This window comes from Phycisphaeraceae bacterium (assembly GCA_020639155.1).
Taxonomy (GTDB): domain Bacteria; phylum Planctomycetota; class Phycisphaerae; order Phycisphaerales; family UBA1924; genus JACKHF01.
In genome coordinates this window covers 749,730-865,072 of sequence record JACKHF010000001.1, presented here as the reverse complement: position 1 = coordinate 865,072, position 115,343 = coordinate 749,730, and the positions used below count along the sequence as shown (strand labels likewise).

Here is a 115,343-nt window from a genome sequence, read left to right as displayed (position 1 = left end):
TGTTATAGGACTACAAATGCCTGCTTTTTCTCTTTGATGCAACTGGTCTTGTTGCAACCATCGCCCCCAGCCGAAGTGTATAGTGTGGGCCGACCCATGGATATGCGCACTATGCAAACCCGACGTGCCTTCACGCTGTTGGAACTGATGATCTGTCTGGTCATCATTTCGTTGCTGATCGGCATTCTCATGCCATTGTTTGTGCTGGCACGTGACGGTGCACGTATCACTGTGTGTGCGTCGAATCTCAAGAACATTGGTCTTGCGTGGCAGCAATATCTCAACGAGAACAAGGTCTTTCCAACGCGAAACGCACTCCCGGACTGGCACTACGGCGGCGCCAGCTTTGCAGGGAATGACGGCAAGCCAAGACTCGCAGTCGATCGACCGCTGAACACCTACATCAACGCAACCCACGAAGGCAAGGACGATGACAGCACAACGCTCTGCGAGCTGTTCCATTGCCCGTGTGATAACGGTCTCATCAGTCGCGACAGAGTGACAGGGCAGACTTCGTTTCCGATCGGCGATCGCTCGTGCTTCTCCTACTTTGGCAACAGCTATCGTGCAAATCCTGAACTTATGAACGGCAGCCCTTCCGGGTCGCACAACGACCAGCCGATGCGCATGTCAGAGGTTTCCGTGCCAACAACCAAGCTTGTGCTTGTAGGCGATGCCGAGTGGTACTACGCAACGCGCGGACTAACGGAGCGCGAGGCCGCTTTCGACGCGTCGTGGCACAAGGAGCCAAACGGCGCGAACGTTGCGTTTGTTGATGGCTCTGTGCAGTTCCTGAAGTTCTCGCGCGGTGAGACTCGCCAGTACCTCATCCATCCAAAGCTTGGCCACTAACCAAAGACCTACTTTCCAGTAGATACAGCTGCGCCCAGCGATCGCTGCTGTTGCTGCTTTGTTATACAATCATCGTCATGCGACTCCACATCAGGCCAGTTCGCGCAATCGTGTGCGTTGTGCTCGGTGCGATCACAACCGTGCTGGTAGCGTGGGGGATCGCGATAACACCACATCCTGTTCCGGATAGCTGGATATATGAAACGGGACGGGAAACAAACCAGTGGTATGACGTGTACGCGGTGCAACTTAGCCCGGATGGTGATGAACGCTGGCATCTTGTGATGATGTATGAGCGCTTCGGGTTTTCGTTCATGTCTATCCATCCCGGTGAGTTATATCGTGATCCAGCGCCGAATGACGAGATGATCGATCTGAAGAACCGGATCAGAGGTCCTGGTGCAAACGGTGTGATACCCAAACCATCACCGAGGAGAGAGCCATCGATCGTGTGGACATTGTTGAATCGAAGTCCAAACTGGTATCGGCGCGGTGATGCAAGACGATATGGGTTTCCCATGCGTGCGATGTGGGAGGGGGAGGCGACGCCGGAACGGGCTGACGCAGGATTCCTGGACTGGCGTCCACAGCTCGATACGGTGACACGCGGTCGTTTGACAATGACCGATCCACGCACAAAGACGCAGCACCATCTTCCGATCGCAATACTCCCGATTGGATTTACCGTTGACTCGCTGTGCTCCAGCGTGGTGTACTACATCCTCTTGTGTTTGCCGGGTGTTGTTCGACATCATTATCGCAGAAAACAAAGCCGGTGTGTGGTTTGTGGTTACGACAGATCGGGCACCAAACCGAATGCATTGTGTCCGGAGTGCGGCAGAATCTGATACACTTGGTGCGGAATGAAACTTCGAATCCGCCCAGTTCGTGCAATCGTGTGTCTTGTGCTCGGTGCGATGACAACAGTGCTTGTTGCATGGATAGTTGCGTATGTCCAACCGTTCAATCGCATCTTTCCAGAGACTGTAGCGGGTGTGCAGCGTGATGCGTACATGCTGAAAGAGGGAAGATGGATTGGCAGATATTCGTGGGATTTATGGTATCGAACGACACGCAGGAGTTTTTGGGCGTGGCCGATATCACGCCCCGTTCCTCCTGATTCAGCAGCATGGGAGTTCTTTACTGTTGCCGAGTTGAACCGATCCGGGAGTGAGTTCCCGATTGTTCCAGTGACATCTGCCGACACATTTCTCCTCACCACGCCTGATGACGCCCAAATGTTCTTTTCTGCTGCGACCGATCGAATCGGGATGCCGCTTCAAGCTCTTGAGATGAAGGTGCGGTACTCCAAGACTGCATACATCGGTGTGGAATCGGTGAGCGCAGTTCGTTTTCGGTGGACCCATTTCAATATCGATGTGATGTTCCCGACGAGAATAGTGACCGGCGGATTTGTCTTTGACACAATCTTCTTTGGGGTGATGGAGTATCTGCTGTCGCTCGCACCAGAGAAGTTTGTGCGATGGAATCGACGTCGGCGTGGACGATGTGTGTACTGCTGTTATGATCGCGCTGGCCTTGGTGACAACCACGCCTGTCCGGAGTGCGGCAGAATCTGATATACTTGGTGTGGAATGAAACCTCGCATCAAGCCAGTTCGCGCGATCGTGTGCCTTGTGCTTGGAGTGATGACGACGGTGCTTGTTTCATGGACTGCTGAGGTGTATAGCCCCTCACAGGGACTCGAAATGCCAGCCAATCAAAAGTACACGTCTGTCAAGGCGTTTCAGCGTCGTGACGGTGTATGGATGGTCATGTATGTGTGGGATTCATGGACGCACACAAAGAAGGCTTCGTATCGTGCAGAACTTGTTGGCGATCTCGAAACGCCAAACGTTGGCAGATTCGTTGTGAACTTCTACTACAACGTTGGCATGCACGCTGGAAGGCTGCCTGTCGTGTCGGTCCAGTCGCAGCGATGGATGACACGGTTCGATCGCGACGGCGGGTATCTCTACACGAGCAGGGGCACAACATGGACGTATCGCGCCGCGCATGATGCTGCTGTCGGGTTTCCATTGCCAGCGCTTGCGATGTCCTCCATCTCTAACAGCGGTGTGCCCGAGATGAAGTACTCGTTCAATACATGGAGAACAACACTGCCATGGATGAGCAAGCCCGTTGATCTTCCAACACGGATTCGCTGGGACGGCATGATCGTTGATGCAATGTTGTATGGCGGCATTTTCTATCTGATCCCTTTGTCACCCGGCTGGGGGAATCGCCGCCAGCGAAGAAAGCAGGGATTGTGCGTGGTGTGCGGGTACGACCGTTCGGGACTTGCCGATGATGCGCTGTGCCCGGAGTGCGGCGAGTAAGAGCATAGACAAAGTTATCGCTTGCATAACATGGTCGATGTATGAAGCAGGTGCAGCACGTAAATCGAGATGCTACAAAGGTATGAATATATGGCGAATGATAATTGGGCAAGTCAAAGAATAGAGTTCGCTCGCAATGGAGACGTATTTATTTCATTTGACAGCTATGAGCAAGCCCGTGATTGGGCAGCGCGACAATGGAGTCAAATTCAGCCGATTATTAACGCGATTGATGAAGGCAAAAGGAGATCACTGTCTGGCCAATGGTCAGCAATAACGACCGAAATCAACCAGCTAGATAGAAAAAATTTTGACAACTCAAAAGCTGTACAGCTTATTAACAATTTTAAGCACAGATGTTCCACATTGTTCTCGTTGTTTGGTGTTGGTGACACGCCGTCGATTAACAAGCTAATCGATCTGAAAGAGAGATATTCTTTCATCACTGCCGCAGCATATTGGTCCTATCTTGCGAAGCTCAACTGGCAAGGGAAACATGAGAACGAATCAATTCTTGGTGTTGTAATTGCCATGATGGAATCTGGCGATCTTGATCACGAATCAATGAATCGTTCCGATAGTTCACTGATCGCTAAGCAAGCGAATGAAGCAAAGGAGAACTTTGAGTCTTGGATAGGCAACGCTAAAAGAGATTACGTAGAAGTTGTTGAACAGACATCAAAGTTGGGTCTGAAACTAGATAAAAGGGCAAAGGACACAGCAAGTTGGATAGCTTCATTTAAGTCTAGCGCAGCTATTGACCGAGACGAACTTCTGGAAAGAGGGAGAAGGGATCTTGACAATATTCGAAAAACATATAATGAAGAACTTGCCCTTCGGTCGCCCACGTCTTATTGGCGCACTCGGCAGAAGTTTCATGCTGATTTAGCGAAAAAGTTTGCAATCGGTTTTGTGATAACACTACTTGTATCAGCTCTGCTTATTGTGGTTGGATCAATCTTATTGCTAATTCCAGTCGAAGAGTTTGCGTACCGATGGCTTGGGTTAACTGCAACCGGTTCTGTTGCCCCGCCCATTACGAAAACGGTGGTGTTCGCAGCTCTGCTGGCGATTGATTTTTGGGTGCTTCGCATTATCTATCGAAATATGGTCAGTAATCAACATCTTGCTGCCGACGCTGCGGAGCGAATCGTGATCATGATGACGTATCTGTCGCTACTGCGTAGAAAACAGCTGCCTAGCGAAGCATCGTTGGATATGGTTCTGGCTGCACTGTTTAGGTCGGCGTCCGATGGACTAGTGAAGGATGATCAAGGGCCAGTTCCTCCGTTATGGGAGATGTTAATGAGCCGCAATAAGTAGTTATTCTTTCACGCCCATCATCTCGAGCAGTTTTTCGCGCACCGCTTTCGCGTCGGCCGACCCGCCCGAGAGTTTCATAACATTGCCGACGAGTCTGCCGACAGCTGCAACCTTGCCACTCTTGATCTGCTCGACGATCGGCGCGTTCTCATCGATCACCTGCTGGCACCAGCCGAGCATCGCGCCCTCGTCGCGCACGATGAGCATGGTGTGCTCGGTCGCGAGTGTCTCAGGATCAGCGCCCGCGTTCGCGGGGTCGCACAGCACGCCGAAGAGTTCGTCGGCGCTGTTCGAGCTGATGCTCCCGTCCTCGCGGAGTTTGACGATGCCTGCGATCTGTGTCGGTGAGATGCCGAGCTTCTCGACCGGGCACTGCTGCTCGTTTGCGCGCTTCAAGCCCGACTGGAGCACAAAGTTGCCCGCCTGCTTGCCCGCGCGCGTCGCGTCGATGCCGAGGCTGACAATCTCCTCGATTGTTTGCTCAAAGAACTGGTTTGTTTCGGGGTCGTCGGCGAGTGCTGACGCTTCCTTGACAGCGAACCCGAAGTGCTCGACGTATCTGCGCACGCGCGACACGGGGAGCTCGGGCAGTGATTCGCGCACGCGCGTGATCCACGCGTCGTCGATAACCACCGGCGGCAGGTCTGGATCGGGGAAGTACCGGTAGTCGTGCGCGTCTTCCTTCTCACGCTGAATGGTGGTGCGGTTGTTCACATCGTCCCAGCCGCGCGTCTGTTTCATGCCCGCGCCCATGACGCGCCCGTCTTCACGCCAGCGTTTCGGCTGATCCTCGAACTCGAACTCGATCGAGCGTTTGAGCGCGCGGAACGAGTTGAGGTTCTTGATCTCGACGATTGGGGTTTTCACAACCGTCCCGTCGTCGAGCGTGATGATCGTGTTGATGTTCGGCTCGAAGCGCATGTGCCCGCGCTGCATCACGCCCTCGGTTACCTGCAGGAACCGGCAGATGTTCCGAAGCATGCGCGCGAATGCGACGACCGAATCAGCATCAGAAAAATCCGGCTGCGTCACGATCTCGAGCAATGGCGTGCCTGCTCGGTTGAGATCGACAATCGATCCGTCGATCGCATGCCCACCTGGCGCTTCGTGCAGCAGCTTGCCCGCGTCTTCTTCCAGATGTGCGCGGATGATCCCGATCCTTTGGAAGCTCGTCTCGTCCGTCCCGATCAGGAACCCGTTCTCATCCATCGCAGGCAGATCAACCGCGCCGTCGAAGCACAATGGCAGGTCGTACTGCGAGATTTGATACGCTTTGGGAAGATCGGGGTAGAAGTAGCTCTTGCGGTCCCACTTGGTGAAGTTCGCGATGGAGCAGTTCAGCGCCAGCCCGACCTTCATGGACATCTCGACCGCTGCTTTGTTCATCACGGGGAGCGCGCCGGGGAGTCCGAGCACGACGGGATCGATCAGCGAGTTCGGCTCGGGGTCGCCAGCATCCGGATGGGCGGGCGACTTTGCGCGCGAGAACATCTTGGACAATGTGGCAAGCTCGACGTGGACCTCAAGCCCGACCTTGAGCTGGACAGATTTGATCGCGGGAGCAGTAGCAGTGGTCATGCGGGATGGTATGGAGGAGATGGTTTCACCACAACCGATATTGTTCAGCGACTTGAAAGTCGTGGTTCTGGTTCTTCATGGATCTGGACGAATGACGAACGTTTCCCAGCCGTCGTACTCGCCATTGTGCTTCTGTGCAACTTGAACGAGCTCCCAGCTCGACTTGTGTATCGTATCAACATCAACTGCGCTCACATGTGTTGCACTGAATCCAATCAACTCGGGCAGTTCTTCATCAGGAGTCAGGACCTCACACTGATAGCCCATTGCTTGAACAACAGCCATGCAGGAGTCTCGGTTGTGCTCTGAATCAAACAGAAGCCAGTGTTCCACCTCGCGAGGTTGTTTTAGAAGATCTCCTTCTTTTATCAACTCCTCGACAACCGCCATGTCCCGCGCAAGACGGGATATCTCAAGATCAGACAAGCTGTCCAGATCGGAACTTGGGGGATTCTGTTTACTGCGTTGCGACCAAACAATCGCAGCGATACACGCTGTGACGACAAGTGCTGCAAGGACAATGAGAATAACGCGCGGAGGCATATGCAACTCCCACTGCAATGAGATGCGAAGCAGCCGGCTGGATCGAAGTTACACCATCTCAATGCTGGAATAATGGTCGAGATTGCAGTAGACGATCTCGCCGTCGGGCTTGCGGAGCACGATGCGTTCGAGCCACAGCTTGCCGTCCTTCGAGTGGGCGAACCACGACCCGGTCTTCTGCTGGCCGAGCTCGACAATCTCGCCCTCGACGCTGGTGATGCGGACGCCTGTGCCGAACGGGATCTGCTGGGTGACGCGGACGCGCGCGCCGACGCCGAACCCCTCGGGCACGGGGCGGGACTGGGCAGCGGATGTGGATGGTGTGGTCATAGGCAGGGAGTATAGGAATCCGTCATTCGTTCGTCAGGGTGCTTCCACATCAATGCGTGCACGACCCCAATCACAGAAGTCACTGCCCACTGTTGGAGCTGGCATGGTGCTTTTATACGTTGTGTTTCTGAGTGCTCCTCGCACGAGATCGGGTTGAGGGACAGAAGGTTCGCTGATAATGAGCACGATGATCTTTCTTGCAACTGGATGGACAAAGAGCATGCCGCGGTATTTATCCGATACAGGCTTGATAGGAACATGCCAGGCCATGGTTCCATCCCGCTGTGTCCACGGTGTGTGAATCCAATCAGGTGCAAATGCATGTTGAATGAAGTTGTTGAACAAAGGTTCAGAATACTCAAACATGTCTATATCAGTAACTTGGGTTGCACCGAGCGCAATCGGGTCAACTGTAACGCCATTGATACGAAGCGCAAGAGTTTCCGAAAAAAGAATGCTGCTTAATCCTTCCATGAACAATGCGATCTCAACGCTGTCGCAGGTCAGTTCCGACCAGTCGCCTGTGCCGCATATTTCTTCGAGCTGTGCAAACATTCTCCGCATGTTGTCGGGTGATGCTGTTTCAACGTGCTCAGTGATATGGAACCATTTGAGGTAGACGAGCAACGCGATGGAGATGCCGCAGACGGCGCAAATCGCAAGAAACCACTTCAGCTTCCGATGGTGCTTGGCGTGGCCTGTTTTCTTCTGCTCCATTGCAGGTGTACGGATCGCGTGAGTCAGATGTTCACTGGGTGCGCTGGGCAAAGTCCCGCAGCCGCTCCCCGTGCTTGTCCTGCACATACGCCTGGATCATCTTCTCTGTGCACGTCATTACCTGCGCGGGCGTGAGGTTCGATTTTCCTGCGATGTGCTGCGCGACCTGCTCCGGCGGCGTGTTGTTTGAGAGCATCCGCATGATCTCTTCGCCGTGCTCGAGCGAGTGTGCCATCACAGCGTCGTTGAACGTGAAGCGCGGTGCGCCCGGTGGCACGGGCTTGACCTTGCGCGCACCAAGATAGCTTGCGATGTTCGATATTACAAACACGGGTGTCAGCACCAGCGATGTGATGCTGAACCACCCGAAGAGCAGTGTCTTGCCTGTTGCTGATTTGAAGTGATGCGAGATGCAGTCCTTGCACATGAACCCTGCAATCTCGCCCGTCTGGCGGACGAGCAGCATGCCGATGGTCCGTTTGAACTCGGCGAACGCCGTCGGCGCTTCGCGTGAGCAACTCTTGCACACCATGTGCCTGTTGTTCCAGCGCATATCGCCGTAGACATGCACCGCCTTGTCGCAATGCGGACAGCGCATGCCGAGCTTATCAAGGTACAGACCGTCGATCGCTTTGAACAACTGCTTGCATTTTCTGTTTGAGCACGGGAGTTCGGTCTCGAGCGCAGCGTCGATTCGGCTCGGATTCCACGACAGCCATTCCTTGCGGAATGCCCCGTAAGTTTGTAAGAGTTGTTTGTCTGATGCCAATACGCAGCTCCTCTCCGTGCGAAGACACACTGAGCATAGCAATGAAAGTGGCGTGCGTGTTCACACGGAGAGATGTCTAAGATGCAACTCGCAGTGTCTCAGATGGAACTTTGTCCAGCCCGCTCGCGAGAGTGGACCGAATACCGGATGAACCGGGAACATGTCCGGTTGTGCTGCAAACCGATCAATAGCATCGAGCAATCGTTTCTGCTGTTCGAGAACATCTGGATTCGCTGGCGGTGTCATGAGGTGCTTGACTTCGGATGGGATCGCTCGGCCCTTGGGCAGCCCAATGTTCAGCGCTGCAAACTGCATCATTCTTTGTTTCATCGAAACGCTTGATGTGGTCGCTTGTGGTGCAGCATCACACGAAGCTTCTATTGCGGCAGAAAGATGATAGAAAATTTGACCAGTTGTCCATACGCCAGTTGTTCGAGCCGCTTCCGGGTTCGATAAAGCGACATAGTCTCGTAGATGTCGAAGATTCTTGAATCTGAGTGCCATCGTGTGTAAATCTCGTGCGAGAAAGCGCAAGCGGTGAATGTGACCGGAAACGGATTCGATGACAACTGCCAAACAGATTCGCGGGATCTGCCTAGTCTCTAGATATGAGAAGTTCTCTCTCCAATCCATCCGGTCTTGTGATGATCGGGATTGATGAGGCGGGGTTCGGTCCCATGCTCGGGCCATTGTGCGTTGGGTGCTCTGTCTGGCACATCGCGGACTGGAAGTCGGGTGATCCTGCGCCGGACCTCTGGCAGTTGCTCGGGAAAGCGGTCGCGCGATCGCGCAAAGAGGCTGGCGATCGGATTGCGATCGCCGATTCCAAGAAGCTGAAGGGCACAGGCACAAAGACGCATCCGCTCACCCATCTGGAACGGGGCGTGCTGGCAATGCTGGGCGGAAAAATATCGACCGATAACAATTTGTTGGATGTACTTTCGTCAGGAGCGGGGGGCATCCTGCCCCCCGGGGAGTTGAGCGGCACTGCACATGCGTGGGGCAAGATGCCTCACGCTCCTGATTTAGGGAGACTCCAGAATCCTGATTCGACAGCGCCTCTTGTTTCTGATGAGAATCGCGGTTCCCTGCCCTGGTACACACTGCCGCCATTGGACCTGCCGCTTGCCAACGACGAGAGCCAGCTTCGGCTGGATTCCTCGGTCATCAGATCAGCGATGGCAAAGGCGGGGGTGTCCCTGCTCGGGTGCCGATGCGAGATCATTAACGAGATCGAGTTCAACCGGATCATTCAGCCGAAACCCGGCCAAACAGGCTCAAAGGCGCACACCACACTTGCTGCGATCGGTCGGATCCTCCGCTCACTCCTTCTGCCTGATGGCGATCAGGAATCGCTAGTAACGATCCCCAATCCGGCCCACATCCGGGTTGTGTGCGATCGATTGGGCGGCAGGCAGTCGTACACGCAGGCGATTGAGCGCATCCTTCCCGGGTTTTCTGCACGGATGCTCGTCGAATCCCCCGAGATGAGCCGGTATTCGCTCGTACTGCGGGACGAGATTTCCACATCTCCGTTTCCTGAGACGAAGATCTCGTTCCAGACAGAGTCAGAGACAGTCCACATGCCGATCGCGCTGGCATCAATGATCGCGAAGTATGTTCGCGAGCTTGCGATGATTCGATTCAATACCTACTGGCAGGCCAAGATGCCCGAACTCAAACCCACCGCTGGGTATGTCACGGATGCCCGTCGCTGGCTCGATGACGCTGCCGATGCTGTGGACCGATCCCTGCGTGAGCGGATGATCCGCAAAGCCTGACCACACCTGGGTTCATTGCTCCAGAACTGACAGTGCAAACCCGATCCTCGCGCTGTTTCTGGTGGAAGAACGGGGCTGCGTACTCTACCCTCAGCCCCCTGCGCATCGCGCGTGGGGTTGTGTCGTGCAGGGTTCACTTCCCTTTCAGATCGGCGGGCTGCATTGGACCTTCTGGTCAACCCTTTTCTTCTGTACAGCTTGCTTGCGCTTGGCGCGGCTGGTATCTGCGTTGCGCTCCCTCGCAAGGGGCCGAACCCGCAGGTGATTGGCGGCATGATCGTCGCGACCGCGATCGGTCTGCTTGTCTTGCTGCTCACGCTCAAATCGCTCGATGCCGAAGGCTCAATGCCGAATCTGTTCTTCTACCTGTTCTCGATGATCGCGGTTGGCAGCGCGTTGCGCATGATCACACACCCACGCCCTGTCTACGCTGCGCTGTACTTTGTTCTCACGATCCTTGCATCGTCCGGGCTGTTCCTGATTCTGTCCGCCGAGTTCATGGCTGTTGCGGTCATCATCATCTATGCTGGCGCGATTCTGATCACCTATCTGTTCGTCATTATGCTCGCCACGCAGGCACCGACAGACGATCAGATCGATGCGCTCGCGGATTACGACCTTGAAGCACGCGAGCCCCTCATCGCGTCGGCGATCGGTTTTGTACTGATGGCTGTGCTGACAACGGTGCTGTTCGCTGGTGTGCGATCGATTGATCGTGCGGCTGGCGAGGATCTGTACACAATCCATGCAGAGCAGAATCGTGAGATCGCACGCATGCCCGGCAGGATTGAGCACGCGCTGAATGCTGATCTGCTCCCGCGCGAGGAACTCGATGGCAGGGCGCCGTTCGAGCTGATGCGTGACGGATATGCAGTAACCGAGATCGTTCCCGATACCCGTCGCGTTGTTCTCACGAACGGTGACGAGCGCGTCGCGATGGACTGGCCCGTTGACTTACAACTGTACAACGTCGAGGATGTCGGGTTCAATCTGCTTGAGGATCATCCGGGATCGATTGAGATCGCGGGTGTGATCCTGCTGATGGCAATGCTCGCGTCTGTTGTGCTTGCGCGTCGTAAGGTGCAGGAGGACGAGGAGGACAAGATGGAGCAGGCGCGCCGTCTGTCGCTGGTCGATCCTGCGCTCGCACCGGTAGGTGGGGAGGGTGGTGCATGAACCACTCTCTTACGCTGTCCCAGTTTGCCGCTCCTGAACTGATGGGCAACATCACGCTGGCTCACTACCTGCTGGTGTCCGCGGTTATGTTCTCTCTTGGTGTGGTTGGGTTCCTGACGCGTCGGAACCTCATCATCATGTTCCTGTGTACGGAGCTGATGTTCCTTGGTGCAAACATCGCGCTGGTTGCGTTCTCAAGATTCCATCTCGAAGCGTCCGGGCAGTCGTTTGTGGTGTTCGTGCTGACAGTGGCAGCTGCCGAAGCTGCGATGGCGCTCGCGCTCGTGGTGCTGTTGTTCCGCAGGCACGAGTCATTGAGTGCGGACAAGTGGTCCGAACTTCGCGGGTAAGTGTGGATTGTGTGGAGACCTGATTGGTGCTGACAACGATCGCACATCTGATGTCGAGCCTGTCCGGCATGTTCCAGCAGCACGCTGGCGATCCCTCGCATGCGCCCGCAGCGCACACAACAACCGAGATGGTGCTGACGCACGTCGAGTCCGTCGCGCCGACGGGTGCAGCGATCTGGCCAGCGCTCCTGCTGCTCGGCCCGATTATCGCTGTGCTGCTGACAACATTCTGTGCGATCTTCAAAGTAAAGACAAAGCTACCCGCGTTTGTGACGGTCGGTTCGCTCGCCTTCTCGTTCATCTGCGCGGTGATGATGTATCGCAACGTCGGGCAGATGGACGGCGTAAGCATCCACATCTTCGACTGGATCAACTTCCAGTGGCAACAACCGAGACCCGGATCGTTCGTTGCTGATATTGGTATCTATGTCGACAAGCTGACGTGCCTGTGGATGCTGTTCGTCACGGGGCTCGCCACGCTCATCGCGCTCTACGCGAGCGAGTACATGAGCCACGATGTCGGCAAGGGATACTCGCGATTCTTCTTCGCGTTCAGCCTGTTTGTGCTGTCGATGTCCTGCCTCGTGATGGCGGACAACCTCGTCCTGCTCTACCTGGGGTGGGAAGGCGTAGGCCTCTGCTCGTACCTGCTCATCGGGTACTTCTACACGAAGCCCGCCGCTGTTGCCGCCGCGAAGAAGGCGTTCATTGTGAATCGCATCGGCGATCTCGGGCTTGCACTGGGCATCATGCTCACGTTTGTGCAGTTCGGGTCGGTGCGGTATGCAGAGCTGTTCGAGATGGCTGCACCGTACATTGAGCACGCAAAAGCCGGGCATTTTGACCAGATCCCGATCCGTATTCAGATCATCCCATTGCTCTTGATGATCGGCGCGTTCGGCAAGAGTGCGCAGTTCCCACTCTACGTCTGGCTGCCCGACGCGATGGAAGGCCCGACGCCTGTCTCCGCGCTCATCCACGCAGCGACCATGGTTACCGCTGGTGTGTTTCTGATCGCACGCATGTACACCATCTTCGTGCTCTCGCCGTGGGCACTGCCCATCGTCGCGTGGATCGGCACCATTACTGCCTTGCTCTCCGCGACTATCGGCATGGCGCAGTTCGACATCAAACGCATTATGGCGTATTCCACGTGTTCCCAGCTCGGGTACATGTTCGCGGGCCTTGGCGTTTTGTCGTCGGTCGGCGCTGCATCGCACGTGTTCACACACGCGCTGTTCAAAGCAACGCTCTTCCTCTGCTGCGGTGCGGTGATGCACGGGTTCGCGGGCCAGCTTGATCTGCGCAAGCTTTCCGGTCTTTGGAAGGTCAAGGGCTGGCTGATTGTGTCCGTCGCGATGTTCGTCGGCTGTATCAACCTTGCCGGGTTCCCGTTCACAGCCGGGTTCTTCTCGAAGGACATGATCATTGCCGAGTCGTTCGTGACGCCCGGGTTCGCGTACGTCGGCTGGCTGCTGCTGATCACCGCTGGGTTAACCGCGTACTACACGTTCCGCGTGTTCTTCCGCGTGTTCGTTGGTCCGGTGTATTACGAGCCGGGCGATGAGCATCACGATGACCACAGCGACGATCACGCACATGACCATGGTGACGATCACGCGCACGACAACCACGGTCATGACGACCATAGCCACGGGTTTCATCCGCACGCGCCGGGCTGGGCGATCAACACCGTGCTCGTGGTGCTGATGGTCAGCTCGCTCGCTGCGATCCCGCTCATGATGAAGGGCGTGTTCGGGTACGACCACGGCTGGACCGTGAACATGGTCGAGGAATCGTCAGCCCACTATGAGTCACCCTACGCGCATCACGAGACAAATGCAGGCACCAGCCATGCCGAAGACGCGCACACAGCACCATCCCATGATGAGACCGCCCACGCAACACACGCAGAGGGCGGCACGTTCCTTGGGTACAACCCGCATGAGGCGATGTACTACGTTTCAGGCGGCATCGGCGCGATGGGCATCCTGATCGCATTCCTGCTGCACTACTCGCGCAATCGCAAGCTCGGCGAAGCAAATCTCCCAGCAGACAAACTGCTCCCCATGCTCGGGCCGATCCCGTTTTGGGCGCAGCACAAGTGGTACGTGGATGAGTTCTACCACTTCCTCATCCGCCGCCCGCTCTGGGTTATTTCAACGTTGTTCGGTTACTTCGACAAGCTCGTTGTTGACGGCTTGGTCGATCTGCTCGGCGCAATCCCGCGCTGGATCGGCGCGATGGTTCGTCCGTCGCAGTCGGGTGTATTGCATGGATACGCCATGTCGATGGCGCTTGGTATTGGTATTCTGCTGATCGCGATTCTCGGATACGCGTTCCTGATGTAAGTAGCGCAAGGAAACACAAGAGACTGCATGTCACAGTTCATCCTTCCACTTCTGGTCCTTCTGCCGCTCGCCTTTGCGATGATGGTCGCGATGGCGCCCGCAGCGCGGGCAAAGTCGATCGCGCTCTGGGGCATGCTCATACCCGCTGGGCTCGGCCTTGCAGCACTCTTCATGTTCAGTTGGGTCGGCGATTCGTACCAGTTCGAGTCCGCGATCGAATGGATGCCTCAGCTTGGTCTCTCGCTGCGCATGGGTGTTGATTCTGTGGCGATGCTGCTGATCGCATTGACGCTGCTGCTTGGGCCGATTTGCGTTGTTGCTTCATACACTGCGATCACAGAACGTGTCAAGACGTACTACTCGTGGCTGCTTGTGCTCCAGTCCGCGATGATCTGTGTGTTTTCAGCTCGCGATCTGGTGCTGTTCTACATCGCGTTCGAGTTCACGCTCATCCCGATGTACGTGCTGATCTCGCTCTATGGCTCGACAAATCGCGCACGCGCTGCAACCAAGTTCTTCCTGTACACGTTCACGGGCTCGATCATCGCGCTCGCTGGACTTGTGTACGTGGTGTACTTCAACGCAACACAATCCGCAGGCGCTGTTGAGGGCATGGGCCGCTGGACAACGTCCATCGCACCACTCCTTGAATCAGCACGTTATATGTCGTTGGGCGAGCAGACATTCGTGCTCGCTGCGCTGATCCTCGGATTCGGCGTGAAGGTGCCGATTTTCCCGTTCCACACGTGGCTGCCCCTTGCACACACGGAAGCGCCGACCGCGGGTTCTGTCATCCTCGCGGGTGTGCTGCTGAAACTCGGCACGTACGGTTTGTACCGTTTCGCGCTCCCGATTGCGCCAGCTGCGCTGGCAGAGTACGCGCCATTACTTGCGGTGTGCGCGATCATCGGCATTGTCTACGCGGGCCTGATCTGCTGGGTGCAGACCGATGTAAAGAAACTCGTCGCATACTCGTCGGTTGCTCACCTCGGGTTCTGCGTGCTGGGCTTGCTCGCACTCAACCACACCGGGATCGCTGGGTCGGTCCTGTACATGATCAACCACGGTCTGTCAACGGGCGCGCTGTTCCTGCTGATCGGCATGATGTACGAGCGGTACCACACGCGCTCCATGCGCGAGGTGGGGGGCCTCTACAAGAAGATGCCTATCTGGGGCGCGTTCATGGTGTTCTTCACGATGGCTTCGGTTGGCTTGCCCGGGCTCAACGGGTTTGTGTCTGAGATCATGTGCCTGATGGGCACGTTCCAGGCGGATAAGGCGTGGGCTGGCTCCCTCGGTGGCGCTGGCAACACGCTCGGCTGGGGATACGCTGCAATCGCGGGCACGGGCATGATCGTCGCTGCGATGTACCTGCTCATTATGCTGGGCAAGGTTGTGTGGGGCCCATTGGTTGAGCCCGATTCGCATCATCATCACGACGATGAGCACGAGAGTGTGCTTCCGACGGATCTGTCCCGTCGCGAGATCGGCGTGCTGATCCCACTCGGCTTGCTGTGCCTGGTTGTTGGTCTGTATCCAAAGCCGATGCTCGACGCGATCCGAGGCCCGGTTGACGAGACCATCCGCATGGTTGAGCAGGGACGCGCATTGCATCAGAACGCAGTCCCGCACGATGAGCACGCGGTGACGCCGCCGACAACACACACACAAGCACCATCTTCTGACCCATCCACTGAAGAGGAGCACGCCTCGTGATCGACTGGGTCAACAACATCCTGCCCGAGATCGTTCTCTTCGGCGTGACGTGCGTCGTGATGGTGCTCGGCCTGAGTAAGAATCTCGCGTGGCGCAACATGGTCATGCCGGTGTGCGCGCTCGGGCTTGCTGTTTCTGGGTTTGTTGCGCTGACAACACCGGTCCGTGGCGTTGTGCTGCTTCCCGAACTGATGCCGTTTGCGAAGGCTGCCATCGCGGGCATCGCCATGCTGTTGCTTCTGTTGCAGGAGGGGGCGGTCGATCGATTCGAAGAGCGCGACATCGCAAAGGGCGTGCGACCGTTCGATGCGATCCGCACGAACCGCGCAGAGTACTACGCGTTCTTTATGTTCTCGATCACTGGTCTGATGCTGTGCACGAGCGCCCGCGACCTCGTCTGGTTGTTTCTCGCGCTTGAGCTCACCAGCCTGCCCTCGTACATCATGGTCGCGGTCTCTGGTGTTGGGCGCAACGGTGCGCACAAATCACAGGAAGCTGCGGTCAAGTACTTCTTCCTCGGTGCACTCGGCGCTGCGACGTTCCTGTACGGGTTCGCCATGATCTACGGCGGCACGGGCACGACGAATCTCGTTGGCATCACTGACGCGATCCGGTTGCAGGGCGATGCGCTCAATCCCATCCTGCTCGCGGGCCTGCTGATTTCACTCGTGGGATTGTGCTTTAAGATCGCTGCGTTCCCCATGCACTTCTACACGCCGGACGTGTATCAGGGCGCAGCTGCACCCGTCAGCGCGTTCCTTGCGTTCGTGCCAAAGGCTGCCGGTTTCTTTGCCATTGCGCAGCTGATGGTCGCCGTCGGCTGGACACACGGTGCAAGTGGCAACTCCCTGCCCGAGCCCATTGTGATGATGCTGACCGTCATCGCGATGCTCACCATGACCCTCGGTAACGTGCTGGCACTGTGGCAGCACTCCGTCAAACGCATCCTTGCGTATTCGTCCGTTGCGCACTCCGGCTACATGCTCGTCGGCATCATTGCAGGTCCTGGCGACGGCTCATTCGCGAAGAACGGGCTCGCAGCGGTGCTGTTCTATCTCGTTGCGTACGGCATCACCAATGTCGGCGCGTTCGCTGCGGTCGCGTGTCTTGAGCGCCGCAAGGGCGATCATGTTACTGAAGCAGACGATCTTTCTGATATCCGCGGCATATGCAGAACGCATCCGTGGGTTGGGATCGCGTTCGTTGTCAGTGCGCTCTCGCTACTGGGGATGCCACCGGCGCTTGGGTTCTTCGCGAAGTTGCCATTGTTCACTTCCGGCATCTCGTCTGGTCATCTGCCATTGGTTATCGTGCTCGGTTTGAACAGCGCGATCGCAGCATACTACTACCTGCGTCTGGCGCGCATCGCATGGCTGGAGAATCCAGACGATCGGCGCGAGCCCGTTGTTCCCGCGCCGTTTGAGTCACGCCACATCGCAGCGATGGGCTCGCTCCTCGGCATCATCGTGTTGGCAGTCTTTGGTGGCACACTCATGCAGGGCAGCGCGAACGCCTTCGAGTCGGCCGTATCAACATCCGAGAGCGTCGCAGTTGACGACAGCGAGTTGATTCAGGAGATGGTGGATGTGCTGAGCGTGCATACCGACCCCATGGGTCAGTTCGACATCGGGCGCTAATAGAACAACCAGTGCGAACTTCCAAGCCCATCGGTTGCAATCCATGGGCTTTTTCTTTACAAACATCGCGCACAACTTGCGCATTATGTCCCCAGCCCAGCTATGTCCTGCGGATCGAACCGATACCAGACGCATGACAGGCTTACTCTCGATCGTTCTTGACGGCTCCCCGTTTTCGCAGACCGCGACCTCACTCGCGCAGGCGCTCGAACTGGTCACGGGGTCGTTTTCTGATTCCGATCAGATCATCACCAGCGCCACACTCGACGGAATGCAGCTTTCATCTGCGCAGCTGACCGAGCCGGACGAGTCCGCGATCAGCGGCACACTGACGCTGACGACGGGTTCAACGCGCGCCATTCTCTTTGATGCAATCCAGGCTGGGCTCACCGAACTTGAATCACTGAAGGAGGCACACACGAAAGGTGCGAACCAGATTGCTGCGGGCAACACGCACGACGCAATCCTCGGGCTGAGACACATTGTGACGACGTGGCAGCAGATCGAGAAACTGATCTCGTTTGCAGCCAATCACTTCGGCGCATCCACGACATCCATCGACGACTCCATCGTGCAGACGCTTGCTGGCCTTGGGAATGATCTGCGCGAGCTTGCGCGCACGATCAGCGAAGAAGACTACGGCGCGCTCGCGGACTGTCTGATGTTCGATCTACAGGATCGTGTGGATCAGTGCAGCACGTGGCTGAAATCCATTGCCACCGAACTTGCTGCTTCCAACGCCTGAAACATTCAATCTGAAACCAGAAAAAACCGTGGCAGAACACACAAGTGCATCCTGCCACGGCAATAACCTGCTTGCGGTTCTGCAGAGCTTTAGCGTCTGAACGGCGTGCCGGCTTTGCGGAGTGAATTCATCAGGAAGTCTTTCTCTGCATCTGTCAGCTTGGTTGCCTTCTCACGGAGCATGGTCTCGAAATGAGCAACTTCCTCGTCCTGAACGGGGAATCCGACATTGGTCTTGCCATCGATCAGGCTGTTGGAGACTTCGGCGCCATCACCATTAACGAATGCGAACCACGGGATGCCCTGCTGCTGTGAGCCGGGGAATCGCTCGGCCGCCAGTTCCTTGCCGCCAGTCATGCGGTCGACATCGATCTTCACATCGACAAACTGTTTGTCCATGACTTTCTTCACCTCCGGCTGGGCCATCCAGTCTTCGAGTCGATGGCACCATGTGCACCACGGTGCGCCGAGATGCATGAACACCAGTTTGTTCTCATTTCGAGCTTTGAGGACGCCCTCGTCCAGCACCGCGTTTGCGTAGAGTGGCGTTGCTTTGTTCGCAACCAGAAACTCGTTCACCTTCTTAGCGTCGTGCTTCTGCAGGTTCTTGCCGTTCTCGTCGATGACCTCAAGCGAGCCGGTCTCCTGCTGTGTCATGGGCTTCCCATCGCTGTCGAGAATCGTCAGGTACGGGAATCCATTGATCTCTGCGCCGAGCGACTTTGCGAACGCCATGTTCTTTCCATTCGGCTCGTCCTCGGTCTGACGTCCTGCATCGATATGCACAACCTCGTACTCATACAGGATAGTTCTCTTGATATCACGATCAGTCGTCATCGTGTTGTGCAGCTTTGTACACCAGTGGCACCAGTTCCCACCCCACTGGATAAGCACGCGCTTGTTCTCCTTCTTTGCGCGCGCGACGGCTGCTGCGATCTGCTGCTTCGCGTCGGCGTTCTCGTCGTAGAGCGGTGGTTTCTCTTCAACAACTGCATGTGCCTTGTCGCCCGATTCCTGCGCAGTTGCAACGCCGCACATGCCGAGCGATGTCCCGGCTGCGACGATCAGTGCGACAACTGCCCGGGTCGTGAGAAATGAGATGCCTCGAGGGCTGGATTTGCGTGATTCTTCGTTCGATGCCATGGTGAGCCTCCGTTGAATATCTGCCGGTGCGGGCGCACGCGGCAAGTATCCAGCGTACCGGAAATCACCAGAAATCGCAACCAATTTTCAGTTTCACGCTCGAATGAACACCCAATTGGAGGCAGAATCAGCCCTCAGCAGCGGCTTCTGCATGAGAGGGCTCGTTGGCGTTCTCCTCAACGGCTTGAGTAAGTTCGGCGGCTTCCTCGCCCTTCTGCTCCTCAACCCGATCAGGGAATGCTTCGGCTTCCATCTCAAGGATCCATGCTTCCAGTGGCTCGTACCGATAGACGTCGAACTTGATCTCTTTGCCACCAAGCTGCGGATGTGATTTCTTGATACTGCAGAAGACGAGGAACTTGTCCCACTTGCGTTTGTCGACGTCAGCAAGATCAGACGGTGTGAAACTCGCGCCGCCCGGGATGGTCAGTGTCTTTGTTTCCGGATCCCAGTGGTACTTCTTCATCCCGATGATGATCGCGTTGAGCAGCAGAAGCAATGCGCCGACCGCACCAACACCCATGATGATCCACTGCACTGGAATGTCATAGGCCTTGAGCGGTTTGGGGACTTTGGCACTCGCTTTCCCCCAGACGTCGTTGAGCTCATCACGCAACCCGTGTGGATTGTCGAACGTGGTGTTTGCAGCGTCGAGCTTGTTGATATATGACAGTGCTTCAAGCCAGTTCATTTTGGCAAGATCAAACTGCGCTTGAGCTCCCGCGACACCCTCGGATTCTGCTGCCTTAATGAGTTCGCCTCGCCGAGGTTTCAGAGAGTCGAGTTCTCCAGCAGGATCTGCAACGGACGTGCGAAGCATGTACCCGTGCTGATTCGCCTTTTCGAGATACTCACGGAGTAGATAGCTGGCAGAGTCCTGCCCGCGAGCGGGATACTTGATTGACGCGTCATACCAGCCAAGCACGCCGAGCAGTGCCAGTGCAATCACGAACAGGCCTGTCTTGATCTTGAATCGACTGGTCAGCCAGGTTGTCTGCTTCGTCGATGTCTGCTCGTCAGCCATGTGCCGGATCTCCGCAAGTCGTTCATTGCTCTGTGGAGCAGACTTTAGAACCCATCCCGGCAGGAATGCGTGAAAACTGCGCCAGATTCGTGCCGGTGTTGCGTGTGTATCGGCCTCATCACCAGATTGATCCAGTGGTTTTCAGGACGAAACGAGGGTTTTACGCCCGGAAACACATTCGTGGCGCAAGGTACAGATTGCGTGTCCAAAGTGGCACTCGCATTGTTCGGCGTGAATTAGAGCGGCCCCTTGAACCGGTCATTGGGCAGATCTGGATCGTCAAACTCGACCTCACTCAGATCGTCTGGATCACGCTCAACTGCATCGAGCGTAGATTCCCACCACATCGCAGCCCGCTGCTGCCCCTCATCGGTGTGGAGTGAGGCAAACCCGCCCTCAGACACCGGACACGTGGGGATCCGTGGAAGCTGCACGTTGTTCGCAAGCGCCCAGTTGATGAACCGCTCGGTCTCCCAGCGAGCCCGCTCGCCAGGATCTTTCGGAGGCGCGCCCCATTCCGATGGTCGGTTGTTCCAACGCATGATCCACCCACGAGTCTGTTTCACGAGCATGTGCATTCAGCTACACTTGCATTACAACTGCTGACACGGAGTATACAGGAAAGACCCGCACTCCTGCGCCCAAATCCAAGAGTTTTCCCAGATGCACGATGAAACCTCCACAGGCAACGATTTCTTCCGATGCGATTTCTGTCTGCGTGGCTGGCGCGAAGAGCTGCCCATGGTCGAGGGGCACAAGGGCTCACTCATCTGTATGGAGTGTCTGACCGACGCCTGCCGCGAGGTTGTCATCCAGCGCGCTGGTATCGCGCACGAGGAGATCACAGCCTGCACGTTGTGTCTCCAGCATCGCGAGTCTCAGTACTGGCAGCGGGCAGACTATGACCACGACGCGCCGGGCGCACCAGATCTTGCGCAGGCGCAGCTCAGCCCTGCAGCGATCTGCGAGCAGTGCATCATCCAGTGTGCTGGCATGATGGAAAAGGACCCCGACACCAACTGGGTGAGACCGGGGTAACACTCCTGGGCAGTCACAGCTCTGCCGAATGGCGTTGTGACGCTAACTTGATCGCAGCGCCGCATTCCGGACAGATCGGATCTCGAAGTCCTCGGAGCGAATATCCACACTTGTGACAGGTGCCAAAAATCTCTACGTCGCATTGCAGTACAGAGTTCACAATGAGCACGATGCACAGCAGAATCGCTACAGCGATAAGTGCGCTTGTTATTCCTGAGAGGAGAAAGCCTTTCCAGAGAATGCGAGATCTGTTTGATTCGCGGGCAAAGTATCGATACGTCGGGTTCTGAGCAGATTCCAGTATCTGACGGATCACAGTCTCGTCTTCAATACTTTGGTATGTGCCGGGTGGGACGTGCTCTGTGATAGTTACGCTTGCGTGAGAATGGATTGGCCAAAGAGAACGCACGTGCTGTTCCCAAACCAGCACTTCGAGGGTGCCGGTTGCACCCGGTCGCGGATCGGTGATTGTCGAGAATATCGGGGGCTTTGCGAAGCCGCCGAGGTACCAGGGCCTCGTGCCCAGATAAAACCCGATCACAGCAACAATGAGAAAAAGCCTGACCAATCGAAGTTTGACGAGCCTGAGAATCCACTTTGATTTGCTGATTATCGTCACCCTAGATCTTGTCCACATGCTTTGACAGACTGGAGCTTATTTTTACAACCACTCTGACTGTGAACACGATGAAAATGCCCCAGAAGCTGCCGGCAATGGTGCCAACGAAGACGGGCATGACCATTGGCACCTGAGCCAGCAGCACTGATAGAACAACATAAAAATAGATAACACTGCCCGCGATGATCAGCCATTCCCACCATCTGATTCGACCGGTGAAGACGCCGGGGTGCCGACTTGTCTTGGTTGATGCCATGTTCGAGTCTCATACAGACAGATGCAATCAGGTGCTCTGTATAATACAGCAAATCAACTGGCAATGCGGAGCATATTCCCGCATTTCAGGTGCTTTCTGGTTTCAGAGACTGCAACGGTATGAGCATATCAGAGACATCAGCCTCATGGTCGGTTCCACCAATGCCCGTGCCGCGGGGTGTTGATGTCAGAACGATGCTCGCGCACTTTGCGATCATCACGTATGCGGTCGATCCGGATGTGCTTCAGTCGCACATCCATCCGCGATTCACGGTCGATCGCATCACGCTTGATGATGGCAGCGAGCGCGGGCTTGTCTCGGTTGTGCCGTTCCTTGATACAGACTTCAGGTTTGCGTGCTTCCCGTGGAAGACGTGGACGTTCGGCCAAACAAACTACCGCGCGTATGTCACAGACACACAGACTGGCGAGCACGTGGTGTGGTTCTTCGGCACGACACTCGGTACCATCTACAACGCGGTCCCTAAGCACCGTTGGAAACTTCCCTGGCATCGCGGGCGCATTGTCTTTGACTGCGCATACGACGAACCACACCACCGATTCTCGCGCTATGCCATGAAAACCGAGAGCACATGGGCACCAGCTGATGTCACATTGAAAGACACCGGCACAGTTGTCACGCAGGATGCTTGTGTGTTCGAGGGTTTCGATGACTTTGAGACCGGATTCCGCGTGCTGACGCATCCGATGAAGGGGTACTTCACGCGGCGCGATGGCAGGCTTGGCACATACTCAATCTGGCACGACAGACTCACCCCAACCGTTGGAACGGTCGAGCGCGCGTCGTTCCCGTTGCTCGACAGGCTCGGACTGGTACGTGATGGCGACACTTCCACGATCCATAGCGTGCTCATGCAGCGCGAGGTGGAGTTCATTATTCATCTACCACCCAAACGAGCATAACTGATCTCTGCTATCGCACGGGTGCAACCCGTACGCCATGGAGTTGAGAGAGCCTGCGCACGACCCCATCAATGAGCTTTGTCTCAAGCTGTGCATTGGCGAACGGAAAGGTGCGTGCGCGAAGCCGAATCCGTACGTTGTCGCCAAACGAAGGGTCGTCAAAATCATGCTCGTGGATATTCTGCGGCGCGTCGAGCCAGACGCACTCAAGATGTACGCGATCATCGCTGACATTCAGGCACTCGACACGGACGATATCGGGGGTTGGCGTTGCGATGTCCTGTGTTGCGAGTTCCGCCTTACTTGTGCCGATTCCTATGGCCGATCCGAGATCATTGAAGTCTGCTGTGACAATCCGCTCGGTGTATGGCTGCCTGATCCATGGGTCGGGAAGGTTGGATGCATTGATCAGATCGATGTCGACCATTTCCGCCGCGACATCGGGTTCTCCTGAGGATGATTCAAAGCCGGACTGAGAGTTATCGGAAGTTTTTGACGCACATCCTGCGACCAGCGATGCGAACACCAGAACCAGTGCCAGCCGGCCCGATGCGCAGAGGATGGACCCGATGTGGTGCTGCCCTGCTTTGGAAGAGGACGGGTTGCTCCTACACTCGGGATGAAGAAATGCACGCTGACAGAGCGGGAACTCCTCTGTTGCGTGCGAGGATGGATTGGACAGCGGCACGGTATCCGTGCGGCTTGGGAGTGTTCGTCGCGTGGTGGAGTTGAGCATTCGAGTGCCCCCCGGCGCTGAGCGTGTCCGTGTGCTTGGTTCGGCTGAACGGAATCTGAAGATGCTCCGCGAGACGCTGGGCATCGGTGTGGTTTCCCGCGCAGCCGACGTGGTGCTCTCGGGCGAGCGTGATGCTGTCGCGATCGCGCGTGATGTCATCTCCCATCTTTCGGCAAACCGCGCCCAGCCGTACACAAGATCGGAAGTGCTTGAGATTATTGCTGAGTATTCCGATCGCCATCGCTTGCGCCCGCCGAACCCCGTTGCCGACGATGACGAGCTGAACCAGCCGCCTGCGGGATTCGATCGTGAGCGTGCAGCCTCACACGCGGTCCAGCATGCGGCACACACCTTTGCACCAATGCCACAGCAGCAGAGCACACCATCCCATTCGTTCAATTTTCTCGATGACGATCTGCCCCCGCGTGAGCAGACAACGGTGCCGACGATTGTCGATGTCTATATTGCGGGTAAACGTATCAAGCCAAAGTCTCAGAACCAGGCAGCGTATTTGCGCGCAATCCACGAGCACGATCTCGTGTTTGCAACAGGACCGGCAGGCACGGGCAAGACCTATCTTGCGGTTGCGGCAGCGGTGAGCATGCTGAAGGCAGATCAGGTGCGACGCATCGTGCTTGCGCGCCCAGCAGTAGAAGCGGGCGAGAAACTCGGGTATCTGCCGGGTGATCTTCAGCAGAAGGTGAATCCGTATCTGCGCCCATTGCTCGATGCGCTCAACGATATGATGGACCCGAACTCGGTACGCCGGTTCTGCCAGTCTGATGTCATTGAGATCGTGCCGCTCGCGTTCATGCGAGGAAGAACATTGAACGATGCGGTGATTATCCTTGATGAGGCGCAGAACACGACACGCGCACAGATGAAGATGTTCCTGACGCGCATGGGCATGCGCTCGAAGATGATCGTGACGGGCGACACAACGCAGACCGATCTGCCCGATCCGAGACAGTCAGGACTCACAGATGCGATCCGCAGACTGGGCAGCGTTCCGGGTGTCGGTGTGATCCAGCTTCAGGCTGAGGATGTAGTGCGCCACGATCTTGTTGGAAGAATTGTCCGGGCATTCGATGATGAAGCGCCACAAAGCTCCCGCGAAAATATGCAGAAATAACAGATAATCCAATGGCAAACGAAACGTCACAACGCAAGGGACGCAACGGTTCGACACATCGTCGCACGAGTATCCGCAAACAGCGGGTCGATCTCGGCAAGTCGCTGATCGCATTGTGGCGATCGCCGGGATTTGGATGGGCGCTTGTCATCGGACTGGTGTTTACGCTGCTTGCTGGGATCTTTGCGATATGGGCTCGCGAGCGTCCGATGCTCGCTGTGGGTCGGATCGCCGATCAAACGCTCACAGTGCGTGTCGAGATCGCTGTTCCGGATGAGGAGACAACCCAGCGGCGGATTGATGACGCAAGGAATCGGGTTTCGCCAATTTACATTGGCGACCCAGCGTCGGTTGATGTGCCGATAATTGAGTTGCAGCAGCTTCCTCGTGTCGTTTCATCCGTGACAAGTCTCAATGATGTCAATGCCCAGACAAAGAAGCAGTTCTCGCTAAACGATGAGCGGCTCAACGCGCTAAAGCTGGAAGTTTCAGGATCTGAGCCGAGCAGCGCGTGGCTGAGTCGAGTTGCTGCGTTGCGCGAGATGCTCGTGAAGCGTCCGCTGCTCTCCGCAAGCCAATGGCAGGAAGCTGCACGCATCGGTCAGCGAGCTATGCTGGAGCTTCGATTTGCAGGTCAGTCTGGTCTGACACCGCCATCAAACGCGATCAACATCGATGACACGCAGGGATTTCGCGATGAGCTTCGGAAGTTGGCGCGCGATGCTGGATTCAATGGCATACTGCTCGACATCGCGGTCGAAGGAATTTCCGAGCTTGCAGTGCCGACATACTCGTTCGATAGCGAAGCAACAGAAAAGAAGCAGTACGCGGCTGAACTGACAGTCGAGCCGGTTATTCGACGCATGTACAAGGGCAACACGATTGTTGAACGTGGCGCGGTGATTACGCAGTCTCACATCAACGATTATCGACAGGAATCGATGCAGTATCGACACAACGCATCGTTGCCAGTGCTGTGGATGCCGCGCTTGAGCGTGGTCGCCGGTGTCGCACTTATTACCAGCATCATCGCAATGTATGTTGCGATGTACAGCCAGCGGCTGCGCCAGAACCCCGAACGGATGGCAGGGTTGTGTGTGCTTCTGCTTGCCATGCTCGCATTGGGTGCGGTGGGGACAGTGGTCAGTCCGCAGTTCCGTGCGATCTTTGTGACCGCGCCCAGCGTGTTTGTGTCTGTCATCCTTGCGATTGCGTACGACCGCAGGCTGGCGATGGGCATCGGCATTTTTCACGCATTGCTCGTCGCGCTTGCGACTCGTGCTGGTGTTGCCGAACTGCTTGTGACATTCAGCGGCATCACGATCGCGACGTGGAGCCTTGCAGAGATTCGAGATCGACGCAGCCTGGTTCGCGCTTCGATGTGGACGGGCGGCACACTTGGGCTGACAACACTTGCGCTCGGTCTGATCGAGCAGCCTGCATCTTCGATTGTCGTGCGCGAGATTCTGATCGATTCGACCCTCGCGTTGCTTGGCGGGCTTGTGGTGGGGGGCGTGGTGCTGTTCCTGTTGCCGACGATTGAGGAAGCATTTGACATCTCAACTGGCATGACGCTGATCGAGTTGCGCGATCCGAAGCATCCATTGCTTCGTCAGTTGCAGCAGCGCGCACCTGGCACGTACAACCACTCCCTGAACGTGGCGACAATTGCAGAGACGGCCGCCGATGCGATCGGTGCCGATGCGCTGCTGACATACGTTGGCGGTCTGTACCACGATGTTGGCAAGATGAACAAGCCGGAATACTTCGTGGAGAACCAGTCCGGCGGGCTGAACAAGCACGATCGTCTCAGCCCGGCAATGAGCCTGCTCTTGATCGTTGGACATGTAAAGGACGGATTGGAACTTGCGCGCGAGTTTGGTTTGCCACGCCCGCTGCACCACTTTATTGAAGCGCACCACGGTACTACATTGGTGGAGTATTTCTATCATCGTGCCAAGAAGAAGGCGCGCGAGAAGGCTGAAGAAGAGGCGGCTGCCGCGGGCTCGACTGCGGTCGATGTCAATGAACCGCAGGAGATTGAGTACCGGTATCCAGGCCCTCGCCCGCAGACCAAGGAAGTTGCCATCCTGATGCTCGCCGACGCGATCGAGAGTGCAACACGGTCACTGACCGAGCCAACACCCAGCCGCATCGACTCGCTTGTGCGGGAGATCGCTAACAAGCGCCTGCTGGACGGACAGTTCGACGAGTGCGAGCTGACACTGGCGGAACTCCATGTGATTGTCGAGTCGATCAGCCGGACCGTTGCGTCGATTTATCATGGCCGGATTGCGTACCCGACCGATCAACGTGCGGGTTGAATCGAGGCGCAGCCTGCCTTTGATTTGCCATGCGAATTATCGCGGGCGATCTCCGCAACAGACCGATCAAGCCTCCACCCGAGCACGCTATCACGCGCCCTATCCCAGCACGCGTCAAGAAGTCGATGTTCGACACATTGCGAGGGGTGTTTGATGACGGCGGCATCGTGCTTGATCTCTTTGCGGGCACGGGATCGATCGGGATCGAAGCCATCAGCCGCGGCGCCGAACGCTGCATCTGCTTTGAGCAGGACAAGAAGGTTGCGAGAACACTCGAAGAGAACGCGCGCGATCTTGGTGTGCTCGATCGCGTTGATGTTGTCGTCAGCGATGCGCTCGGCCCAGCTGTCTTTGTTCGCTGTACTCAGCCGCTCCGCGTGGTGTTCCTTGATCCGCCGTACCCAATGGTTGAATCCCGCGCAGGATGGGATCGTGCCCGCGCGCAGATCGAGCGGTTGATTCCGCGACTCGAACCAAGAGGGTTTCTCGTTCTGCGCACGCCCTGGCCGTTTGTTGTGAGTGATGTTGAGATGCCCGTCATGCAACGTCATGCTGGAACACGCTCTCACACACACGGCAGTGGGAAACATTCGCGGGGAAAGGTTCCATCGAAGCGAGAGCTCGAACGTCTAGCAGAGCGAGAGATCGAGCGGGGGTTGCTCAATGGCGAGGAGATCGACCCCGAAACCGGCGAGCCTATCGATGCAGAACCGGCCAGTCCTCATCGCAAGCTGCGCGTCAAGGATGAGGAGCACGTGGATGTATTGCTTGCGCCGCCGGAGCCTGCCGATCTGACGATTGCTGGCGCCCGCGGACCCGAAACGCACGTGATCCGCCAGACCGCGTTCCATATTTACATGCGCGACACATCGAATGAATAGCGTGCCCGCCTATGCTGGCACATGCGTATTCTGCTGACAAACGACGATGGGATCCACGCACCGGGCATCGAAGCGATGTATCGCGAGCTCGTTTCACCCTCGCAATCCGGCAGTGAATCGCACGAGGTAATGGTTGTCGCGCCGCTCACAGTCCAGAGCGCAACGAGCCACGGCATTACGTTCCATGAGCCGTTGATGGTCCAGCATGAGTACGTCAACGCGCACATGTCGGGTATCGCGGTCGATGGCAGGCCCGCCGATTGCATGAAGCTCGCACTCGCAGAGCTTTGGCCGGAAAAATACGGACGAGGATCAATGCCTGATCTGGTTGTTTCCGGCATGAACGCGGGTGCGAATGTTGGAATCAATGTATTATATTCCGGCACTGTCGCAGCTGCACTCGAAGCAGCGTTCCTTGGTGTGCCATCGATCGCTGTCTCCATGCACCTTGGCAAGGACGAGCCGGACTTTGCGCTGGGCGCAGCACGCGCGCGCATCGCGATTGATGCCGTCCTTGCTGATGGCTTGCCCGAGCGCCATGAGTGCATCAACGTGAACGTGCCGCGTTCACTGAAGCGCACACTGTCGCGTGACGATGCGATCAAAGCGGGTATTCCCAGCGCGACGACTGAGACGGCGCTGCCCATCCGTGTGTGCCCGATGAACACGCACGGCCACGTGGACAGGTACGAGAAACGCATCTCGCCGCACGGACACTCGTACTACTGGGCATCGGGCAACGGGTTTGATTTCCACGAGACCGAACCGGGTTCGGACGTTGACGAGGTGATCCGCGGTGCGATCACGGTCACGCCGTTGCGATACGACATGGCGCGCGAGGATCGGATGACCGCGTGGCGGGAGCGGTTAATAGTCATCTCCGTTCCGAACTCGCAATGACAGATCAATCCATCGAGTGATGATCTCGTTAAGCTGGTTATGCCAGACAGTCATCTCTATGAGTGTGGCCATGCCTCCTGCGACAAGAATGATAGCGATCGCGACCCAACGCGCGTGGTTTAGTTGCAAGTAGCACGATGCAACCCGATACCACCACATGAGAGCAAATAATGAAACAATCGACAGGCAACTTGCGTTGTAGATCAAGTCAAACTGCATCGAGGCGAGAAGATAAGAGCTGGGTGGTCCGGCAGTGCCTTGAAAGTCACTTGGATCAAAGAAAAGCGAAAAGAAAAAGCCGTACATAAAGCTGGAGAACCAAACAACGAACGTTGTTGCAATTGGTGCAAGTGCAAGCGTGTAGCTGCCAATGCGCGTGATGTGGTCCCAACCGGCTTTGACACGGGAAAGCGTTTGGTGGAATAGAAACAACGCCAACGGCGAGAGCACGAGAAATAATGCCGGTGCTGCTGTGATGCCTCTGAAAGGGTGGTAGTTTGTTTCGGAATATGGATACAGACTCTCGCGGATAATCTGTCGGTGCGGCCAAATCAGATCAAAGACGTATGCCTGTATGCTCGAATCAATATTTAAAATGTCATATCCATTAGGCCCCATCACATATCGCCACTGGCACACCTGCGCAGCAGCGATGAGATGCGCAACTGCCATCGACACGAGTAGCAGCACGATCAATCGCTTGAGCCTGATCGGATGCTCCATGCGCACGCTGGTCCACGTGTGCTTCGGGAAGAACATCGCGAACCAGTGCAACGGGATCTTGAGGAGCCACCTTGATGAATCTCGCTCGACAGACCACCAGGGCAGCGGCGAGAGTTTTCCGGAGAGCAGATCCGCCCACGAGAAGGTCAGCCCGCACTCCGAGCACGTGCCACGAAGTGGGCATGACTCGGTCCATGACGAGACGATTCCTGAGAGGTCGTAGTTGCAGCGCGGACAGAGTGCTGATATGTGGGCTGATTCCGTTGGTTCTGACACATCGAATCCTATCTGTGGGCGCTGCGCACTGATAACACGGCTTAGTTATAGGACATTTCATGAGTCCTACATCGCAACAGAAAGAAAGCATTGGAACCTGTCAGTCCCGTGATGCGTCGGATCATGTGCGGGAGTTGGTGCGTAAAGTCCATTCCGCTGGCCGATGAGGTCCTACCCTCTGGGCCACTCTGACGGCTCGCCCGGATGACAGTCCAGGCGTGCTTCATGATCCACCAAACACCCTGCTGCAGGAGATCTGTTCGCATGACCCAGCACACGTCTTCATCAAAGGTTCGTCCCCTGCTTGTTGCTGGCAGCCTTGTGGCTCTTTCAGCGCTTGTTGGCTGCTCATCCTCAGGCGATGCTCGTAGCGGCAAACTGCGGAGCAATCTCACACCGGAGCTGGCGACGCTGAACCAGCGCAGTGTCGATATCGCCAATGAGCGTGCGTACACCAAGAACCTGAACTGGCGTCAGGCTCGCGACGATTGGGAGTCGATCTGGCTTCTCGATCGTCCCGCTCGTTTGACACTGTTCCCGATGACCCACTGAATCTGACAGTGCTGCGCACCTGAGCCCCCGTCACGCATTGGTGCGCAAAGCAGATCAAAGCGCTGCGCGTCGTTTGGCACGCAGCGCTCTTTGTTTTTTGCATCTCGATTATTCGTCAGACAGTGCGAACGCTTGCTCCAGCCCGCCTGCTGAAGACATCAATGAGTGCATCCACTTTGGGATCGATCTCCTCGCGCGTCAGTGTGCGCTCGGGATGGCGGAACACGAATCGCATCGTGACCGATTTCTTTCCATCGCCGATTGGGCCGCCCCGGAACGTGCCAACGAACGAGGATGATTCGAGCCACTCGGGCAGGTTGTTGTTGACGATAGATTCGATTGTTGCCCACGGTGTGGGCTCGTCGACGATCAGCGACACATCGCGCTCAACGGTCGGAAACTGCGGGAGCGCGTGCGCTCGTGATGGCGACGGGAAGAGATCAATAAGCGCGTTCAATGAGAGTTCTGCAGCAACAACAGGGGTATCGATGTCGTACTGCTTAAGTGCCTCCGGCGTGAGCAGCCCGAACGTGCCGCAATGGATGCCGTTGAGCAGTACGCTTGCGCACGATCCCTTCAGCCACGCCTTCTGTGGATGCTCGTCCTTTTCGTTGATCTGCACGATGTCAATCGTTGCATTGATGCCGCCGAGCGCGCGGACGATCGTGTCGATCGCGCCTCGCATCAGACGTACGCCATGCTGAAGGTGTGCGTGCTTTGGTTGCTTGCCCGGCGCAACATCGGGCACGTCGATGAGCATGCCAAGATTGCGGTTTTCGATTGAAGTGTGTGTTTTTTCGTCTTCGCCGAAGACTGCCGATGTTTCAAAGAGACGGATCCCGCCGGGGACGTTGTTGCGCGCGTCGCGGTTGAGTTTGCGGCAGGCGAGCAGGCTGGGCAGGATGCTCGGCCGCAGCGTTGGTGTGCCCGGACGACGATTCTCGTCGACGTTTGCGAGCCCGATCCCCTCGCACATCCATGGCTTTGCTTCTTTCGGCGTGATGAACGAGAACGTGACGGTCTCATAGAACCCGAGCCCAGTCAGCGTGTTCCCGAGGATCTGCATTGCGCGCTCGGATGCCTGCGGGCCCTTGACGCGCACGGGCATGCGATCGAGCATCGGTACCCTGTTGATTCCCAGCACGCGACCGATCTCTTCGATGAGGTCGATCTCGCGTTTCAGATCCTCACTCCGATGCGCGGGGACCGTGCATGTCAGCACGCCTGAGTCGTTTGTTGTTGTCTCGATCTCCATCGCGTGGAAAGCGTTCTCGACCTTCGTGCGATCGACATCGAACCCGAGGACAGCGCTTGCGCGTTCGAGGCGCAGGTCCACGCGCAGGAGTTGCTTGAGCGGTGCGCCATCCGAAAGGATGCCCTCGCGGATACTCCCTCCAGCTACATGCACGATCAGTGCGCGACCGAGTTCTGATATCTTCGCGAGCGGGCGCGCATCGACGTAGCGCTCGTACCGGTGCGACGCATCAGTACGGAGGTTGTGTTGGCGCGCAGATGCGCGCACGGCAGCCGGTCGCCATGTCGCGATCTCAAGTGCAACGCGCGTGGTTTTTTCCGTGACCTGCGAATCGAATCCGCCCATCACGCCAGCGAGCGAGTGCGGGCGTTGTGTGTCACAGATGACCATCTCGTGCCCCGCGAGCGTGCGTGTCTGGTCGTCCAGCATCTTCAGCGTCTCGCCCTTGCGTGCGTAGCGGATAATCATCTGCTTGTCCGTGAACGTGTCGAGATCGAACACGTGCGCGGGGAACCCCATCCCCATATTCAGCCAGTTCGTCACATCGACAACGTTCGAGATGGACCGCTGACCGACTGCTTCGAGCAGTTTGACCAGCCAGTCCGGGCTCGGGCCGACCTTGACATTCTCGATGATGGAGATCGTGAACAACGGACAGTCGTCGTGGATTTCATTCCTGAGTGTCAGTACATCACCGGCCTGTCCCGAGACCGGCGGCGCATCGAACGATGGGAGGTGCAGTGTCCGTCCCGTGCAGGCTGCAATCTCACGGGCGCACCCGAGATGGCAGAGCACATCGCCCCGGTTTGATGTCACCTCCACATCCATCATGACGTCGCCGCTGGCCAGCCCATCTGTGATGGGGGTGGTCCCCTCGATCGGGAACCCGGCATGGGTGAGGATGTCGTCAGCCTCGTTGGCGGTGACGGGCGATGAGAGCAGCGAGTTGAGCCAGTGCAGCGAGATATCCATGGGAGCAGAGGGTAGGGAGAGCAGGCTGAAATGTGGAGTTTTCGGGAAGGACGATGAGTTGAGATGCTTGCGATGGTCCTGGTGAAGTGGGGTTACTTCTTCACAGCGAAGATCGTGAAGTTGTACCCCTTGGGCTCGAGCCCGCGCTCATCGCAGATGCGTTTGCGGATCGCTGCGAGTTCGGGAATGTTGATCGGCTCTGCTTCGCCGGTGTCGAGACGAATGAGATAGTCGCGCGGCTGCGTGCCATAGACAAGCTGGTACCGGGGCTGATCACCACCGATGAGCACGCGCTGCACGATTCCCGCGTCCTGCAGCAGACGCAGCGTGCGGTAAACGGTGGCTTTGGAGACACGGTTGTCAGCCTGTCGCACAAACTCGACAAGATCGTCGGCCTCGAACACACCTTCAATTCGCATAATCGCGTCGAGCACGATCGCCCGCTCGGGCGTGTACTTCTGCCCATCCGCCTTGAGATGCCGTCGGAAGACGGAGCAAAGCGGCTCCACGATCTCGATAGCATCAGAACCGATATCGGAAGGTTTCGACCCCAGTTTCTGGGCTGCCTTTGCGGGAGTTGGGTTCTGTGTGGTTGACATGATGCTCCGGGTCAGATCCACCCGATTGTAGAGCCATGCAACGCGTCCGATCCTGCGTGACACTCGCAATAGCGTTTCTGGCCTCAGTCGTCCTGACTGGGTGCTATGTGACGCCCGAAGCGAGCGTTCATCCGTCGAGAGCGCCACATGTTGTCCGTGTCATGGCTTCACCCGTGTGTGCGCCACTGCTGATCGCTGCCGAGCCAATCTTTGAGCGGAACCATCCCGGCGTGAACCTTGAGCTGTCCTTCGGGTCGGACGAGGCTGATGTTGATCAGACGGACACACTCATCCGGGATATCAACGCTGGAGCGGATATTGATCTGTTCATTGCGGGAGATGCGCTGGATGTGCAGCGGCTGATGCGCGCGCCGCTCTGGACACGTCCGTGGATCGGGAACTATCTTGTTGTTGTGCGCGCTGGTCCGTCAGATCTGACAATGGGCGATCTCTTCGAGGGAACGTGCGAGGTCGCGATCGGGCTTCCGCGTTCGGCGCTCGGTTGGCGCACCGAGCAAACGCTCGAGCACATCGGCGCGCTGACGACGGTGTACCCCAGGCTCGGCAGATACGCTGGCGGGATGCACATCATTGAGCGCGTGCGCTGGCAGGGCGGCGGTAACTGGGGACCGGACGAGACAGCAGGCGATGTGCTCGGCATTGTGTATGCAACAGACGCGCGCCACATCCGGCTGCGTAACCGCGGAAGCGTGCGCATCATCGAGCAGCTTCCCAATGTGCCGGGCAGCCCCATCACGCACACATTCGCGCCGTACACACCCGCGGGCGAAGCAATGACAGAGTGGCTCAAGAGCGCACTCGTTGAGCGTATGGCGCTGGATATGGGGTATGTGAAGTAAACAACACACGAAGAGAAAACAAGCCCGAGGATCGTGCTCCCCGGGCTTGAGTCTTTGTTGCGGTTGAGCAGACGAACCTTACGGACAGCCACCCGCGTACTCGTTGCCAAAGCAGATGTAATCGAATACGTTGAATGCGCTGTTCTGATCACAATCGGCGTACGCGCTCTGATTTGCATACTCGTTGCCAAAGCAGATGTAGTCGAACACGTTCAGGCTTCCGGATGCATCGCAGTCGGCATAGCAACTCGTGCTGCATGAACTGACATCGAGCACGTACAAACCATCCACGAAGTCTGAGATGTACGCAGTGCTGGTGTTTGAAGCGTACAGATAGTTCGATGATGTCGGCGTGTTGTATTCGCCCAGCAGCACAGGTGTTGCCGGGGTTGATACGTCGATAACCTGCAGACCTCTGGATGTATCCGCGACATACGCGGTTGTGCCGACGACAGAGACGTCCATTGCGTTGAACTGCGTGTCATACTTGCCGAGCAGTGTTGGGGATGCGGGATTGGTCACATCCGCGATCTGCAGTCCACCCTGCTGGTCGGCGATGTACAGTGTTGAGCCAACAAGCTGAAGCTGCGATGCGTTGCCTGGCGTATCGAAGTCTGCGATCCATGTCGGTGTTTGCGGGTTGGAAACATCGAGCAGGCGCACGCCGAGTGAGTAGCTCGCGATGTACGCGACAGCATCATTCACAACGACGTCACCCATGCTGATGCTGAAGTACTGCCCGATCAGCGATGGCGAAGCTGGTGTGCTGACATCAAGGATGTGCATGCCAGTGCTGTTTGCAATGTACGCGGTTGTCCCCTCGAGAAACACGCGGTTGGCGCTCGAGTTCAGATCGCTGAAACCACCAAGCAATGCAGGCGATGCCGGGTTAGAGACATCAACAATCACGAGCCCGCTTGCGTTGTCCGCGATATACGCGGTTGTGCCGACAACGGTAACGCCGCGTGCCTGTCCTGCGGTGTCGTATGTGCCGAGCAGTGCGGGCGCGTGCGGCTGGGACACGTCGACGATGAATAGTCCTTCGTCGTCGCACGCGAGGTAGGCGGTTGTGCCCTCGACCTGGATGTCGTAGATGCGATCGGGTGTGTCATATGTGCCGTGCAGGGATGGTGTGCACGTCTGGGCATACGCCTGCTGCGCGGGCATCGCGAGCCCGAGCACAAATACGGGTGTTGCAATGGCGCTCGCAATACCGCGGGAGACATGGATGGAACGGCGTTGTTGCTGATTCATGATGATGCTCTCCGTCCTCGTAGATGTGCGAGAATGAATGACTGCTATCCCCGCACCAGTGTACATGAAAACACTGTCGCGAGGGTGTGAAAAATGCGTGAGACGAGCAAAGATGTATGGATGTTTCTGTTTCGTTGGGGTTTAGGCTGCGACTGTCACGAGTTCTGCACTGACCAGCGCGAACAGCACGATCGCCAGCAGGATGCGATAGATGCCGAATCCGACGAGTCCGTGCTTGTTCAGAAACCCGACGAGCCATTTCACTGCGATCGCTGCAGAGATAGCAGCGACAATGATGCCGACAACTACAGGCATCACACCAAGCTGCTCGAACAAGTTCTGCATCTGCGGATTGTCGTTGGCTTCCTTCAGATTCTTCAGGAGCTTGTAGCAGGTTGCGCCGCCGAGTGTTGGAAGCCCGAGCAGGAATGAGAACTCGGCAGCTTGCGCGGGTCGCAGCTTGCACATGATCCCGCCGGTGATCGTCATCATGGATCGACTGGTGCCGGGCCACATTGCGATGCACTGGAGAAATCCAATGAAGAGCGCCTGCGGGTATGTCAGTTCGGTGATGTCGCGTTCGATCCCAGCGTCGGGATGTGAAGGCACACCGGGGATCCTGATCTTCTTTCGCGTGTGCAGATCGACAAGGATCATGTAGATCCCGCCAACAACAAGCGCGCCGACGACCGGCCACAGGAAGAACAGCTTCGATTCGATCCAGTCATCGAGCAGAAACCCGAGCACAGCAGCGGGCAGAAATGCGGTGATCAGCAGTAGGAAAAGCTTCAGACCGGCTGGGTTCTTTCCCATGAGACCCAGCAGCATCTGGCGGACGCGCTGCCAGTACAGCCCCAGCACCGCGAGGATTGCGCCGCCCTGGATGACAATATTGAATGCGTCGATCGCGGTCTTCTGGTCGGGCGTGTCCATGCCCATTAGTGACGATGCGATGATGAGATGCCCCGTCGAGCTGATGGGCAGGTACTCGGTAATGCCTTCGACGAGTCCGAGGACGATAGCTTGCCAGAGTTCCATGGAGTGCGGTGTCCCTCGGATGGTGTGCCAGAAACGAAGGGTATCATCGGCATCGACGCACACCAGCCGCACATCATTGAAATAACCGATCTGGACGACGACAGACTGCTGTTGTTTAGCGGGTTGCGCGATCGATCAGCCCATCACATCGCCAGGGGCTCGCAGCTTGCTGGCAGGTTGGATGAAGAGTTCATCATCGCTGAGGGGGTGTTCATTCTGCAGACGCTTGTTGAGACGGGGCACACTGTTGTGGCTGTGCTGACCGAGCCAGCCCGAGTGGATGAGATCCGCGAGTTGGCAGCGGGAGCATCCGGTTCTGCCGATCAGCTGACGGTCTTTGTTGCGGACAGATCGGTGCTTTCCGGGATCGTTGGCTATCCGTTCCATCGCGGCGTGATCGCGCTGGCGCGCCGTGCTGTGTCGGTTGATGCGATTGAGCTTGCCCGTCGGTCGAGTGCGCTGGTGATGCTTGAGAATCTCGCGAACCACGAGAACGTCGGCTCGATCTTTCGAACTGTTGCTGCGCTGGGGGGGCAGCAGACTGGCATCATCGTGAACGAGGGGTGTACCGATCCGATGTACCGGCGCAGCGTGCGGGTATCGATGGGGCACGCGCTGCGCCAGCCGTTTGCTGTCGTGGACGATCTGGTCAGGGTCATCGGCTCACTTCGTGATGAGCAGTATCTCACGGTCGCGCTTGCCCCGGCATCGTCCGTTATGGATAGCCCAAGCTATGTACTTTTGGGTGATCTGTCCCGTCTGCTGGACGGTCGAAAACCCGCGCTTGTGTTTGGATCAGAAGCCCACGGGCTCACACAGGAGGTGATTGATGCCTGTGATCGCGTCTGCTCAATCCCGATGGCTTCGGGCGTCGATTCGCTGAATGTCAACGTGTCGGTGGGGGTGGTGTTGGCATCGTTTGCCGGGTCTCTTGGGATCGTGTAACTTGGATTGCCCAATCCTTTGAGCCGATCCACACGCGGGGTTGCTGCGTAGGGATCATTATCGCAATCTCTTGAAGGAGGTCCGAATCCGTCAGATTTCGGGCTCCCGTGACATCCTTGTGACACAAGAGCCGAACATTCTGGCGGCTTGGATGTTCAACGATGAAAGAAATGCGACCAGCTCATTGGTTCGACTGATGAGTTGAGAGCTTGTGGGGCATCCAATCGGGCTGGGAAGCCCGTATGATGCATGAAAGGAAATGTCATCCTTTGTGATGGGTTGGTTTGGAGATTGCACATGTGCACACGTTCGTCTGGTATTCGTTCAGTATTCGCTTGCTCACTTCTTGCTGTTTCCGCTGTGCATGCGGACCCAACCCGTGAGGGCTCGGGTCAGCGCCGGACTGATCTTGATGCGATGGAACTCCACGCGATGCCGATCGAGGCGTGGGCTGGCTTGTCCGATTGGGTTGGCGGCTCTGCCGATGCGACATCAACCAAGGGAAAGGTTGTGCTGTTCTACACATGGTCGTCCTGGTACGACCGCTCAATGCGTCAGATGTCGATGGTTGATCGTGTTGCCAAGGAGTACGCGGACAAGGGACTTGTTGTCATCGGTGTGCATGATGCACGCGGCTGGGATGCCGGGAAAGAGGAGATTACCAAGGCAGGTATTAGCTTCCCTGTTGCACACGATGCGGATGGCAAGTTCCGCGCAGCCTTGAAGGTGGATCAGGACCCGGACTTCTATCTCATTGATCGTGCCGGAAATCTCCGCTTTGCAGACATCACAACCTCCAGTGTGTCAGAAGCGGTTGAGACACTGGTGAAGGAGACAGAGGAGAAGGCGGGCGGCATTCTTGATGAGATGGCTCGCAAGGAAGCTGCAGCACGCGAAGCTGCAAAGAAGACCTCCACTATCCATCAGGGTGTTGATATCGCAGATATTCCCGAGAATCTGGGAATTTCCAGGCCAAGGCAGGTCCTGTTCGATGCTGCCCAATGGCCGGCACGTGTCACACGCTGGGAGCGCGAGACACTTGGGATCAGCAACTCAGGCTTTGGTGAGGAGTCGATTGATCGTCAGCTATCACTGCCTCAAAATCAGCAGTGGCTGAATGATCGTCGGCCGAACACAAAGGCTCGCGTGATCGTTGCTTACATCTGGAATCCGGGCGAGTACAAGTCGTTCCATCGCGTGCAGGAAAAGATGGAAGAACTTCAGAAAAAGTACCAACGAGAGGTCGTGGTTGTCGGTGTCGTGTCGCAGTTTAAATCGGGGAACCAGTTCAACTCGTTCGGAAACGAGAATGCAGAGCGGGAGGAACGCGAACGAATGCAGCTTCTGGCCCATTGGGAGAAACTCGGCAAGTCAACCAAGTTCACACACTATAACATCCTCGATACGGAGCATGCTGTCTTTGATGCGCTCTACGGCGGATCGAGCCCGTTCGGTGGCAATGCGAACGGTGACCCCGCTCCAATCGCAATGATCTTCAGCTCGGATGGAGTGATGCGCTGGGTAGGCAACCCCGATCACGAACTCTTTGATCTCTCCATTGATCGCGTCGTTTCCGTTGACCCATGGGTGAAGGAGCGACGCAAGGTTGAGAGCGACTGGATCAAGTCACAACAAGACAGTTCTGGCGGTGAGTGAGTCAACCTGTACACCTGAGTTGAGCATCAGCAGCCCGGGTTCCGGGCTGTTGTTTCATGTCGTGCTTCATGAGCCTGAGATTCCGAATAACACAGGAAACATTGGGCGCACGTGTGTAGCTTTGAACTCATCGTTGCACCTGATCAAGCCGCTCGGCTTTGATATCTCGGAGCACGCTGTTCGCCGGGCCGGGCTTGATTACTGGCAGCATCTCACCCTCGTCACTCACGACTCGTGGGACGGGTATATTGATTCCCAGCGGCCACCGCGATTGTGGCTTGTCTCGACGAAAGCAACACAAACCGTGTTCGAAGCGGACTTTCAGCCGGGCGATCATCTTGTCTTTGGCAAGGAAACAGCCGGGCTGCCCTCGCTCATTCGAGACGAGTTTCCGGAGCATTGTGTCAGGCTCCCGATGGCACCCCACCAGCGAAGTCTGAATCTTGCAACAGCCGTGTGCGCTGTCATGTATGAAGCAGTCCGACAGGGGTTGGTATCTGGACGTTTGTGCCTCGATCAACACGGATATATTTGTAAGTCGTTGGAACCATCCACACGCACGTCGCGTACAAGAAAGAGCCTGAACGATGACAGTTCGTTTCTCCTTTCTAAGTGAAATCGCCTGCGTCAGCCGTGGAACTCCCGGTCGGACCAGGCGATTTCGCATGGTGTGTTCTTCTACCCGCCTTGTGTGTGTATGCGGTGCTGTGTTGATATGCGCTGTTGTGATGTCTGGATGCCGACGATCCTTGTTTGCAATGGACGATCCGATCAGTCAGTTTGAACGTACCGATACCATTCGCTCGGGACCCGAGCCCGCGTATTTCTACGATGAGTACGGTCGGCGTCGACCGAATCTTTCCGGTAGACTGCTCAGATAGGTTCTACGTTCGTTCGTTGCGATTTGAGATATGCTTGATTACGGCTGTTATGCGCCTCGGCGCTGACGACGTGCTGCGATGATTCCACCAACACCAAGAAGCGCGATGGGACCAGGTGCTGGCACTGTCTGGGTGACAATGTTGATCGAGTTGAGCACGCCAGCTTCGTTTGTGTCGAACAGACCGATCACGAGTGCGAGGTCCTGTGTCAGATCAAGCCCCTCAAGACTGAGGTTAAATGTTCCGCCCTCGGATGTTGAAGCAACATCAGTGGAGTTGGTGCTGAACGTGTACTCCTGCGAGAAGGTGAATGTGTTACCAACAGGGCCATTCGCAAACGGCACGTTGACACCGTAGTTCATGTTGACAAGCGCGTTTCCGTTGAACTGTCCCTCTGCTGGATAGAAACGGAAATAGTCCGAGTGGTTCGAGCCAACAAATCGAGTGCCGTCGGTTACGCCCATGTTCACGTCAAATCCGCTGGTGAATCCGCTGAAGGATGCACTGACCGACAATCCGACAATGTTGCAGTTGTCAGCGCCTGATCCTGCGCCTGTGTTGCCGGAACCACTCCCCGAGCCTGTCGATCCGCTGCCCGATCCAGTTGAGCCTGTACCCGATCCAGTTCCCGTACCGGTCCCAGTCCCGGATCCTGTGCCGCCGCTGATATGGTTGCAGAGCGGGATGACGACAGTGACGAAGTTGGTCTGGGGTGGTGTGATGAGGTTGAGAGCGGTGCCATTGACAGCTGGCACACCGTTCGGAAACACGACGCCGGGCGCGTTGACGAGACCCGCGCCCGGGCCTGCGTACACAACATCCGCTGAAGCAGCAGAGCCGACCGCACACGCAACGATACACGCACACACTGTTTTTTTCATGTCTCTCTCTTGCATATGTCTCAGACCATCACCACGGGCTTGGTGTCGCAAACGATGCGCAACAGGCGCACCCCGCATGACAGCAGCGATCGCGTGATGTCGTGAGCTCTTGGCTGCGACCGGTCTCCCGAAGGCAGCACCCCCTCATTGCTCAAGAGACAGGATGCAGAATCAGATGGCGAATGACCACCAGTGTGAGAGAGAAGATTGCATCCATGCGATGTTTGTGCTGGTTGTATGAGCAATACATGTAGATTGGTGTGGTTCTGAAGCTTGAACCCAAGATCTCGTATGCGGTTTCTGTCGACTGTACAGCATGTACTGTCTGGAGTGGCTGACGCGCAAACATTGACGTAGTGCTTGTGATTGCAAGCCGGGAATCTGCCGATGAGAAATGCAAAATCGGAAGCGATCGTGTGTCGTTTCCCGATCATCGGAACATCGGCTGGCTACGGTTGTCGCTAGCGATACTCCGCACTCCATATCGCTGATCTGTCCGCGATCAGGAAAGGCCTGATATGCCCGACGCCCACACACAAGTGCGCCAAACCCAGGATTCGGTTCGGACTCGCATTGTGTGGGCAGCTCTTGTTGCGTCGATGACAGCGGTTGGTGGTGGGTTGTGGGCGTTGCGACAGGCCCCGTCCTCAGCGTCTGCTGGTGCCTTTCCTGCTGTCAGCTTGACGCAGGACGCTCCTGCAGACCTCAACCACGTGTTTGATACCCGTGCCCCGGTTGAGGATGGCCGATGGCAGGCGATTGTGATCCATCACTCAGGCTCACGATTTGGATCGCCCTCAAGCATCCATGAGGAGCATCTGTCCCAAAACCTCTCCGGCTTGGGGTACCACTTTGTGATCGGGAATGGTCGCGGGATGGCTGATGGCTCGATCTATGCCGGGTACCGGTGGCTCGACCAGCTCTCAGGAGCCCATGTCTCGGGTGAGCGCGGTCGCTGGTACAACGCTCGGGCCATCGCGATCTGTCTCGTTGGAGACGGCGATTCGGGCCGATTTACTGAATCCCAGCTCGTCGCACTGACCCAACTGGTGGAATCGCTTGCAGCACAGTACAACATTCCGCCGGAAGAAATCCATCTGCAGCGACAACTTGAGTCAACCTCGAGTCCGGGAAGATATTTTCCCGAACAAGCGTTCCGGCAGCATATGGTGGACGTGCTGAATGGCCAGGGTCAGAGCTAATCATTTAAGCCCTATAATCCAAGAGTCGTGTTCTAATTAATCCAAAAAACGCCGATTTGGTCGAACCAGTACCCATCTTTGCATGAACAGAACTCGCAGAGATGCCGGGTTGTCCGGTGCTCAACTCGAGTGGGGTTTGGCTCGACAGGCAAGCTGTGGGTGATTGGATCTTTCGGCTCGACATACAAGTCAGTCTGGATGATCTCAACTATCTACGCAACGGCTGAAATCCAGGGTCTTCATGGCCAATGATTGATCAGCAGTCGCCTTGAGCCGATGAAATGGGACGATTGCCATGTCATTCATGGGGCGCATTGCGCGATTGCCCGGGTCTGGGAGTGAGATGCCAGCCCGTCGATGGTTGACTCATCAGCAGTTCGGCCAAATATCTCCGGTCTCTCAGCGTTCGGGAAACTTCAGCGGGGTGCAATACTCGGTGCGAGTCAGAAAAAAGGGTGACATTCTCGAAGGCTATGAGATCCTCGCCGAGCTTGGCCAGGGTGCAGCGAGTGTGGTATACCTCGTTCAGGACCCAAAGACGAGCCAGATCTGGGCGATGAAACAGATTGTGCGCGACACCGCCAAGGATCAGCGATTTCTTGATCAGGCGCTCGCGGAATATGAGGTCGCCCGCCAGCTCGATCACCCTTCGATCCGCAAAATCTACAAGTGCCTCAAGAAGAAGGCCATACTGCAGGTCAAGGAACTCTATCTGCTGATGGAACTTGTTGATGGCACACCGATGGACGAAGAGGTTCCAGAGACGCAGCTTGAGTGTGTGCTTGCGTTCCATCAGATGGCCGAAGCACTGCAGTACATGCACGCAAAGGGATTCATCCACGCCGACATGAAGCCGCACAACTGCATCCGTTCCGATGAAGGCATTGTAAAGCTCATTGATCTCGGGCAGTCGTGTCCAAAGGGAACGGTCAAGCCGCGCATCCAGGGCACGCCCGATTACATCGCCCCTGAGCAGGTTGCGCGTCAGCCGATCACCGAAGTCACCGACGTATACAACCTCGGCGCAACGATGTACTGGATTCTCACAAAGAAAAATATCCCGACTGCGATTCCGAAGGGCGACTCGCTCGTCTCGACGATCGATGCGAATATGGTGCAGAAAGCGACCCCGGTGTCGGAACTTGTGCCGGAGGTGAACTCGCGGTTGAACGATCTTGTGATGGAATGCGTTGAGCCGGATCGATCACGCCGTCCGCGCAGCATGGGAGAGGTGCTTGATCGACTGAACCTTGTGGAGAGCATCCTGCGTGCCGAAGCAGAGAAAGCAAAGCGTGTAAGTCAGAACTCAAGCGCTGAATCAAACGGAGCGGCTGCTGACGCGTCGCGAGCAGTGTGAGCGTGCTGTGTCTGATGCAAACGCACTGGACCTGTACGACCCACACGCTGTTGCCGAGATATTAAAGGCAGGCGCCGCTGCGAACCGTTCAGCCGAGTGTCGTGTCGCATCTATCGATCGGATACAGTCGCCCGGAACACTCATCGCGACCGGCGATCTGCACGACAACCCCGTCCATTACGCCAAACTTCTCCAGATTGCGCAGCTTGGTAATGATGTTCTGAACGGCTCATCAGGCCCTCACATTGTGTTGCACGAGCTCATACATGCTGACAAGCTGACCAATGGTCTGGACTTCTCGTATCGCGCGCTCGCTCGGGTTGCGCAGTTGAAAACACGATTCCCCGAGCGGGTCCATGCATTGCTTGCAAATCACGAGCTTGCGCAGGTTGTTGGTTCCGGCATTGTGAAGGATGGTGTGCGTGTCGTTGATGCGTTCAACGAGGGGGTGGAGTACGTCTTTGGTGACGATGCAAAGGTTGTCGAGGACGCGATCGCAGAGTTTATCTTCTCCATGCCGCTGGCGCTGCGATGCATTACACCGAAGGGCGATATCTTGTGTGCGCACTCGCTCCCATCACCGATGGTGATGGGGCGGTTCGATCCCGATGTGCTTCAACGGGATCTGACAAGTCGTGACTATGAGCCGCTGAACGGCTCTGCGCATCTGATGGTGTGGGGGCGCAGGCACGATCCGGAACTGCTGGAAGATCTCGTCGAACGCTGGGGAATTTCGCTGTTCCTGCTGGGGCACGAAAAAGCCGAGACCGGGGCGATGCTGGTGCCACCAAACGCGGTCGTGCTGAACTCAGACCACGAGCGGGGTGTGTATCTGCCGATCGACCTGTCCGATCCACCGACTGCCGAGGAAGCGATCTGGAGCGTCGTGCCGCTGTCGAGCGTGCCGATGCCGGATGTTGCATGAGCGTTCCGTGAAGTCCTTGTCATGTTGGTGTGCATGTGCGGTGTGTCGGTATGGATGCGCTACGCTCACCCATGACAGAATCCGTGCTTGAACCGCAGACTCTCGCTCCGATCACATCTGTTCTGCAGGTGAAGAAGCTCGATGCGCGAGCGACGCTTCCAGCGTACTGCTCGCAGCACGCTGCGGGCATGGATCTATCAGCGCTGCTCGCAGATGGGCAGGAGCTGACGATCGATCCGATGCAGATCGTGCTGGTGCCGACGGGGCTTGCGATCGCAATCGAGCCCGGGTTTGAAGCGCAGATCCGTCCACGATCGGGGTTGAGCACGAAGCACGGCATCTCGATGCCCAACGCGCCGGGCACTATCGATGCTGATTATCGTGGCGAGCTCAAGGTGCCGCTGATCAATCTCGGGCGGGAGCCCTACACCATCATGACGGGCATGCGCATCGCGCAGATGGTGATCGCGCCGGTGGCGCGTGCGCGAATCGAATCTGTGACATCGCTGAGCGAAACCGCGCGAGGTGAGGGTGGGTTTGGTTCGACGGGAATGTGAATCAGCTATTCCACTGCGACATACAGATCTGCTTTGATGGTGTGAGTCGCTTCGTCCATGCAGTCCGGCGCGTAGAACTCAAGGCACGCGCCTCCGGGTGCGGGTTTCAATCCGGCGCTGGGCATGTGCTTCTCAAAGATCTCTCCGAACATCTTTGCCATATGCGACGGCTCGCCTTGAAAGAAAAACTTTGCATAGTGTGCTGGTTTGATGCTGTGCTCAGCCATCCCATCGGGTGTTGGAAGCTCTGCGGGAACATGGTGGCCACACAGATAATGGAATCCGCCAACACCATCGCCCCAACTGACACCCCAGTATCCGAGTGATTCCTGCAGATGGCCGAGTTTGAAGAGCTGATCCCACAACGCGCCGATCGCGGAAGGATCGCCATCCTTACAGTGGATTGTCAGCCCGACAAATCGCATCGCGTCGAGTGAAGTGATCTCGTGGTCCATGTGTGTTTCTCCCTTCTACTTTCGTGTCGGTCTGCCCAGACGTTCCTGAGTATGCGTGACTGTAAGCGAACTCCAGCCCGCCACAAGGACAGGCTTCTCGGCGTTTCCCGCAAGTCCCGCTGCGAACACGCTGAGGATGCCAGCAGGGTCCGTATTCTCCGGAAGGATCGAGACCGACCACATGAGCTTGTCGTGCATTGGTTTCACACTCTTATGCGCTGAGCCGAGGATGGAATCAAGATCTCGGAGCAGTCTGTCGTAGTTCATGCTTGGCTTCGCTTCACACAGCAGTGTGCAGACACCGGGCAATGCAACAGGTGATCGTGGCACATCGGTCAGCACGACCTGCGATTCGAACGATTGTGCGAGCCGCTTGAGTGTAGCATTGTAACGGGTCGACCAGGCGCGGAGCTTCTGATTGAACGCGACACGCTCGTCGGCATCGAGCATCGAGCGCTTTGTTGCAAGGAACCATGCAACGGTGCGCTCCCAGTCCAGGTCGACAACCATCGCGTACGTGCCGGGCGGTGGCCCGTATGTGATCAACCATGCAGGCCAGACCGAATCCGCAACACGATGCGTGTGCGCGATGCCTGGCTTTTCCCGGCGTGTCGACCATGTAGCATCAAGCTCAATGAGCGGCGGGCCGTTGTATGTTGCGTTCGGCAATCCACCATCGATCCGCACCAGAGACGCATCAACGAGCCGCGCGTGGAGCATCACATCGCGCATGTTCCCGATATTCGATACGTTCAGGACATCGTCGGTTCTGCCGTAGAGCAGCGAAGTCTCGAACCGATCGCGCATCGCGTCAATGTTGACGTACACCTCAGCAAAGACACTGCCCTGTGCGGTGCCAGCATCGATAGTGTCGCGATGGACCTGCCAGTGCGATGCCATAACGTCTGCCGTGTTGTGCGCGTCTCGTCTGCGGATCCAGTCGGACAACGTGTCCCTGCCGATTGCGAGCGTGAACACGCCCGGCTCGCTGGTCCAGCTGACTTCGCTCCAGAGCGATACTGGAGTTGTGCCGTTTGGTGCCTGCTGCAACACAACCGCTGCTTGCCCGTTGGCAAGTGTGATCTGTTTCTGCGAAACTCCACCGGACGTTTGCGATCCTGTTGCTGGAGAATCAAGAAACACCGACTTCACTGTTTGCAACAGTGCTGGCTGTCGTGTGTTGGTGTGGATCTCGACAACCGCGCTGATCGATGTGATGTGCCAGTCACCGAACGCTGCTCCGGGAGAGGTGTCCGGTTCTGTCTGAATATCGAGCAGACAGACACGGCTTGGTGCGTCGCTGAAGGCGCAGCCAGCCAGCAAACCTGTCAGAATCTCAGCGGTTTCTCCCTCGACCATACCGCTGGACAGCGCGATGCGCAATGCACCCTCGATGACACGCCGATCGATGGTTCCTTCACCACCGTTTCCAAGCGCACCGGGGTTGTACACCCACCAGGCGATGACGCCATCGGGTATCCTGCGCATCTGCTCGATCGTGTCACGCGTGCCTTGTGCGCGGGTTGAGGCGCTTGTGAAAGTGGCCAGCAGCACGAGAGGTGTTGCGATGAGTGTGAGCAGGGACTGTCGCGCTCGCATGTGCATTTGTCCTCTATTGTTCGCACTGAGCTGTGCCAAAACAAAAAGCCGGTCGACAAGCACATGGACACGCTTGTCGACCGGAATTTTCAGCCGTGAAGAATCACTGTTTTTCTTCGGTGCATGAAGATGAGCACGCCTTCTCGCATGAAGATTCGCAGCAATCAACTGCCTCTTCAGCTTCGATTGCCACAGGTGTAATCTCGATGTGGTCCCAGCCCATCTCGTCGTGCATACCCCAGCGGTTCATGCCCCCATGGCGCTGTGCATTCATCGCTGCTGGCATGACAACTGCTGCGACGATCGGCATGACGTAGTTCTGAGCTATTCCAAACCCTGCAGCAGCGTTCACCACCATGGACGGATCGCCAGTCGAACGCATGACAAGGTCATTCTCATTCCACTGGGTCACATAGATCGTGGGCTTGACACCCTTCATGGTGTCGTGGAAGTTTGGAATGATGATGCCAGCATCGCGCGTGCCGTTGCCGGGCGAGCGGACAGCGCTGCCGATCGCGGTGGCGAGCAGGTTGATCCCGCCATATCCGTCGCGTGCAAGGCGCTCGGTGTCCATGTACGAAAACTTCAGTGCGCCGGACACATCTGCACGGGCAACGTGCTGGTTGTTCAGGATGCTTGTGCGCGCCTTGCCGCTCGTCTGTTCAATCGCAGCGATTGTGGCGTTGGGTGTCATACCCATGACCATCCAGTTGCCGGAAATGGTGATAGTGGGTTCAACAGGCACGGGCAGACCCTTGGCATGCACGGACAGCATGATGTGTCCGTCGTGCTGCCAGCGGTCGAACTCAACATACTGTGCTGCCTGGGGTTCTTCGTTGGCGATAGCAACATTGGCGCGGCTTCCAAGCTTGGTCAGCGCATTTGCAAAGCGATCAGCATCATCGAGCTTGATCGCCATGACCATGGATGTCAGCCCGCCGCCACCAGTTGTGTCCGAGGCGTACATTGCGGTCACATCGCCCAACGGCGTGATGATGTCGTTGACAAGACTTACGCCGAGCTTGCTCTCGACCTCATCAAGAAACTCGTCAACAGGCATACCAGCTTCACGGAAGTGATCGGCCAGCTTCAGCAACTCGTCGTAACTGCCGCGACCGACCGACCCGAACACAATATCCTGCGGAAGAATTGCGATGTCGTCGTTGGTCAGCGGTGTGGTGGAGATGCCGAGATCGTCGGCGAACTGACGCATGTTTGTGATAATCGTCTGCGAAACGGAGTGCGTCTTGGTGTATCCCATGACAGAATCGAGCTTCGGTCCGTCCGACTCGGTCAGCCCGAGGTCGCGGATCATGTGAATGATCTCGCGCGCCTGGTGCTCGTGGTCAGGCACAGAGTTTTCAGCCATGGTCAGCGCCGCGTCGAGGCCAGCGGGGTCCATGCGCAGGCGCATGACAGGAGTGAAGTTTGCAGTGCTGGTCAGATTGTTCTCGAAGATTGCTGGCACATCGCCCGTTGCGCCAGCTGTGATCTGGTAGCGCCATTGGTCTTTGGTTGATGCAGGCCCAAAGCGGAACATCGCAAACGGTGTTGCGATTTCCGACTGACCTGAGTATTGCTTGCTCGGCTTGGGTTCGTAGGGCATATCCGATTGCGCAATTGCCATGTGCAGCAGCGCGTCGAGTTGTTCAGCATCGCCCTGATTCGCTGTCTCGATCGAGATCACAACGCCATACCCAAAACCGCCATCGGTGGGATCGTCCTGGTTCGAGACAATTGCAACTCGCATGGGACGGTGAATAGTGGTCGCTGCGAGTTTGAGCAGACCACCGATCTGCTGATCCATACCGGGGATTTCGAGCGGAAGCTCGCCAAGACGATCGGGCAGCATTGCCATTGCTTTCAGCACACCCTGGTCCTTGTCGTGCTGTAGCATCGTGCCGAGTCCAGCGTGCTCAAAGATCAGTACTGGCTGGACTTGCGCGCAAGCAACACCTGCAAGAGCGGTGAGTGTTGCAGCACCAAAGCACATTCGAGCGGAAAATGTCTGGAATATGTTCGTATTCATGAGGGGAATCTCCTGTGTTTCTCTCTTTGGGTGACGTGCTGGTCGCGCGTGCGGCTTAAGCCTGATATGGTACAGCCCGCTGCGATGATTGGCGCGACACCGATCGCGCAGTCTCCTTGGAAACGCAGCGGATACATCGGTTGTTCGGGAATCCGACGTCCTGCTTGCACACCTCGGACGAACTTCCTGACTATCGGAACCAGCAGGGGTGGTGCTGGTGTGTCACATCGGGAGTGCGCTGGTTGGACGAGTCAGCACAGGACAACTCAGGCGGTGTGGTGCCTTCGACACCAAGGCCGAATGCCCACCGGATTCTTCTGATTCGACCGAGCGCACTCGGCGATGTCAGCCGAACTGTGCCCGTGCTGGCGAGCCTGCGAAAGGCCTATCCGGACGCGAGGATTGACTGGATGGTCCAGCAGGGGTTTGAGTCGGTGATCGAGCATCACCCTGCCCTTTCACACGTTGTGCCGTTCGATCGACACGGGATCTCAAGGGCGTTGAAGCGGCTGAATCCCATGCCTTATACGCGGTTTGTGCGCTCTCTACGCGAACCGGGATATGACCTTGTGATCGATGCGCAGGGACTGTTTCGTACGGGCTGGTTTGCGAGAAAGACCGGATCGGGCATGCGCGTGGGACACGCGGACGCCCGAGAGAAAGCAGCACTCGGATACACCCACAAGATCCAGATCAAGCAGTACATGCACACGGTTGATCGCATGCTTGGATTGATCGAAGCAATCGGTATCGAGCCTGTGCGAGACATGCGCCTCTACACCGATCCTGCAGAGCGTGACGCAGTGACGAGCGATCCGATGTTCCAGGAGCGGTATGTTGTCTTTGCTCCGACAAGTAGATGGAAGAGCAAACAGTGGCCTGCTGGTCGGTTCGCGGAGCTTTCAAAGCGGATACTCGCCGAAGGGTTGACCGATCGCATCATCATCGTGGGTGGTGCGAGCGAACGCAAACAATGCACGGATCTGCTTCGGCTTGCAAAGAACCGTGCACAGATGATCGATCTCGTAGGATCGACATCGATTGCGAAGCTGATGGCCATCATCGAGCGCGCACAACTGGTTGTTGCCAACGACTCGGCATCGCTCCACATCGCGGTCGGACTCGATCGGCCAATCGTCGCGTTGTTTGGGCCGACCGATCTCGAACTTGTCGGACCCTATCAACACGAGCACGATGTGCTGCAGCACATTGAGATGGGCGAGCGTCTTGACTACAAGGACGAGACGCTTGGACCGACGATGATGCGACGCATTACGGTACATGAGGTGCTGCAGGCATGCGCTTTGAAACTTGCGCACGTGCAGGCCTCGATAGCGAAAACATCAGTCTCTACAGGCTCTGCGGATCCGCTTGGGTGATGAGCATGCTGCGAGCAAGATCGCCACGCACGCGCTCGTGGAGTGTCTTTGCGCTCAGACTTGCATGAACACCCGAGATTTTGTGCAGCGTGCCGGTACGAGGAAATGCAAGATGGCAGATGGGATCGCCCGGCGCAACAGACGGGATAGTTGTCATCCCCAGCACAATCCCGTCGCGCGGTGCGGTGACAACATTCCGCTGCATTCCGACAAGATCGGTATTGGTTGCGATCGGCGCGTCCTTGTCGACAATGTCGCCCGGCGCGACGTGGAACTCAAGGAATCCTCCCTGCTTTGCGCGCACCCACGTCGTCGTGTTTGTCTCGACGCGGTACTCGGGCTCGTCCAGTGTGCCATCGATCATCTTCAGAAACTGCAGACAGTTTGTGATTCCGCGCACTGCATACTCAACCACGGTTGGCTCAACCTTCCAGACTTCGCCCGCTTCGAGGATGAGCGTATGGCAGCCGATTTTGCACGCTGATGCACGCAGCGATCCCTTTGGCCCCTTGCTTTCCACAATAAGCTCTGCACCGAACGCGCGCGCAAACTCCGCGAGCTTTGGATCCGACATATCGGCGCGTACATTCGGGAAGTTTGTTCTGCGCAGGGCAGCTGTATGCAGGTCGATGCAGTAATTGCATCGCTTGATGACCTGCTTGAAGAACGATGCTGCCATGCGTGATGCGAGGCTGCCGCCGGTCGATCCCGGGAATGAACGATTCAGATCCCGTCGATCCGGAAGATAGCGCTCGCAATGTTCGAATCCGAGAATATTGACAACGGGCACGAGCACCAGCGTGCCTGCAACCACATCGAAGGGTTGTTCGCGGATAATGCGTCTGATCGCGCCCGTGCCGTTGATCTCGTCGCCGTGGACAGCCGCGGTCACAGCAACGGTTGGCCCGCGCTTCTCACCCCGCCAGACATGGACAGGAATCGAGATATTGTTTCCCGCATAACTTTGTGTGATAACGACAGAGAGTGTTGCGCGCTCACCGGGCGCAAGCATTGTGCCGAACCATTCTTCAGATTGCAGTTGTGTGTTCTTGCGCGATGCCATGTCATGAGGCTCCGAGTTCCTCGATGATCTTTGGATCGAGCTTGTGTGCTTTCACCTTTCGCTTCCGCTGCTGGCGTTTGGGCACAAGATCACGCATTTCTTCGAGCTTGCCATAGCACAACAGGCTGTCGCCAGCCTCGATGATGCGTGTTCCCTTGGGGTTCGATATGACCGAGATGCCACGATGCAGATTCAGCACCGTGATGTCCTGATCGCGCAGCCCCGATTCAAGGATCGTCTTTCCAACGAGTTCCGATCCTTCCGGGATCACAATGTCTGCAACGCCGTATCCCTTGGAGACAGTCAGTCTCTGGCGAAGATCGATCTCGGGGAAGTCCACCTGATTGGCAATGTAATCCACAATCGCGCCAGCGACATCCAGCCCGGATGCCCCCTCGATACCCTCAAGGCCCGGCGACGAGTTCACCTCCATGATGAGCGGGCCCTCGTTCGCTTCGAGCATATCAACGCCAGCGACACGCAGGCCCATGATCTGCGCTGCTCGAACTGCGGTCTCTTTGTACTCATCGTTCAACTGAACCTTCTCGGCGTGTCCGCCTCGATGCACGTTCGATCGGAACTCGTCGCCCTGTGCGACACGACGCATCGCTGCTACCACTGTGTCACCGACGACGAACGCGCGGATGTCGCGCCCCTTGCTCTCGGCGATGAACTGCTGGATGAGCACGTTCTGCTTCGCGGTCTGGAGTGTTTCGATGATGGCTTCCGCCACCTTGGTTGTCTCCGCGAGGATGACACCAACGCCCTGTGTTCCCTCCAGAATCTTGATGATGACCGGCGCACCGCCGATGCGCTCGATTGCTGGGAGCACGTCGGCACGATCGCGTACAAATGTTGTGTGCGGGATGCCGATGTCGTGGCGCGACAGAATCTGCAGTGCGCGGAGTTTGTCGCGGGAGTTTGTGATCCCGTTTGCGGTGTTGGGTGTGTACACATCCATCTGCTCGAACTGTCGCACGACAGCTGTACCAAAGTACGTGATTGATGCGCCGATGCGAGGCAGGACCGCGTCATATTGGGTCAGCTCCTTCGATCTGAAAAGAAGATCGGGCGTGCCCTCCTGCAGTTCAATGGAGAAACGGAGCGTGTTGAGCACCTTGACCTTGTGCCCGCGCTCGTGCGCAGTCTGCACAAGCCGTTGTGTCGAGTAGCACTTTGGTGCGGTTGACAGAATGCCGAGTTTCATGTTGTTCCTTCTGCGGGTGCCTGACGCTGTTTCGCGCTCGTTCCGCTTGTTACAAGAAATGTTTGCGAAGGATCGACCAGCGCCATGCCCTCCATCGCAGTTCGGCCGATGAGCATCCTGCACAGCATGCCCTGCCTGCACACCAGCGAGACCTCGATATCACGCTCAAAGGGACCGATGCGCACATGCACAAGACAGACATGGCGGGTTTGCGATTCACCGTTGCTCGACTTCACAATGGTCTGCCGGACGGGCGTTGCCTCAATCCATCGGGTCCTGCGTGTCGGCGACGTGCGTGCGACGACCTCGAACCTGATCCTGCCATCCTCCAGTTCCTCGATTTGCGCTACGTCTATGGCGCTGGTGCGTGCGCCGGTATCGATTTTGGCGCGTATCCCGCGGATATGCCAAGCGGGGATGTCGACGCGCTCGCGCCAGCCGAGGATGAGGGTTGGTTGGGAATCGGGCATACGGGATGATTCTAGGGAGGACGCGAGAAACCGCCGGGCCATGAACCATCTAACTGTTAGAATACTTTTCAAGTGGAGTTGTCAGCATTGCATGTGAGTTTCTTAATCGAGGTCGACAGTGCTTCCGATGCTGGTTTCATCCCTTGGTGTGGTTCTCGCAGTGATTGTGGCTGCCGTGCTTTGGTGCCGGCTTAGCAAACGTGCAGACAGGTCGAACAAGCGATTTCAGGACTACGTCAGGAACCCCAGAGAGTGGGCAAAACTCACCAAGCAACAAGTCGCTCGTGAGGAACTCCTGTCGCAGTTGGAAGATGCACCGACCGAGAGGCTGATCGACATGCTCCTTGATGACAATACGCACCGTCTCGCTCGGAAGGCGATTAACTCTGCCGGGCCGCGCATGTATCCCGCGCTGGTTGATGCACTGTCGGATCCGAGATTTCACACGCCAGTCGATCCAGAGGTTCGGGGACGATCTCACATCCTTGATAAGCGTTCGATGCCGCTTGTTTCCTTGCTTGAGTGTTTGGAACAGTATCTGCCTCCAGAAGCCATTCCTGTTGTAAGCACACTTGTGCGCCATAAAGACGACGAGGTTCGCAAACATGCAGCTTTCGTGCTCGGCAGTGCCGGAAATGACAACGTCGTTGATGCTCTTAGGGTTTCCCTTGCTGATGAGGACGACTATGTCCGTAGTTATGCGATGATGGGCATGATCCGCGCACTCAAAGCAAGTCGGACAACCAGCAGATACAGGAAAGACCTGTACAAGGCAGTCGAATCGCTCGTGTATCGTCGCGACAAGACGGTAAGCGGTGAAGCGCCGCTATGCCTCCTTGGTCTGGATCGTGAGCGCGCTATCGAGTTTCTCACAAATCCTGAGAATCTCACTTTGGGGAAAAATGGACTTGAGTATGTGCTCAAAGCACTGCGCATGTGTGATGCAACTGTTCCCGAAACGCTGCTTCTCAAGTTTGCTATCGAACTCGAAAAGGACATCGCAACTTATCCGAATGATTATGTTATGAGCGAGGTGTTACTTCTGCTAGCGAATATCGACTCAGATGCGGCTCGCGAGGTGATTGCCCATGCAGGGCATTCGCCATCTGCCAGAGTCCAGGAGTTCGGGATGATGGCACAGTTGCAACGACATGGCATAACTAATCCATACCATCCAGCGTTTGATCGACTCGATGCTCTTGGCTGGGATGGTGTCTCTCAACCTGAACGGCACGTCCTTGCTGTTCGAATCTGCATCGATCAGATTGAGAACGGCGGCTTCACACAGTATTTTTTCAACAGTGCCGGTGACAACTGGCCTGATGCTGTTGCGGGGTTTGAAGCAATGGGCAATATAACCGACTACGCACTGCTCGCGGAAGCTGCCAAGATGTTCGGAGCCGCCGAACCGAGCACAGATCGCGACGAACGACAGCAGCAACTCGCGAAGGTGATTCGCAAGAACGAAGAAACATTCAGCCCTCTGGATCGTGCGTTTTATGAGGACAAAGGCAGCCGCGAACTGTTGTTGCTTCGATACATCGCCAAACACGCGGAGCATTTTGGCCCACGATAAGTGGCTGCCGATAGCGCAATATTTTCAGAGAATGCCTGAACCGGCCGATCGATTGTACGAGACACAGCAACTCCGGCTTGCTCCATGCGTACCCTGTCTGGTCCACTGAGAACTCTGCTGGTAAGGAACCGGAACTCCATTATGACGACAGATGCTGCGACCCACACCTACGCCAATCGAGGCACCATCGCTGTCACCGGCGCGACCGGTTTCATCGGCCACCACGTTGTAAAGCAGGCGCTGGCATCCGGCTGGACCGTCAAAGCCCTTGTGCGTGATTATGCCAAAGCAGACAAGGTGCTTCCAACAGATCCGCAACTCCACGGCGGCCGGCTCTCGCTGGTGAAGGGCGATGCGCTCGATGTGGGCGTGCTCGACCAACTGGTTGCGGGTGTGACGGGTGTGATCAACTGCACCGGCATCATCCGCGAGGCTCGCGGCGGGCAGACGTTCAAACGCATGCATGTCGGCGCGACGGACGCATTGCTGAATGCTGCCGAGAGGAACAACGTCAAACGCTATGTGCAGATGAGCGCAGCTGGCGTGAGCGACGAGGGCGTGAACGAGTACCAGCAATCAAAGTTTGCTGCTGAGAAGCGCGTGCGCGCAAGCAATCTCGACTGGACAATCCTGCGTCCGTCGATGGTGCATGGGCCGAAGGGTGATTACATCCGCATGGCTGCTGCGATGGCGCAGGGCAAGGCGCAGCCGTTTGTTGTTCTCCCATACTTTGTGCGCACGCGCGCGGTCGATAGTGTCCCAGGCGGTGCGGGTCGCTGGGAGGAGCCGGTGATCGCGCCGGTCTTTGTTGGTGATGTTGCAAGATGTGCTGTCGAGAGCGTGACAAATGAAGCCGCGATCGGCGAGATCATCCATCTTGCTGGGCCCGAGACGTTGTACTGGTACGAGATGCTGACAACCATCCGCAACAACGTGCCGCACGCAAACAGGAAGATGCCGGTCATCGGTATTCCTGCGGATATTGCAGCGATCAAGGTCGAGGCGGCGAAGTACATCGGGCTTGGGTCGGTGCTCCCCTTCGATGCGGGTATGGCGAAGATGGCAGCCGAGGATAACGCACCAGACACCGCAAAGGCGCACGCGATCTTTGGCGGCTCGTTCGCCGATTTTTCAACCACCTTCGCCGATTACGCGAGCGCTATCGAGCCCGCCGCATAACAGTTTTTTGTTCTGAAAAGTGTCCGTTCCCGGTTCATCTGTTCCGGGTGGTGGTGTGCTGTCTGTGACGATTGGTACACCTGGAATGCTGGTTCTCGGTGCCGCAGACACGTTTTCATTCGTATGCATTCGCACGCTGGCACGCTGAATTCCATGGTGATAGCACGCACATCAATGGAAGGATGCCATATGGAAGGTCGCAGCGTCTCACTCGAAAAGAACTCTCCCGGCAGCGCTCGGCTCGACGCGATCGAGGGGTTCAGCCAGCAGTGGGCGGTTGCGCTGGGTCGCACCGGCATCTGCACCGTCTCCGATGTGCTTGCGGCTGATCCCGACACACTCGCGTACATGCTCGACGGGTACGAGAATGCTGAGCAGGCGATCAAACTCGTGAAGGCGCACGCCAAGTACCTTCAGACGAGACTCGAGTCCCGCAACGAAACTCCATACGAACCACGGCACGCGGGCGCGAGCATTCGGCCCGCAGCTGTTTCTTCTCAGCACAAGTCAACAACATCAGAAGCAGCGTCTCACCCAGCCGATGCGCGAAAGGAGAAACGCATGCAGACACTCTCGCACACTTCGAATGAACTCAACTTCGCGGGCGTGCTCGGCGCGCTCGCGGTGTCGTCCGTGCAGGAGCAGAAGCAGCAGTGGCTGTGCAGGCTCGACGCGATGCGTCTGCTCGTCGAGCACGGTGGTTCTGAAGCGCAGATCGGCGCGCTGCTGGCGCTCGATCCTTTTACGCCAGCGGACGAGAGCCTGCGTGCGAAGGTTGAAGCCGAGGGCGGGTCGTACATGAAACAACTGCTTGAGCAGTGCGAGCGGGTCCTTGCGATCTCGATCGGGCCCGATGGCAGTGTTGCAAGCGGACACTCGCGCCGTGTCGCGCAGGCGCCGGGTGACGCACGGCGTGTGTGTGCGGTGCTTGCGCTTGCGCGCACGGACGCGCTTGGGACATACGCTGATGATGACGCGGTCGATCACGAGCGGGCATCGGTGAAACAGCTCTACTATCGTGCGCTCGCTGATGCACTGCACGAAGCAGAGCCCTGCCCGCTCACCAAGCGACTTTTCGACCACGTGCGCAATGGCATGCGCCAGGCGCGGGCTGCATGATAATGTGGTAAGTACCAGTCATTGAGTTGGTTCTTAATGCCCCGGGATTGCGGTCCCGGGGTGTTTGTTTGTTTCATAGGGTGCCATGGTCACGCTTGCGTGACCATGATCTCGCTAATGAGAGTGCGTCTACGATAATACATGCGAAGGAAGATCGCACTCGTGCTTTGCTACATGCTGTTTGGTGCAATAGTCAATGTTGGCATCGCGTGGGGTATTGTTGCGCATCATGGAACAACGTTCTTTGAGTGGAAGCCTTACCACAATCCACGAGATGGCGCTCCAGTCGCATTCTTTGTGAATCGCAGATTTGGATGGGAACTTGTAACAGGATGTGGCAGGCCAGGCACCCTGCTATCACGACATGCCGACGAGGTGGAGTCATATCAAGGCATGGTCTGGTGGCCAAAAGCGTCTGTGACCTTTGATATGCGGGACTATGCCATCAGCGCGGGCTGGCCGATGCGAAGCATGATGGCATGGCACACATTGAGATACACCCAGCCCGATGACGCGGACTACATCGAGTTTGAGCCGCATTACCACCGTGGGTATCCCGTCTCATCGCCAGCGTATGAGTCGTATGTTGCCATACTTCCGTTCCAGCCCCTGTGGATTGGCTTCTGCGTGAACACGCTCTTATACGCCTTTGGTTTTGCGTGTCTGGTGCATGGTCCTTTGATTGTGTGCAGATATGTACGCACCAAGAAACGCCTGTGCGTTCAGTGCGGTTACAGCGCAGGAGATCTTCCAGTATGTCCTGAGTGTGGCACGCAGATGAGTTGTTAGCCCGCCTCGCACATCAGTCGCACGCCAATTTTGATCATGCCTAAAAGCACCTGAAAACATCATTCGCAAGCTCTAGTACTTCAGGTGTAGAAATATCACCAAAGATCAGTGCGCAACACCATTCTTCATCGAGTTTAATCATCCAGTCGGAAAGATCTCCTCTTGCAAGATCAAAGCGCAATACCTTTGCTACCTTATCTAGCTGATCACGGTACGCAGAGGCCAACTCGCTTGAGTTCAGTTGATTTAACCCAAGCACAGCCGACGAGATTGCAAAACCTCTCTCATAACCGAATAAACCGGTGGCCTTGGGGCTTGCATTTGGCCACACGAACAAGAGATAGTTGTGATCTGCTTGCGATGTATGGGTGACTACCTTGCCCCATTCGCAGTAGAGTGCGTCTGTTCCAATCAGGCGATACACCCGGCCAAATCTTCGCATAACCATACAAAGATCGTTGTCATACAGCTGTTTCCTGCAGTTCTCGGCAAGGAAGTTCGTGCCACTGCGCTTCCATCCATCGTTGCACAGTGCTCGTCGTCGTCCTGCACCAACAGTATGGCGATAGATCCTGTACACGGTTAAAAGCAGAGCGAAAGCTGCAGCAAGGATCAAGGCTCTTGCGATCGTCGTCATGTATCTACCACGTTTACTCAGTTGCCTATCGCACACGCGCACATCAGCTGTACACCGATCTCGATCGCGTCGTCGTTGAAGTCAAAGTCGGGCTGATGGAGTGACGGGTACGTTTCCTGCCCCTTGGGTCTGATCCCGAGGAAGAAGAAGCACGATGGCACCTTGTTGCAGTAGTACGAGAAATCCTCGCCGCCCATGACTGCGGTTGGCTGGACAAGCACGTTCTCGTCGCCGATGACACCCCGCGCCGTGTCGAGGAACCACGCTGCGAGCGCGTCGTCGTTGCGCGTGACGGGGTAGCCTTCCTCATAGTGGATCTCTGCGCGGCAGTCGTGCGCCTGCGCGGTGTGGTTGACGACCTCGAAGAAACGCTTCTTCGTGAGCGCACGTGTCTCGTCGGAAAGCGTGCGCACGGTGCCAGTCATGTGGACGCTGGCGGGGATGACGTTGTTCGCTGTGCCCGCGTGGATCGTCGCGATGGTGACGATGCACGAGTCGGTCGGCGCTATAGACCTTGATGGAATGGTCTGGAGCGTATTGATAACACTCGCCGACGCGACGACGGTGTCGGTGCCGAGATGCGGGAACGCGGCGTGGCACTGCGTGCCGTGGATTGTGACCTCGATCTCGTCTGTTGCTGCGAGCAGTGGTCCGGGGCGTGTTGCGACGGTGCCGATCTCAAGCGACGGCCAGCCGTGGAGCCCGAACATGCGCGTGACTGGCTCGCCGAGTCCGCCTTTTGCTTCGCCGTCGAGCGCGCCCTCTTTCACCATGTGGTCCGCGCCGCCGCCGCCCTCTTCAGCGGGCTGGAAGACAAACAGCACGGGGTGCGGTCGTTGCATCTTCGAGAGCACGCGAGCCACGGTGAGCAGGATGGTCGTGTGTCCGTCGTGCCCGCACGCGTGCATGATCCCGGGTGTCTTCGATGCGTACGGCTTGCCCGTTTCCTCGTTGATCGGGAGCGCGTCCATATCAGCACGGAGCGCAACTGTGCCCGTCTGGCTCGCGCCCGGCGCGTTTGCTGGCAGATACCCAATCACACCCGTGCCCTTGGCGAACCCGCCCTTGCACTCGATCCCGAGTGTCTTCAACTCGTTCATCACGAGCTTTGCGGTGCGGGCTTCCTCGAACATGAGCTCGGGATGCATGTGCAGGTCGTGGCGGATCTCAAGCGCTCGCGGGAGCGCGCTCTGGAGAAGGCTCGTCAGGTCGGCATTGCGATCGAGTGTGGCTGTCATGGTCGATTGTAACGCACGAAACGGCATCTTCGTCGGAAAAATCGGGGTTTGGGCATACGCTTTGGGCTGGAGGGATCCATTGTGACGCACACGCACGCTCTGAACTTTGACCGTCTGGTTGCGCATCGCGCAGCTTCAGTGAATGCGTCGGGCATCCGGCGCGTGTTCGAGCTGGGCAGGTCGCTGAAAGACCCGATCAATCTCTCGATCGGGCAGCCCGACTTCCCCGTGCCCGATGCGATCAAGAACGCTGCGATCGACGCGATCCGCGAGGATCGGAACGGGTACACGCTCACGCAGGGCATCCCTGAGCTCCAGACTCGCATCAAGGATCATCTTGCGCACGATCTCGGATGGGATTTTTCTGACAGCGCAGCAAATCCAATGGACGCGATCGTGACTTCGGGCACGTCGGGTGCGCTCTTCCTGCTCGCGATGGCGACGCTGCAGGCGGGGGACGAGATCATCGTCCCCGATCCGTACTTTGTGATCTATCCGCATCTTGCCGGGCTGTTCGGCGCAAAGCCCGTGATCTGCAGCACATACCCGGATTTCCGTCTGACTGCCGAACGCGTGGAGCCATTGATAACAGAGCGCACGAAGTTCGTGCTGCTGAACTCGCCGAGCAATCCGTGCGGTGTTGTCGCGGACAAGAAGACATGCACGGACCTATTGGAGCTGTGCCGATCGCGCGGCGTTCTCTTGGTATCCGATGAGATCTACGACGAGTTCACGTTCTCCGATGGCCTGACCGATCCGACGCCCGACGGGACTGACATGCGGTGCCCATCACCATCGCGCAACTCTGGCGGGAACACGAACGGGCAGGACACGCTGGTGATCCGCGGGTTCGGCAAGACGTACGGCTGCACGGGCTGGCGTCTTGGGTATGCGGCTGGGCCAAAGCCGTTGATGATGCAGATGGCGAAGATGCAGCAGTACTCGTTCGTGTGTGCGCCGTCGATGGGCCAGTGGGGCGCGCTCAAGGCGTTCGATGTTGACATGCACGACACCGTGTCCGCGTACCAGAAGAAGCGCGACATGGTGCTCGATGCGCTCGGCGATGTCACCGAGATATCAAAGCCGGGAGGCGCGTTCTACGCATTCATCAAGGTGCCCGAGCGCCTCGGCATGACCGCGAGTCAGCTCTTTGAAAAAGCAATCGAGAAGAACCTGCTGATGATCCCGGGCAATGTGTTCTCGACGTGCGACACACACTTCAGGATCAGCTTCGCCACGAGCAACGAGAATCTGGCGCGCGGGCTCGATGTTCTGCGCGATCTGATGAAAGGCTGAATCACCTCGGTTCCTTGTCGGACCAGACAGCAAACTCGTTGCCCGATGGTTCGGTGAAGTGGAACCGTCTGCCACCGGGGAACGAGAATGTTGGTCTGACGATCGTCCCGCCAGCACGCTCGATCTTTGCCTGCGTTGCTTCAAGGTCATTGCTGTAAAACACGATCAGTGCGCCGCCGTTTGATGTTTGCGACGCATGATCCGACGCGAAGAATCCACCTGACGCTATGCCCTGGTTTTCGAATGATGTGTAGTCGGGGCCGTAGTCTGTAAACGACCACCCGAAAACTGTTGTGAAGAACGCTTTGGTCGCGGGGATGTCTCGCGACGGGAACTCGACGTAGTTGATCTTCTCGTGTTCCAGCATCGGCTCAGATTCCTGCATCGCGCTCAACGGTCCTCGTCGTCTTCTTCGTCCTCTTCCTCTTCATCGTATTCTTCGTCGTCCTCGTACTCGCCGTCTTCTTCTTCGTACTCCTCTTCCTCATCATCCTCGTCTTCTTCGTCGTCCCCTTCTTCGTATTCCTCGTCTTCGTCTTCGTCCTCGTACTCTTCATCGTCCTCGTCTAGTTCATCTTCGTCCTCATCGCCCTCTTCGTATTCATCCTCATCTTCTTCGTCTTCGTACTCTTCTTCCTCGTCGTCCTCGTATTCTTCATCGCTCTCGTCGTCGTTCTCTTCCTCGTCATCCTCGTATTCTTCTTCACCGTCATCCTCTTCGTACTCATCATCGTCGTACGACGCTTCAGCCTCGTCGTCCGTCTCGTCCTCGTACTCAGCTTCCTCGTCATCTTCATCACGCGATGGCGAGAGCACCTCGATCGGCGTCTTCTTTAGTTGCGGCGTGGGTTTCAGCGCGACGGTGTCTGTTTCTTCGTCGTTCTCTGTGTCGTCCTTGTCGGTCATGTCGAGCACCTGCACCGCGGTGTCGTGCTCGGTTGATTCGACAGCAGAACTCCCGTCCTCACGCATGGAGATTGCGTGCGCCGGCTGACGCGACATGCTTGACGACGCTGGAACATCGAACGGCACATCATCGCTGTGCGATGGTGTCACGCGCGGTGCCGGTGCATCGTCGGTTGGTCTGGATGTTGATGCGCCAGCGAACAGATCGCCCTGCCCTTCCTGTCCGGGCAGTCTGCCCTCGGCAGCATCACGCTCAGCTTGTTCTTTCATGGCGTGCCATTCGGCAGGCGTGATCGCGACCTCGCGTGCAACGCTTCCCTTGTGCTCGCCGATGATGCCCGCGATACCCATTAGATCGATGAGTCTGCTTGCGCGTGTGTATCCAATCGCAAGACGACGCTGGAGCAATGACACGCTTCCGCGCTTCGTTTCGAGCACGATCTCGACAGCGCGTTCAAAGAGCGGATCTTCCTGTGCAGCCTGGAGCGACGCGGACGAGTTGTTCTGGCTGTCGTGCAGGCGCTGCTCGTCGGCGGACATCTCGCCACGCATCGAGACAAGCGCCGGATCGAACGCAGCACGCGATCGATCTCGGATGAAGCGCACAACCTTGCGGATTTCCAGATCGTCAACAAGTGTTCCCTGCGCGCGCACGAGCTTGTGCGACGAGGGAGACAGATACAGCATGTCGCCCTGCCCGAGCAGCAGTTCGCCGCCCTTCTGGTCGAGCACGATGCGCGAGTCCATGCCCGATGAGACCTTGAACGTCATTCTGCACGGCATGTTGGACTTGATCAGACCCGTGACGACGTTTGCCTGCGGACGCTGTGTTGCAAGGATCAGATGGATGCCGACCGCGCGCGCCTTCTGCGCGATGCGGATGATCGAACCCTCGACCTCCTTGTTGGTCATCATCAGGTCGGCGAGCTCGTCGATGATGAACACCATGTACGGGAGCGTGCGCGGGATGCGCTTCTCGTCCTCTTCGTTCGCGGGCTCAAGACGTTCCTTCAGCTCGTCCCATGACAGCGAGTTGTACGTTGCGATATCGCGGCACCCCGCTTCTGCGAGCAGCTCGTAGCGTTCGTCCATCTTGCGAACAGCCCATTCCAGGATGGCAGCGGCCTTTGCCATCTCGGTCACGACCGGGCACATCAGATGTGGGATGTCCTTGAACTGCGACATCTCGACCATCTTGGGATCGACGAGGACCAAACGCAGCTCGGTCGGGCGCTTCGTGTACAGGAACGACATGATGATCGTGTTCATGCACACGCTCTTGCCCGAGCCCGTCGTGCCGGCGATGAGCATGTGCGGCATCTTCGTCAGGTCTGCGATGAGCGGCTCGCCCGACGCGTCCTTGCCGAGGAACATGGGCAGCTTCATCTTCGACGATGCCTGGTTGGAACTCATCAGTTCCTTGAGTCTGACCTTCTCCTTCGTGGGGTTTGGCACCTCAATGCCGACGGTGTCGCGTCCGAGCTGGTTTGCGACAATGCGCACATTGACCGCTTTGAGCGCGCGCGCGATGTCCGATGACACTGCTTGCAGATTGCTGACCTTTGTTCCCGGCGCAAGGCGCACGTCGTATAGCGTGATGACCGGGCCGGACTCGATGCCCACAACCTCGCCCTTGATGCGGTACTCGTGGAGCGCAGCTTCGAGCGCTTCTGCCTGCTCACGGACCACGTTTTCCAGTCGTTCGGTGAAGTTTTCCTCGGGCTCTTCGAGCAGGTCGAGCGGCGGATACTCGTACGGCTGATCGAGATCTTGCGTCTGGAGCGATGCGAGATCTTCAGCAGTCGCGACCTTGCGCGTGTCCTTCGCAAAGACCACGGGCAGCTTGGCGATCTTCTCACGAAGCTCTTCTGGTGTGTACGACTCCTCGGGCTCGCTTGCGTCGTCGTCGTGGTCCTTGGCGTACGCGCCGACCGCGTCATGTTGTTCGTCTATCTCCACGTACTCTTCATCATCTTCGTGCGAGGTTGCGACCTCAGGGCGAGCGCGGCGGCGTTTCTTTGTTGCACGCACCCGCTCACGCTCTGCACGCTTCGGCTTTGCGATGATGTCCTCGTCGTCTGTGTCTGCATCATCAACGTCGACATCCTCAGCCTGCACATGCTGGGTGTGCTTCTTTGCCTTGCGCTTGCGATCGCGCTCCGGATGGTCGGGCTTGCGCTGGCGATGGGGGAGTTCGTCGACATCAGGAATTTCCTCATCGTCGTCGATGTCGTTGCGACGGACGCGTGCTTTGCTGGGTGCGTGACGCCGAGCGGCACTTGCATCAGTAATGCGCGAGCGCACGCCGCCTGCCCACTCGGTTGCGAATCCGCCAGCAGCGCTTGCGCCAGAGACCGCGCCAGCAAGAGCTCCCGCACCTGCTTTGGACGCGATCGGTTGGGCTTTCTTACCAAGCCACAATGGTGCAAGGACAACCCACTTGTCGAACGCGATGACTGCTCCAACGGCTGTGAATGCGAGCAGGATGAGCAACGATCCGAACGTGTGGAAGCGCGTGTTGAGCCAGTGCGCGATCGCTTCACCAACGACGCCGCCAGCAAGATCCGGGAACGGGCCGGAGTTCGGGAACAACACCCCCTGCGTGCCGCCGAGTGCGCCCGCAAGAATCAGCAGCCCGACCATCCGGATCCACTCAAGCCCGACGCGGTACCCAGCAGCTGTGACGCCGAGCCACATGCCCATGCCGAGAACGATAATCCAGACGCCGGAGCCGAAGACACGGATCGCGTGGTATGCAACCGTTGCTCCAGCTGGGCCGCACCAGTTGAGGGTTGGCGCATTCGGTGGATAGACAACGTGCGTGGGTGCGTCACCCGCGTGGAACCCGAGGAGCGATGTGGTAAAGAACAGCCACGCGACAAGCGCGAGCATCCACGCGACTCCACGCCATACTCGATGGTCCGAAAACGCCATAAGTGCCCCGCCAGTGTACGCCTTGGTCTGCGCATGAGACGACGAAGAGAGATTTCCCATTGTCCGCTGATTATCGGCAATCGGCACCAATCATCGGTACCAGCACGATTTGCTTTCCTTGATTCTGAGTGATTGCTGCGTTTGAGGAGGGCTTCGTGGCAACTTTGGCTGGTGTCCCTGTGCATTCGAGACGATCCGACATCTTGTCAAACCTGTCGGTACGATGGGCTTCGGTATCTGCGATTCTGACACCCCAACCTGTGGTGGAGACACGCCTCGAATGGATCAAATGGATCAGAAGAACACCCGGATCAACACAGGGACATCTGTGGCGCCACGCCGGGATGGCAGCGCCATGCCCGAAGCGATTGCAAACGCAATCGCTCCACAAAGACCGTTCGACGACAAGACATTTGAGGAACTTGCCAGCGGGTACAACTTCCTGGAAACTTCAGATCGCAGGCGAGTCTTTGCTCGCCTGATCATCAAAGAGTGCGATCGGGTACGAATGGAGCGGGAAGCTGCCGGATCGAGCGACCCCGTGCGTGTGCTGGATGTCGGATGTGGTCGCGGCATTGGCAGGGAGGTTGATTACACCCGTGCCATGCGCCATCACATCGACGATTTCTGGGGGATTGAACCCGACAATACTGTGACACCGGAAGACGGATTGTTCGATCACATGCAGCACGCGCTGATGGAGACAGCCGACCTTCCCGACGACCACTTTGACGTCGTCTACTCGTTCATGGTGATGGAACACGTTGCTGATCCTGATGGGTACATGTCGGCAGTTTCACGCGTACTCAAGCCCGGCGGTGTGCATATCTTCATGACACCAAACAAGAAGCACTACTTTACGTTGACAGCTTCCATTATGCACTCAATGAAGATTGATGAGCTGATCCTTCGGTTGATCAAGCGGTCTTCAAAGGATGAGTACCACTATCCGGTGCAGTACAAATGCAACTCGAAAACGCAGATCGACGCAATAGCATCAAAGACCGGATTTGACAAACCAACCTATGCGTTCCTCGAAGCCGACGGTCCGCGCGGGTATTTCCCCGGACCAACAAAGATTCTGTTCTATCTGCTTCGAAAGAAGCGAGCAGTTATCAGGAATCCTCAGGTGCTGCTGACGCTGACAGCTCGTATGGTAAAGAAGTAGGCAGCGCTTATGCGCTCTTTGCCTTCATTTCCGGTAGAGGCTCGCTCTCATTCAGTTGCCCGTCAACCGTCTGCGCAACATCCAATGGATTGTCCTGATGTAGTTCTGGTGGCAGCAGGCTCTCCCACACATGCTCGAAACAGACTGGTCGTGTGAAACGGGCGATGGAATCCCGTCCTGTGGAACTCCATGCGTGGTGGCTCTCCATCTGGGCTGGTGATGGGCCACCAATCACGAGTGCTGCACAGTCCTCGATGTGGATCGCCGAGTCATTCAGCACAATGCGACCGCAGCGCTGCTCAAGCACTGGCATGATTTTCTTTGCGAGAACGCCGTCGGCTGGTTGCGCCCACAGCGTTGCGTTCAGAAATCCCTGGAACGACGCGAGAGATTGTATGAGTTCGGCTTCATTTGCTGCGCTGACAAGGATGATTGCGGGGCCAAAGAGTTCACGATACATCAATGCGTTCTTCTGGAAGGTTTTCGCATCAGTACGCAGGATTGCTGGTGATACAGCAACTGGCGTGCTCTGCTGCGCGGTTTTGTCAGAGATCGGAGCTGTGCCTTGTGAGCTGTGACCGCTGGCATGATCGCTCACCTTTCCAGAGCGAAACTCAACATGGCTGATCCCACCAAGCGCACGAAGCTGCGCGTTGTACCGTTCGCGCACGTACTCGGATATGACGATGTGCTGCTCCGCGTCGCTGAGACGATCGACCATCTGGTGTGTAAGGCTTTCAAATCCCTCGGAGGCGATGCCAAGAACGATGCTGGGCTTGTGGCATGATTGACCGCCGAAGAGCACCGTTGCTTCAGACACCATCCGAGCAACTTTTTCTGTCTCGTTTGCCAGCGCGCTTGGGAGCACAACGACTGGATTCGCGGTGCCCGTTGTCAACAGCATGCGTGTGCCGTCGTTGCGTTTGTGCGCAAATGCCTCGAGCACGTCTGCAGCTTCATACGAGCAGGATCCCACCACGCCGCGGATGCATGGATTCTGGAGGATGGTGTGTGCAACAACGTCGCGATCGCGCCCGCCCGCGTGCAACATTGAGAACGTGCCTGGATGAAGATCAAGTTCTTCAACTGCAGATGCAACAGCCCAACCCATCATCTCGTCCGTGCCGGGATGGTATGGATGCGCTTTGTACACAACAGGGCATCCCGCTGCAATCGCCGATGCAGTGTCGCGTCCGGCGCTTCCGAGTTCGATGGGAAGACTCCCGGGTCCGAGCGCCATCACGGGACCAATCGATCGCATCATCGATCGCATGTCGGGCTTCGGGATTGGTCTGCGGTCATAGTCCGGCGATTCGATAACTGTTTTGTGCCAGTTGCCGGCGCGTACTTCGTTTGCGAGCCAGTGCAGGTGCATCAGCAGTTTGCTCCGCTCTGTGCGCAGATGCATGACGCTGAATCCGGTTTCCTTCGCAGCGATTTCGGGCAGCTCGTCGGCGAGCAGCGCGAGCTTCGATGCGATGCACTCAAGCAGAGCCGCGCGAGCCTCTGGCGCTGGTATGTCGCGCATCGCATGCCACGCTTCCCATGCGCGCTCGCACGCGTACTCGATCTGTGAGGATGTTGCGCACGAGTACCTTTGTTCTAGCGCCTCGCCCGTTGTTGGATCTGTCGCGTGGTATGTCAGTGTGAGTCGTGATGCGTCGGTCGATTCCTCAATCGCTGATCGGCCCGCGATGATGGACTTGCCCGGGACGCGATCGCGCGCGTTGACAGCATGGGCTTCAATCCTGTGCGCAGTTGCAGTATCGCTGGCAGCAGCGTGGGACGGCCGAACCACCTGCCTGGCTGGTGGCGCGGGTGCTCCGGACCTTGCGGGCCCTGCGATTGGAGTTGCCGAAGCATGCTGGGACATCGTGTCAGATTGATCGACGAAATCTACTCGGTTTATCCCGCTGAATGTGGAGAATCGATGAATCCAACCAGGTATCGAACAAAATAATGACATTTTTGCGTATTTGGTCTTCGTTTGCACCAAAAATATTCCGAATATATGATATAGTTTAGGTATGCTCGCTCGAGTTCAATCCCACATCCCCGTTGGTGTCGAGTCCCGCCTGTGTGAGGTGGAGGTCGATCACGACAAAAACACAACCAACTTCGCCTCGGTTGTTGGTCTGCCTGATGCTGCGGTTCGTGAAGCGATTGAGCGCGTCCGCAGTGCGATTGCGAACGCTGGCTACCGATTCCCTGATGGAAGGGTTCTGATCAATCTTGCACCAGCGGATGTTCGCAAGGAAGGGCCGATGTACGATCTTCCCATCGCGATCGGTCTGCTCGCGGTGCAGGGGGCTGTAGTCATGTCGCGCACCCGCCAGCATGCCTTCGCGATGGCGGGTGGTGAGAGCGATGATAATCCTGACGCAGCGATCGATCTGCGCAACTGCCTGATCGCGGGTGAACTCGCGCTCGACGGCAGGGTGCGACCTATCCGCGGCGCGATCATGCTTGCGCTGCTCGCACGCGCACGAGGCATGCACTCTGTGATTCTGCCGTACGAAAACGCGACCGAAGCAGCAGTGGTTGAGGACATCAATGTGTATGGCGTGTCAACGCTTGCAGAAGCGGTCGGGATTCTCAACGGCACACTCGATATTGAACCTGTGCCATCAATCGATGTCGCATCAGCACTCTCACATGCGAGTGCGGCTGTCGACTTTGCAGAAATCAAGGGGCAGGAATCGGTAAAGCGAGCGATCGTTGTCGCTGCTGCGGGTGCGCACAATCTGCTGATGCTTGGCCCGCCGGGAACCGGCAAAACAATGATGGCCCGCGCATTGCCGGGTGTATTGCCCACGCTGACACCCGATGAGGCGCTCGAAGTAACCCGAGTGCATTCAAGCGCGGGAGTGCTTCAGCATGGCAAGGGGCTTGTGACAGCGCGTCCGGTTCGAGCGCCGCATCACACCGCGTCATGTGCTGCAATCGTGGGTGGTGGTGTGGTCCCAAGACCGGGTGAGATCAGTCTTGCACACCACGGTGTGCTGTTTCTTGATGAACTGCCGGAGTTCTCACGCAACGTGCTTGAAGCGCTGCGTCAGCCTCTCGAAGATCGCGTTGTGACCATTGCACGATCGCATGGCACACTCAGCTTTCCCGCGAACGTCATGCTCGTCGCAGCGATGAACCCAACGCAGCGTGGCACGGTGCGCGCAGGACAGGAGGGGCAGCGCGATGTTGACCGGTACATGGCCCGCATCTCCGGGCCGCTGCTCGATCGCATCGATATCCACATCGAAGCCCCAGCTGTCCCATGGAAAGAGTTGTCGCAGGCTCGTGTCGGTACAAACTCCGCGCAGATGCGCGAGCAGGTGCTCAGCGCGCGTCAGCGTCAGCTTGATCGCCAGGCCCGGACAAACGCGACGCTGAAGGGGAAGGATCTCGATGCGCTTGCGCCAATGACAGACAATGCAACCGCGCTGCTTGGCAGGGCAATGGTTGACCTGCATCTGTCGGCTCGCGCATACGACAAGGTCAGACGCATTGCGAGAACGATTGCCGATCTTGCCGGCCAAATCCAGATCGAAGACGCGCATATTGCAGAAGCGATCCAGTATCGACTGCTCGATCGTCAGATGTCATAAGCGTGCCTGTCGATCGGCGTCGATTCCTGTAAACTCAGCCAGTTGTGCGTATATTCGCCGAAGCGGAGGTGCGGATTCTGCACCCATGCAGCGGGGATTGACGGCATGTCTGATCAGCAGGGACAGCGATGGTGGGTGGGTGTAGAAACCCAGTTGAACGACACCGATCCTCCATCGGCACCTCAGGGATCGCTATCACACGACGCATTGTCCGAGACGAGACGCCAAGCGGTGCCGGTCGACGAGACACCGGTTTCATCATCATCAGTTGAGCTGAAGCCGGTTGACATAGTTGACATAACAGTTGCAGAAGCGGGTAACAACGATGACTCGCTGGGCGATGAACTTGTTGATGAGAATGTACTTGCCCAGATCAAGCAAGCGGGTGAAACCGCGGCTACGCGTCGGCGGGCGAGGGTTCGGAACGATCTCTTTGATCTGAACGCACGCGTGACCGAAACAGAATCGGACTTGCCTCCGCACACCAACGGTGCTGTCACGCATGAGCCAAGAATGGTTGATGTCGGACGCGTTACACCATTGCTGCCCGGACGCGATGCTGAGCGCATCGACGAAGAGGCAGACACCGAGCTACACAGCCCCTTTGATGATCGGCGTAAACCGGTAAATCACACGCAGACAGAAGCATCTGTCCAGGAAGACAGTGACAAGACTCTTGCAACTACTCCGGCATCATCTGATGCAGTTGCTCCATCGGTGCAATCACAACCAATGTCATCCAACGAACCAACCCCGGAGTTTGTGCGCATTCCTGTCTGGTACCTGCCGTGGAAGTGGTGGCGGTCGCTGATCGGGAGCCCGTTGACAGCGCATGAGCTGCGATCGATCGCAGTGCACGAGGATGATGACGCAGCATCGTTCACACTGACGCAGCGCGTCGCTATCAATCTTGCAGACGTGGGGCTTCTTATTGGCGGGCTTTCGAGCGTGCTCATTGCGGCGCTAGGCATCTGGAGCCTGTTCCAGGCGATGATCCTCGGGTTCGGCGCGATCGGGAACGCATCCCGCGTTGTGCTCGGCGATGTGCTCAACCACTGCTTTGGTGCGGCGCAGGTGCTCGTGCTCGCGCCGGTGCCCGTCGTGCTGTCGCGCGCAGTTGTTGCGATCATGTTGCCAGCTCAGACAAAAGAAAGTACCAGCAAGCCACTGCTTGAATCGCTTCGCAGGCCACTGCTTGTTGTGCTTGCGGTATGCTTCGGCGTTGTGCTGATCTCGATGGTGCGCGAGTGTTTTCGCGCAAGCTCGCTCTCGTTCCTTGATCTCTTCCTGCGCACATGCACGCTCTCGATCATCGGCGTGTGCATGGTTGTGTGTAGCCGGTGGAACGAACCTGAGCCATCACACTAATGCGCACTGGTTATGGAAGCTCGTTGCTTTCTCGAACGTGCGAGCCGCGCGAAGCATGGTCTTCTCGTCGTACGCAGGTGAAATAAGCTGCACGCCGATGGGCAGTTGCTTGCCCTCGATCTCAGCAAACCCGGCTGGCATGGATATACCGGGAAGTCCAGCGAGATTGGCGCCGACAGTGAACAAATCCTCGAGATAGAGTGCGAGCGGATCGTTCGTCTTCTCACCAATCCGGAACGCGGGCCCTGGTGCGCTCGGCATCAGCACCGCGTGGACACCTTTGTCGAATGCTCTGTCAAAGTCATCCTTGATGCGCCGGCGGGCTTTTAACGCTGTGGTGTAGTACGCGTCGTAATACCCGGATGATAACGCGTAGGTGCCGAGCATGATGCGTCGTTTCACCTCGTCACCGAATCCTTCAGCGCGTGATTGCGCGTAGAGATCTTCGAGCGACATGCCCGGTTTCATCTCGGCTCGTCTGCCATAACGGATCCCGTCGAACCTTGCAAGGTTGCTCGATGCTTCTGCGGGCGCGACGATGTAGTACGCAGCGATGCCAAGCTCGGAGTGCGCAAGATCAATATCAATCACGTTCGCACCGAGCGAGCGATACACATTGACCGCGTCGTTGAACGCCTTTGCAACAGCGGGATGCACCGCGTCGGATCGCGCCTGCTTCGGCACGCCAATGGTGAGAAGCTCGATCGGCTGATCAATCTCGCCGGTCAGTTGGGGAAGTTCGAGCGTTGTGCTGGTTGCGTCGAGTGGATCGAATCCACACATCGCGTCGAGCATGCGCGCGCCGTCCTCGACAGTGCGCGTAAACGGGCCGATCTGATCAAGACTTGATGCAAAGGCAACAAGCCCGTATCGACTGATTCTGCCGTAGGTCGGCTTGATCCCGACGATACCCGTGAGTGCAGCCGGCTGGCGTATGGAGCCACCCGTGTCTGATCCGAGCGACGCTGGTACAGCACCGTATGCGACCGCAGCGGCACTTCCGCCCGATGATCCGCCGGGCACGCGATCAGTATCCCACGGGTTCCTGGTCGGACCGAAAGCAGAGTGCTCGCACGAACTGCCCATGGCAAACTCATCGAGATTGGTTTTGCCGATGATCACAGCTCCAGCGTCGATCAGTTTCTGCACCGCGGTTGCGGTGTACGGGCTCTCAAAGTTCTCAAGAATCCGGCTCGCGCATGTTGTCCTTCCATAGCTCAGGCACATGTTGTCCTTCAGGGCGATGGGCACGCCCGCGAGCGGGCCAATGGTCTCGCCGCGTGCAATGCGTGCGTCGATGTCCTTTGCCTGCGTGCGCGCTTGGTCGTGAAAGATCTCAAGAAATGCGTGCACTTTCGGCTCTGCGCGATCGATCATTGCCAGCGAGTGGTTCGTGATCTCCATCGCGCTTGCACGCTTTGATGTCACTGCGTCGACAATCTCTGCAATTGTCATGCATGGTGTGTCTGGGTTGCTCATGCGCCACCGCCTTCACCGTCAAGTACCTTTGGAACGAGGATGAACTGCCCGTGCGATGTCGCGGGAGCCATGTCCATGAGCGCTTGCGTCGGAAGCATCTTGCCAATCGCGTCGTCGTCAAGCCTGTTCGAATCCGGCGAGTCGGAGGAATACACAGCTGCTGGGTTTGCCATGGGCTCGACACCTTCGAGGTCAACAGATCGCAGACGCTCGATATATCCGAGCGCAGCACCGATCTTCTCGCGCATCGCGGGGATCTGGTCGTCTGGGACCGCGAGCCGTGAAAGTCGTGCGATCTTGCGGATGTCCGCGTCTGTCAGCGTGCTGGAGGGTTGCGTTTCAGGCATACACGAGTGTAGATGGGCAGATGTCAGGGTGTCAGCAGAGGATCATCGGGATTCCAGATCCATGCGGGCATCGGCTGTGAGGGTGGGTCGATCATGTGAGGTGTCGCAACATGCATATGCCGATTCATTGTGTAGGTCAGCCACGGCATATCGGGGTCGATTGCGCTCGTGAGAAGCTCGCGCCAGGAGACCGATTCCTCAAGACCCGTATCCACGATCCCGTGGTACTTACGGATGAGCAGTTCTGCGCTTGCGATGCGGATGATCTCGTTTCCTGTCATTAGGGTCGAGCGGAGCCACGGCACATATGTCTTTCTGTCCGTGCCGTTGGGAACATAGAACAGGATTGCAATCGCGATATTTGTAGCGTTAGAAGACGATGGAGATGCGCGAATCGCCTGATCGAGAATCGTCGTGCCAGGCTCTGTTGCAGCTCGACGAAACAGCGCGGCAAGTGTTCGATCCGCAATACGGTCTGATGCTTCAAGCGCCTGAAGTGCTGACCTGACCTCTTCGTGCTCGATTGCGTCGTCAGCCTTGAACCCGAGGTACACCACCGGCCAGTAGACAGCTGTGTGGAGATCAATCGTGTATTGCTGGGAGAGAGTGAAGTCATGGCGAGATGCAGTTGCTTGACGGGACACTGCATAGTCGGTGCGAAGCAAGCCAATCACTTCATCGAATGACAAATGATCGTGCATCGCATCCGTCATGAGCCGTTGCGTTGTCTCTTCGTACAGATGCTGATTGCTGGAAGGATCACGGATGACCGCGAGCAGTTCTGGAACGAAGACCCTCGTCCTGTTTGCGATTGGACTTTGCATTGCTGTGTTGATGGCGGTTCTGTAGTGGGGGTTCGCATTCTCGACTGGTTGTGGCGATGCTTCGCGAACGCGCTGCAGGTACTGCACAGCAGCCCGAAGGTTTTGTTCCTCCTGAACACCGTTGAGCATCCAGTGAAGGAACCACGGCGACTCTTCGGTCAGCAAGGCTGGGTATCTGTCAAGCCAGTCGGGAATGAAAACGAACTCTGGTTCGAGCTCGTTCCAGTGCGTGCGTGTCAACTCGAGAATGCGCTCAGCATCCAGCCATCGCCCCGTGATCTCCACGTCATCCGGGTTGAGGAGGCTGGCCATATATCTGACAGCGAGCACACGGTCTGTCTCTTCCAGACGTGGATCAACAAGCCGGTACATAAAGACACGCATCGGATCAGCAGAACCGGAATCGTTGATCATTGCGTTGATCGATCCGTGCTCAGGCAAATACCCGACGAGCTTTGCCATGGGCATCTTCATGAGTTGTGTCAGGGAATACCGGCCGCGTTCATACACCAGCCACACACCACCTGCAACAGCAAGAGCGCTGATCATGATCGCGAACCAGTTGCGTTGCTTCGGGCACAGGAACAGGTACCTTCCCGCGGTGGTGCGATTGTGCCTGCTTGAGAACGTGTAGATTGTGCCGCACTCCGGACACGTGACACCCGGAGCGTCCTTTGGTATCAGTGCGTCGATATCGTATCGACACTTGCGACAAATCTGTCGGCTTACAAGACGCTTGCCGAGAAGTGAGCGCACCAAAGCTGCTGCGCTGACAATGACAAATGCAATCGCAGGGAGCGTGATAGACAGATTGATCGGCATCGCATCTGATGTGATGCGCGAGAGTTATTCGCCCGTCGGCAGCGCCGGCTTGTTGCGGATATCCCACAACTGCGGATAGAGGTCCTGCGGATCGGTGTGCTTCTCGTGACGGATCTCGTGCGTGATGCGCAGGAGTGACTGCTTGCCCTCATAGGGAAGTTCTTTCATGATCTTGCGCACGGCTTCAGTCGTCGCGCCGGGCATATCAGTTGCACTTGCCTGTTCCCACATTGCTGTCCACAGTCCACGGTGCTTCCCATCGATCTCCATCCGATCGAGCACTTCCGGCAGGATCTCGGCGGCTTCATTGAGCTGCCTGGTATAGGACCACTGGAAGCTTGCACTCATGCTGGTGATGACGGCGCGGGCAGCTTCGATTGCCCCGTCCGGCGAATCCTTGCCAATCCTCGCTTCGATCGCAGCGGCCGCAGCCTTGCCCTCCTCCATGACATATTCCTGGCCCATCAGGTTTGACACCTGCCACACCTGCATAGAGACGATCGGCTCCTGACCGGCAAGCACCTGCGGGTTCATCGATGGCACAAGTCCTGGCTGCATCATCATGATCTTCATGATCTCGTTCGCTGTCATCAGGTCCGACTCATTGTGCAGATCGAGCTTGTTCATCAGCCCCGTGTCCATGTCGTGCGCGATATCCACAAGATCAACCACCAGCCTGTCGTAGTCGTCCTGCCACTGCATCGCGAACGGCATAATCGTGTCTGCAAGGTCCTCGGTCACCAGCGGATTGTGCTTCAGCGCGAGGATGGACACGTAGGTGTCATTGGGGTAAGGGATGAGATTGCCAGCATCATCGCGCTTGATCAGCGGGACGTACGGCGTATCGCCAAGCAGTTGCTTGAGCTGCACATCGACGGCTGGCATCTGCGGACGCGGGCGAGCCTGATGTGTGCCCTGTGCTGACGCGACATGCGCGCTGGTACCGACCGATGCGGCTGCAAGTATTGCAGCAAAGCGTGAGATGGTCCGGGAGATGCGGGCTAGCTGGTTCACGGGCAGACTCCATCAGAAAACACTGGCTGGCAGAACGATGCACATCGTCAGGATGCGCAGCCCAATGGTATCGGGCTCGTTCCAGGCATACTGCAAAGCCAACGCAAAGCAACGCCCACATGTTTCAGATGCGGAACGGATACCGGGTCTGATGTGCATTTTCGGTGGGTCATTCGTTATTCGGACGGCTGCTGTTATCCTGATGCCCGGCCTGTGTGCCGCATTCGGGACATATTTCAAGCCCCGTCGCGTCGTATCCGCAGGATTTGCACTGGTGCGGTTCTTTGCGTTTTCTGAAAACGAGTCGAGCTGCATTGAAAGGCACAAGCATGACACATGTCAGCACGAACCACCAAAGAAAGAATGGAAGCGCAGAGATGTACACACCCCTTGAGATGCGCACACTGTCCCAGTTGAGTGTGTATTCCGGGATCGGATCGACAAGATCTTTCAGCGTGTGCAATCGGACTCTGGGGAGTTGTAGCACGCTCTTTTCATGGCGATCATCCAACTCGTACACCATCGTGTGCGCGACGGGCCAGCCATAGAAATGCTCGTTGAGCCACTGATATTCGGTGGTGCCCTCGCGTGGCATCCCCGGCGCGAAGGATGTTTTGTGGATAGACGGCGTTGCACGTATGTTTCTGTTTGGATCAAAGTCTGTGAGAATGGGGCGCCACGTCAGAAACAAAATCAGAATAAGCGAAAAGAGCATACTGATTGCAAAGCGCTGATAAGAAAACAGCTTTAATCTCTCGACGCAAGCCGCCCAAAGCGCACACCGGAAGAACAGCGTTCCGGCAAGCCAAACGCTGATCAACGGGAAAAGCCTGATATAGATTCCTTGCGATATTCGGAGTGAGTCAGTGCTCAGGTCCGCTTTGGGAGGGTCAGATCGGTCCTCAAATGGAGGTATGAATCTGGTAGCGCTCACCCCAACCATAAGGTCTAGCGGGAGGTAGACAAAGAGAAGAGGGACTGGCTCGCCGTATCGGCAGCAAAGTATGTTGTTGTCAACATAGATTCGTCCATCGGGCAAGCTCTTGTACGGCCAGCCATGCCCATCCCCAACTTTGTCGTTATCAATATCGAGCTTCAGCGGCACAACAACGCTCGCAGCAAGAAGTACGGCTGAAACAACCGCGCAGAGCAAGATCAACAGCAGATTTCGCATGACAGAGCGCTTCATTGGAGTACTGTATTCTCAACGCGCAGTCCGCATTCCGGGCACAACTCAAGCCCAGTGACGTCGTACTGGCACGCTGTGCAATGATGTGGTTTTCGAGCTTTGAATGTGAGTCTCCGAATGATCGCGATCGGATACAGCGCAGCTGCCCACAGCGCAATCCAGCATCCCAGCGACATCAGCCAGTTGATGTACACGCCTGGGATCACGCGCACCATGGCGGATGACATACGCGGTGTCCACCAGGCAGGGTCATCAAAGCTTGCGAGTGAGAAGTTCGGGAATGGTTGGAGATTGTTAGAGTCTGTGAAGGGGATGTAGAGCGTAACGACTGGGTGAGGCCATCCAAAGGTATATTGCTTTGCATACTCGGTGGCGATTCGCGTGCCACGTACATTGTACAGATCATGTCCGAAGAGAGTTGCTGTGTCACGCCACGTGGTAATGCTGCTCCGCCCCGGATTTCCTAGCCGGATATCAGCAATGACTGGTACAAACTGCACGCATAGAAACACGATGAGCGTGAAAACACCTGTCAGGCACAGAACCCGGATTGTGCAGTGGGGGAAGCCAACACGAATCAGGTGTATGCCAACGGTGAGCACAACAGCAAACGGCATCCAGACCGCAAGCAGCCTTCCCGGCTCTACATATACACCACTTGCTATGCGAATCTCAGTGCGTGACTGTCTAAATGCGGGAAGCGGGTCGCCGCGTGCTGCAAAGTCCTTTAAAAAAAATGTCATCCTCATCCATTCCGATCATGTCGATCGACGGCACATAGATCGTCAGGAACCGGATCGGTTCACCATATGTGTGCTGCGCGCACACGTCGACATACCCTTTTTCGTCGCTCCATCCGTCGGGGTCAAACATCATGTTTATGTGAATACCGCCAAGCTGCTTTGTTGCGATCTCGGGCAGGAGCGAGCCGAGTGTGGCTGCGCAGATCGCGATGAGCGCAACGGTTGAGCAGACCAGAAACACACAAAGATGACGTCGGAATCGTGTCACGCTGAAACTGTAGTATGCGTCGCGTGATCGCATTCCGGGCAGGGCCTAAGCCCTGTGATGTCGTACCCGCACGCTTTGCACTGGTGTGATTTTCGCCGTTTTCTGAAAACGAGTCGTGTTGCATTTACAAATACAAGCATCACACATGAGAGCAGGAGCCATGAGAACAGGAATGGCATCGCAGAGACGTAGATGCCTCTTGAAATCCGCATGCTGTCCCGTCCACGTTTGTGCCAATCAAATGTGTCATCGCGTTTGTCTCTGTTGAACATATGCAATCCTGCGTAAGGGAGATAGTGGTTGCTGAAAGTAGCATAAGGAAAAGTGATCGTAAGATATCGAGTTGGCCACCCGTACTGAGCAATCTGGACGACTTCGAGTTCGCCCTTGAGGTTTGTTACAGGCCCAAGATACGATGTTCTGGCAATAGATCTGTTGCTTGCCAATGGATACGGCATCCTTGATCGACGGAAATCAGTTGCAACGGCTCCAGCAGTGACGATGGAGAGGAGAGTCATTGATAGAACTGCACAGAGAGCGAATGAAATTGCAAGGCTGTTTTTCTTGTATTTCATTGCACGCAACTTATTCGCCAGCGATCGTCAGCGAGACCACTGTTGCGTCATCAGCAAGCTGCTCTGACTTTGCGTGCAGGCGCATGGTGCCGAGCAGTGTGCGCACATCCTCGGCTGGTTGTGCGCCGTGGCGGAGCGCTGCACGGGCGCGATGGATGCCAAAGCGTTCACCCGTCGTGTTGTCCGGCTGCTCAACAACACCATCGGAGAAGACGATGAGACGTGCACCGGGGATCAGGGCGCGCATGCGCGAGCCATAATGGAACGACGGATCGACACCAATGACCAGTCCGTCCCGCTCGGGCACCGGCGGCGCGTCGTCATCGCCAGCGATCGTCCACAGCGAGTGCCCGGCATCGACATACTCGAACGTGCGTGATGCCGTATCGAGGATCGCAACAAAGAGCGAGAGGAACAGGCTGCCGTCACCCTTGTGGGAGAGCGCAGCAATACGCCGGTTGAGCGAGGACACCGCGGTTACAACGTCCGCACCCTGCATGAGCTGATCGTGCAGGTGGGTTTGTGCGGTAGCCATGACGATGCCTGCGCCTGCGCCCTTGTCTGCAACATCGCCAAGCAGCACAGCAACGCGACCATCGGGCAAGTGCAGCACATCAAGAAGATCACCAACGACCAGTCTGCCGGGCACGGACGCGAACGCATATCGAACGCTGCCCAACGAGCCGGATGGTGCTGGCATGAGCAGGCGCTGCGCCTGACGTGCTGCGCGAAGATCCGCTTCGAGCAGTTGCTGGCGCATGTCAAGCTCGCGCCGTTTCATGTTCGCAAGCGCAAGTCCAGCAACGTGCGCAACAGATTCCGCGAGCAGACCAACATCATTCAGTTCCATGCGCTTTGGTTGACGCAGCGCACCTGTTGCGTGCATGTAGATAATTGCAACAACCGATCGACCGACACGGATGGGAACACAGAGCGAGGCCTCGCTCTCAGCAGCGTCTGGATCGTGCGGATGGATCGCGCTGGTGCCGTCGAGCGCGTTCCGCACAAGTGAGAATCGCACTGGTGTCTGCTCGGGCGGAGCGCTCCCATTGCTGTGCCCGTTCTGGTGGTGCGTGTGGATTGTTTCGACGCGACTGTCGCGTGCGCGTGCCAGCACCGAAAATCCGTTGCCCTGTCCGAGATCACGAAGGATGAGCACCTCTGTCATGCCGGTGCTTGCCCGCGCCAGCACATTTGCAAGCGTCTGCGCGAGTGTCTGTTCCGAATCGAGCGAGTGCATCTGCGCAGCAAGATCCATCAGCAGCGAAAGGCGTCTCCGCGCGATGGATTCTGGTGTAGCGCGTTCGTGATCTGCACCTGCGATATCTGCCAGCACCTTGTCAAGCACGGTGTTGAGCGTGGCTTCGAGGGCTGAATCGATCTTCCGATCAAGCTCGGGCAACTGCGTCTCAGCCGGAGATTCGCCGTAGTGCGATGCACCCGGGGCAACAATATCTGCCACCGGCGCGTCGATATCGGTGCCGACACGCTGCGTTGTGAGTTGTCTTGCGTGTGCAGCACGCATCGACGCGATCATCTCGCGCAGCGCTGATGTGGTCTGGCCCGCCGCGTCACTTTGGTGTGGTGTCGCGCGGACCCTTTGCGGAATCTCAACACGGAAGGCCCACGTGCCAATCTCGATCTTGTCGCCCTGCGCAAGCGGCACGGGTGAGTTCGGTCGAATCGGCACACTGTTCAGATACGTGCCGGAACGCGACTGCAGATCTGTCAGCACCCATCGCGAACCGGAGAGCGAGATCATCGCATGTCTGCGCGATACAGCACGATCAGCGAGTCTCACTCTGCTGGCGCTGGATCTGCCAAGAAGCACGCGTTCGTCGTCACCAATTTCGCATCCGGGATGCTCGGGCCCGCCGACCGCAACAAGCCGAAGCGCTGAGCCCCGGATACTAATGGTTGTCGTTGGGTTCGACTCGACGGAGATTGACAGCGATTCGACGATGGGATCGTCTTCAACCAGCTGTCTGGATGTCACATCCTCCGGATCCATACAAACAATCTACCCGATTTTGGATCGAGCGGTTCTGCTGGCCCCTGCGCAGTTGGTTATTTGTTTGGAATAACGCGTGTTGGACCATAAAAACGCGGACCCGGTACGAGTGGGTTTGTGGCTGAGTTGTGGAAAGCGAGTTGCTGGTGATCCGGTGAAGTTTCGCGCTCGCTTTGGCTTAGTCAGGCGAAATGCCTAGATCAGCCTTGGTTACCAAAGAATCAAACAGTACATGCTCGGCGGTGATGTTTTCTCTCGCGCCTTCCTGACGATCGATAACAACAATCACACCAAGCACTTGCGCGCCCACAGCACGGAGTGTCCGAACAGCTTCAACGCTTTGCCCGCCGGATGTTGCGATGTCCTCGACGATGATCACGCGATCATCCTTTTCCAGTTTGCCCTCAATTTGCTTTGCTGTTCCGTAATCCTTCTTCGCGTTGCGCACAAAGACGCAGGGTCTATCGCAGGCCATGGATGCGACTGTGACCAATGGAATCCCACCAAGTTCGGCACCAGCAAGCCGATCCGCGACACATGCAGCGTTTGTCTCCATCTGATTAACGCGCTGAGCGAACCGTGCGCCCAGTTCTGCGAGCAGCTGTGGCTTTGTGGAGAACAGGTACTTGTCCAGGTAGTACGAGCTTGTCCTGCCGGATCTGAGTGTGAATGTTCCACGAAGCAGTGCCGCATCCGCGAGTTGCTTCGCGAACGTCGCATCGTCCATCGTCGAGGTAAACCGGGGCAGGGATGTGCTTGAAGTGGTCATCATGCTGGATGATACGCAAAGCCGGGGCTGATCAGGGAGTATGATCCAGAGGTGCCCATCAAGTCAGACAGGTCTGAGACACGCAGCCTGCGCATTGGCGCGGGGATCGCGGTGTTGTTTGTGCTGCTCTGTGTCGGAGTTCTGTGGGTGCTGTGGAATCAGCAGCGGGCAGTGCTTCAGAAGCGGACCCGCTGGGTACCTGAGCAGCCGCTGGTTCTTCAGGAGGGCAACTGCGAGATTTCGCTGGAGGATATCGAGTGTATTGAAGGTGAGTTTGTGATTGATATTCTCGTGCTCAACACGAACAAAGACATTGCAGACACCTTTTCGAGCACGCTGATTGAAAACGGTATCCTTGGATGTGTGCTGACAGATGCGCTGGGAAGTGAGTACAAGGAGATCTCGTCGGATACTGCAATCAACTGGAACACGTTTGAAAACCAGCTCTGGCTTCGGCCCGGTGAGTCAAGACCGCTTCGAATCCACCTTTCCCGTGAGAATCCGGGTCGGCTGCTTGCGCGAGGCAGCACCATTGATTGTGACTTGTCGCCGATGCTCGGCATGACAGTGACTGGCGCGTCCTATCAGGGGCTCTCAGCCGTATCCGCCGCAACGAAGGTGCGATGCGTTCCAACGCAATGATCATTCCGAGATGTTCGAAAGCTGGCCGTGATCGAACCTAGAATCACGCATGTCCAGCGCGCCGACAACATCTCAGCAATCCATTGCCCGCGACTTTGATCCGGTCCATGCGCTGGCGGTCCGGTTCTGTCAGGCCGCTGCCGATGTTGTTCGGACCCTGCGCGAGACAAACCCGGACATTGATGAATCTCTGACCGATCCGACAAACATAGACCCTGTGATCACTGCAACAAAGCGTCCTGAACTGGGCGACTTCCAATCCAACATCGCAATGCCGCTGGGAAAACGTGTGGGTATGAACCCGCGGGAGTTGGCCCAGCGGATTGTTGAAGCGCTCGATGTTGGTGATCTTGCCGAACCATTGTCGGCTGAGAGCATCGCCGGACCTGGGTTTATCAACATGCGCCTGCGCACCGACGCGCTGGCAAGTCTGCTTGGCGCGCTCGACACACCCGCGCTGGGAATCGAAACGCCTACGGAGCAGCAGACGGTTGTCGTCGATCTCTTTGGCGTGAATCTCGCCAAGCAGATGCACGTCGGACATCTTCGCGCGACGGTCATCGGCGATACGCTGGCCCGCGTCTTCGAGCGTCTGGGGCACAAGGTCATCCGCCAGAATCACGCGGGCGACTGGGGGCTTCCCATCGCGATGGTGACCGCACGTCTGAAATCAGAAGCAGAAGCTGGCAGGCTGGATCCGGACACCATCTCGCTCGATGACCTTGATCGTCTGTATCGTCAGGCGCAGCAGGATTGTGCTGGCGACCGGTTCGGTCTTGCAGCTGCTCGCAAGTGGGACATGGGACCGAAGATCATCGCTGAACTCGAGGCGCAGGTTGGTGGTGCGGAAGAATCGCTTGCGCACGCGAAGAGCACACTCATCAAGCTGCAGTCGGGCGATGCCGACATCACCGCGTACTGGCAGAAAATATACAACGTGACGATGGGCGAGGGGCTTGCTGTCTGTAAGCGTCTGCACACGAAGATCACCGACGAGGCAACCGCGGGCGAGAGCACGTACCGCAACGAACTTGCCGATGTTGTTGATGATCTTGTACAGAAGGGCGTGGCAGAAGAGTCTGACGGCGCGCTCGTGGTGCGATTGAAGGACGTGGGCATTGAGGAGCCGTGCCTCATCCGAAAGTCTGATGGTGGATTCCTGTACGCAACAACAGACATTGCAGCGATTCGCAGGCGCGTACAAAGACTCGGCGCTGATGAGGTGGTTTACTGCATCGATGCGCGCCAGAGCCTGCATATGCGCCAGGTGTTCGCCGTCTCGGAAAAAGCCGGATACACAATCAAGCCGGGTGCACCCGATGGTGAACACGCAATACTCCAGCACGCCGCGTTCGGCACAGTGCTGGGTGAGGACAACCGCCCGTTCAAGTCGCGATCAGGCGAGAACGTGAATCTGGCAGCACTCCTTGCAGAAGCTGTCGAGCGCGCGCAGGCCACCGTTGCTTCCAAAAGTCCAGATATGCCGACTGATGAACGAGCAACGGTCGCAGAAGCGATCGGGATTGCCGCGATCAAGTACGCTGACCTTTCGTCGGACCGGGTACGAGATTATGTGTTCTCGTTCGATCGCATGCTCGCGTTCGAGGGTAACACCGGTCCGTACCTGCTCTACGCACTCGTGCGCATCCGCTCAATCTTCCGCAAGCTTGCAGAGCGCGGCTACGACGTGTCCGCGTCGGCGATCCATGCTGCACCCTTTGCTGTTGAACATCCGAAGGAGAAGGCGCTCGCGCTCCAGATTCTCGGCTATCCCGCCTCGGTACGAAACGTTGCAAAGTACGCCGAGCCGCATAGGTTGTGCAACCATGTGTATGAACTAGCGAGCGCCTTTGCCAGCTTCTTCGACGCGTGTTCGGTGTTGAATGCCGAGACCGATGCCCAGCGCCAGTCCCGGATGCGTCTGTGCGACCTGACCGCGCGCGTGCTCGCAGACGCGCTCGATACATTGGGTCTACCGACTGTCGAACGCATGTGAGGGTTGTGGAAGTGTCGTTGCAGACGAGTCTTCTCAGTCTGGCTGCACCAGCTCTGCGTTTGCATGAGTCGTACGCGCATCAGCTTGTGCATGATCTTGACGAGCAGCAGATGGATGTGTGTCCCGGGCCTGGGCACGAGAATACACCGAGGTTTACACTCGGGCATCTCTGCACGGGCACTGCTGTCTTTGCAAAGTCACTCGAAGAGAAGGTTGGCATCGTCGCGCCGCACGCGTGGCAACTCCCCGTTGGATATGGGGACATGTTCCAGCGGCGCGGGCCTCGTGATCGCCGGTTGCCGGAGCGGTTTGATTGTGTGCCGACCAAAGAGGAACTGCTCTTACAATACTGCGCGAGCCACGAGCGCATGCTTGACGCACTCAGCCAAGCCACCGATGCGGATCTTGAGAGAGAAGCTGCATGGGCACTGTCGCATCACATGCCGAGACAAGCCGACATGGTGCAGTTCTACCTTCTGCACGAGATGATGCATCTGAGCCAGCTTGCTGCGTGGCGGCGCGCGATGGGACTGCCCGCTGCGATGGCGAGGATGGTCGAGCTGCGCATCTGAAAAGAAAAACCGTGCGAGCCAGACAGGCCGCACGGTCAAATGCGGATGAGAGGACTTGAACCTCCACGGGGTTTTACCCCCACTAGGACCTGAACCTAGCGCGTCTGCCAATTCCGCCACATCCGCAGGCAGTTCTTTCGTTGGGCCATGATAGTAGACCCGATCGGTCCAAAGACCAGATCGGGTTGAATCTCAGCTTGATTCAGCTCAACATCAACATTGTGCAAAGCCCCACCCATGCTTTCGCATGGGCGGGACGGTTGACTCAGTTGCCTGTACAGCCCGTGCTTGTGCAGCACGCTGAGCTGTTTGGTCCGCAGCCATCGCACTCTGCGCAGCCACTTCCAGTGCAGGGTTCGCACGTGCAGCAACAGCAGCACGATCCGGTCGCATGGGCACCGGCACCTTGCGCGCCAGAACTTGCAGCAAATCCAAGACCGCCGATTGAGAACACGCCAGCGAGTGTGCCGAGCATGAGTTTCTGTTTCCGTGACATCGATACGTCCTTTCGATTTCTCAACGCATTGCGTTGAGGTTTGGTTTGATGAATGCGCACGAACACCGTGTCCGCAGCGCGAATGAAAAGGAAATGTGTTGATTGGGATGCTGCGTGCAAGTACACAGCTGTGTCGCTTTAGTTCAGCCATCGCTGGAGCATCGCAAGCCTTCGCGAGAGTGGCAAATATTCGTCTTGACGTGGTGTCCAGTGAGTAAAGGTCAAATCATGTGGAGTGACTGAGAGTAGATGAAGTTTGTGGATCTGCTGGAGATCCTTGGCTTGGTTTGAGTGTGTGCCGGGCTCGGGCAGTGTTGCAGTGAACCCGACGGGCCTGGGTTCATCATCAGGCATGCAGGTACGCACGCAAATACAGTGACATGTGCGACCTGTTTCTTTCTCGGCACAGCAGCAACAGCAGAGTGTCCGGGAGTTGCCGCACAAGCCCGCACCACATGGACGATGTTTGGGCGAGGCTGAGCCGGTCGCTGGTCCTGTGACAAGCACAAGGCATACAGCAACAACCGCCGTTGCAACGGCCTTGGTGCATCGGCACAAGATGGTGCAGACATGCTCCATGTGTACACGGGAACACCGCGCACCGAGGCATGTATTCCCACGCTTTGGATGGATTATGCAGCGGGCGGGTGACGTGTCAGTCTGGTTGCGCTTCGGCGGGCTTGCTGATGATCGGGGGCTGCGTGCGTCACATTGTGCTGCTCGTACTGTTCGAGTTCCTTTGCAACTGCGCGGGCGCGGGACTGATCGTTTGCATGCTGGATGTACCGATCGGCATCGTTGTCGTCATTGCCTCGCGGGCGCAGAAGCGCGTGGACCAGATCTGGGTCGAACAGGAACCCTGCTACGCGATGGTCATCAACTCGAGAAATGTAGATGCTGTGATCCATCGAGAGATCGACCGGATCGGGCTCGAAGTCGGCGTCGTGCTGCTTCGCAAGGATGCTCCGGTGTGTCTCGATCGGGAGCACGACCGGTCTGCACGGATCGTCCTGATTCCATTCGGTGACAACGGCATCCTGTCCGGTGTTCAGATGCACAACAGTGCCGGGTGCAAACGCGGGAGCGATGCGCACCAGACCGTGGACGACGATCGGATCGAACTCGCCCGCGAGTGCGCGCTCGATCATGATGCGCTGTGCAGCAATATTCGGGAGCGCTGGAACGTGCGATGTCGTTGGAATGCGCAAACGATCAAACGCATCGGCAACCGCACAGATACGCGCAAATATGTGGATGTCTTTCCCCACAACCGGCTTGGTGTCACCATCGATGTCGGCTCTGTGCGGGAACCCGCTGCCGTCGTATCGCTGATGATGGTGCAGCACGACGCCCGATGCAGACGGACTCAGGTGTCCCTTGACCATCTCGTAGCCGATCATGACATGGCGCTGCCACTCTGGATCATGACGATCGTGCCTTGATGACCACCGTTCTCGCACATCTTTTTCGAGGCGCAACATCCCGATATCGTGGAGCATCGCGCCGATACCAAGGCACGAGATGTCCTTGCCGGTGAACCCGAGTATGCGTCTGCGCTGCGCAACAATGTAGTGCTCAAGCTGGATGCCAAGGAGCAGCGAGAGCATGCAGACACTCGATCCGTGACGAAGTGCTTCCTGATCGCGCTGGGCGACATCCTTGACAAACACAGCGCTCTTTGGTTTCTTCTGGAACGCTGAGAGGAGCGATCCAACTGCTGACTGGAGTTTGTCGAAGATCAATCCGTGCGCGCTGCCTCGCCCGATTGCATCGAGTTGCGAACTGAAGAGCTGCGTGAGTTGGCGCTGGGCGCGACCAACCTCGGGGCAGTAGTGCTCAGCAATGTACTCGAGACCGGGATACCTGATCCACAGTTCGCCAGCGTGCATTTCTACCAGTCGATTGATCAGCTTCTCGTCCAGTTCAACGCCCGGCTGTAGCAGCACAATTTCCGGATCATCCGGATGGTGCAGGGGTGCAGCGAGCACCATGCCAGGCTTTGCGTTGATGGCAGAGATGCTCAGCATGAACCGCGAATGCTCCTGTGATACAGCATCGTCCGGAAACAAATATGCGATGCGCAGACTGACAACACAGGTCCATCGACACGTTTGGCGTGCATGTGCATCAAGATCGCAGAGAACCGGGCGCTTACATGAGGATGGTTGCGATGATGTATCCCACGTAAAGCGCAAGAAGAATGAAGCCTTCACCCCTGCCGACGCGCCCCTTGCGGATCATGAGTGGGAGCATCAACGCTGAGAGCAGAATCATCATGGGACCGTCGCGTCCGAAAACCGATTCCGGTGTGTTGATCGGTGCGACGAATGCAGTGACACCGAGCACACACAGGATGTTGAAGATGTTGGATCCGACGATGTTCCCGATGACAAGATCGGGCTCGTGTTTGCGCGCGGCCATGAATGCTGCAGCAAGCTCGGGCACACTTGTGCCGAACGCGACCATCGTCAGCGCGATGACCGACTCGGGCACGCCAAACTCTCCAGCAATCTTCACCGCGCCATGGACCATCCAGTCCGAGCCGAAGATCAAACCGGCCAGCCCAAGCACAACAAACACGATGCAGACCGGAAGCGGATATCCAACGGCATCAATCGCAAGCGGATCGGTCAGATCTAAATCAATTGAATCCGTGCGTGGGTCGTACTCCGATTCGGATTCGTCATCAATATGTGCCGGACGTGTTCCTGATTCATCTGGCTGTGTATCGACAGCGTCACGAATCTGCTGTTCGTGTTGTTCGCGTATTTCTGCTGCATGCCTTGCTGCTTTGGCTCGATCGCGCTTTGCCAGAATCAGAATCAGCGAGATGTATCCCACAAGACCGGCAAGCAGGATGGAAGCATCAATGCGTGTCAGTTGTGCCTCATGCACCATGAGTACATATCCAAGCACACCGACACCGATCATGATCGGCACTTCAAGTCTGATAGCGCGCACGTGGCACACCACCGGATAGATGACGGCTGTGAATCCGAGAATCAAACCGACATTGGCGATGTTCGAGCCAACAACATTGCCAATGTTGATATCGCCTTTGTCAGCAAGCACAGCAGTAATGCCAGCAGCGAGTTCGGGGGCGCTTGTGCCGAACGCAACAACGGTGAGCCCAATGATCAGCGTGGGAATCCCCAGCGCCTTTGCCAGCGACACCGCGCCGCGAATGAGCAGGTCTGCGCCGACCAGCAGCACAGCAAGCCCCACAACAAACATGACAATCGGCATCAGGGGCACAGGGGTGCTCCGTGGAAACTCAGGAATGAACGAGAACAAAGGAGTTCAGAACCGATCGACCACCGGAAGTTCACCAACCAGCGGTCTGCAATACTCGATAAATGCGCGAGACACATTGTTGTGTCCTTCGATGAAGCGTTCCGGCATGTGGCGCGTCTTGGCAGCGACATCTGTCAACTCGACGCGTGTGCATTCCGATGCGTATGGCTCGCCAGTCCGGCTCGTGCGGACAACTGCAACCGACCCGTTCGTGTATCCATCTGCTGCGAGCTTTGCAGCAAATCGGCCGCAATCGCGGGCTTCGTTCTGATCGACGCGCGATGCGTCCGGCCAGCAACGCTGGAGATATCCGAACGTGTCCGAGCGAACACGCGGTGGTTTTCCGTCGATCTTTGGCAGTCGTTTCTTCAGCAGTTCTGCGAGTTGGTCACCCAGCGCACCGGAGCCAGAGAGCTGCACGTTCCCGTGATCATCCTTCTCGCCACCAATCAGCTTCGCGCCGATCGAAACACCCGATGCGTCCTGGATGCCCTCACTGACCGCGATCTGGCATCTTCCGTGCTTCGTAACCATCTGCTGCACGTCGTCAACGAACCGGTCCTCATCGAACGGCACTTCGGGCAGATAGATCAAATGTGGACCGTCGTCGTCGCTCTGGCGTGCCAATGCGCTCGCTGCAGTTAGAAACCCAGCGTGCCGACCCATGACGATGTTGATCTTGATTCCGGGGAGTGCAGCGTTATCCAGGGCATCAGCACGGAACGCTGTTGCGACGAAGCGTGCTGCGCTGGCAAACCCTGGCGTGTGATCGTTGCACTCAAGATCGTTATCAACGGTCTTGGGGACATGGAAGCAGCGAAGATCGTGCCCGTGTGCTTTGGCGTGTTCATACACAATTCGGCACGCGTCGGACGAGTCGTTCCCACCAATGTAAAAGAAATACGTGATGTTGTGCCGGGCGCACGCTTCCGCTATGCGCTGGCAGTACACAGCATCGGGCTTGTCGCGTGTCGATCCGAGTGCTGCCGAGGGTGACTGTGCGATTCGTTCCAGACGATCACCAGGCACGTCTGTCAGGTCAACCAGATCATCCTGAGTAAGCCCGCGGACAGCATGACGCATCCCAAGGATCCGATCAACGATGCCCTGATGGCAGAGCCCGGTCTGAAGCCCCTCGACGACACCAACGAGCGACTGGTTGATGACAGCCGTGGGGCCGCCGGATTGGCCGATGACAGCATTTCCTTTTGGCAAATCGCGAATCATGTTGGGTTGAGGTCCGTTTGCATTGGTCCGTGACGTGAGAAATGGGACCGATGGTAGACGCCGCACAGGCTTTGTTTGCGGTACACTGCGATTCTCGCGTGATCGGCGAGTGAGAGATGTGAATCATCAGCGGGCGCAAGTGCCCGAAAGACAGGAGATTGTGCATGGACAGGGGAGTCTGGAATAGAAAGAAATGGCGCACACCAAACACATACAAGGACAGTGGTTTGCGGAGATGCATACTTACCTGCACTGCGATTATTGGACTATCTGGCACGACGTTTGCTCAGCAGACCTCCGACTCGCCGCTTGCTGACCGTCCGAATGGTCCACGCGCTGCGACCCCATCGCGTCACGCGATCACGGGAGCGACAGTTCACGTCGGGAACGGGACAGTCATCGAGAACGCGATTGTGCTGATCGACAATGGCAAGATCCTCGAGGTTGTTGATGGCACGCGCGCTCGACTCGATCTGCGAGGGAGCCGGATCTGGGATGGCACGGATATGCACATCTATCCCGGATTGATCGAGCCCTGGCTTGAAGTTGATGCACCATCACCTGATGCAAACGCGCCCGGCGCGCACTGGAACACACGTGTGACACCCCAGCGTTCGGTGCTGGATGGCTCGGGTGTTTCCAGTGGTGACGCATCTGCATTGCGAAGGATGGGGTTTGTTGCAGCCGCGATTGCGCCGACCGGTGGCAACTTTTCTGGCACTGGTGCGGTCGTGTCGCTGGGTGAAGGATCGAGCGACGATTCGCAGGATGATGCGCCGGTGTATGTGCCTAGCGCGTTCCAGGTCATGTCCATTGATTCTATTGGATTCGGCGGTGGCGCTGGTGGCGAGCGATATCCAAGCTCGCAGGTTGGTGCCATCGCGCTCGTGCGACAGACACTGCTTGATGCTGACTGGCGCGAGGACATCGTGCGTTCGCACACGCGCACGACTGGTTCATCGCGCGATCTCGACCCGAGTTGTCTTGATGCGCTTGCGCGATCCAGAAATCTTCCGCTGTTCTTTGAGTCAAACGACGAACTCAACGCGCTGCGTGAGGGCAGGCTGGCAAAGGAGTTCGATCGCGACGCTGTGATCGTCGGCTCGGGGAGTGAGTACAAACGCCTGGATGCGATCAAGGAACAGGGATATCCGTATATTCTGCCGTTGCGATTCCCGGATGAGCCTGATGTCTCAAGCGTTGCAAAGGCAGAGAACGTCGACCTGGGCACACTGATGTCGTGGGAGCAGGCGCCGACAAATCCCCGCAGGCTCGATGCTGCGGGGGTGAAAGTGGTGCTGACCACAAGCCGATCGAGCGCCGGCGGAGGCCGGTTTGGTGGTGGCGGTGGCGGGAATCGTGGAAACTTCATGAAGAACGTGCGTATTGCGATCAAGAACGGTCTTTCTGAAGACCGTGCGCTTGCGATGATGACGATTGAGCCGGCGCAGCTGCTCGGTGTCGCAGGGAAGCTTGGCACCGTTGAGAGCGGCAAGATTGCCAGCTTCGTCGTTGCCGATGGCGAGCTCTTCAAGGAAAAAACAAAGGTCATGGATGTATGGATTGACGGCATTCGCCATGAGATCACTGCGCCGAAGGATGACGAGATCGACGGTGATTGGGATGCAACACTCGCCGGTGTGTTCAATCTCGAGCTGCAGATCAAGGACGGGAAGAGTGTCACCGTTGTTGAGCATCCAGAGCCAAAGGAAGCTGGCGAGAAGCCGAAGGACATTGAGGTCAAGGCAGAGAAGGTGAGCCGCGATGGCGATCACATTTCCTTCGTGTTCGATCACGCAAAGTTCGGCATGGATGGGTACTTCACAATGCAGGGCGTTGTGCAGGGAAGCTCGATTCGTGGGTCAGGACTGAGACCCGATGGTCGTGCATTCCAGTGGACCGCGAAGAAACTGCCCGAGCGAGCAGATCTTGACGGCGTGTGGAAACTCGCTGTGGGTGATGCGTTCCACATGTTCATGGTTGTCAAGGGAGACAAAGTTGAGGGGATCGAAGGCGATGCCTACAACGACGCAAAGGATGTCGTCATCAATCGTGATGGATCGTGTTCGTTCACACTTATAGACGAGGACGATGGCACCGGCGAGTACAAAGTATCTGCAACCTATGACCCCGATACAAAGACGCTGGTTGGCAAAGGAACCGATGCTTCCGGCAACGTTTTCAACTGGACAGGCACGCGCGAACCGACCGTCAAACTCGACGGCGACTGGACCGCGATGCTCGCGGGTGAAGAAACAACGCTGCGTATCAAGGGACAGAATATTTCGTTCCCAGACAACGACGCGATGACCATTTCAGACGCGAAGGTGTGGTCGAACGGTTCGGTGCGCTTCAACGCGAAGGAAGGCGAAGCCGAGTTCAAGTCTTCAGCGGAGTTTCATGATGGCAGGCTCGTCGGGACAGGAGCGGGTGTCGGGAACGACACGTCATTCGACTGGACAGCGACACCAAAGGATCCAGAGAAGATCGTTGTGACACAGCCTGGTGAAGAACCGGAAGAGAAGATCGAACTCGCTGAAGTTCCCGAAAATCTGGGTGGCTATCCATTCGGGCCGTACTCCATGTCGTCACTTCCTGACCAGAAGAACGTGCTGATCACTGGCGCAATGGTGTGGACGTGCGCAGGCTCAAGTGTGATCCAGGACGGCGCGGTGCTAATCACTGACGGCAAGATCCGCTACGTTGGTCCGAGCGCGACTGTGCCTGAGATCGCGAACGTGGTTGTGATTGATGCGAAGGGCAAGCACGTGACGCCGGGATTGATCGATTGTCACTCACACACCGGCACATGGTCTGCCGGCACAAATGAGGGTGGCCAGGCAATCACAGCAGAAGTGCGCATGGCAGACGGCACGGATCCCGATGCGCTCAACTGGTATCGACAGCTTGCTGGCGGCACAACAACTGTGAACACGCTGCACGGTTCAGCGAACGCCATCGGCGGGCAGAATGTTGTGCAGAAGATCCGTTGGGGTGTGCCCGATCCGACAATGACGCATTTCGAGAATGCAAAGCCGGGCATTAAGTTCGCGCTCGGTGAGAATCCGCGTGCAGTCAACTGGGGGCCGGACATGAACTGGCGCTACCCACAAACACGCATGGGTGTGGAGTCAATCATCCGAGACCGGTTCACTGCTGCTCGTGATTATGCTGCAGAATGGGATCGGTATCGCAAAACACCAAATGCGTTCGAGAACCCGCCCCGCGTTGATCTTGAACTTGAAGCAATCGCTGAGATTCTGCGCGGCGATCGTCTCGTACATTGCCACTCGTATCGACAGGACGAGATCTTCATGCTGTGCAAGGTGGCGCAGGAGTTTGGCTTCAGAATCGGCACATTCCAGCATGTGCTCGAAGGGTACAAGGTTGCAGAAGCAATCCGCGAGAACGCGATCGGCGCATCGTCGTTCTCAGACTGGTGGGGATACAAGATCGAGGTGCAGGACTCGATCCCGTATAACGGTGCGATCATGCATGAGCAGGGTGTTGTTGTCTCGTTCAACTCTGACGACGACGAACTCTCGCGTCGCATGAATACCGAAGCGACGAAGGCTATCAAGTACGGCGGTGTCGATCCGATCGAGGCACTCAAGTTTGTTACTATCAACCCTGCGAAGCAGTTAATGATCGACAATCGTGTCGGTTCGCTCGAACCTGGAAAGGACGCGGACATCGTGATCTGGTCGGGTAATCCGCTCTCGACACGCACCCGGTGCGAGCGTGTGTTCATCGATGGACGCGAGTACTTCTCACTTGAGCAGGACGCTGCGCATCGCGATCGTATCCGTCGCGAGCGTGAGCGGTTGATCCAGAAGATTCTCACCGGTGACAAGAAGAAGGACGACGATGCCGACGCACCTGCAGGTGGTCCGCGTCCTGCAGGCGGTCCTCCCGGACGAGGGCAGGGCAGGCGTAGACCACCCGAAGAGGAACGAGGATTCGCACGATTCTTTGAGAGTGAAGAGCATGCCGAATCCATGCGTGAGTTGTACCTTGAGCGTATACGCAGGGGCATGAGCATCGAGGATGCTGTGCGTGGTGAATGCGGCTGCGGACTGAGCGGGTTGTACCAGTCGATGATGATGCAGGGAGGTGACCAGTGAAGAACGCAACACAAATCGTGCGCACGCTCGTTGGTGTTGCGCTGGGTGCTCTGGCAACGACTGCGCACGCGCAGGACCTTGGTGTGAAAGCGCCGCCACAGAAAGAACCGATCATTGTCTATGGTGCAACCGTTCACACGGTGTCCAACGGCATTATCGAGAACGGATACGTGCGATTCGAGAATGGCAGGATTACCGGGGTTGGGAGCGTGGTCGATATTCCCGAACCGCAGAATGCACCTGGGTCACCAAGGGTGATTCGAGGTCAGAACCTGCATGTGTATCCTGGGTTGATCAGCTCTGTGACGCAGCTTGGATTGACCGAGCACGGGCAGGTTGCAGCAACAGTCGATTCGCGTGAGACGGGCAACATCAAGCCCGAGGTGCGCGCGATCGCTGCGGTGAATCCGGACTCGACACTTCTCCCGGTGACACGTTCAAATGGCATTCTCACCGTTGGTGTGTTCCCGGTCGGCGGGACGGTTGCCGGCCGTATGGGTGTGATGTCGCTCGACGGATGGACGTGGGAGGACATGGCGCTCGATCAGACCGCCGGTCTTGTTATTAACTGGCCGAACATGCTCTCTGTGCGAGCGCCATGGATGAATCAGTCCGAGGGTGATCAGGCGAATCAGCGCCAGCAGCGCATCAACACCATTGATGCGATGTTCGATCAGGCAATCGCTTATCGCGCAGCCCGCAAAGCAGATCCAACCCAGCGTGAAGACATCGGACTCGAAGCGATGCAGGCGTTCATTCCGGGTGAGAACGGCGAAGCGCCCGCAAAGCCCGTCTTTCTCTTCGCGCAGGAACTTGAGCAGATTACGACTGCTGTGTCGTGGGCGATCGAGAAGGGAGTGCGACCCGTTATCGTTGGTGGCCGAGATGCGCCATTGTGTGCAGAGCTCCTCAAAGCGAATAATGTCGGTGTCATCATTGAAGGCACGCTGAAGAATCCTCGCCGCGACGACTCGCCGTATGACGAGCCATACAAACTCCCGCTTGCGCTGCAAGACGCGGGAATACATTGGGCGCTCGCATCTGGTGAGGAGCCTGCGCACGATCGGAATCTGCCGTACCACGCGGGGAAAGCCATCGCATTCGGATTGAACGAGGACGACGCGATCCGCGCGATGACACTGTCTGCAGCACAACTGCTGGGTGTTGATGCTCGCATCGGATCGATTGAGGCAGGCAAGGATGCGACACTGATCGTGACCGATGGCACGCCAGTTGAGATCGCAACACGCACACTGCACGCGTTCATTGGCGGGCGCGAGATCGATCTACGGAACAAGCAGACGGAACTTGCAGACAAATATCGCGAGAAGTACCGACAGTTGAATGGGCGGTAGGCGTATTCTCTTGTGAATGAGTGAATAAGGCCCGGAGGTTATCAGCTTCCGGGCCAGTTAGTTTGTCATGGTATGGAGTTCTTACGCGCTGTGCGCCCACGAGTGCGTGCGCACGTTGCGCAGTGCTGCACGATCGAGCGTGAACGGGCCTGCGACAATGTCGAGCGACTTTGCCTGCTCCCACAACTGCGAGATAGGTTGGGCGTTGAGCCAGCAGAGTGTCAGCGCAGCAGCGATCGGGCGGAGCACCACCGCGATCTCTGTTTCCTTCGCCTTGGCGCACGCCTGCGCGAGTGAGCTGACAATGCGCGCCTGCGCTTCAGCAAGCAGTTCGCCCTGTGGTACGATCACCGAGCTCGGATCGTCGTTCCATTGCGCGAGCGCCGTGGGATAGCGTTCTTCGAGCTGCTCGATCTGCATGCCTTCCCACAACCCGTACCGGAACTCCTCGGTGCCTGCGACAGAGCGCGACTTGATGTGCATGCGGGATGCGATGATCTGCGCGGTCCGTCTGCTGGCATCCTCGTCCCCATGGAGGATGACCTTTGCAGCTGGCAGCAGATCGGCCGCGTTGGCACGATCAAGCAGGGCTGACTCAACACAAGGCAGTTCCGATCCGCCGCAGCATCGGCCGACCGCATCCCATTCCGTGGGCGCAGCCCGGATCACGTGCAGGTGAATCTCAGATGGCTTGGCCATGCAGGCGCTCCACACACAACGATTGGGCCAACACAGTCCCGTCCGTCATGGCAACACGATCCAGCGCCATCGGACGAAAACGACCAACGGCGTAATGGCGGCAAGCGTAGCAGGCCAATCCTGCGTCGTCTTGCGAGGGATTACTCGGTATTTGTTTGTTGTTTTCTGCAGCAACACTGCGCAGATGTTGCGCAATCGGATGGGAGCATGCCCTTCCACGTCTGCGTGAGATAGGGCCAGTTATCAGAATTTTGGCCGAAAAATGCCGATCCAGCCACTGCAACCCGGCATCCAGCCTCGATCGCTTCGAGCAGGGTATCGGTTCCCAAGCCGCCATCCATCTCGATCGGCAGTTTCCCGTCGTATCGGGCTCGGAGCGTACGAACTTTGTTGAGGACGGATCCGATAAACGACTGGCCTGAGAATCCGGGGTTCACGCTCATCACGAGGGCGAGGTCGAACCCATCGAACAGATCGAGGTGTGGCTCGACAGGGGTTGGCGGGTTGATGGCCAGCCCCGCGCTCATACCGTGCTGATGGATACGGTCGCGCAGGGCGCGTGCCTCGTCGTGCGAGACAACCTCAACGTGGAACGTAAAGTGGTCAGCACCGGCCTTTGCGAACGGCTCAACAAACATCGCGGGGTTGGTCACCATCAGATGCGCATCGAGCATCGCATCGGGAAGATGTTTTCTCAGGGCTTTGACCATGTCGGGCCCCATCGTCAGGTTCGGGACGAAGTGCCCATCCATGACATCCAGATGCAGCAGGTCCGCGCCGGCTGCCAGCGCTGCAGCACACTCGTCGCGGATCAGCCCGAAGTCGGCCGACAACACCGACGGCGCGATCAGAAGCTGGTCTGATGCTGGCCTGTGGACGAAGAGATTGCGTGCGGGCAGATCGTGCGGAGCCATCGATTGAGTGTAGGTAGATCCGCTGCAAAGCCGAGAAACGGACGGATGTATGCGCACAGATCGTGCGAGTTTTTACCCAAATCATGCGGATATGAGCCGATACACCTGCATCATCCATACCCTGCTGTAACGCACACGGACTCGCACAAGGAGCACGTTCCTGATGGCTGCAATGACGACGGACCTTTCCAGCATCGCGCCCGCGCTCCAGGAGGCCGGCCAGTCGCATTTGATTGATCACGCTGAGCGTCTGACCGGCGCAATACGCGATCGGTTTGTCGCCTCGCTTGCGCAGTACGACTGGTACGAGCTCGCTGGATTGGTCAGATCGCACGTGCTGAGTCACACGGAAGAAGTCATTCCGTTGCAGCTCGCGCCTGCGAGTGTGCACGAGTTGAAAGATTCCGGTGATCGTGCGCGATACCGCGAGATGGGCGAAGCGCTCATCAGCGCGTCAAAGGTCGCTGCGTTCACTGTTGCGGGCGGGCAGGGCACGCGCCTCGGGTTCGAAGGCCCGAAGGGGTGCTACCCCGCTGGTCCTGTGACAAAGAAGCCGCTGTTCCATATCTTTGCTGAGGGCATCCTCGCGACGCGCCGCCGGTACGAGTGCGCAGTGCCATGGTACATCCTGACGAGCCCGCTCAACGACGTGGTCACGCGCGCGTTCTTCGAGGAGCACCGGTTCTTCGATCTCGGGCGCGACAACGTCCATTTCATCCAGCAGGGCACACTGCCCAGCTTCGACATGCACACGGGCAGGGTGCTGCTCAGCGCGCCGGGCGAGCTCGCAACAAACCCGGACGGTCACGGCGGATCTATCACCGCACTGCACAAGTCCGGCGCACTCACGCAGATGCAGCAGCAGGGCATCGAGCACATCTCGTACTTCCAGGTCGACAACCCGCTTGTGCGCGTGATCGATCCTGTGTTCGTGGGATTACACGCGGGCGCTGATGATTCGTCCGCAGAGATGTCGAGCAAAGCGGTTGCAAAGTCTGGCCCCGCCGAGAAGGTCGGCGTGTTCTGCGATGTCGATGGGCGTACGCGCGTGATCGAGTACTCCGATCTCCCGGAAGCATTGTCAAACGAGACAGACGGCAGCGGCAATCTTCGCTACGAGGCGGGTTCCATCGCGTTGCACGTGATGGGTGTGTCGTTCCTCCAGCGTGTTGCGACCGATCCCGCGTTCTCACTCCCGTTCCATCGCGCGGTGAAGAAAGTACCCTGCATCGATCCGGAATCATTTGAGCGCGTCAATCCAGCAGAGCCGAACGCGATCAAGCTTGAGAAGTTCGTGTTCGATGCATTGCCGATGTGCAGATCGTCCGCAGTAGTGCGCACGCCGCGCGAAGAGGAGTTCGCGCCGATCAAGAACCCGACGGGTGCGGATTCTGTTGAGAGCTCACGCCTGCTCCAGACCGCGCGCGCAGCTCGCTGGCTTATCAGTGTGGGTGTGGATGTGCCAACCAACGCATCGAATGAGCCGGACTGCGTGCTCGAACTGAGCCCGCTCACCGCGCTCGATGCGGAGGATCTGCAGGGCGTATCTGTCACGATCGAGCCGGGCAGCTCGCACGCGATCTAATACTGATTTTTACGTTCCAATGATGCGCACGATCGGTTCTGGCTGATCGACCGGATTGGTCAATCCATGCTCGCAGAACGCGGGGAGATCGGTGCGCGAGAACCGCTCCCATCCCGGCGCGTGCGTTGCTTTCTCAGGCGCGCGTGTGGGATGCCAGAGATGCATCGCGATGATGTCTGTGATCGCGACAGCTGCCCTGATGCGTGGGCGCAGCTGGTACAGACGCCTGCACAGATCGTCATCATCGAACCCGTACTTTGTGTACTGCTCGTCGTACCCGTTGACGCGCCGCAACGCACTCATGCGCACGCCGTGGTGCCCGCCGATGATCTTCGGCTTGTGCGACTTGATGAGCATCGAGAGATGATGCTCGCGCAACCAGAGATGCTTCGCGTACTTTGTCTGCAAGGTTTTCAGTATCTGGTACTCGTTGGATTCGGTTGCTGGCACAAGTGGTTCAATGATGTCAGCAGGGTGTTGCACGAGTGCGTCAGCATCGATCGCCTTCGTTTGCGATTCTGTCAGATACACACGGAACGGGATTACAAGATCGACACGATTTCCTGCGTGTGATTGATAGTGCGCAACCGCGTCGGTATTCAGCAATGTGTCGCCATCAAGGACAACAACCATGTCGTCTTCATGTAACGAGAATGCTTTGTCGAGTGCGCGCAAGCCGTTGTTGCGCACCTGGTTCAGCATCGGCGTGCCCTGATGCTCTCGAAATGTGTGGACGAGCTTTGGCAATGGGCCGTGATGGGTGTTGCACTCGCGCCATGTTGTGTCGAGCAGTTCGCTGATACTGTCGTCGATCACGTCGCAAGTGACGACGATGCCGTCGGGTTTCGGGTTCAGGCCAGCAACGGATGCAACGCACGCGCGCAGATGGCGCGTCGTGTGCGTGGGAATCAGCACAAACACGCGCGGCTGTGAAGCTGTGTTTGCAGCAAGTTGCGTCATGATGCAGCAGCATCGCAGGAAACAAGTTGCGGTGCAAAGAACTTCACTGTCTCTCGCAACCCGTCCTCGGGCGTGGTGCTGGGTTTGTATCCAAGAATGTTTCTCGCCTTGGTGATATCAGCGTGCGTGCGAAGCTGATCGCCTGGGCGCTTTGGCAGGTGCTCGAATATTGCTTTTCTCCCTGTGATCTCTTCAATGATGCGAATGCCGCGCTCGGTCGATGTCTCATTGTCCGACCCGATATTGAAGATCTCGCCGATTGCCTTATCCGCGTGGTCGAGCGCGCTGATAAGCCCCTTCACCGCGTCGCCCACATAGGTAAACGTGCGCGTGTGCTGGAGTGCGCCGTCAAAGAGCGGGAACGATGTGCCACTCGCGATGGAACGGATGAGAGCTGGAAAAAGTTTTTCCGGTCGTTCTCGCGGGCCGTACACAGAGAAGAGTCGCAATGAGCACGCGGGCAAGCCTCGCTCGCGATGAGCAGCAAGCACAAGCTGTTCCGCAGCGAGCTTTGTCACGCCGTAGTGAGAGGTCGGTGCGGGCACAATGGTCTCTGGCCCGGTTGCATCTGCGCCATAGATTGATGAAGTTGCGATGTTCGCAAACAGTGTGAGTGCGCGTTGCACGTGCTGCTTCTCGCACGCGTCGACCAGTCGGTGCGTCGCAACAACATTGTTTCGTTCGTAATCCTCGAAAGATGTCGTCCGGTTGATGCCCGGCTGGGCTGCGAGATGGAAGACCGCGTCGATATCGCGCACAGCTTCCGTCAGATTGTCCGTCGCGAGATCGATCTCAAACAGCTGCAATCCGGCGTTGCGCGCGGGCTCAATATTCGCACGCTTGCTGGCAGGGTCGTAGTAGCTGTTGAAGTTATCGATCCCGACGACATCGTGCCCCGCGCAGAGCAGATGCTCCGCGACGTGCGATCCCACAAATCCAGCGGCTCCGGTGACAAGTATTCGCATCAGGGATTCTATGAGTGGAAATCGTGCTCTGGAAAGACGAACTTCAGCAGTCGTCAGCGCGTACCGATGAATCACCACATCTGCGGAGAGCTTTGATTGGGATCTGATCCGAACACATCCGGCGATGTCGCAACCCCATCGCGCCCATTACGATTGAAGCTGTGGGTGCAGGTGCTTCTATGGCTTGCATTTCTTCCTGTGCTTGCAGTTGTGCTGTGGGGGCAGCTCTTTCCGCACACGTTCAAGGAGACCGGGGCCATCCCCGTCGGGCTCGCGTGGTCCGCATTCATTGCTCGTACATTCACGTTTCACATCGGACTTGCCTTGCTTCCGCTGCTGCTGATAGCGATTCTGGTGCGAGCAAGGAAACTGTGCGTGTTGATTGTGCTGTTGTGCGTGTTCTGTGTGTCGGGATCGGCATGGACGCTCAGGCCAAAGAATCCTGTGCCCATCGCTGGAACGCCGCTGCGTGTTGCGACATGCAATGTGCTGGGAAAGAACAGGAGCTATGACGAGTACCTGCAGGAACTCGCAACGCAGGATGTTGATCTGGTTGTCTTTCAGGAGGCAAACGAGACGTGGAGCAAACACATCCAGGCAACACTTGGTTCGTCACATCCACATGAAGTATCAGTGCCGCGAGGGGGATACACCACAATCGTGATTCGTTCGCGCACGCCGTTGCACAACGTGTCCACGGTATATGAAGACGAAAGCGGGTTCAGCGGTGTGCTTCGATGCGAGATCGAGCATGATGGCCAGCGCATGGCGGTCTATGGCGTTCACCTGATGGTGCCTTTGTCGCGTGCGTACCTGCGTCGTGGCAGACTGCAGTTTGCTGCACTGGCCGAGGTACTTGCAAAGGAAACGCTGCCCGTGATTGTGCTCGGTGATTTTAACTCGCCAACCGAGAGTGCACAGCTTGATCGATTGCGATCGCTCGGGTTTTGTGATGCGTGGGATATTGCAGGGCGAGGTCGTGGCGGCACGTGGCCGAACCACGCCGGGGTTTTCTCACTCCTGCCAACGCGAATCGATCACATCATGCTGAGCCAGGCATTCACCTGCACAGATGTTGCGCTGGGGCACGGGGCTGGCAGCGACCACAGGCCGGTGTATGCAACGATCGGATTCGCTTCGCGCTAGAAATTTCCAGCTACCATCCCGCATGAAAATAACTGTTTCCATCCTCGTCGTTGGAAGTGCGCTGTGCTTTGGTGGCAGCGCGTGCGCACAATCCGAGCATGCGACCGATGCCCAGCATCCACAGACTGATCTGCCCCAATATCGGATCAGCCAGCAACGTCTCATGGACACACTCGCGGCGCTACCTACGCAGCGCAGCGGCACAGGGCGTGAAGCGCACTGGGATGGTCTGAAGCAGACAGAGCAGTATGTGGCAGATGAACTCCGCGCACTCGGTCTTGAAGTTGTAACCCAGGACATCCCGTGGAGACCACCCGGCACGCGCAAGCGGGCAGACGAACCCGACACGCCTCAGCCGCCGGTATTCTGCAATATCATCGCTGATATTCCCGGTGCGGACCCGTCGCTTGATGTCATCGTCGTCAGTGCGCACACCGATGTTGTGCCGCGTTCGAAGGGCGCGGACGATGATGGCTCCGGTGTTGCAGCATTGCTGGAGATTGCACGTGTGCTCCACGACAAACCAATGCAGCGCACGGTACGTCTTGCGTTTTTCAATCTCGAAGAAGCTGGGCTGATCGGCTCGTCGCATTATGTTGCGGAGCTGTTCGATCAGCGTGCAGCAGATCCAGATGTGCCAGGTGTGCAATGGATGATGAGTCTCGAGATGCTCGGGTATTACTCGGATGAGCCGAACTCGCAACGATCACCGATCCCACCGATCGAGAACGTGTTCGAACCGCCGACAGTGGGGGATTTTCTTGTCATCACGACTGTGAGCAGGCACCAGAAGTTCTCGCAGGCGCTCGACAAAGCGATGTTCGACGCGTGGCCCGACGCAAAGACCTATCTCGTTGACCAGTTCCCGATTGCACCGCCGGACATGCTGCGATCAGACCACGCGCCGTTTCTCTCTCGGCGTATTCCTGCGATGATGCTGACGGACACGGCAAACTTCCGCAATCCGAACTACCACCAGCCGACGGACACCATCGACACGATCGATGTGGAGCGGTACACCGCGGTTGTCCGTGCGTTGGCCGGCGCGATACACACACTCGCCGATCCGGTTACAGAAGAAACGCCTTAGCGGGATGAACCTGCGGGCACTTCGGCGTTGTTGGTGATGGTGACTGTTGGCGGGTTCTCGTCTAGTGTAGTTGTTTGATCGACTGGCAGCGAATCACTGACAGCATTGCTAATTGCATCGACGTTGCTTACACCATCACGCAATGCGGTGTTCCAGTACGCGAGGGATGTCTGCTGGACGATCTTCACGTGCTCAGCGTTTGGCTTTGCACGATCGGAGATGGACAATCGCTGTCTACCGGTAATCCCGCCGAACGAGTGGTAGGCCTCATCGATCCACACGAGCACGTGTCTGCCCGCTGGTGAGTGTTCGAACGGCTGCTTGCGCCACTCGGCGGGCTCGTTCTCGATACTGGTATCGTTGCTGCCCGAGATCGTCATGACGGGCCCACGCAATGTGTCCCACGCGCTGGAGCTGAGAATGTTGTTTTCTCCCTGCGGGCTGATGAGCAGCACAGCCTTTGCGCGCTGATCGCTCAGATCCTCGCGCGTGCGCGGTGTCACACCTGCAATGAGCTGGCTTGTCATTGCGCCATAGGAATGTCCGCCCACGCCAATACGTGCCGTATCGATGTGCCCAGCAATGTCAGGCACCTGCTCTTCGAGTGTGGCAATCGAATCCAGAACGAATGAAACATCCTTCGGCCTGTTGGACCAGTCCCGCAGTCCCTCACGCATGGTCAGGCGCTCGCGTCGTGGCAGATTCTTGGAATCGGAGTGCGTCGGCTGAACGACGATGTACCCGTTTGCAGCCCAGTGGAACGTCAGCGGATCGTACATCTCGCCCGACCCGAACAATCCGTGACTGAACACGATGAACGGCAGCTTCGTGTCGTTTTCTGATTCGTCTCGCAACGAAATTGGGTACACAACGCGAATCTTCAGATCTTTGTTGCGCGCATCGTCGTGTAGTGTCAGCAGCATTGTTGCTACATTGTCTTTGTCGGGATCGATGGTCTGCGCAACCAGCGCGGCGTGCTGCTGCGTGCGCTGTGCGATTTTCCCAATACACGATCCGAGCAGTGCAACTCCCGTAACGGAGAGTGTGATGAGTGCGAGTGTGAATCTGTGCATCATGATGACTCCACGGGTGGTTCTGTGTTGCAACGAGCGTTGGGGCCCGATGTTGCAGGGCCTGCTCGGCTTTGCGGTTTATCGGCCTGTGTAACCCGTGCTGGTCTCTCTGATTGGCCCCACATCACGCAGGATTTCATCATCAAACTGCAATCGGGTCGCAAATCCGTGCTTGTTCTGATCGATACCAGACCAACACCGGCGTGGGCTGGCAGCTCATGGTCGGCATCGTCACTCGGTTGCATCAGGAGATCAGTTTCATGACAAAGCACACAGTTCTTGCGCTTGCGGGTCTGCTTGCGCTGCCAGCCGTTGCAACGGCACAGGCACATCGTTCAAATCACACCACGCCGCGCGCAACGCCGTTCACCGGCCGAAACGCCCAGCCCGCGCAATCGCGTACACCGCGCGCCGCAGATCCCAAGGCGAATGAAAAGACGCCGTCGAACTCGAATACATCTCACAACGAACCACACTGGGGTTACAACTATGGCCCGTCCGACTGGCACAAGCTCGGGCCTGAGTGCGCAGCGTGTGCAGAGGGCAAAGCGCAGTCGCCCATCAACATCCCCGAGAACACACCTGTCAACTTTGGTGGCATCCAGTTCTATTACCAGCCCTCAGCACTGAACATCGTGAACAACGGGCACACGGTGAAGGTCTCCTACGACGAAGGCTCGTACATGGAGGTCGAGGGCAAGCGCTACAACCTGCTCCAGTTCCACTTCCACGCGAAGAGTGAGCACACGTTCGATGGTCAGCACGCTGACATGGAAGTCCACTTCGTCCACCAGTCTGAGGACGGCGAGTACGCGGTTGTGGGCGTGTTCATGAACCGTGGCGACGCGAGCAAGGTGTTTGGGCCGGTTTGCGAAAACATGCCCGAGACCGCTGGCGAGCCTGCAACGGTTTCCAATGTGACAGTTAATGCCGCCGACTGGATTCCGAAGGATCAGGGCTACTACCGGTACGACGGCTCATTCACAACGCCACCCTGCACAGAGCAGGTCAAGTGGTTCGTGATGGCAACGCCCATCGAGATCTCCAGCGCACAAGCGAGTGCGTTCGAGTCGCTGTACGCCAACAACAACCGTCCAGTACAGCCGATCTTCGCACGCTCGTTCTACTGGAGACCGGAAGCAACATACGCAGACGCGACAGAGGCTGGTACCAACGACAGCCACTGATTTGTACTGCGGTTGAGTGAATCAACAAAGTCATGTTGATACGCAGGACGCGTATCGCACGCAGGGGGCGTCACGGACGACGCCCCTGTTTTATTTTTCAGTCGTACATTGATGAGAGAAAGCCCAGGGATTGCAATCCCTGGGCTTTGGTTCTTTCGATTCAGTGAATGTGATCTACAACCGGCTGTTGCGATCAAAGTGCTCAAGCATATCGTCGATCGCGCCATCCATCGCAGCATCGAGCTTTGATTCAGTGTCGTACCCGCCATTCAAGACCTGTGCGCGGACACGACGGACGAGCGCCTGACGCTCGGACGACATGGTCGACAAAGCATCTTCGAACCGGTCCTGTTCCTCGGCGAGCGACTGCGCTGCTTGCGCGGTGCGGGTTGCGGAGTAGGCACTGGCGAGCCCTGCAGCATGAGAGCGCGCCTGGGCATGGCGGCCGGGGATGTGCGTGCCGAACGCCGATGCGGTTCTGCGCTCGATGGGACGCGATGATACAGCACGCTGGTCATGCTTTGCTTCTGCAAAGAACTGGGTGAGCGTGTGCGCCTGGGCGTTATGTGCTGTTGTATCCACCAGATCCTCCCGTGTCCGAACCATCTCGCGCTGAGACAAAGACCCAGCAACCGAGTCACCACGACGATCCCAGCTTGCGCACCACTTCGCAAACTGGTTGCTCGCGCGAGCGCTGCCCACCACAGGCACGCGATACGCGCCCGATCTCATCTCAGCGTGGAGCACGAACGCACACCTGCTGATACGAAACCGGTCAGAGCACCATCCCTGGCTGGTTCTGGCACAGACGGGACATGATGGTGTCTCATCTGTTTCGTGCAACCCCGCATCCGATTTGATCGGATCGGAACTGCACGCCAGCGGTCGGGCCTTCGTCGATCCATGACGTTGGCGTGTCAGACTACGATCCTTCGCAGTGCTGCCGACACCAGCATACATCGGCGCGTGGTTTTTATGCAGACGATATGGAAAATTTCGTACGCAATTTTTGCATGTTGGGTCTGATTGTGAAAAGTTTGTTGATATATTATTGGACTCATCATCCTGAGAACTCAACGGGTCTATTGTGTGTCCGTTCCATCGCATGGTTGGAGTCATCGGCATGAAACCCGTACAAAGACCAGTTTTTCGGCTTGCTTTGTTCGGGTTATGCTCGATTATTTCTCTGATTGGGTGTACTAGTGGCTCTTCAGGCACGCGTCAGCCAGCGCAGGAAGCACAGCAGGGCGATCCGCTCCAGATCGCACTTCGCGACTTTGCGCCAAGGGCTCGGAGTCTCAACGAAGAGTTTGATCAACCCGCACCATCGTTTGGATTGGATCCGGATGCCGCTTCTGCCAATGCCAGCGCTGGACTGATGAGTGATATGTTCACGACTCCAGCAGCGGGACACACCGTCTCCCCGACGCCAACAGGTGAGCTTGGAACGAATGATGGCCTGGATCAGCAGACCTCGTGGTCAGTGGTGATCGCATCGCTCACAGGTCAGCAAGCCGAGACAGAAGCGCAGCGGGTGCTGCAGCTTGCCACTGCTGCGGGGTTTGATGCGAAGGTGCAGCGTCGCGGCTCATCGATCGTTGTGACGACCGGCGAGTTCGAATCGCTCGACAATGCCGGCTCACAACTACTCCTGAAGCAGGTGCAGTCATACTCCACTGGGGCTGCGCGTCCGTTTGCGAATGCGATTCTGATGCCACCGAGCAACTTCACAGCGGGCCAGGTGCCCGAGTACGACCTGAGCAACATCAAGCAACTCTTTGGAAAGGACGCGCTCTACACGCTGCAGATCGCGGTGTACCGGCGTGATGATCAGGAGGAACCAACCGAGAAGGACCTCAAGGAGTTTCGCGCCGCTGCCGAAACCGTGGTCATGGATCTCCGCAAGGAGGGCGTGCCCGCGTTCTACTCGCACGGGAGAAACAGCTCGAGTGTTACTGTTGGTGTGTTTGGTAACGACGACTACAGGCTCGATCCGCGCACGGGCAGAGGGATCGACGGCATGCGTCTTGCGCAGGTGCGCGAGCGGTTCCCACACTTGCTGCTCAACGGCAAAACCTTCTTCCGTGGCAAGTCAACAAAGGAAACACCGAGCCTGCTGGTGAACGTGCCATCAAACTGACAACCGGATCCATCACGCGTAGCCAATGCGTGCGAATGACAACCCGCGCGCGTTTTCGGTTTGCGTGTTCTACCGTTCTGGGTCAACGGAGGGAGTCATGTATACCAGGATGAAAGCTCTCGGATCTCTGTGCGTGATCGCGATTGTGCTCACGGGATGTTCCTCCGGCCCAGCGTTTCGACCCGATCCAAAGCCGACCGCTGTCGAACTTGCGGAAACCGCGCCAGAGGACTTTGCGATCGCGGTCACGGTCTACTCGGTCATGACAGATCGCGCAAACTGGTCCACGCTCCCGCGCCCTCGGAGGCCAGCAAGATACGTGCTTGAACCGGATGGCGTGCTCCGCGCAGCGGTTGGGCCGAGTGCAGATCGGCAGGAGTTCCCTCCCGTGATGCGCGAGTTGTCGCCTTCTGATGTTGAGGATATCTGGAGGCTTGTCCAGACCGGCGGATTGTTTAAAGCAGACCTTCCGGGCATCATCGGGAGTCCTCGCGAACTGATCGTGCGCAGATCACGCCCGACAGCGATGGTGGAACTCGCGGGCGCGGGTGAGCGCAGGCTTATCGCGACACCACTGGCAACACAGGACACACCAGCGCCGGAGCTTGAGCGCGTGATAGACAGGCTCGCGATGCTCGCATGGCAGCCGCAGTAGTTTCGCTCACTTCACTGGCCCGCTGATCCGGAAACAGTGCCCGTCAGGATGCCGGATCAGGCACTCGCGCACGTGCCATGGCATGTTCGCTGGCGCGCGCACGATCTCGATCCCGTTTGTCACGCACTCGGCATGCGCCGCGTCCACGTCGTCGATCCACCACGACATCCACACCGCGCCGTAGTCTTCCCGATTTGGGTCGGGCGTTGTGTCCGGATCGCGCTTGCCCTGCTCGTCCCTGCACAGGAAGATCTGCGGTCCCGTGCCTTCCGCTGCCGTGTTTGCGCACATTCCAGCGAACCCCGCATCGCCGTGCTCGTTTCGGAGCGCTGACGCGTCCATCATCCCGCCTTCGTTCCACGTGAATCCACGATGCCAGCCGAGTTTCTCGAACCACTGGATCGAGGCGGGAACATCGGACACATTCAGAATTGGTGTGATTGCTTTGACGTGCATGCCCGAAGTGTACAGGCGGAAGGGTCAGATGGAGGCTGAGGACGGGCGAATGCTGGGATGAGGGTGCATAGCATTGGCCCTCACAATCCGATCTGGTGCGGTGGCCGAGCGGTTGAAGGCGCCGGTCTTGAAAACCGGTGAGGGCGTTAGTCCTCCGCGGGTTCGAATCCCGCCTGCACCGTTTTCGTTCCTGTTAGCGCACCCTGCGCGCACGCGGATAGCTGCCTAGAACACGGAGTTCCGAGCAGTGCGTGCGCGACGCTTCAATCGCTTGCGACATGGCGTCGTCGTCCATGTGCCCCGCAGCATCAATAAAGAACGTGTAATCCCAGTTTGTCTTGCCGCTGGGGCGCTTGTCGATGTGCGTCAGGTTGATGCCGTGCTTCTGGAACTCCTGCAGCACGCTCACGAGCGCACCGGGCTTGTCCGCAGTCGTGAACATCATTGATGTCTTGTCATCACCCGAAGGTTGTGCTTTCTCGCGAGAGATCACGAGGAATCGTGTGATGTTATCTGGGTGGTCCTCGATCCCCTCGAACAGCACGTTGAGTCCGTAGATCTGCGCAGCGAGCACTGACCCAACCGCAGCCGATCCACACTCGGCACCGATTGATTCGGCGAGTTTGTATTCTTCAGCTGCGCGCTTCGCGCCGTCGGCGCTCGATGCTGCAGGAATAAGCTCGGCGTGCGGATACTGCGTTGCGAGCCAGTGCCTGCACTGCGCGAAAACTTCCGGCTTTGAGTGGATGCGCCTGACCTTGTCCGGTGCGCAGTTGGCAAGCAGTGTGTGGCGGACCTCCGTCAGCACTTCCGCGTACACGCTCACCTGCCCACGACAATCACGGAACGCGTCGAGTGTGTCAACGATGCCGCCGATGAGCGAGTTCTCGATCGGGACGAGCCCGTAATCAACGTGTCCGCGCCTGACTTCTGTGAAGACGCCATCGATCGTGTGCAGGTCGTCGTGCTCGACACTCGATCCGAAGTGCTTGACCGCGACAAGGTGCGAGAACGAGCCGGGCGGTCCGAGATATCCGATGCGCAATGGTTTCTCCAGTGCAAACGATCCAGACATGATCTCGCGATACACCGCTTCGATGGTGCGCGGGAGCATGGGGCCGGTGGAGCGCGCCAGCGCGCGATCAACAACATCGACATCACGGTGCGGCGCATAGATGGGAACGCCGGTGCCTCGCTTGTACTCGCCGACTTCCTTGACGACCTGTGCGCGCTCGTTGAGCAGGCGCACGAGATCGGTGTCGAGCTTGTCGATCAGCGCGCGGAGCTCTTCCAGCGGGCGGACGCCGGACTGGGGCTGATCAGAAGATGGTGATGAGTCCTGAGACATGGGTGTGTTGTTGCATGCGAACCCAGGGATTGCAAATCCCAGGGTCTGATCGTTTTCAGTTCATCGGTTGAGGGAGAGTTTGCGAGGCTTATTAAAAGTTATAGGACATATGAATACTCAATTCTGCGTTGTGTGATCACCCAAGCATGAATCTGAGGCGTTTTGTTGTGATTGGAGTTCCCAACACTGGCCGAGATTCAGCGACTTTGCCGATCTTTTCGGACGGAAGCGGGCGGTCCCGGGCTGGCACAACTGGTGCGTGCCGGAACGGGACTCGCTTCCTTCCGAATACCGTTGCGCCGGATGGGTTTTCCTTTTCGTCGCACGATGATGCGTCCGGCTGGGAACTGGATGTGTCGTCAATATTCGCAGACGCGACGGCTGTGAGGGGTTGGTGGGTGTAGATGCAATCCATCTTGTGACGCTGGCGGATCTCATCCCAGCAGAATCGCTGCCGCTTGTGCTGCAGTTCCTTGCTGCTGCGGGCATCGGGATCGGTCTTGTGCTGTGGCTGGCAGGCCAGCGCATGGTGCGCGGCATGTTCGCGGTGCTCGGTCTTGTCACCGGCGCCGGCACGGGGTTCTTTGCGTCTTCATACGTCGGGTACACAGAAATCGCAAACGTGCCGACACCACTGGTCGGGCTTATCGCGGGTGCGCTCGTTGGGTTGCTCGCGTCGGTGCTGTTGTACCGCGCGTTCATGGCTGTTGGTTCTGCTGCGGTACTGGGATTTGCAGCGGTGCTCGCTGCGGGTGTGATGACGATGCAGCCGGCGATTGATTCCGGCACGAACGCAGCGGTTGCACTCACGCCCAGCCAGATGCTGCTTCCCGGTGTGCCTGAAGAAGGTGAAGCAGCACCAGACGATACCACCGAGGTAGACGAACCGGAATCATCGCTTGTTGATCGTGCGCGAGAGCTGCTAAACGAAGAAGATGTTGCGCGCATCCGCGCTGTTTCGAATGAAGCTGCAACGCGCGCACGCGAGTTCGGGAGCGCCGTGTACAACGAAGCGGAACTCGTCTGGCTCGAACTCTCACCACGCCAGCGGACATCCATCACATTGTGGGGGCTTGCGGGGCTCGGGCTCGGATTCCTCTTTGGTGTTGTGATGCCAGGGCGGAGCTCGATGTTCGTGACATCCGTCATGGGCGCAGCGATCTGGATGCCGTGCGCGTTGTGGCTGATGTCGTCAATGAGCGCATCGACGTGGATGCCGCAATGGGACAGGATGATGGGTCAGCCGCCAATGTTCTGGGTCTGCGTGTGGATCGCGCTGTCATTGTTTGGCATTACTGCGCAGTGGGTCATCTCGCCCGAGCACCGTCGCCGCAAACGCCGCGCGCTGGTCGATGCCGACTGGGACGAGGACGAGTAGGCTTCCAGATCAACGAGTATGAAAGAAAATTGCACCGACGTCTCATCGGTGCAATTTGTATTACTGCGATGTGCGAGACGCTTATGCTGATCGACGGGTGCGCCGCATTGCACACATTCCAGCGAGGCCCATGAGCGAAACGGTACCCGGTGTCGGCACAATGCCGGTGTAGATGTTTCCGCGGATTTCCGCGCCCTGCAGGCTGATGGAATCAACGATCACCGTTCCGTTGATGCCGCCACCGTTGAGAACCAGTTCCGCTTCCGTTGCGAGGACTGCGCCGTTCATGCTGTTGTTGGAAATAATGGAAGTCGCATCGCCAAAGTTCCAGAGGATTCGGGATGAGTTTGCCTGATTGAATCCGCCGATGATGTTTGGCGGTGCTGTCAGGTTCACAACGCCCGTGCCATCGTGGATGAAGTTGATAATGACGGAATCGGCCACGCCGAGGTTGAGGCTGAGCTGTCCGAGTGCGCTGAACTGTGACTGCGTGATCTCGTACACAGCGACGTTCTGGCCACCGATCATGGTTGGTGCAGCGGACATGTTGCCAGCACCGTCGACCGAGCCGTTCGGCGCGAGCGTTGCAAGATACGAGCTTGCGTTTGCAGCTTGGCTGACAAGATTCGCAGCTGTTGCAGCGGTGTTGGCATCAGAGATGGTTGTGCCGCCACCGTTCAGGTTGACCGTGCCAAGACGGTTCGCCAGACTGCTGATGCGGAAGTTGCCACCGTTATTGATGTTGACTGTCACGCCGGAGGCGAGCATGCCGCCGATCGCGAGTCCGTCACCGTTGCTCGCAGTCACACCGTGCGTGGCATAGTTTGAGGTGCCGCCAAGGAGGCTGCCACCGATAAGGGCACTGCCATCAACTTCTGATGTCGAAAGCGTGATGTTGTTGCGGACAACCAGATTCCACTGGCTGAACGGATCGGCTGACGCGGATCCGACGACGAGTGTGAGCGCAGCTACACACGTAACGCTGTGTTTCATCTTCTCTCTCCTCCATTTGCCCGACGGATCTCACACCATCGGTATGTCTCTCTTGCAGCCAATGTACACGACTGGACGAGGAGTTTCATGACGCGAACCGCTGGATTGCGCTAAATTTCAGTAATGCTCACAAATGTGGATAACTCGGAGTGATGTAGAGACGCTGATCGCGACATGTTCGGGTGGTTTGGAGAGAGTGCGTTGTCGCTCATCGCAGCATCTATACGGATGTCGTTAATCCTGTATCGGATTTCACCATCCACAGCAGCACGCCCATGATGATCGCGAACAGCACGCACGCGGCTTGGAATGCGCGGTCCTTCACAGCAAGTTCTGTCGGATCGTCGTAGACACCGCGTTCCAGCAGCAGGAATGCGCGGAAGAGTCCGTAGCTCGCCGGCAGCATGGTCAGCCACAGCAGATTGAACCCGCGTGTGAACGCATCGGCTTTGTCCTGCACGTAGTTCGCGTACGTAATCAGCGCAGCAACCGCTGTGACAACCACGCTCATGCGCAGCACATCGTCGGTGTAACTTGATTGCACACCCCGGACACCCGCAGCGTCGTCACCCATCGTGCGGCGCTCACCGAGGCGCTTGCCGAACGCGAGGAACATCGCAACAAAGAAGACGGTATTGAGCAGCCAGGTTGATGGCTCCACACCCGCTGCTGCACATCCACCCAATACACGCAGCACAAATCCAAGCGAGAGACTCATCACGTCGATGATGGGATGGCGTTTGAGCACGAGGCTGTACAGCAGCACGTTTGCGACATGCAATCCGACACACGCGCCGAGCCACATCGCGCGGGATGTCGGATCGTTGTGCGTCTCCACCCAGGCTGTTGTGTCGATCAGTGCGATGCTGCCGACTGCGACAGCAGCTGCAAGCAGCAAGCCCAGCGCGTACATAATTCCAGTCTGCACGCCGACAGCACCCGACGCGATGGGACGCTTGCGTTTGCGCGGGTGCAGACGATCGGCTTCGACATCGCGAATGTCGTTGATCACGTAGCATGCACTCGATGCAAACGCAAACGCGATGATCGCTAAAATAAGCCCAGTGATAGAGACGGATCCATCAAGCCTGCCGCTGACTTCAGCAATTCCATAGAGCGGTCCGATGGCGACAAAGATGGATTTGGACCATTGGGTTGGTCTGGCGAGTTTCACCAGTGCGCGAGCGAGTGAGCCGCGAGGTTCAAGCGGTTCGCCCTGCGTGATTGGCGTTGTTTTCTCGATCAGAATGAACCTCGTTGCTTGCGATTCGTGCCGTCGTCCTATCGGCTTGGCAGTTGCATGTATCCATTGGAGATGGATAGGACACCAATATCTAAGAGATTATTGGTCAGGCATTGGATGCAACCAGCAGCAGCACGCTGTTTCTACGCGATTCTGACGGTTCGGTTCGTCAGGCCCGCGACACTTCGACCTTGCCGCCCGCGACATCCTTGATGGCGTATCCCATCTGCGCGAGTTCGTCGCGGATTGCGTCGGCACGCCCGAAGTCCTTCGCCTTCTTTGCGTCGCGTCGCTCAATGAGCTTGTCGATGACGCGCTGGTCTGCGTCGAGTCCACCAAGGAACACGCCAATTTCTGTTTCCTGCGCCTTCGCGGTGTCGAGTTGCATCACGCCGAGCACCTCATCGATCTGGCGCATCGCGTCGGCATCGGCTTTGGTTGGGTGCTTCATCTCACCGACGTACGTGTTCACCGCAGCGATAGCGCGAGCGATGTTCAGATCATCATCCATCGCGTCAGCAAACTCTCGCAGCATGGTCTCGGGTGGTGAGCCTGATTCATTTGATGCGTCACCTTGTTCGATGACGCGCTTCCATCGAGCCACCATGCGCGCGGTGTCCTTGAGCCCCTGCTCAGAGAAGTTCGCGTTGGATCGGTAGTGCACGCGGATGAGCTCGAGACGCAACGCGCCTGGTTCGATACCCTTCGCAAACAGATCGCGCGCTGTGTAGAAGTTACCCTTGCTTTTGGACATCTTCTCGCCTTCGACGAGCAGGAACCTGCAGTGCAGCCAGAGCCTTGCGAATGAGCCAGTATGTGCGCCGCTCGCATCTGGGGCATTGAACGCGCAGCAGGACTGGGCGATCTCACACTCGTGATGCGGGAAGATGTTGTCCTCACCGCCGGAGTGAATATCAATGATTGGTGTATCGGCATCGGTCAGTGTGTGATCGAACAGTGCAGGTGCAAGACGATTGACCGCCATTGCGGAGCACTCGATGTGCCACCCGGGATACCCGCTGCCCCACGGAGAAGCCCACTTCATGACGTGCGTGGAATCGGATTTCCAGAGGAGAAAGTCAGACGGGTGTTTTTTCTGCGACTGGTTTTCCGTCGAGATGCGCTCGCCTGCGCCCTCGCGGAGTCGGTCGATGGTGTTGCCGCTGAGCCTGCCATACTGGGCAAACGAGTGAACGTCAAAGTACACGATCTGTGCGCTGGACTCACCAACAACATACGCGTGACCGCGTTCGATCAATCGCTCGATTGTGCTGATCATCAGATTGACGTGGTCTGTTGCGCGCGGGAGCAGCGTGGGATCTTTCTGCGCGTCGAGCACCACACGCACGCCAAGCTTTGTTGCGTCCTCGATGAATCTGTTGGTATAGAACGCTGCGATCGACGCTGGATTGTTCGGATCGACGTTTGCTGCTGTATGCGCGGTGCCCGCTTTCTTTGCTTCGAGCTGTGCATGAGCGATGCGTTCTCCCGCAGCTGCCATCTTGTCCTGGCCTGCGCCGTCTGCGGAGGAGTCATCGGTCATGTGTCCGACATCGGTGATGTTCATCACCTGCACAACAGTGCGTTTGGCCCGGTGCAATGAGCCGTCGGCAACTGCAATTGTGCAGAGAGGGCTTTCAATCCATCGTCTGACAAGGTCAGCCATCAGGAATGCGCGAAGATTCCCGATATGTACGTCGTCATAGACGGTCGGGCCGCACGAATAGAACGTGATCCGATCTGGATCTGCTGGAACAAAAGGCTCAAGTGCGTTGGTCAGTGTGTTATGGATCTGCAGTGGCATTGTGGGGATCGTATTGGGCATTCGAACACATGGAAATGCTGGTGTGCTCGCAATGTGCTGGTCAGGGGCAATAAGCCACGAACCATCGCCGCAGATTCAGTGGGGCGGATCGGTGTTTTTTTCGTGCAATCGTGGCGGTTCTCAGGTATGCTGCATCAGGAGCAGATGCGAGCGAGACGAGGATATATTTTACCTCGTCGGTATGTTCCAGGCATCTTTGAAGCATCAGCGAGGCGAATGAAGCACCATGCAGTATGCACGTCACCAGTGGGATGGAAAACAGTGCGTGCTGCTTGGCTTTGCCTTGTGTGCGATGTTGCTCCCGTATTTGTCTCGGGTACACGCGCAGATGTGCAGTCCGATGGAGGCAGCGAAACTGCTTGCGGATGACGGTCAGGCGACCGATCTGTTGGGTATCTCGGTTGCGATATCGGGAGACGTTGTTGTGGCTGGTGCGTACGGCCACGGTGAGAACGGTGCAGTTTCGGGTGCTGCGTACGTGTACCGGTTCAATGGATCGGAGTGGTTGCAGGAGATGGAACTGCTCGCATCCGATGGTGCTGCTGGCGATCAGTTCGGGACATCGGTCGCGATAGAGGGGGATGTGGTTGTTGTCGGCGCGCCATTTGAAGATGAGAACGGTATCGATGCTGGCGCTGCGTACGCGTATCGCTTCGATGGCACGAACTGGGTTCAGCAACAGAAGCTGCTCGCGTCTGACGGACAGGCGGGCGATGGATTCGGATTTGCCATTGCGATGTCAGGTACCCGCGTTGTCATTGGTGCATGGAGTGACGACGACAATGGCATTGATGCAGGTTCCGCGTATGT

General features: G+C 57.3%; 103 protein-coding genes and 2 tRNA genes (1 of these 105 only partly in view). 51 read left to right on the top strand and 54 right to left on the bottom strand.

What is annotated here, in order from left to right; genetic code table 11:
* The first annotated feature begins 111 nt into the window (after positions 1 to 111).
* The 5 genes from H6815_03745 to H6815_03725 all read left to right on the top strand — a co-directional run bounded on the left by H6815_03745 (position 112) and on the right by H6815_03725 (position 4,514).
* Positions 112 to 852 carry a type II secretion system protein gene (locus H6815_03745; protein MCB9859542.1) on the top strand — a complete coding sequence of 247 codons (741 nt, stop codon included), beginning with the start codon at positions 112 to 114 and terminating at the stop codon, positions 850 to 852.
* A gap of 77 nt (positions 853 to 929) precedes the next feature.
* Positions 930 to 1,700 (top strand): hypothetical protein, encoded by a 771-nt coding sequence (locus H6815_03740; protein MCB9859541.1) that lies wholly within the window; start codon positions 930 to 932, stop codon positions 1,698 to 1,700.
* A gap of 15 nt (positions 1,701 to 1,715) precedes the next feature.
* Positions 1,716 to 2,432 carry a hypothetical protein gene (locus H6815_03735; GenBank protein ID MCB9859540.1) on the top strand — a complete coding sequence of 239 codons (717 nt, stop codon included), beginning with the start codon at positions 1,716 to 1,718 and terminating at the stop codon, positions 2,430 to 2,432.
* 15 nt (positions 2,433 to 2,447) lie between these two features.
* Positions 2,448 to 3,191: a hypothetical protein gene (locus H6815_03730; GenBank protein ID MCB9859539.1), complete on the top strand. Its 744-nt coding sequence runs from the start codon at positions 2,448 to 2,450 to the stop codon at positions 3,189 to 3,191.
* Between the two features lie 90 nt (positions 3,192 to 3,281).
* Complete coding sequence (locus H6815_03725) at positions 3,282 to 4,514, top strand: hypothetical protein (protein MCB9859538.1); 1,233 nt, start codon at positions 3,282 to 3,284, stop codon at positions 4,512 to 4,514.
* Here the strand turns inward: H6815_03725 and gatB are convergent, their stop codons facing one another.
* From gatB to H6815_03695, 6 genes are all read right to left on the bottom strand, one after another.
* The gene (gene gatB, locus H6815_03720) at positions 4,515 to 6,092 is read right to left on the bottom strand and encodes an Asp-tRNA(Asn)/Glu-tRNA(Gln) amidotransferase subunit GatB (GenBank protein ID MCB9859537.1); all 1,578 of its coding nucleotides are present in this window, start codon (positions 6,090 to 6,092) and stop codon (positions 4,515 to 4,517) included.
* A 75-nt stretch (positions 6,093 to 6,167) separates the two neighbouring features.
* Positions 6,168 to 6,635, bottom strand: a complete 468-nt coding sequence (locus H6815_03715; protein ID MCB9859536.1) for a ribonuclease E inhibitor RraB — start codon at positions 6,633 to 6,635, stop codon at positions 6,168 to 6,170.
* 48 nt (positions 6,636 to 6,683) lie between these two features.
* Positions 6,684 to 6,965: a hypothetical protein gene (locus H6815_03710; GenBank protein ID MCB9859535.1), complete on the bottom strand. Its 282-nt coding sequence runs from the start codon at positions 6,963 to 6,965 to the stop codon at positions 6,684 to 6,686.
* Between the two features lie 33 nt (positions 6,966 to 6,998).
* Positions 6,999 to 7,733 carry a hypothetical protein gene (locus H6815_03705; GenBank protein MCB9859534.1) on the bottom strand — a complete coding sequence of 245 codons (735 nt, stop codon included), beginning with the start codon at positions 7,731 to 7,733 and terminating at the stop codon, positions 6,999 to 7,001.
* Positions 7,714 to 8,451, bottom strand: a complete 738-nt coding sequence (locus tag H6815_03700) for a hypothetical protein (protein MCB9859533.1) — start codon at positions 8,449 to 8,451, stop codon at positions 7,714 to 7,716. The genes H6815_03705 and H6815_03700 overlap by 20 nt, the downstream gene beginning before the upstream one ends.
* 60 nt (positions 8,452 to 8,511) lie before the next feature.
* Positions 8,512 to 8,955 (bottom strand): DUF1569 domain-containing protein, encoded by a 444-nt coding sequence (locus H6815_03695; GenBank protein ID MCB9859532.1) that lies wholly within the window; start codon positions 8,953 to 8,955, stop codon positions 8,512 to 8,514.
* 104 nt (positions 8,956 to 9,059) lie between these two features.
* On the opposite strand from H6815_03695, the gene H6815_03690 reads away from it, so the two are divergent.
* The 7 genes from H6815_03690 to H6815_03660 all read left to right on the top strand — a co-directional run bounded on the left by H6815_03690 (position 9,060) and on the right by H6815_03660 (position 18,207).
* Positions 9,060 to 10,232 carry a hypothetical protein gene (locus H6815_03690; protein ID MCB9859531.1) on the top strand — a complete coding sequence of 391 codons (1,173 nt, stop codon included), beginning with the start codon at positions 9,060 to 9,062 and terminating at the stop codon, positions 10,230 to 10,232.
* 162 nt (positions 10,233 to 10,394) lie between these two features.
* Positions 10,395 to 11,408: an NADH-quinone oxidoreductase subunit J gene (locus H6815_03685; protein MCB9859530.1), complete on the top strand. Its 1,014-nt coding sequence runs from the start codon at positions 10,395 to 10,397 to the stop codon at positions 11,406 to 11,408.
* Between the two features lie 41 nt (positions 11,409 to 11,449).
* Positions 11,450 to 11,758 (top strand): NADH-quinone oxidoreductase subunit NuoK, encoded by a 309-nt coding sequence (nuoK, locus tag H6815_03680; GenBank protein MCB9859529.1) that lies wholly within the window; start codon positions 11,450 to 11,452, stop codon positions 11,756 to 11,758.
* Positions 11,759 to 11,784: 26 nt separating this feature from the next.
* Complete coding sequence (gene nuoL / locus H6815_03675; protein ID MCB9859528.1) at positions 11,785 to 14,109, top strand: NADH-quinone oxidoreductase subunit L; 2,325 nt, start codon at positions 11,785 to 11,787, stop codon at positions 14,107 to 14,109.
* A 27-nt stretch (positions 14,110 to 14,136) separates the two neighbouring features.
* A complete protein-coding gene (locus tag H6815_03670) occupies positions 14,137 to 15,825 on the top strand; it encodes an NADH-quinone oxidoreductase subunit M (GenBank protein ID MCB9859527.1) in 1,689 nt (562 codons plus the stop codon).
* Positions 15,822 to 17,462 carry an NADH-quinone oxidoreductase subunit N gene (locus tag H6815_03665; GenBank protein ID MCB9859526.1) on the top strand — a complete coding sequence of 547 codons (1,641 nt, stop codon included), beginning with the start codon at positions 15,822 to 15,824 and terminating at the stop codon, positions 17,460 to 17,462. The genes H6815_03670 and H6815_03665 overlap by 4 nt, the downstream gene beginning before the upstream one ends.
* Before the next feature lie 133 nt (positions 17,463 to 17,595).
* Positions 17,596 to 18,207, top strand: a complete 612-nt coding sequence (locus H6815_03660; protein ID MCB9859525.1) for a hypothetical protein — start codon at positions 17,596 to 17,598, stop codon at positions 18,205 to 18,207.
* Positions 18,208 to 18,296: 89 nt separating this feature from the next.
* Here the strand turns inward: H6815_03660 and H6815_03655 are convergent, their stop codons facing one another.
* The 3 genes from H6815_03655 to H6815_03645 all read right to left on the bottom strand — a co-directional run bounded on the left by H6815_03655 (position 18,297) and on the right by H6815_03645 (position 20,915).
* The gene (locus H6815_03655) at positions 18,297 to 19,349 is read right to left on the bottom strand and encodes a thioredoxin family protein (protein MCB9859524.1); all 1,053 of its coding nucleotides are present in this window, start codon (positions 19,347 to 19,349) and stop codon (positions 18,297 to 18,299) included.
* A gap of 127 nt (positions 19,350 to 19,476) precedes the next feature.
* Positions 19,477 to 20,373: a hypothetical protein gene (locus tag H6815_03650; protein MCB9859523.1), complete on the bottom strand. Its 897-nt coding sequence runs from the start codon at positions 20,371 to 20,373 to the stop codon at positions 19,477 to 19,479.
* 236 nt (positions 20,374 to 20,609) lie between these two features.
* Positions 20,610 to 20,915 carry a hypothetical protein gene (locus tag H6815_03645; GenBank protein ID MCB9859522.1) on the bottom strand — a complete coding sequence of 102 codons (306 nt, stop codon included), beginning with the start codon at positions 20,913 to 20,915 and terminating at the stop codon, positions 20,610 to 20,612.
* Between the two features lie 121 nt (positions 20,916 to 21,036).
* Here H6815_03645 and H6815_03640 point away from each other — a divergent pair, with 121 nt between their 5' ends.
* Positions 21,037 to 21,411, top strand: coding sequence for a hypothetical protein (locus tag H6815_03640; GenBank protein ID MCB9859521.1), 375 nt, complete (start codon positions 21,037 to 21,039; stop codon positions 21,409 to 21,411).
* Positions 21,412 to 21,424: 13 nt separating this feature from the next.
* On the opposite strand, the gene H6815_03635 is transcribed toward H6815_03640, so the two are convergent.
* Positions 21,425 to 22,030 carry a hypothetical protein gene (locus tag H6815_03635; GenBank protein ID MCB9859520.1) on the bottom strand — a complete coding sequence of 202 codons (606 nt, stop codon included), beginning with the start codon at positions 22,028 to 22,030 and terminating at the stop codon, positions 21,425 to 21,427.
* Between the two features lies 1 nt (position 22,031).
* A complete protein-coding gene (locus H6815_03630; GenBank protein ID MCB9859519.1) occupies positions 22,032 to 22,286 on the bottom strand; it encodes a hypothetical protein in 255 nt (84 codons plus the stop codon).
* A 161-nt stretch (positions 22,287 to 22,447) separates the two neighbouring features.
* Between H6815_03630 and H6815_03625 the strand changes: the two genes are divergently transcribed.
* The gene (locus H6815_03625; GenBank protein ID MCB9859518.1) at positions 22,448 to 23,209 is read left to right on the top strand and encodes a DUF2071 domain-containing protein; all 762 of its coding nucleotides are present in this window, start codon (positions 22,448 to 22,450) and stop codon (positions 23,207 to 23,209) included.
* Between the two features lie 10 nt (positions 23,210 to 23,219).
* Here the strand turns inward: H6815_03625 and H6815_03620 are convergent, their stop codons facing one another.
* Positions 23,220 to 23,945, bottom strand: a complete 726-nt coding sequence (locus H6815_03620) for a hypothetical protein (protein MCB9859517.1) — start codon at positions 23,943 to 23,945, stop codon at positions 23,220 to 23,222.
* Positions 23,946 to 24,306: 361 nt separating this feature from the next.
* Here H6815_03620 and H6815_03615 point away from each other — a divergent pair, with 361 nt between their 5' ends.
* The 4 genes from H6815_03615 to surE are packed head-to-tail and all read left to right on the top strand — an operon-like array spanning position 24,307 to position 29,182.
* Complete coding sequence (locus H6815_03615) at positions 24,307 to 25,077, top strand: PhoH family protein (protein ID MCB9859516.1); 771 nt, start codon at positions 24,307 to 24,309, stop codon at positions 25,075 to 25,077.
* A gap of 11 nt (positions 25,078 to 25,088) precedes the next feature.
* Positions 25,089 to 27,401 (top strand): HDIG domain-containing protein, encoded by a 2,313-nt coding sequence (locus H6815_03610; protein ID MCB9859515.1) that lies wholly within the window; start codon positions 25,089 to 25,091, stop codon positions 27,399 to 27,401.
* A 29-nt stretch (positions 27,402 to 27,430) separates the two neighbouring features.
* Positions 27,431 to 28,282: an RsmD family RNA methyltransferase gene (locus tag H6815_03605; GenBank protein MCB9859514.1), complete on the top strand. Its 852-nt coding sequence runs from the start codon at positions 27,431 to 27,433 to the stop codon at positions 28,280 to 28,282.
* 21 nt (positions 28,283 to 28,303) lie between these two features.
* Entirely contained in the window at positions 28,304 to 29,182 is an 879-nt protein-coding gene (gene surE / locus H6815_03600) for a 5'/3'-nucleotidase SurE (GenBank protein MCB9859513.1), read from the top strand.
* Here surE and H6815_03595 read toward each other — a convergent pair.
* Positions 29,150 to 30,181 (bottom strand): hypothetical protein, encoded by a 1,032-nt coding sequence (locus tag H6815_03595; GenBank protein ID MCB9859512.1) that lies wholly within the window; start codon positions 30,179 to 30,181, stop codon positions 29,150 to 29,152. The two genes, surE and H6815_03595, sit on opposite strands and share 33 nt — an antisense overlap.
* Positions 30,182 to 30,445: 264 nt before the next feature.
* On the opposite strand from H6815_03595, the gene H6815_03590 reads away from it, so the two are divergent.
* The gene (locus H6815_03590; GenBank protein ID MCB9859511.1) at positions 30,446 to 30,733 is read left to right on the top strand and encodes a hypothetical protein; all 288 of its coding nucleotides are present in this window, start codon (positions 30,446 to 30,448) and stop codon (positions 30,731 to 30,733) included.
* 115 nt (positions 30,734 to 30,848) lie between these two features.
* Here H6815_03590 and pheT read toward each other — a convergent pair whose 3' ends face one another.
* The gene (gene pheT / locus H6815_03585) at positions 30,849 to 32,960 is read right to left on the bottom strand and encodes a phenylalanine--tRNA ligase subunit beta (GenBank protein MCB9859510.1); all 2,112 of its coding nucleotides are present in this window, start codon (positions 32,958 to 32,960) and stop codon (positions 30,849 to 30,851) included.
* 92 nt (positions 32,961 to 33,052) lie between these two features.
* Complete coding sequence (locus H6815_03580) at positions 33,053 to 33,559, bottom strand: transcriptional repressor (protein MCB9859509.1); 507 nt, start codon at positions 33,557 to 33,559, stop codon at positions 33,053 to 33,055.
* 56 nt (positions 33,560 to 33,615) lie between these two features.
* Between H6815_03580 and H6815_03575 the strand changes: the two genes are divergently transcribed.
* Positions 33,616 to 34,419, top strand: coding sequence for a substrate-binding domain-containing protein (locus tag H6815_03575; protein MCB9859508.1), 804 nt, complete (start codon positions 33,616 to 33,618; stop codon positions 34,417 to 34,419).
* 78 nt (positions 34,420 to 34,497) lie between these two features.
* Here H6815_03575 and H6815_03570 read toward each other — a convergent pair whose 3' ends face one another.
* Both H6815_03570 and H6815_03565 read right to left on the bottom strand, forming a co-directional pair.
* On the bottom strand, positions 34,498 to 35,673 hold the full coding sequence (locus H6815_03570) for a hypothetical protein (protein MCB9859507.1): 1,176 nt from the start codon (positions 35,671 to 35,673) through the stop codon (positions 34,498 to 34,500).
* Between the two features lie 141 nt (positions 35,674 to 35,814).
* A complete protein-coding gene (locus H6815_03565; protein ID MCB9859506.1) occupies positions 35,815 to 36,711 on the bottom strand; it encodes an undecaprenyl-diphosphate phosphatase in 897 nt (298 codons plus the stop codon).
* Positions 36,712 to 36,735: 24 nt separating this feature from the next.
* Here H6815_03565 and H6815_03560 point away from each other — a divergent pair, with 24 nt between their 5' ends.
* The 3 genes from H6815_03560 (at position 36,736) to H6815_03550 (ending at position 39,928) form a co-directional block, all read left to right on the top strand.
* On the top strand, positions 36,736 to 37,656 hold the full coding sequence (locus H6815_03560) for an RNA methyltransferase (protein ID MCB9859505.1): 921 nt from the start codon (positions 36,736 to 36,738) through the stop codon (positions 37,654 to 37,656).
* Positions 37,657 to 37,953: 297 nt separating this feature from the next.
* Positions 37,954 to 39,312: a TlpA family protein disulfide reductase gene (locus H6815_03555; protein MCB9859504.1), complete on the top strand. Its 1,359-nt coding sequence runs from the start codon at positions 37,954 to 37,956 to the stop codon at positions 39,310 to 39,312.
* A gap of 46 nt (positions 39,313 to 39,358) precedes the next feature.
* The gene (locus H6815_03550) at positions 39,359 to 39,928 is read left to right on the top strand and encodes a tRNA (cytidine(34)-2'-O)-methyltransferase (protein MCB9859503.1); all 570 of its coding nucleotides are present in this window, start codon (positions 39,359 to 39,361) and stop codon (positions 39,926 to 39,928) included.
* A gap of 312 nt (positions 39,929 to 40,240) precedes the next feature.
* On the opposite strand, the gene H6815_03545 is transcribed toward H6815_03550, so the two are convergent.
* The gene (locus tag H6815_03545; protein MCB9859502.1) at positions 40,241 to 41,074 is read right to left on the bottom strand and encodes a hypothetical protein; all 834 of its coding nucleotides are present in this window, start codon (positions 41,072 to 41,074) and stop codon (positions 40,241 to 40,243) included.
* A 518-nt stretch (positions 41,075 to 41,592) separates the two neighbouring features.
* Here H6815_03545 and H6815_03540 point away from each other — a divergent pair.
* The 4 genes from H6815_03540 to dut all read left to right on the top strand — a co-directional run bounded on the left by H6815_03540 (position 41,593) and on the right by dut (position 45,115).
* Positions 41,593 to 42,276 (top strand): N-acetylmuramoyl-L-alanine amidase, encoded by a 684-nt coding sequence (locus tag H6815_03540; GenBank protein MCB9859501.1) that lies wholly within the window; start codon positions 41,593 to 41,595, stop codon positions 42,274 to 42,276.
* A gap of 436 nt (positions 42,277 to 42,712) precedes the next feature.
* Positions 42,713 to 43,633 carry a serine/threonine protein kinase gene (locus H6815_03535; GenBank protein ID MCB9859500.1) on the top strand — a complete coding sequence of 307 codons (921 nt, stop codon included), beginning with the start codon at positions 42,713 to 42,715 and terminating at the stop codon, positions 43,631 to 43,633.
* Between the two features lie 7 nt (positions 43,634 to 43,640).
* Positions 43,641 to 44,558, top strand: a complete 918-nt coding sequence (locus H6815_03530; GenBank protein ID MCB9859499.1) for a hypothetical protein — start codon at positions 43,641 to 43,643, stop codon at positions 44,556 to 44,558.
* Between the two features lie 71 nt (positions 44,559 to 44,629).
* Positions 44,630 to 45,115, top strand: coding sequence for a dUTP diphosphatase (dut, locus tag H6815_03525; GenBank protein MCB9859498.1), 486 nt, complete (start codon positions 44,630 to 44,632; stop codon positions 45,113 to 45,115).
* Between the two features lie 5 nt (positions 45,116 to 45,120).
* On the opposite strand, the gene H6815_03520 is transcribed toward dut, so the two are convergent.
* The 3 genes from H6815_03520 to H6815_03510 form a co-directional block, all read right to left on the bottom strand.
* Positions 45,121 to 45,570 carry a GyrI-like domain-containing protein gene (locus H6815_03520; protein ID MCB9859497.1) on the bottom strand — a complete coding sequence of 150 codons (450 nt, stop codon included), beginning with the start codon at positions 45,568 to 45,570 and terminating at the stop codon, positions 45,121 to 45,123.
* Between the two features lie 15 nt (positions 45,571 to 45,585).
* Entirely contained in the window at positions 45,586 to 47,169 is a 1,584-nt protein-coding gene (locus H6815_03515; GenBank protein ID MCB9859496.1) for a hypothetical protein, read from the bottom strand.
* Between the two features lie 103 nt (positions 47,170 to 47,272).
* Positions 47,273 to 49,198 carry a hypothetical protein gene (locus H6815_03510; protein ID MCB9859495.1) on the bottom strand — a complete coding sequence of 642 codons (1,926 nt, stop codon included), beginning with the start codon at positions 49,196 to 49,198 and terminating at the stop codon, positions 47,273 to 47,275.
* A 242-nt stretch (positions 49,199 to 49,440) separates the two neighbouring features.
* Between H6815_03510 and H6815_03505 the strand changes: the two genes are divergently transcribed.
* Positions 49,441 to 50,577 carry a glycosyltransferase family 9 protein gene (locus H6815_03505; protein MCB9859494.1) on the top strand — a complete coding sequence of 379 codons (1,137 nt, stop codon included), beginning with the start codon at positions 49,441 to 49,443 and terminating at the stop codon, positions 50,575 to 50,577.
* On the opposite strand, the gene H6815_03500 is transcribed toward H6815_03505, so the two are convergent.
* From H6815_03500 to H6815_03490, 3 genes are read right to left on the bottom strand one after another with little or no spacing between them, the layout of a single operon-like run.
* A complete protein-coding gene (locus H6815_03500; GenBank protein MCB9859493.1) occupies positions 50,549 to 51,640 on the bottom strand; it encodes a succinylglutamate desuccinylase/aspartoacylase family protein in 1,092 nt (363 codons plus the stop codon). The two genes, H6815_03505 and H6815_03500, sit on opposite strands and share 29 nt — an antisense overlap.
* 1 nt (position 51,641) lies before the next feature.
* Positions 51,642 to 52,847 (bottom strand): RimK family alpha-L-glutamate ligase, encoded by a 1,206-nt coding sequence (locus tag H6815_03495; protein MCB9859492.1) that lies wholly within the window; start codon positions 52,845 to 52,847, stop codon positions 51,642 to 51,644.
* Complete coding sequence (locus H6815_03490) at positions 52,844 to 53,317, bottom strand: ATP-dependent zinc protease (GenBank protein ID MCB9859491.1); 474 nt, start codon at positions 53,315 to 53,317, stop codon at positions 52,844 to 52,846. The genes H6815_03495 and H6815_03490 overlap by 4 nt, the downstream gene beginning before the upstream one ends.
* 127 nt (positions 53,318 to 53,444) lie before the next feature.
* On the opposite strand from H6815_03490, the gene H6815_03485 reads away from it, so the two are divergent.
* From H6815_03485 to H6815_03470, 4 genes are all read left to right on the top strand, one after another.
* Entirely contained in the window at positions 53,445 to 54,893 is a 1,449-nt protein-coding gene (locus tag H6815_03485) for a DUF4375 domain-containing protein (protein MCB9859490.1), read from the top strand.
* Positions 54,894 to 55,034: 141 nt separating this feature from the next.
* On the top strand, positions 55,035 to 56,072 hold the full coding sequence (locus tag H6815_03480; GenBank protein MCB9859489.1) for an NAD(P)H-binding protein: 1,038 nt from the start codon (positions 55,035 to 55,037) through the stop codon (positions 56,070 to 56,072).
* Between the two features lie 189 nt (positions 56,073 to 56,261).
* Entirely contained in the window at positions 56,262 to 57,191 is a 930-nt protein-coding gene (locus H6815_03475) for a hypothetical protein (GenBank protein ID MCB9859488.1), read from the top strand.
* 141 nt (positions 57,192 to 57,332) lie between these two features.
* The gene (locus H6815_03470) at positions 57,333 to 57,980 is read left to right on the top strand and encodes a hypothetical protein (GenBank protein MCB9859487.1); all 648 of its coding nucleotides are present in this window, start codon (positions 57,333 to 57,335) and stop codon (positions 57,978 to 57,980) included.
* Between the two features lie 40 nt (positions 57,981 to 58,020).
* Here the strand turns inward: H6815_03470 and H6815_03465 are convergent, their stop codons facing one another.
* Together H6815_03465 and H6815_03460 are read right to left on the bottom strand one after the other, a co-directional pair.
* Positions 58,021 to 58,617: a hypothetical protein gene (locus H6815_03465; GenBank protein ID MCB9859486.1), complete on the bottom strand. Its 597-nt coding sequence runs from the start codon at positions 58,615 to 58,617 to the stop codon at positions 58,021 to 58,023.
* Positions 58,618 to 58,634: 17 nt separating this feature from the next.
* On the bottom strand, positions 58,635 to 59,855 hold the full coding sequence (locus H6815_03460) for an amidohydrolase (protein MCB9859485.1): 1,221 nt from the start codon (positions 59,853 to 59,855) through the stop codon (positions 58,635 to 58,637).
* 99 nt (positions 59,856 to 59,954) lie between these two features.
* On the opposite strand from H6815_03460, the gene H6815_03455 reads away from it, so the two are divergent.
* Positions 59,955 to 61,151: an aminotransferase class I/II-fold pyridoxal phosphate-dependent enzyme gene (locus tag H6815_03455; protein MCB9859484.1), complete on the top strand. Its 1,197-nt coding sequence runs from the start codon at positions 59,955 to 59,957 to the stop codon at positions 61,149 to 61,151.
* A 1-nt stretch (position 61,152) separates the two neighbouring features.
* On the opposite strand, the gene H6815_03450 is transcribed toward H6815_03455, so the two are convergent.
* Complete coding sequence (locus H6815_03450; GenBank protein MCB9859483.1) at positions 61,153 to 61,518, bottom strand: VOC family protein; 366 nt, start codon at positions 61,516 to 61,518, stop codon at positions 61,153 to 61,155.
* A gap of 23 nt (positions 61,519 to 61,541) precedes the next feature.
* The gene (locus tag H6815_03445; protein ID MCB9859482.1) at positions 61,542 to 65,051 is read right to left on the bottom strand and encodes a DNA translocase FtsK; all 3,510 of its coding nucleotides are present in this window, start codon (positions 65,049 to 65,051) and stop codon (positions 61,542 to 61,544) included.
* Between the two features lie 220 nt (positions 65,052 to 65,271).
* On the opposite strand from H6815_03445, the gene H6815_03440 reads away from it, so the two are divergent.
* Positions 65,272 to 66,159: a methyltransferase domain-containing protein gene (locus H6815_03440; GenBank protein MCB9859481.1), complete on the top strand. Its 888-nt coding sequence runs from the start codon at positions 65,272 to 65,274 to the stop codon at positions 66,157 to 66,159.
* Positions 66,160 to 66,166: 7 nt separating this feature from the next.
* On the opposite strand, the gene H6815_03435 is transcribed toward H6815_03440, so the two are convergent.
* Positions 66,167 to 68,032 carry an aldehyde dehydrogenase family protein gene (locus H6815_03435; GenBank protein MCB9859480.1) on the bottom strand — a complete coding sequence of 622 codons (1,866 nt, stop codon included), beginning with the start codon at positions 68,030 to 68,032 and terminating at the stop codon, positions 66,167 to 66,169.
* 154 nt (positions 68,033 to 68,186) lie between these two features.
* Here H6815_03435 and H6815_03430 point away from each other — a divergent pair, with 154 nt between their 5' ends.
* Positions 68,187 to 69,761 carry a YifB family Mg chelatase-like AAA ATPase gene (locus tag H6815_03430; protein MCB9859479.1) on the top strand — a complete coding sequence of 525 codons (1,575 nt, stop codon included), beginning with the start codon at positions 68,187 to 68,189 and terminating at the stop codon, positions 69,759 to 69,761.
* Positions 69,762 to 69,866: 105 nt separating this feature from the next.
* A complete protein-coding gene (locus tag H6815_03425) occupies positions 69,867 to 71,129 on the top strand; it encodes a hypothetical protein (GenBank protein ID MCB9859478.1) in 1,263 nt (420 codons plus the stop codon).
* Here H6815_03425 and gatA read toward each other — a convergent pair.
* From gatA to pyrE, 9 genes are all read right to left on the bottom strand, one after another.
* Positions 71,121 to 72,584, bottom strand: coding sequence for an Asp-tRNA(Asn)/Glu-tRNA(Gln) amidotransferase subunit GatA (gene gatA / locus H6815_03420; GenBank protein MCB9859477.1), 1,464 nt, complete (start codon positions 72,582 to 72,584; stop codon positions 71,121 to 71,123). The genes H6815_03425 and gatA overlap by 9 nt on opposite strands.
* A gap of 20 nt (positions 72,585 to 72,604) precedes the next feature.
* Positions 72,605 to 72,955, bottom strand: coding sequence for an Asp-tRNA(Asn)/Glu-tRNA(Gln) amidotransferase subunit GatC (gene gatC / locus H6815_03415; protein ID MCB9859476.1), 351 nt, complete (start codon positions 72,953 to 72,955; stop codon positions 72,605 to 72,607).
* 23 nt (positions 72,956 to 72,978) lie between these two features.
* Entirely contained in the window at positions 72,979 to 74,601 is a 1,623-nt protein-coding gene (locus tag H6815_03410; GenBank protein MCB9859475.1) for a hypothetical protein, read from the bottom strand.
* Positions 74,602 to 74,625: 24 nt separating this feature from the next.
* The gene (locus H6815_03405; GenBank protein ID MCB9859474.1) at positions 74,626 to 75,615 is read right to left on the bottom strand and encodes a hypothetical protein; all 990 of its coding nucleotides are present in this window, start codon (positions 75,613 to 75,615) and stop codon (positions 74,626 to 74,628) included.
* 169 nt (positions 75,616 to 75,784) lie between these two features.
* Complete coding sequence (locus H6815_03400) at positions 75,785 to 76,804, bottom strand: hypothetical protein (GenBank protein ID MCB9859473.1); 1,020 nt, start codon at positions 76,802 to 76,804, stop codon at positions 75,785 to 75,787.
* The gene (locus H6815_03395; protein MCB9859472.1) at positions 76,801 to 77,547 is read right to left on the bottom strand and encodes a hypothetical protein; all 747 of its coding nucleotides are present in this window, start codon (positions 77,545 to 77,547) and stop codon (positions 76,801 to 76,803) included. The genes H6815_03400 and H6815_03395 overlap by 4 nt, the downstream gene beginning before the upstream one ends.
* Positions 77,492 to 77,815 carry a hypothetical protein gene (locus tag H6815_03390; GenBank protein ID MCB9859471.1) on the bottom strand — a complete coding sequence of 108 codons (324 nt, stop codon included), beginning with the start codon at positions 77,813 to 77,815 and terminating at the stop codon, positions 77,492 to 77,494. Before H6815_03390 ends, H6815_03395 begins: the two co-directional genes overlap by 56 nt.
* A 585-nt stretch (positions 77,816 to 78,400) precedes the next feature.
* The gene (locus H6815_03385; GenBank protein ID MCB9859470.1) at positions 78,401 to 80,386 is read right to left on the bottom strand and encodes a SpoIIE family protein phosphatase; all 1,986 of its coding nucleotides are present in this window, start codon (positions 80,384 to 80,386) and stop codon (positions 78,401 to 78,403) included.
* 193 nt (positions 80,387 to 80,579) lie between these two features.
* Complete coding sequence (gene pyrE, locus H6815_03380) at positions 80,580 to 81,128, bottom strand: orotate phosphoribosyltransferase (protein MCB9859469.1); 549 nt, start codon at positions 81,126 to 81,128, stop codon at positions 80,580 to 80,582.
* A 93-nt stretch (positions 81,129 to 81,221) separates the two neighbouring features.
* Here pyrE and H6815_03375 point away from each other — a divergent pair, with 93 nt between their 5' ends.
* The 3 genes from H6815_03375 to H6815_03365 are packed head-to-tail and all read left to right on the top strand — an operon-like array spanning position 81,222 to position 84,380.
* A complete protein-coding gene (locus H6815_03375; protein ID MCB9859468.1) occupies positions 81,222 to 81,812 on the top strand; it encodes a hypothetical protein in 591 nt (196 codons plus the stop codon).
* Between the two features lie 49 nt (positions 81,813 to 81,861).
* Positions 81,862 to 83,808 (top strand): arginine--tRNA ligase, encoded by a 1,947-nt coding sequence (gene argS, locus H6815_03370; GenBank protein ID MCB9859467.1) that lies wholly within the window; start codon positions 81,862 to 81,864, stop codon positions 83,806 to 83,808.
* Between the two features lie 17 nt (positions 83,809 to 83,825).
* Entirely contained in the window at positions 83,826 to 84,380 is a 555-nt protein-coding gene (locus tag H6815_03365; protein MCB9859466.1) for a DinB family protein, read from the top strand.
* 40 nt (positions 84,381 to 84,420) lie between these two features.
* Here H6815_03365 and H6815_03360 read toward each other — a convergent pair.
* Positions 84,421 to 84,506, bottom strand: a tRNA-Leu gene (locus H6815_03360).
* A 71-nt stretch (positions 84,507 to 84,577) separates the two neighbouring features.
* On the opposite strand from H6815_03360, the gene H6815_03355 reads away from it, so the two are divergent.
* Positions 84,578 to 84,913, top strand: coding sequence for a hypothetical protein (locus tag H6815_03355; GenBank protein ID MCB9859465.1), 336 nt, complete (start codon positions 84,578 to 84,580; stop codon positions 84,911 to 84,913).
* 101 nt (positions 84,914 to 85,014) lie between these two features.
* Here the strand turns inward: H6815_03355 and H6815_03350 are convergent, their stop codons facing one another.
* The 4 genes from H6815_03350 to H6815_03335 form a co-directional block, all read right to left on the bottom strand.
* Positions 85,015 to 85,230, bottom strand: a complete 216-nt coding sequence (locus H6815_03350; protein MCB9859464.1) for a hypothetical protein — start codon at positions 85,228 to 85,230, stop codon at positions 85,015 to 85,017.
* Positions 85,231 to 85,508: 278 nt separating this feature from the next.
* Positions 85,509 to 86,903 (bottom strand): HD domain-containing protein, encoded by a 1,395-nt coding sequence (locus H6815_03345; protein ID MCB9859463.1) that lies wholly within the window; start codon positions 86,901 to 86,903, stop codon positions 85,509 to 85,511.
* A 124-nt stretch (positions 86,904 to 87,027) separates the two neighbouring features.
* Entirely contained in the window at positions 87,028 to 88,131 is a 1,104-nt protein-coding gene (locus tag H6815_03340; GenBank protein MCB9859462.1) for a calcium/sodium antiporter, read from the bottom strand.
* A gap of 45 nt (positions 88,132 to 88,176) precedes the next feature.
* A complete protein-coding gene (locus H6815_03335; protein MCB9859461.1) occupies positions 88,177 to 89,397 on the bottom strand; it encodes a 6-phosphofructokinase in 1,221 nt (406 codons plus the stop codon).
* A 164-nt stretch (positions 89,398 to 89,561) separates the two neighbouring features.
* Here H6815_03335 and H6815_03330 point away from each other — a divergent pair, with 164 nt between their 5' ends.
* Positions 89,562 to 93,521, top strand: a complete 3,960-nt coding sequence (locus H6815_03330; protein ID MCB9859460.1) for an amidohydrolase family protein — start codon at positions 89,562 to 89,564, stop codon at positions 93,519 to 93,521.
* On the top strand, positions 93,518 to 94,876 hold the full coding sequence (locus tag H6815_03325) for an amidohydrolase family protein (GenBank protein ID MCB9859459.1): 1,359 nt from the start codon (positions 93,518 to 93,520) through the stop codon (positions 94,874 to 94,876). Before H6815_03330 ends, H6815_03325 begins: the two co-directional genes overlap by 4 nt.
* Before the next feature lie 81 nt (positions 94,877 to 94,957).
* Here H6815_03325 and H6815_03320 read toward each other — a convergent pair whose 3' ends face one another.
* A complete protein-coding gene (locus H6815_03320; protein MCB9859458.1) occupies positions 94,958 to 95,575 on the bottom strand; it encodes a histidine phosphatase family protein in 618 nt (205 codons plus the stop codon).
* 140 nt (positions 95,576 to 95,715) lie between these two features.
* Positions 95,716 to 96,489 (bottom strand): ribulose-phosphate 3-epimerase, encoded by a 774-nt coding sequence (gene rpe / locus H6815_03315; protein MCB9859457.1) that lies wholly within the window; start codon positions 96,487 to 96,489, stop codon positions 95,716 to 95,718.
* A gap of 163 nt (positions 96,490 to 96,652) precedes the next feature.
* Here rpe and H6815_03310 point away from each other — a divergent pair, with 163 nt between their 5' ends.
* Entirely contained in the window at positions 96,653 to 98,074 is a 1,422-nt protein-coding gene (locus H6815_03310) for a UDPGP type 1 family protein (protein ID MCB9859456.1), read from the top strand.
* A 9-nt stretch (positions 98,075 to 98,083) separates the two neighbouring features.
* Here H6815_03310 and H6815_03305 read toward each other — a convergent pair whose 3' ends face one another.
* Both H6815_03305 and H6815_03300 read right to left on the bottom strand, forming a co-directional pair.
* Positions 98,084 to 99,034: a glycosyltransferase family 2 protein gene (locus tag H6815_03305; protein ID MCB9859455.1), complete on the bottom strand. Its 951-nt coding sequence runs from the start codon at positions 99,032 to 99,034 to the stop codon at positions 98,084 to 98,086.
* A complete protein-coding gene (locus H6815_03300; GenBank protein MCB9859454.1) occupies positions 99,031 to 99,999 on the bottom strand; it encodes an NAD-dependent epimerase/dehydratase family protein in 969 nt (322 codons plus the stop codon). The genes H6815_03305 and H6815_03300 overlap by 4 nt, the downstream gene beginning before the upstream one ends.
* Before the next feature lie 96 nt (positions 100,000 to 100,095).
* Between H6815_03300 and H6815_03295 the strand changes: the two genes are divergently transcribed.
* A complete protein-coding gene (locus H6815_03295) occupies positions 100,096 to 101,145 on the top strand; it encodes an endonuclease/exonuclease/phosphatase family protein (protein MCB9859453.1) in 1,050 nt (349 codons plus the stop codon).
* A gap of 22 nt (positions 101,146 to 101,167) precedes the next feature.
* Positions 101,168 to 102,235, top strand: a complete 1,068-nt coding sequence (locus tag H6815_03290; GenBank protein MCB9859452.1) for a M20/M25/M40 family metallo-hydrolase — start codon at positions 101,168 to 101,170, stop codon at positions 102,233 to 102,235.
* Here the strand turns inward: H6815_03290 and H6815_03285 are convergent.
* The gene (locus H6815_03285) at positions 102,232 to 103,311 is read right to left on the bottom strand and encodes an alpha/beta fold hydrolase (protein MCB9859451.1); all 1,080 of its coding nucleotides are present in this window, start codon (positions 103,309 to 103,311) and stop codon (positions 102,232 to 102,234) included. The two genes, H6815_03290 and H6815_03285, sit on opposite strands and share 4 nt — an antisense overlap.
* A gap of 257 nt (positions 103,312 to 103,568) precedes the next feature.
* On the opposite strand from H6815_03285, the gene H6815_03280 reads away from it, so the two are divergent.
* Positions 103,569 to 104,495, top strand: coding sequence for a carbonic anhydrase family protein (locus H6815_03280; protein MCB9859450.1), 927 nt, complete (start codon positions 103,569 to 103,571; stop codon positions 104,493 to 104,495).
* 174 nt (positions 104,496 to 104,669) lie between these two features.
* On the opposite strand, the gene H6815_03275 is transcribed toward H6815_03280, so the two are convergent.
* Entirely contained in the window at positions 104,670 to 105,242 is a 573-nt protein-coding gene (locus H6815_03275; protein ID MCB9859449.1) for a hypothetical protein, read from the bottom strand.
* Positions 105,243 to 105,618: 376 nt separating this feature from the next.
* Here H6815_03275 and H6815_03270 point away from each other — a divergent pair, with 376 nt between their 5' ends.
* On the top strand, positions 105,619 to 106,635 hold the full coding sequence (locus tag H6815_03270) for a hypothetical protein (GenBank protein MCB9859448.1): 1,017 nt from the start codon (positions 105,619 to 105,621) through the stop codon (positions 106,633 to 106,635).
* Positions 106,636 to 106,732: 97 nt separating this feature from the next.
* A complete protein-coding gene (locus H6815_03265) occupies positions 106,733 to 107,290 on the top strand; it encodes a hypothetical protein (protein MCB9859447.1) in 558 nt (185 codons plus the stop codon).
* Positions 107,291 to 107,296: 6 nt separating this feature from the next.
* On the opposite strand, the gene H6815_03260 is transcribed toward H6815_03265, so the two are convergent.
* Complete coding sequence (locus tag H6815_03260) at positions 107,297 to 107,746, bottom strand: VOC family protein (GenBank protein MCB9859446.1); 450 nt, start codon at positions 107,744 to 107,746, stop codon at positions 107,297 to 107,299.
* A 94-nt stretch (positions 107,747 to 107,840) separates the two neighbouring features.
* On the opposite strand from H6815_03260, the gene H6815_03255 reads away from it, so the two are divergent.
* A tRNA-Ser gene (locus tag H6815_03255) sits at positions 107,841 to 107,927 on the top strand.
* Positions 107,928 to 107,939: 12 nt separating this feature from the next.
* On the opposite strand, the gene pheA is transcribed toward H6815_03255, so the two are convergent.
* Positions 107,940 to 109,094: a prephenate dehydratase gene (pheA, locus tag H6815_03250; GenBank protein ID MCB9859445.1), complete on the bottom strand. Its 1,155-nt coding sequence runs from the start codon at positions 109,092 to 109,094 to the stop codon at positions 107,940 to 107,942.
* Between the two features lie 394 nt (positions 109,095 to 109,488).
* Between pheA and H6815_03245 the strand changes: the two genes are divergently transcribed.
* Positions 109,489 to 110,472 carry a hypothetical protein gene (locus H6815_03245; GenBank protein ID MCB9859444.1) on the top strand — a complete coding sequence of 328 codons (984 nt, stop codon included), beginning with the start codon at positions 109,489 to 109,491 and terminating at the stop codon, positions 110,470 to 110,472.
* An 81-nt stretch (positions 110,473 to 110,553) separates the two neighbouring features.
* Here the strand turns inward: H6815_03245 and H6815_03240 are convergent, their stop codons facing one another.
* The 3 genes from H6815_03240 to H6815_03230 all read right to left on the bottom strand — a co-directional run bounded on the left by H6815_03240 (position 110,554) and on the right by H6815_03230 (position 114,512).
* Positions 110,554 to 111,465: a choice-of-anchor A family protein gene (locus tag H6815_03240; GenBank protein ID MCB9859443.1), complete on the bottom strand. Its 912-nt coding sequence runs from the start codon at positions 111,463 to 111,465 to the stop codon at positions 110,554 to 110,556.
* A 220-nt stretch (positions 111,466 to 111,685) separates the two neighbouring features.
* Positions 111,686 to 112,639, bottom strand: coding sequence for a UbiA prenyltransferase family protein (locus H6815_03235; GenBank protein ID MCB9859442.1), 954 nt, complete (start codon positions 112,637 to 112,639; stop codon positions 111,686 to 111,688).
* Positions 112,640 to 112,877: 238 nt separating this feature from the next.
* Complete coding sequence (locus tag H6815_03230) at positions 112,878 to 114,512, bottom strand: cysteine--tRNA ligase (protein ID MCB9859441.1); 1,635 nt, start codon at positions 114,510 to 114,512, stop codon at positions 112,878 to 112,880.
* 247 nt (positions 114,513 to 114,759) lie between these two features.
* Here H6815_03230 and H6815_03225 point away from each other — a divergent pair, with 247 nt between their 5' ends.
* A protein-coding gene (locus tag H6815_03225) for an FG-GAP repeat protein (protein MCB9859440.1) crosses the window boundary here: on the top strand, positions 114,760 to 115,343 show its 5' portion. The gene runs 853 nt beyond the window's last position; the window shows 584 of its 1,437 coding nt (coding positions 1-584); it begins with the start codon at positions 114,760 to 114,762; its stop codon lies beyond the right edge, outside the window.

What these genes read in the sequence shown, in the direction of transcription:
- H6815_03345 (MCB9859463.1), bottom strand. Translation starts at nt 86,903, where the DNA reads ATGCTGAGCATCTCTGCCATCAACGCAAAGCCTGGCATGGTGCTCGCT.
- H6815_03520 (MCB9859497.1), bottom strand. Translation starts at nt 45,570, where the DNA reads ATGGACCACGAGATCACTTCACTCGACGCGATGCGATTTGTCGGGCTG.
- H6815_03645 (MCB9859522.1), bottom strand. Translation starts at nt 20,915, where the DNA reads ATGCGTTGGAACAACCGACCATCGGAATGGGGCGCGCCTCCGAAAGAT.
- pheA (MCB9859445.1), bottom strand. Translation starts at nt 109,094, where the DNA reads ATGTCTCAGGACTCATCACCATCTTCTGATCAGCCCCAGTCCGGCGTC.
- H6815_03610 (MCB9859515.1), top strand. Translation starts at nt 25,089, where the DNA reads ATGGCAAACGAAACGTCACAACGCAAGGGACGCAACGGTTCGACACAT.
- H6815_03625 (MCB9859518.1), top strand. Translation starts at nt 22,448, where the DNA reads ATGCCCGTGCCGCGGGGTGTTGATGTCAGAACGATGCTCGCGCACTTT.
- H6815_03280 (MCB9859450.1), top strand. Translation starts at nt 103,569, where the DNA reads ATGACAAAGCACACAGTTCTTGCGCTTGCGGGTCTGCTTGCGCTGCCA.
- H6815_03485 (MCB9859490.1), top strand. Translation starts at nt 53,445, where the DNA reads ATGCTGGTTTCATCCCTTGGTGTGGTTCTCGCAGTGATTGTGGCTGCC.
- gatA (MCB9859477.1), bottom strand. Translation starts at nt 72,584, where the DNA reads ATGACAATTGCAGAGATTGTCGACGCAGTGACATCAAAGCGTGCAAGC.
- H6815_03335 (MCB9859461.1), bottom strand. Translation starts at nt 89,397, where the DNA reads ATGATTCGCGATTTGCCAAAAGGAAATGCTGTCATCGGCCAATCCGGC.
- dut (MCB9859498.1), top strand. Translation starts at nt 44,630, where the DNA reads ATGACAGAATCCGTGCTTGAACCGCAGACTCTCGCTCCGATCACATCT.
- H6815_03445 (MCB9859482.1), bottom strand. Translation starts at nt 65,051, where the DNA reads ATGGGAAATCTCTCTTCGTCGTCTCATGCGCAGACCAAGGCGTACACT.
- H6815_03690 (MCB9859531.1), top strand. Translation starts at nt 9,060, where the DNA reads ATGAGAAGTTCTCTCTCCAATCCATCCGGTCTTGTGATGATCGGGATT.
- H6815_03580 (MCB9859509.1), bottom strand. Translation starts at nt 33,559, where the DNA reads ATGTCAACCACACAGAACCCAACTCCCGCAAAGGCAGCCCAGAAACTG.
- H6815_03320 (MCB9859458.1), bottom strand. Translation starts at nt 95,575, where the DNA reads ATGGCCAAGCCATCTGAGATTCACCTGCACGTGATCCGGGCTGCGCCC.
- H6815_03605 (MCB9859514.1), top strand. Translation starts at nt 27,431, where the DNA reads ATGCGAATTATCGCGGGCGATCTCCGCAACAGACCGATCAAGCCTCCA.
- H6815_03655 (MCB9859524.1), bottom strand. Translation starts at nt 19,349, where the DNA reads ATGGCATCGAACGAAGAATCACGCAAATCCAGCCCTCGAGGCATCTCA.
- H6815_03650 (MCB9859523.1), bottom strand. Translation starts at nt 20,373, where the DNA reads ATGGCTGACGAGCAGACATCGACGAAGCAGACAACCTGGCTGACCAGT.
- H6815_03475 (MCB9859488.1), top strand. Translation starts at nt 56,262, where the DNA reads ATGGAAGGTCGCAGCGTCTCACTCGAAAAGAACTCTCCCGGCAGCGCT.
- nuoK (MCB9859529.1), top strand. Translation starts at nt 11,450, where the DNA reads ATGGGCAACATCACGCTGGCTCACTACCTGCTGGTGTCCGCGGTTATG.
- H6815_03710 (MCB9859535.1), bottom strand. Translation starts at nt 6,965, where the DNA reads ATGACCACACCATCCACATCCGCTGCCCAGTCCCGCCCCGTGCCCGAG.
- H6815_03640 (MCB9859521.1), top strand. Translation starts at nt 21,037, where the DNA reads ATGCACGATGAAACCTCCACAGGCAACGATTTCTTCCGATGCGATTTC.
- rpe (MCB9859457.1), bottom strand. Translation starts at nt 96,489, where the DNA reads ATGGCTCCGCACGATCTGCCCGCACGCAATCTCTTCGTCCACAGGCCA.
- H6815_03470 (MCB9859487.1), top strand. Translation starts at nt 57,333, where the DNA reads ATGCGAAGGAAGATCGCACTCGTGCTTTGCTACATGCTGTTTGGTGCA.
- H6815_03660 (MCB9859525.1), top strand. Translation starts at nt 17,596, where the DNA reads ATGACAGGCTTACTCTCGATCGTTCTTGACGGCTCCCCGTTTTCGCAG.
- H6815_03670 (MCB9859527.1), top strand. Translation starts at nt 14,137, where the DNA reads ATGTCACAGTTCATCCTTCCACTTCTGGTCCTTCTGCCGCTCGCCTTT.
- H6815_03240 (MCB9859443.1), bottom strand. Translation starts at nt 111,465, where the DNA reads ATGAAACACAGCGTTACGTGTGTAGCTGCGCTCACACTCGTCGTCGGA.
- H6815_03270 (MCB9859448.1), top strand. Translation starts at nt 105,619, where the DNA reads ATGAAACCCGTACAAAGACCAGTTTTTCGGCTTGCTTTGTTCGGGTTA.
- H6815_03555 (MCB9859504.1), top strand. Translation starts at nt 37,954, where the DNA reads ATGTGCACACGTTCGTCTGGTATTCGTTCAGTATTCGCTTGCTCACTT.
- H6815_03695 (MCB9859532.1), bottom strand. Translation starts at nt 8,955, where the DNA reads ATGGCACTCAGATTCAAGAATCTTCGACATCTACGAGACTATGTCGCT.
- H6815_03730 (MCB9859539.1), top strand. Translation starts at nt 2,448, where the DNA reads ATGAAACCTCGCATCAAGCCAGTTCGCGCGATCGTGTGCCTTGTGCTT.
- gatC (MCB9859476.1), bottom strand. Translation starts at nt 72,955, where the DNA reads ATGCCTGAAACGCAACCCTCCAGCACGCTGACAGACGCGGACATCCGC.
- H6815_03290 (MCB9859452.1), top strand. Translation starts at nt 101,168, where the DNA reads ATGAAAATAACTGTTTCCATCCTCGTCGTTGGAAGTGCGCTGTGCTTT.
- H6815_03490 (MCB9859491.1), bottom strand. Translation starts at nt 53,317, where the DNA reads ATGCCCGATTCCCAACCAACCCTCATCCTCGGCTGGCGCGAGCGCGTC.
- H6815_03510 (MCB9859495.1), bottom strand. Translation starts at nt 49,198, where the DNA reads ATGAATACGAACATATTCCAGACATTTTCCGCTCGAATGTGCTTTGGT.
- H6815_03310 (MCB9859456.1), top strand. Translation starts at nt 96,653, where the DNA reads ATGGCTGCAATGACGACGGACCTTTCCAGCATCGCGCCCGCGCTCCAG.
- pyrE (MCB9859469.1), bottom strand. Translation starts at nt 81,128, where the DNA reads ATGGACGATGCGACGTTCGCGAAGCAACTCGCGGATGCGGCACTGCTT.
- H6815_03620 (MCB9859517.1), bottom strand. Translation starts at nt 23,945, where the DNA reads ATGCTCAACTCCACCACGCGACGAACACTCCCAAGCCGCACGGATACC.
- H6815_03440 (MCB9859481.1), top strand. Translation starts at nt 65,272, where the DNA reads ATGGATCAAATGGATCAGAAGAACACCCGGATCAACACAGGGACATCT.
- H6815_03735 (MCB9859540.1), top strand. Translation starts at nt 1,716, where the DNA reads ATGAAACTTCGAATCCGCCCAGTTCGTGCAATCGTGTGTCTTGTGCTC.
- H6815_03630 (MCB9859519.1), bottom strand. Translation starts at nt 22,286, where the DNA reads ATGGCATCAACCAAGACAAGTCGGCACCCCGGCGTCTTCACCGGTCGA.
- argS (MCB9859467.1), top strand. Translation starts at nt 81,862, where the DNA reads ATGTCCAGCGCGCCGACAACATCTCAGCAATCCATTGCCCGCGACTTT.
- H6815_03740 (MCB9859541.1), top strand. Translation starts at nt 930, where the DNA reads ATGCGACTCCACATCAGGCCAGTTCGCGCAATCGTGTGCGTTGTGCTC.
- H6815_03330 (MCB9859460.1), top strand. Translation starts at nt 89,562, where the DNA reads ATGGACAGGGGAGTCTGGAATAGAAAGAAATGGCGCACACCAAACACA.
- H6815_03540 (MCB9859501.1), top strand. Translation starts at nt 41,593, where the DNA reads ATGCCCGACGCCCACACACAAGTGCGCCAAACCCAGGATTCGGTTCGG.
- H6815_03465 (MCB9859486.1), bottom strand. Translation starts at nt 58,617, where the DNA reads ATGACGACGATCGCAAGAGCCTTGATCCTTGCTGCAGCTTTCGCTCTG.
- H6815_03305 (MCB9859455.1), bottom strand. Translation starts at nt 99,034, where the DNA reads ATGACGCAACTTGCTGCAAACACAGCTTCACAGCCGCGCGTGTTTGTG.
- H6815_03450 (MCB9859483.1), bottom strand. Translation starts at nt 61,518, where the DNA reads ATGCTGGAACACGAGAAGATCAACTACGTCGAGTTCCCGTCGCGAGAC.
- H6815_03500 (MCB9859493.1), bottom strand. Translation starts at nt 51,640, where the DNA reads ATGGCATCGCGCAAGAACACACAACTGCAATCTGAAGAATGGTTCGGC.
- H6815_03410 (MCB9859475.1), bottom strand. Translation starts at nt 74,601, where the DNA reads ATGCCGATCAATCTGTCTATCACGCTCCCTGCGATTGCATTTGTCATT.
- H6815_03265 (MCB9859447.1), top strand. Translation starts at nt 106,733, where the DNA reads ATGTATACCAGGATGAAAGCTCTCGGATCTCTGTGCGTGATCGCGATT.
- H6815_03725 (MCB9859538.1), top strand. Translation starts at nt 3,282, where the DNA reads ATGGCGAATGATAATTGGGCAAGTCAAAGAATAGAGTTCGCTCGCAAT.
- H6815_03460 (MCB9859485.1), bottom strand. Translation starts at nt 59,855, where the DNA reads ATGACAGCCACACTCGATCGCAATGCCGACCTGACGAGCCTTCTCCAG.
- H6815_03495 (MCB9859492.1), bottom strand. Translation starts at nt 52,847, where the DNA reads ATGAAACTCGGCATTCTGTCAACCGCACCAAAGTGCTACTCGACACAA.
- H6815_03515 (MCB9859496.1), bottom strand. Translation starts at nt 47,169, where the DNA reads ATGCGAGCGCGACAGTCCCTGCTCACACTCATCGCAACACCTCTCGTG.
- H6815_03480 (MCB9859489.1), top strand. Translation starts at nt 55,035, where the DNA reads ATGACGACAGATGCTGCGACCCACACCTACGCCAATCGAGGCACCATC.
- H6815_03435 (MCB9859480.1), bottom strand. Translation starts at nt 68,032, where the DNA reads ATGTCCCAGCATGCTTCGGCAACTCCAATCGCAGGGCCCGCAAGGTCC.
- H6815_03570 (MCB9859507.1), bottom strand. Translation starts at nt 35,673, where the DNA reads ATGAATCAGCAACAACGCCGTTCCATCCATGTCTCCCGCGGTATTGCG.
- H6815_03565 (MCB9859506.1), bottom strand. Translation starts at nt 36,711, where the DNA reads ATGGAACTCTGGCAAGCTATCGTCCTCGGACTCGTCGAAGGCATTACC.
- gatB (MCB9859537.1), bottom strand. Translation starts at nt 6,092, where the DNA reads ATGACCACTGCTACTGCTCCCGCGATCAAATCTGTCCAGCTCAAGGTC.
- H6815_03260 (MCB9859446.1), bottom strand. Translation starts at nt 107,746, where the DNA reads ATGCACGTCAAAGCAATCACACCAATTCTGAATGTGTCCGATGTTCCC.
- H6815_03715 (MCB9859536.1), bottom strand. Translation starts at nt 6,635, where the DNA reads ATGCCTCCGCGCGTTATTCTCATTGTCCTTGCAGCACTTGTCGTCACA.
- H6815_03230 (MCB9859441.1), bottom strand. Translation starts at nt 114,512, where the DNA reads ATGCCACTGCAGATCCATAACACACTGACCAACGCACTTGAGCCTTTT.
- pheT (MCB9859510.1), bottom strand. Translation starts at nt 32,960, where the DNA reads ATGGATATCTCGCTGCACTGGCTCAACTCGCTGCTCTCATCGCCCGTC.
- H6815_03430 (MCB9859479.1), top strand. Translation starts at nt 68,187, where the DNA reads ATGCTCGCTCGAGTTCAATCCCACATCCCCGTTGGTGTCGAGTCCCGC.
- H6815_03425 (MCB9859478.1), top strand. Translation starts at nt 69,867, where the DNA reads ATGTCTGATCAGCAGGGACAGCGATGGTGGGTGGGTGTAGAAACCCAG.
- H6815_03590 (MCB9859511.1), top strand. Translation starts at nt 30,446, where the DNA reads ATGACCCAGCACACGTCTTCATCAAAGGTTCGTCCCCTGCTTGTTGCT.
- H6815_03350 (MCB9859464.1), bottom strand. Translation starts at nt 85,230, where the DNA reads ATGCCTGATGATGAACCCAGGCCCGTCGGGTTCACTGCAACACTGCCC.
- surE (MCB9859513.1), top strand. Translation starts at nt 28,304, where the DNA reads ATGCGTATTCTGCTGACAAACGACGATGGGATCCACGCACCGGGCATC.
- H6815_03395 (MCB9859472.1), bottom strand. Translation starts at nt 77,547, where the DNA reads ATGACATTTTTTTTAAAGGACTTTGCAGCACGCGGCGACCCGCTTCCC.
- H6815_03615 (MCB9859516.1), top strand. Translation starts at nt 24,307, where the DNA reads ATGCCACAGCAGCAGAGCACACCATCCCATTCGTTCAATTTTCTCGAT.
- H6815_03285 (MCB9859451.1), bottom strand. Translation starts at nt 103,311, where the DNA reads ATGATGCACAGATTCACACTCGCACTCATCACACTCTCCGTTACGGGA.
- H6815_03745 (MCB9859542.1), top strand. Translation starts at nt 112, where the DNA reads ATGCAAACCCGACGTGCCTTCACGCTGTTGGAACTGATGATCTGTCTG.
- H6815_03545 (MCB9859502.1), bottom strand. Translation starts at nt 41,074, where the DNA reads ATGAAAAAAACAGTGTGTGCGTGTATCGTTGCGTGTGCGGTCGGCTCT.
- H6815_03300 (MCB9859454.1), bottom strand. Translation starts at nt 99,999, where the DNA reads ATGCGAATACTTGTCACCGGAGCCGCTGGATTTGTGGGATCGCACGTC.
- H6815_03400 (MCB9859473.1), bottom strand. Translation starts at nt 76,804, where the DNA reads ATGAAGCGCTCTGTCATGCGAAATCTGCTGTTGATCTTGCTCTGCGCG.